This is a genomic window from Aeromonas sp. 600276 (genome assembly GCF_049175815.1).
GTDB lineage: Bacteria > Pseudomonadota > Gammaproteobacteria > Enterobacterales > Aeromonadaceae > Aeromonas > Aeromonas dhakensis.
This window is the reverse complement of record NZ_JAAKVU010000014.1, coordinates 1-113,697: the sequence shown is the minus strand read 5'-3', so window position 1 is coordinate 113,697 and position 113,697 is coordinate 1. Positions and strand designations below refer to the sequence as shown.

General features: G+C 61.7%; 105 protein-coding genes, 1 tRNA gene and 1 rRNA gene (1 of these 107 only partly in view). 51 read left to right on the top strand and 56 right to left on the bottom strand.

Annotation, left to right across the window (positions count from 1 at the left end; genetic code table 11):
* Nucleotides 1–1,950 carry the 3' portion of a Tex family protein gene (locus tag G5134_RS14885; protein WP_024941544.1) on the top strand. It extends 360 nt beyond the left edge of the window, so 1,950 of the gene's 2,310 nt are visible here — the last part of the coding sequence; the start codon falls outside the window, past its left edge; it ends in the stop codon at nt 1,948–1,950.
* A 58-nt stretch (nt 1,951–2,008) separates the two neighbouring features.
* Here G5134_RS14885 and G5134_RS14880 read toward each other — a convergent pair whose 3' ends face one another.
* From G5134_RS14880 to bioH, 4 genes are all read right to left on the bottom strand, one after another.
* Complete coding sequence (locus G5134_RS14880; RefSeq protein WP_005307922.1) at nt 2,009–2,287, bottom strand: hypothetical protein; 279 nt, start codon at nt 2,285–2,287, stop codon at nt 2,009–2,011.
* Between the two features lie 88 nt (nt 2,288–2,375).
* On the bottom strand, nt 2,376–3,173 hold the full coding sequence (locus G5134_RS14875) for a putative metalloprotease CJM1_0395 family protein (protein WP_017766248.1): 798 nt from the start codon (nt 3,171–3,173) through the stop codon (nt 2,376–2,378).
* Between the two features lies 1 nt (nt 3,174).
* The gene (locus G5134_RS14870) at nt 3,175–3,408 is read right to left on the bottom strand and encodes a flagellar basal body rod C-terminal domain-containing protein (RefSeq protein WP_005307918.1); all 234 of its coding nucleotides are present in this window, start codon (nt 3,406–3,408) and stop codon (nt 3,175–3,177) included.
* A 71-nt stretch (nt 3,409–3,479) separates the two neighbouring features.
* Entirely contained in the window at nt 3,480–4,244 is a 765-nt protein-coding gene (bioH, locus tag G5134_RS14865) for a pimeloyl-ACP methyl ester esterase BioH (RefSeq protein WP_024941543.1), read from the bottom strand.
* A gap of 38 nt (nt 4,245–4,282) precedes the next feature.
* Between bioH and G5134_RS14860 the strand changes: the two genes are divergently transcribed.
* Complete coding sequence (locus G5134_RS14860) at nt 4,283–5,011, top strand: ComF family protein (RefSeq protein WP_024941542.1); 729 nt, start codon at nt 4,283–4,285, stop codon at nt 5,009–5,011.
* Between the two features lie 79 nt (nt 5,012–5,090).
* The gene (gene nfuA, locus G5134_RS14855) at nt 5,091–5,669 is read left to right on the top strand and encodes a Fe-S biogenesis protein NfuA (RefSeq protein WP_005307891.1); all 579 of its coding nucleotides are present in this window, start codon (nt 5,091–5,093) and stop codon (nt 5,667–5,669) included.
* 69 nt (nt 5,670–5,738) lie between these two features.
* Here the strand turns inward: nfuA and gpsA are convergent, their stop codons facing one another.
* Genes gpsA through G5134_RS14840 form a run of 3 tightly spaced genes read right to left on the bottom strand, consistent with a single transcriptional unit; the run spans nt 5,739 to nt 7,695 of the window.
* Entirely contained in the window at nt 5,739–6,743 is a 1,005-nt protein-coding gene (gene gpsA / locus G5134_RS14850) for an NAD(P)H-dependent glycerol-3-phosphate dehydrogenase (RefSeq protein WP_024941541.1), read from the bottom strand.
* 2 nt (nt 6,744–6,745) lie between these two features.
* On the bottom strand, nt 6,746–7,216 hold the full coding sequence (secB, locus tag G5134_RS14845; RefSeq protein WP_005307878.1) for a protein-export chaperone SecB: 471 nt from the start codon (nt 7,214–7,216) through the stop codon (nt 6,746–6,748).
* Between the two features lie 47 nt (nt 7,217–7,263).
* Nucleotides 7,264–7,695 (bottom strand): rhodanese-like domain-containing protein, encoded by a 432-nt coding sequence (locus G5134_RS14840; RefSeq protein ID WP_005307875.1) that lies wholly within the window; start codon nt 7,693–7,695, stop codon nt 7,264–7,266.
* 325 nt (nt 7,696–8,020) lie between these two features.
* Between G5134_RS14840 and gpmM the strand changes: the two genes are divergently transcribed.
* On the top strand, nt 8,021–9,550 hold the full coding sequence (gene gpmM, locus G5134_RS14835) for a 2,3-bisphosphoglycerate-independent phosphoglycerate mutase (RefSeq protein ID WP_024941540.1): 1,530 nt from the start codon (nt 8,021–8,023) through the stop codon (nt 9,548–9,550).
* A gap of 9 nt (nt 9,551–9,559) precedes the next feature.
* On the top strand, nt 9,560–10,900 hold the full coding sequence (locus G5134_RS14830; RefSeq protein WP_005307872.1) for a peptidoglycan DD-metalloendopeptidase family protein: 1,341 nt from the start codon (nt 9,560–9,562) through the stop codon (nt 10,898–10,900).
* A 110-nt stretch (nt 10,901–11,010) separates the two neighbouring features.
* On the opposite strand, the gene G5134_RS14825 is transcribed toward G5134_RS14830, so the two are convergent.
* Nucleotides 11,011–11,661 (bottom strand): Qnr family pentapeptide repeat protein, encoded by a 651-nt coding sequence (locus G5134_RS14825; RefSeq protein WP_017778597.1) that lies wholly within the window; start codon nt 11,659–11,661, stop codon nt 11,011–11,013.
* Between the two features lie 90 nt (nt 11,662–11,751).
* On the opposite strand from G5134_RS14825, the gene G5134_RS14820 reads away from it, so the two are divergent.
* A complete protein-coding gene (locus G5134_RS14820; protein WP_017778598.1) occupies nt 11,752–12,759 on the top strand; it encodes a substrate-binding domain-containing protein in 1,008 nt (335 codons plus the stop codon).
* Nucleotides 12,760–12,857: 98 nt separating this feature from the next.
* On the opposite strand, the gene G5134_RS14815 is transcribed toward G5134_RS14820, so the two are convergent.
* Genes G5134_RS14815 through G5134_RS14805 form a run of 3 tightly spaced genes read right to left on the bottom strand, consistent with a single transcriptional unit; the run spans nt 12,858 to nt 15,822 of the window.
* The gene (locus G5134_RS14815; RefSeq protein ID WP_024941539.1) at nt 12,858–13,499 is read right to left on the bottom strand and encodes a bifunctional 4-hydroxy-2-oxoglutarate aldolase/2-dehydro-3-deoxy-phosphogluconate aldolase; all 642 of its coding nucleotides are present in this window, start codon (nt 13,497–13,499) and stop codon (nt 12,858–12,860) included.
* A gap of 20 nt (nt 13,500–13,519) precedes the next feature.
* Nucleotides 13,520–15,316, bottom strand: coding sequence for a phosphogluconate dehydratase (gene edd / locus G5134_RS14810; RefSeq protein WP_024941538.1), 1,797 nt, complete (start codon nt 15,314–15,316; stop codon nt 13,520–13,522).
* On the bottom strand, nt 15,313–15,822 hold the full coding sequence (locus tag G5134_RS14805; protein WP_005307862.1) for a gluconokinase: 510 nt from the start codon (nt 15,820–15,822) through the stop codon (nt 15,313–15,315). The genes edd and G5134_RS14805 overlap by 4 nt, the downstream gene beginning before the upstream one ends.
* A 245-nt stretch (nt 15,823–16,067) precedes the next feature.
* Here G5134_RS14805 and gntU point away from each other — a divergent pair, with 245 nt between their 5' ends.
* The 4 genes from gntU to G5134_RS14785 all read left to right on the top strand — a co-directional run bounded on the left by gntU (nt 16,068) and on the right by G5134_RS14785 (nt 23,379).
* Nucleotides 16,068–17,408 (top strand): gluconate transporter, encoded by a 1,341-nt coding sequence (gntU, locus tag G5134_RS14800; protein WP_019840070.1) that lies wholly within the window; start codon nt 16,068–16,070, stop codon nt 17,406–17,408.
* A gap of 146 nt (nt 17,409–17,554) precedes the next feature.
* The gene (pssA, locus tag G5134_RS14795; RefSeq protein ID WP_005307852.1) at nt 17,555–18,904 is read left to right on the top strand and encodes a CDP-diacylglycerol--serine O-phosphatidyltransferase; all 1,350 of its coding nucleotides are present in this window, start codon (nt 17,555–17,557) and stop codon (nt 18,902–18,904) included.
* Nucleotides 18,905–19,083: 179 nt separating this feature from the next.
* Nucleotides 19,084–21,153, top strand: coding sequence for an ATP-dependent DNA helicase RecG (gene recG, locus G5134_RS14790; protein ID WP_065017236.1), 2,070 nt, complete (start codon nt 19,084–19,086; stop codon nt 21,151–21,153).
* A 159-nt stretch (nt 21,154–21,312) separates the two neighbouring features.
* Nucleotides 21,313–23,379, top strand: a complete 2,067-nt coding sequence (locus G5134_RS14785) for an AsmA-like C-terminal region-containing protein (protein WP_065017235.1) — start codon at nt 21,313–21,315, stop codon at nt 23,377–23,379.
* Between the two features lie 62 nt (nt 23,380–23,441).
* On the opposite strand, the gene G5134_RS14780 is transcribed toward G5134_RS14785, so the two are convergent.
* A complete protein-coding gene (locus G5134_RS14780; RefSeq protein ID WP_005307835.1) occupies nt 23,442–24,350 on the bottom strand; it encodes a bifunctional GNAT family N-acetyltransferase/hotdog fold thioesterase in 909 nt (302 codons plus the stop codon).
* Between the two features lie 296 nt (nt 24,351–24,646).
* On the opposite strand from G5134_RS14780, the gene G5134_RS14775 reads away from it, so the two are divergent.
* The gene (locus G5134_RS14775; RefSeq protein WP_065017237.1) at nt 24,647–25,324 is read left to right on the top strand and encodes a spermidine synthase; all 678 of its coding nucleotides are present in this window, start codon (nt 24,647–24,649) and stop codon (nt 25,322–25,324) included.
* Here the strand turns inward: G5134_RS14775 and dtd are convergent.
* The 3 genes from dtd to typA form a co-directional block, all read right to left on the bottom strand.
* Nucleotides 25,313–25,750, bottom strand: coding sequence for a D-aminoacyl-tRNA deacylase (dtd, locus tag G5134_RS14770; protein ID WP_005307813.1), 438 nt, complete (start codon nt 25,748–25,750; stop codon nt 25,313–25,315). The two genes, G5134_RS14775 and dtd, sit on opposite strands and share 12 nt — an antisense overlap.
* Before the next feature lie 80 nt (nt 25,751–25,830).
* Complete coding sequence (locus G5134_RS14765; protein ID WP_010635440.1) at nt 25,831–26,703, bottom strand: virulence factor BrkB family protein; 873 nt, start codon at nt 26,701–26,703, stop codon at nt 25,831–25,833.
* Nucleotides 26,704–26,874: 171 nt separating this feature from the next.
* Complete coding sequence (typA, locus tag G5134_RS14760) at nt 26,875–28,686, bottom strand: translational GTPase TypA (RefSeq protein ID WP_005307808.1); 1,812 nt, start codon at nt 28,684–28,686, stop codon at nt 26,875–26,877.
* 352 nt (nt 28,687–29,038) lie between these two features.
* On the opposite strand from typA, the gene glnA reads away from it, so the two are divergent.
* The 5 genes from glnA (at nt 29,039) to add (ending at nt 34,828) form a co-directional block, all read left to right on the top strand.
* Nucleotides 29,039–30,448, top strand: coding sequence for a glutamate--ammonia ligase (gene glnA, locus G5134_RS14755; protein WP_005307807.1), 1,410 nt, complete (start codon nt 29,039–29,041; stop codon nt 30,446–30,448).
* Nucleotides 30,449–30,539: 91 nt separating this feature from the next.
* Nucleotides 30,540–31,121, top strand: a complete 582-nt coding sequence (locus G5134_RS14750) for a DUF4124 domain-containing protein (RefSeq protein ID WP_005307806.1) — start codon at nt 30,540–30,542, stop codon at nt 31,119–31,121.
* Nucleotides 31,122–31,201: 80 nt separating this feature from the next.
* The gene (glnL, locus tag G5134_RS14745; RefSeq protein ID WP_005307805.1) at nt 31,202–32,257 is read left to right on the top strand and encodes a nitrogen regulation protein NR(II); all 1,056 of its coding nucleotides are present in this window, start codon (nt 31,202–31,204) and stop codon (nt 32,255–32,257) included.
* Nucleotides 32,258–32,266: 9 nt separating this feature from the next.
* A complete protein-coding gene (gene glnG / locus G5134_RS14740) occupies nt 32,267–33,685 on the top strand; it encodes a nitrogen regulation protein NR(I) (protein ID WP_005307804.1) in 1,419 nt (472 codons plus the stop codon).
* A gap of 141 nt (nt 33,686–33,826) precedes the next feature.
* Nucleotides 33,827–34,828, top strand: a complete 1,002-nt coding sequence (gene add, locus G5134_RS14735; protein WP_065017234.1) for an adenosine deaminase — start codon at nt 33,827–33,829, stop codon at nt 34,826–34,828.
* A 68-nt stretch (nt 34,829–34,896) separates the two neighbouring features.
* On the opposite strand, the gene hemN is transcribed toward add, so the two are convergent.
* The 4 genes from hemN to G5134_RS14715 all read right to left on the bottom strand — a co-directional run bounded on the left by hemN (nt 34,897) and on the right by G5134_RS14715 (nt 38,775).
* Nucleotides 34,897–36,270: an oxygen-independent coproporphyrinogen III oxidase gene (hemN, locus tag G5134_RS14730; protein ID WP_065017233.1), complete on the bottom strand. Its 1,374-nt coding sequence runs from the start codon at nt 36,268–36,270 to the stop codon at nt 34,897–34,899.
* 26 nt (nt 36,271–36,296) lie between these two features.
* Nucleotides 36,297–36,737 carry a DUF2489 domain-containing protein gene (locus G5134_RS14725; RefSeq protein WP_005307801.1) on the bottom strand — a complete coding sequence of 147 codons (441 nt, stop codon included), beginning with the start codon at nt 36,735–36,737 and terminating at the stop codon, nt 36,297–36,299.
* A gap of 11 nt (nt 36,738–36,748) precedes the next feature.
* A complete protein-coding gene (yihI, locus tag G5134_RS14720) occupies nt 36,749–37,327 on the bottom strand; it encodes a Der GTPase-activating protein YihI (protein WP_026141129.1) in 579 nt (192 codons plus the stop codon).
* An 830-nt stretch (nt 37,328–38,157) separates the two neighbouring features.
* The gene (locus G5134_RS14715) at nt 38,158–38,775 is read right to left on the bottom strand and encodes a c-type cytochrome (RefSeq protein ID WP_005307797.1); all 618 of its coding nucleotides are present in this window, start codon (nt 38,773–38,775) and stop codon (nt 38,158–38,160) included.
* Nucleotides 38,776–38,917: 142 nt separating this feature from the next.
* Between G5134_RS14715 and yihA the strand changes: the two genes are divergently transcribed.
* Nucleotides 38,918–39,568, top strand: a complete 651-nt coding sequence (yihA, locus tag G5134_RS14710) for a ribosome biogenesis GTP-binding protein YihA/YsxC (RefSeq protein WP_005307794.1) — start codon at nt 38,918–38,920, stop codon at nt 39,566–39,568.
* Between the two features lie 790 nt (nt 39,569–40,358).
* On the opposite strand, the gene G5134_RS14705 is transcribed toward yihA, so the two are convergent.
* From G5134_RS14705 to G5134_RS14665, 9 genes are all read right to left on the bottom strand, one after another.
* Nucleotides 40,359–40,619 carry a DUF1488 domain-containing protein gene (locus tag G5134_RS14705; RefSeq protein WP_017783306.1) on the bottom strand — a complete coding sequence of 87 codons (261 nt, stop codon included), beginning with the start codon at nt 40,617–40,619 and terminating at the stop codon, nt 40,359–40,361.
* Nucleotides 40,616–41,437, bottom strand: a complete 822-nt coding sequence (gene aroE / locus G5134_RS14700) for a shikimate dehydrogenase (RefSeq protein ID WP_017778610.1) — start codon at nt 41,435–41,437, stop codon at nt 40,616–40,618. Before aroE ends, G5134_RS14705 begins: the two co-directional genes overlap by 4 nt.
* 102 nt (nt 41,438–41,539) lie before the next feature.
* The gene (gene hemF / locus G5134_RS14695; RefSeq protein ID WP_042005820.1) at nt 41,540–42,448 is read right to left on the bottom strand and encodes an oxygen-dependent coproporphyrinogen oxidase; all 909 of its coding nucleotides are present in this window, start codon (nt 42,446–42,448) and stop codon (nt 41,540–41,542) included.
* A 106-nt stretch (nt 42,449–42,554) separates the two neighbouring features.
* A complete protein-coding gene (locus G5134_RS14690; RefSeq protein ID WP_005307782.1) occupies nt 42,555–43,115 on the bottom strand; it encodes a Sua5/YciO/YrdC/YwlC family protein in 561 nt (186 codons plus the stop codon).
* A 131-nt stretch (nt 43,116–43,246) separates the two neighbouring features.
* A complete protein-coding gene (gene purE, locus G5134_RS14685) occupies nt 43,247–43,750 on the bottom strand; it encodes a 5-(carboxyamino)imidazole ribonucleotide mutase (protein ID WP_005307779.1) in 504 nt (167 codons plus the stop codon).
* Nucleotides 43,751–43,824: 74 nt separating this feature from the next.
* A complete protein-coding gene (locus G5134_RS14680; protein WP_065017232.1) occupies nt 43,825–44,382 on the bottom strand; it encodes a type I DNA topoisomerase in 558 nt (185 codons plus the stop codon).
* A gap of 55 nt (nt 44,383–44,437) precedes the next feature.
* Entirely contained in the window at nt 44,438–44,911 is a 474-nt protein-coding gene (locus G5134_RS14675; protein WP_005307774.1) for a DUF494 family protein, read from the bottom strand.
* Complete coding sequence (dprA, locus tag G5134_RS14670) at nt 44,904–46,019, bottom strand: DNA-processing protein DprA (RefSeq protein WP_065017231.1); 1,116 nt, start codon at nt 46,017–46,019, stop codon at nt 44,904–44,906. Before dprA ends, G5134_RS14675 begins: the two co-directional genes overlap by 8 nt.
* 1 nt (nt 46,020) lies before the next feature.
* On the bottom strand, nt 46,021–47,109 hold the full coding sequence (locus tag G5134_RS14665) for a LysM peptidoglycan-binding domain-containing protein (protein ID WP_065017230.1): 1,089 nt from the start codon (nt 47,107–47,109) through the stop codon (nt 46,021–46,023).
* Between the two features lie 108 nt (nt 47,110–47,217).
* On the opposite strand from G5134_RS14665, the gene def reads away from it, so the two are divergent.
* The 5 genes from def (at nt 47,218) to G5134_RS14640 (ending at nt 53,099) form a co-directional block, all read left to right on the top strand.
* Nucleotides 47,218–47,730, top strand: coding sequence for a peptide deformylase (gene def / locus G5134_RS14660; protein WP_011704266.1), 513 nt, complete (start codon nt 47,218–47,220; stop codon nt 47,728–47,730).
* A 12-nt stretch (nt 47,731–47,742) separates the two neighbouring features.
* Nucleotides 47,743–48,687: a methionyl-tRNA formyltransferase gene (gene fmt / locus G5134_RS14655; RefSeq protein WP_065017229.1), complete on the top strand. Its 945-nt coding sequence runs from the start codon at nt 47,743–47,745 to the stop codon at nt 48,685–48,687.
* 56 nt (nt 48,688–48,743) lie between these two features.
* Nucleotides 48,744–50,036 carry a 16S rRNA (cytosine(967)-C(5))-methyltransferase RsmB gene (rsmB, locus tag G5134_RS14650; protein WP_065017228.1) on the top strand — a complete coding sequence of 431 codons (1,293 nt, stop codon included), beginning with the start codon at nt 48,744–48,746 and terminating at the stop codon, nt 50,034–50,036.
* A 147-nt stretch (nt 50,037–50,183) separates the two neighbouring features.
* Nucleotides 50,184–51,560 carry a Trk system potassium transporter TrkA gene (gene trkA, locus G5134_RS14645; RefSeq protein WP_005307752.1) on the top strand — a complete coding sequence of 459 codons (1,377 nt, stop codon included), beginning with the start codon at nt 50,184–50,186 and terminating at the stop codon, nt 51,558–51,560.
* A 96-nt stretch (nt 51,561–51,656) separates the two neighbouring features.
* Nucleotides 51,657–53,099 carry a TrkH family potassium uptake protein gene (locus tag G5134_RS14640; RefSeq protein WP_338713403.1) on the top strand — a complete coding sequence of 481 codons (1,443 nt, stop codon included), beginning with the start codon at nt 51,657–51,659 and terminating at the stop codon, nt 53,097–53,099.
* Nucleotides 53,100–53,229: 130 nt separating this feature from the next.
* On the opposite strand, the gene rmuC is transcribed toward G5134_RS14640, so the two are convergent.
* The gene (gene rmuC, locus G5134_RS14635) at nt 53,230–54,570 is read right to left on the bottom strand and encodes a DNA recombination protein RmuC (RefSeq protein WP_065017226.1); all 1,341 of its coding nucleotides are present in this window, start codon (nt 54,568–54,570) and stop codon (nt 53,230–53,232) included.
* Nucleotides 54,567–54,782, bottom strand: coding sequence for a hypothetical protein (locus G5134_RS14630; protein WP_005307744.1), 216 nt, complete (start codon nt 54,780–54,782; stop codon nt 54,567–54,569). Before G5134_RS14630 ends, rmuC begins: the two co-directional genes overlap by 4 nt.
* 138 nt (nt 54,783–54,920) lie before the next feature.
* On the opposite strand from G5134_RS14630, the gene G5134_RS14625 reads away from it, so the two are divergent.
* A complete protein-coding gene (locus tag G5134_RS14625) occupies nt 54,921–55,433 on the top strand; it encodes a ferredoxin-type protein NapF (RefSeq protein WP_065017225.1) in 513 nt (170 codons plus the stop codon).
* A 58-nt stretch (nt 55,434–55,491) separates the two neighbouring features.
* Here the strand turns inward: G5134_RS14625 and G5134_RS14620 are convergent, their stop codons facing one another.
* The 6 genes from G5134_RS14620 to G5134_RS14595 all read right to left on the bottom strand — a co-directional run bounded on the left by G5134_RS14620 (nt 55,492) and on the right by G5134_RS14595 (nt 62,080).
* Entirely contained in the window at nt 55,492–55,944 is a 453-nt protein-coding gene (locus G5134_RS14620; RefSeq protein WP_005307739.1) for an Rrf2 family transcriptional regulator, read from the bottom strand.
* A gap of 298 nt (nt 55,945–56,242) precedes the next feature.
* On the bottom strand, nt 56,243–57,082 hold the full coding sequence (locus tag G5134_RS14615) for a PfkB family carbohydrate kinase (RefSeq protein ID WP_005307736.1): 840 nt from the start codon (nt 57,080–57,082) through the stop codon (nt 56,243–56,245).
* A gap of 119 nt (nt 57,083–57,201) precedes the next feature.
* Nucleotides 57,202–58,317, bottom strand: coding sequence for an alanine dehydrogenase (gene ald / locus G5134_RS14610; protein ID WP_010635456.1), 1,116 nt, complete (start codon nt 58,315–58,317; stop codon nt 57,202–57,204).
* Nucleotides 58,314–59,069 carry a glutamine amidotransferase-related protein gene (locus tag G5134_RS14605; protein ID WP_065017224.1) on the bottom strand — a complete coding sequence of 252 codons (756 nt, stop codon included), beginning with the start codon at nt 59,067–59,069 and terminating at the stop codon, nt 58,314–58,316. Before G5134_RS14605 ends, ald begins: the two co-directional genes overlap by 4 nt.
* An 84-nt stretch (nt 59,070–59,153) precedes the next feature.
* Nucleotides 59,154–60,650, bottom strand: coding sequence for a CoA-acylating methylmalonate-semialdehyde dehydrogenase (locus tag G5134_RS14600; protein WP_065017223.1), 1,497 nt, complete (start codon nt 60,648–60,650; stop codon nt 59,154–59,156).
* Nucleotides 60,651–60,748: 98 nt separating this feature from the next.
* Nucleotides 60,749–62,080, bottom strand: a complete 1,332-nt coding sequence (locus G5134_RS14595; RefSeq protein ID WP_010635459.1) for an aspartate aminotransferase family protein — start codon at nt 62,078–62,080, stop codon at nt 60,749–60,751.
* A gap of 185 nt (nt 62,081–62,265) precedes the next feature.
* Here G5134_RS14595 and G5134_RS14590 point away from each other — a divergent pair, with 185 nt between their 5' ends.
* From G5134_RS14590 to G5134_RS14565, 6 genes are all read left to right on the top strand, one after another.
* Nucleotides 62,266–62,808 carry a cupin domain-containing protein gene (locus tag G5134_RS14590; protein WP_011704252.1) on the top strand — a complete coding sequence of 181 codons (543 nt, stop codon included), beginning with the start codon at nt 62,266–62,268 and terminating at the stop codon, nt 62,806–62,808.
* Nucleotides 62,809–63,069: 261 nt separating this feature from the next.
* Entirely contained in the window at nt 63,070–64,566 is a 1,497-nt protein-coding gene (locus tag G5134_RS14585) for an aldehyde dehydrogenase (protein WP_065017222.1), read from the top strand.
* 125 nt (nt 64,567–64,691) lie between these two features.
* On the top strand, nt 64,692–64,865 hold the full coding sequence (locus tag G5134_RS14580; RefSeq protein WP_005307716.1) for a hypothetical protein: 174 nt from the start codon (nt 64,692–64,694) through the stop codon (nt 64,863–64,865).
* A 125-nt stretch (nt 64,866–64,990) separates the two neighbouring features.
* Nucleotides 64,991–65,893 carry an EamA family transporter RarD gene (gene rarD, locus G5134_RS14575; RefSeq protein WP_065017221.1) on the top strand — a complete coding sequence of 301 codons (903 nt, stop codon included), beginning with the start codon at nt 64,991–64,993 and terminating at the stop codon, nt 65,891–65,893.
* A 66-nt stretch (nt 65,894–65,959) separates the two neighbouring features.
* Nucleotides 65,960–66,778 (top strand): AraC family transcriptional regulator, encoded by an 819-nt coding sequence (locus G5134_RS14570; protein ID WP_017788684.1) that lies wholly within the window; start codon nt 65,960–65,962, stop codon nt 66,776–66,778.
* Nucleotides 66,779–66,858: 80 nt separating this feature from the next.
* The gene (locus G5134_RS14565) at nt 66,859–67,506 is read left to right on the top strand and encodes a LysE family translocator (protein WP_065017220.1); all 648 of its coding nucleotides are present in this window, start codon (nt 66,859–66,861) and stop codon (nt 67,504–67,506) included.
* Nucleotides 67,507–67,605: 99 nt separating this feature from the next.
* Here G5134_RS14565 and mgtA read toward each other — a convergent pair whose 3' ends face one another.
* Nucleotides 67,606–70,368, bottom strand: a complete 2,763-nt coding sequence (gene mgtA / locus G5134_RS14560; RefSeq protein WP_065017219.1) for a magnesium-translocating P-type ATPase — start codon at nt 70,366–70,368, stop codon at nt 67,606–67,608.
* Between the two features lie 1,235 nt (nt 70,369–71,603).
* Between mgtA and G5134_RS14555 the strand changes: the two genes are divergently transcribed.
* Nucleotides 71,604–72,713, top strand: a complete 1,110-nt coding sequence (locus G5134_RS14555; RefSeq protein WP_197495597.1) for a YeeE/YedE thiosulfate transporter family protein — start codon at nt 71,604–71,606, stop codon at nt 72,711–72,713.
* Between the two features lie 78 nt (nt 72,714–72,791).
* Here G5134_RS14555 and G5134_RS14550 read toward each other — a convergent pair whose 3' ends face one another.
* A complete protein-coding gene (locus G5134_RS14550; protein WP_421232074.1) occupies nt 72,792–73,997 on the bottom strand; it encodes a DUF2920 family protein in 1,206 nt (401 codons plus the stop codon).
* 127 nt (nt 73,998–74,124) lie between these two features.
* The gene (locus tag G5134_RS14545) at nt 74,125–74,745 is read right to left on the bottom strand and encodes a LysE family translocator (RefSeq protein ID WP_421232073.1); all 621 of its coding nucleotides are present in this window, start codon (nt 74,743–74,745) and stop codon (nt 74,125–74,127) included.
* Nucleotides 74,746–74,846: 101 nt separating this feature from the next.
* Between G5134_RS14545 and G5134_RS14540 the strand changes: the two genes are divergently transcribed.
* Entirely contained in the window at nt 74,847–75,731 is an 885-nt protein-coding gene (locus tag G5134_RS14540) for a LysR family transcriptional regulator (RefSeq protein WP_242761541.1), read from the top strand.
* 9 nt (nt 75,732–75,740) lie between these two features.
* Here the strand turns inward: G5134_RS14540 and G5134_RS14535 are convergent, their stop codons facing one another.
* Nucleotides 75,741–76,415, bottom strand: coding sequence for a chromophore lyase CpcT/CpeT (locus G5134_RS14535; RefSeq protein WP_260752141.1), 675 nt, complete (start codon nt 76,413–76,415; stop codon nt 75,741–75,743).
* A gap of 270 nt (nt 76,416–76,685) precedes the next feature.
* Between G5134_RS14535 and G5134_RS14530 the strand changes: the two genes are divergently transcribed.
* The 4 genes from G5134_RS14530 to G5134_RS14515 all read left to right on the top strand — a co-directional run bounded on the left by G5134_RS14530 (nt 76,686) and on the right by G5134_RS14515 (nt 78,972).
* The gene (locus G5134_RS14530; protein WP_268010020.1) at nt 76,686–77,342 is read left to right on the top strand and encodes a DUF3313 domain-containing protein; all 657 of its coding nucleotides are present in this window, start codon (nt 76,686–76,688) and stop codon (nt 77,340–77,342) included.
* A gap of 102 nt (nt 77,343–77,444) precedes the next feature.
* On the top strand, nt 77,445–77,807 hold the full coding sequence (locus G5134_RS14525; protein ID WP_421232072.1) for a cystatin domain-containing protein: 363 nt from the start codon (nt 77,445–77,447) through the stop codon (nt 77,805–77,807).
* Nucleotides 77,808–77,931: 124 nt separating this feature from the next.
* Nucleotides 77,932–78,444 carry a cupin domain-containing protein gene (locus tag G5134_RS14520; RefSeq protein WP_095591805.1) on the top strand — a complete coding sequence of 171 codons (513 nt, stop codon included), beginning with the start codon at nt 77,932–77,934 and terminating at the stop codon, nt 78,442–78,444.
* A 78-nt stretch (nt 78,445–78,522) separates the two neighbouring features.
* A complete protein-coding gene (locus G5134_RS14515; RefSeq protein WP_005307686.1) occupies nt 78,523–78,972 on the top strand; it encodes an SRPBCC family protein in 450 nt (149 codons plus the stop codon).
* 81 nt (nt 78,973–79,053) lie between these two features.
* Here G5134_RS14515 and G5134_RS14510 read toward each other — a convergent pair whose 3' ends face one another.
* A complete protein-coding gene (locus tag G5134_RS14510) occupies nt 79,054–79,719 on the bottom strand; it encodes a hypothetical protein (protein ID WP_201900238.1) in 666 nt (221 codons plus the stop codon).
* 188 nt (nt 79,720–79,907) lie between these two features.
* Entirely contained in the window at nt 79,908–80,408 is a 501-nt protein-coding gene (locus tag G5134_RS14505; protein ID WP_017785255.1) for a DUF1993 domain-containing protein, read from the bottom strand.
* A gap of 278 nt (nt 80,409–80,686) precedes the next feature.
* Here G5134_RS14505 and ydfZ point away from each other — a divergent pair, with 278 nt between their 5' ends.
* From ydfZ to G5134_RS14490, 3 genes are all read left to right on the top strand, one after another.
* Nucleotides 80,687–80,884 (top strand): putative selenium delivery protein YdfZ, encoded by a 198-nt coding sequence (ydfZ, locus tag G5134_RS14500; protein WP_065017212.1) that lies wholly within the window; start codon nt 80,687–80,689, stop codon nt 80,882–80,884.
* A 279-nt stretch (nt 80,885–81,163) separates the two neighbouring features.
* On the top strand, nt 81,164–81,949 hold the full coding sequence (locus tag G5134_RS14495) for a hypothetical protein (RefSeq protein WP_421232071.1): 786 nt from the start codon (nt 81,164–81,166) through the stop codon (nt 81,947–81,949).
* Between the two features lie 146 nt (nt 81,950–82,095).
* Nucleotides 82,096–82,989, top strand: coding sequence for a LysR family transcriptional regulator (locus G5134_RS14490; protein ID WP_065017210.1), 894 nt, complete (start codon nt 82,096–82,098; stop codon nt 82,987–82,989).
* Between the two features lie 110 nt (nt 82,990–83,099).
* Here the strand turns inward: G5134_RS14490 and G5134_RS14485 are convergent, their stop codons facing one another.
* The gene (locus G5134_RS14485) at nt 83,100–83,582 is read right to left on the bottom strand and encodes a hypothetical protein (RefSeq protein WP_065017209.1); all 483 of its coding nucleotides are present in this window, start codon (nt 83,580–83,582) and stop codon (nt 83,100–83,102) included.
* 502 nt (nt 83,583–84,084) lie between these two features.
* Between G5134_RS14485 and G5134_RS14480 the strand changes: the two genes are divergently transcribed.
* The 6 genes from G5134_RS14480 (at nt 84,085) to G5134_RS14455 (ending at nt 89,167) form a co-directional block, all read left to right on the top strand.
* Nucleotides 84,085–85,245 (top strand): CgeB family protein, encoded by a 1,161-nt coding sequence (locus G5134_RS14480; protein WP_065017208.1) that lies wholly within the window; start codon nt 84,085–84,087, stop codon nt 85,243–85,245.
* Nucleotides 85,246–85,537: 292 nt separating this feature from the next.
* Nucleotides 85,538–85,975: a DUF2846 domain-containing protein gene (locus G5134_RS14475; protein ID WP_065017207.1), complete on the top strand. Its 438-nt coding sequence runs from the start codon at nt 85,538–85,540 to the stop codon at nt 85,973–85,975.
* A gap of 213 nt (nt 85,976–86,188) precedes the next feature.
* Complete coding sequence (locus tag G5134_RS14470; RefSeq protein ID WP_065017206.1) at nt 86,189–86,719, top strand: REP-associated tyrosine transposase; 531 nt, start codon at nt 86,189–86,191, stop codon at nt 86,717–86,719.
* 204 nt (nt 86,720–86,923) lie between these two features.
* On the top strand, nt 86,924–87,556 hold the full coding sequence (locus G5134_RS14465; RefSeq protein WP_159162668.1) for a hypothetical protein: 633 nt from the start codon (nt 86,924–86,926) through the stop codon (nt 87,554–87,556).
* Nucleotide 87,557: 1 nt separating this feature from the next.
* Entirely contained in the window at nt 87,558–88,100 is a 543-nt protein-coding gene (locus tag G5134_RS14460) for an ImmA/IrrE family metallo-endopeptidase (protein ID WP_159162669.1), read from the top strand.
* On the top strand, nt 88,097–89,167 hold the full coding sequence (locus G5134_RS14455) for a beta family protein (RefSeq protein ID WP_159162670.1): 1,071 nt from the start codon (nt 88,097–88,099) through the stop codon (nt 89,165–89,167). The genes G5134_RS14460 and G5134_RS14455 overlap by 4 nt, the downstream gene beginning before the upstream one ends.
* Here the strand turns inward: G5134_RS14455 and G5134_RS14450 are convergent.
* Both G5134_RS14450 and uvrD read right to left on the bottom strand, forming a co-directional pair.
* A complete protein-coding gene (locus tag G5134_RS14450; protein ID WP_421232070.1) occupies nt 89,150–89,770 on the bottom strand; it encodes a sce7726 family protein in 621 nt (206 codons plus the stop codon). The genes G5134_RS14455 and G5134_RS14450 overlap by 18 nt on opposite strands.
* A 92-nt stretch (nt 89,771–89,862) precedes the next feature.
* Nucleotides 89,863–92,034: a DNA helicase II gene (uvrD, locus tag G5134_RS14445; RefSeq protein WP_042050290.1), complete on the bottom strand. Its 2,172-nt coding sequence runs from the start codon at nt 92,032–92,034 to the stop codon at nt 89,863–89,865.
* Between the two features lie 432 nt (nt 92,035–92,466).
* On the opposite strand from uvrD, the gene G5134_RS14440 reads away from it, so the two are divergent.
* From G5134_RS14440 to G5134_RS14425, 4 genes are all read left to right on the top strand, one after another.
* Entirely contained in the window at nt 92,467–93,465 is a 999-nt protein-coding gene (locus tag G5134_RS14440) for a BMP family lipoprotein (RefSeq protein ID WP_033115676.1), read from the top strand.
* A gap of 91 nt (nt 93,466–93,556) precedes the next feature.
* On the top strand, nt 93,557–95,122 hold the full coding sequence (locus G5134_RS14435; RefSeq protein ID WP_065017203.1) for an ABC transporter ATP-binding protein: 1,566 nt from the start codon (nt 93,557–93,559) through the stop codon (nt 95,120–95,122).
* Nucleotides 95,122–96,237 (top strand): ABC transporter permease, encoded by a 1,116-nt coding sequence (locus G5134_RS14430; RefSeq protein ID WP_041209784.1) that lies wholly within the window; start codon nt 95,122–95,124, stop codon nt 96,235–96,237. Before G5134_RS14435 ends, G5134_RS14430 begins: the two co-directional genes overlap by 1 nt.
* Before the next feature lie 2 nt (nt 96,238–96,239).
* The gene (locus G5134_RS14425; RefSeq protein ID WP_065017202.1) at nt 96,240–97,205 is read left to right on the top strand and encodes an ABC transporter permease; all 966 of its coding nucleotides are present in this window, start codon (nt 96,240–96,242) and stop codon (nt 97,203–97,205) included.
* A gap of 60 nt (nt 97,206–97,265) precedes the next feature.
* On the opposite strand, the gene G5134_RS14420 is transcribed toward G5134_RS14425, so the two are convergent.
* A complete protein-coding gene (locus G5134_RS14420) occupies nt 97,266–98,171 on the bottom strand; it encodes a LysR substrate-binding domain-containing protein (RefSeq protein ID WP_065017201.1) in 906 nt (301 codons plus the stop codon).
* A gap of 119 nt (nt 98,172–98,290) precedes the next feature.
* On the opposite strand from G5134_RS14420, the gene G5134_RS14415 reads away from it, so the two are divergent.
* Both G5134_RS14415 and fghA read left to right on the top strand, forming a co-directional pair.
* A complete protein-coding gene (locus G5134_RS14415; RefSeq protein WP_017778648.1) occupies nt 98,291–99,418 on the top strand; it encodes an S-(hydroxymethyl)glutathione dehydrogenase/class III alcohol dehydrogenase in 1,128 nt (375 codons plus the stop codon).
* Nucleotides 99,419–99,467: 49 nt separating this feature from the next.
* The gene (gene fghA / locus G5134_RS14410; protein WP_094698481.1) at nt 99,468–100,304 is read left to right on the top strand and encodes an S-formylglutathione hydrolase; all 837 of its coding nucleotides are present in this window, start codon (nt 99,468–99,470) and stop codon (nt 100,302–100,304) included.
* A 53-nt stretch (nt 100,305–100,357) separates the two neighbouring features.
* Here fghA and G5134_RS14405 read toward each other — a convergent pair whose 3' ends face one another.
* The gene (locus G5134_RS14405) at nt 100,358–101,080 is read right to left on the bottom strand and encodes a head GIN domain-containing protein (RefSeq protein ID WP_421232069.1); all 723 of its coding nucleotides are present in this window, start codon (nt 101,078–101,080) and stop codon (nt 100,358–100,360) included.
* Between the two features lie 364 nt (nt 101,081–101,444).
* Here G5134_RS14405 and ovoA point away from each other — a divergent pair, with 364 nt between their 5' ends.
* On the top strand, nt 101,445–103,595 hold the full coding sequence (gene ovoA / locus G5134_RS14400) for a 5-histidylcysteine sulfoxide synthase (protein WP_421232068.1): 2,151 nt from the start codon (nt 101,445–101,447) through the stop codon (nt 103,593–103,595).
* Nucleotides 103,596–103,653: 58 nt separating this feature from the next.
* Here the strand turns inward: ovoA and G5134_RS14395 are convergent, their stop codons facing one another.
* The 9 genes from G5134_RS14395 to G5134_RS14355 form a co-directional block, all read right to left on the bottom strand.
* Nucleotides 103,654–104,625 carry a bile acid:sodium symporter family protein gene (locus G5134_RS14395; protein ID WP_208200805.1) on the bottom strand — a complete coding sequence of 324 codons (972 nt, stop codon included), beginning with the start codon at nt 104,623–104,625 and terminating at the stop codon, nt 103,654–103,656.
* 211 nt (nt 104,626–104,836) lie between these two features.
* Nucleotides 104,837–106,273 carry an amino acid permease gene (locus G5134_RS14390; RefSeq protein ID WP_421232067.1) on the bottom strand — a complete coding sequence of 479 codons (1,437 nt, stop codon included), beginning with the start codon at nt 106,271–106,273 and terminating at the stop codon, nt 104,837–104,839.
* Between the two features lie 165 nt (nt 106,274–106,438).
* Nucleotides 106,439–106,777, bottom strand: coding sequence for a tRNA-binding protein (locus G5134_RS14385; protein WP_065017196.1), 339 nt, complete (start codon nt 106,775–106,777; stop codon nt 106,439–106,441).
* A gap of 76 nt (nt 106,778–106,853) precedes the next feature.
* Nucleotides 106,854–108,299, bottom strand: coding sequence for an amino acid permease (locus tag G5134_RS14380; RefSeq protein ID WP_065017195.1), 1,446 nt, complete (start codon nt 108,297–108,299; stop codon nt 106,854–106,856).
* Between the two features lie 101 nt (nt 108,300–108,400).
* A complete protein-coding gene (locus tag G5134_RS14375) occupies nt 108,401–108,856 on the bottom strand; it encodes a beta-galactosidase subunit beta (RefSeq protein ID WP_024943041.1) in 456 nt (151 codons plus the stop codon).
* Nucleotides 108,853–111,927: a beta-galactosidase subunit alpha gene (ebgA, locus tag G5134_RS14370; protein ID WP_065017194.1), complete on the bottom strand. Its 3,075-nt coding sequence runs from the start codon at nt 111,925–111,927 to the stop codon at nt 108,853–108,855. The genes G5134_RS14375 and ebgA overlap by 4 nt, the downstream gene beginning before the upstream one ends.
* A gap of 321 nt (nt 111,928–112,248) precedes the next feature.
* Nucleotides 112,249–113,214, bottom strand: a complete 966-nt coding sequence (ebgR, locus tag G5134_RS14365; RefSeq protein ID WP_017783352.1) for a transcriptional regulator EbgR — start codon at nt 113,212–113,214, stop codon at nt 112,249–112,251.
* Nucleotides 113,215–113,368: 154 nt separating this feature from the next.
* Nucleotides 113,369–113,483: ribosomal RNA gene (rrf, locus tag G5134_RS14360) — 5S ribosomal RNA — on the bottom strand.
* 22 nt (nt 113,484–113,505) lie between these two features.
* A tRNA-Thr gene (locus tag G5134_RS14355) sits at nt 113,506–113,581 on the bottom strand.
* Nucleotides 113,582–113,697 lie beyond the last annotated feature (116 nt).

Here is a 113,697-nt window from a genome sequence, read left to right as displayed (position 1 = left end):
GCGGGGCTGGAGCCATTGGCCGACCTGCTGCTGAGCGACCCGATGAAAGATCCCGAACAGGAGGCGGCCCGCTTCCTCAATGCCGAGCAGGGGATCAGCGACAACAAGGCCGCCCTCGACGGTGCCCGCTACATCCTGATGGAGCGCTTCGCCGAGCAGGCGGATCTCCTTGAGAAGCTGCGGGACTATGTGTGGCAGAGCGCCACCCTGCGCGCCAGCGTGGTGGCAGGCAAGGAGCAGGAAGGGGCCAAATTCAAGGACTACTTCGAGCACGACGAGCCGCTGCACAAGGCCCCCTCCCACCGGGTGCTGGCCATGCTGCGCGGCCGCAACGAGGGGATCCTCAACCTGGCGCTGGTCACCGGTGACGACGAGAGCGCCAGCCCCTGCGAGGGGATCATCGCCCATCACCTCAGGCTCAACATGCAAAGTCGCCCGGCCGACAAGTGGCTGCAGGGGGTGGTGAGCTGGACCTGGAAGATCAAGCTCTCCCTGCAGATGGAGACCGAGCTGATCGGCCGCATCCGCGAGTCGGCGGAAGAGGAGGCGATCAAGGTGTTCGCCATGAACCTCAAGGATCTGCTGATGGCGGCACCGGCCGGCATGCGCTGCACCATGGGGCTGGATCCCGGCATCCGTACCGGGGTCAAGGTGGCCGTGGTGGATGCCACCGGCAAGCTGGTCGATACCGCGACCATCTATCCGTTCGAACCCAAGCGCCAGGTTGACCAGAGTCTCAAGACCCTGAGCGAGCTGTGCCAGAAGCACAAGGTCGAGCTTATCAGCATCGGCAACGGCACCGCCTCGCGGGAAACCGACCGCCTGGTGAGCGATCTGTTCGAGCGCTACCCGGCCACCAAGGCGCAGAAGATCGTGGTGAGTGAAGCGGGGGCATCGGTCTACTCCGCTTCCGAGCTTGCCTCCCAGGAATTCCCGGATCTCGACGTCTCCCTGCGCGGCGCCGTCTCCATCGCCCGCCGCCTGCAGGATCCGCTGGCCGAGCTGGTCAAGATCGACCCAAAGAGCATCGGCGTCGGCCAGTACCAGCACGACGTCGGCCAGAGCCAGCTAGCCCGCCGGCTCGATGCGGTGGTCGAGGATTGCGTGAACGCGGTGGGGGTGGATGTGAATACCGCCTCGGTCGCCCTGCTCAACCGGGTCTCCGGCCTCTCCCAGACCTTGGCCCAGAACATAGTCGCCTACCGCGACGAACACGGCGCCTTCCAGCACCGTCAGCAGTTGCTGAAAGTAAGCCGGCTCGGCCCCAAGGCATATGAGCAGTGTGCCGGCTTCCTGCGCATTCGTGGCGGCAACAACCCGCTGGACGGCTCGGCGGTACACCCGGAGTCCTACCCAGTGGTGGAGCGGATCCTCGCTAAGCTGGAGCAGACCGTGGACAGCCTGCTCGGCAACAGCAGCCTGCTGCGCACCCTCAAGCCCGCCGACTACACGGACGAGCAGTTTGGCGTGCCCACCGTCACCGACATCATCGGCGAGCTTGACAAGCCGGGCCGTGACCCACGCCCCGAGTTCAAGACCGCTACCTTCAAGGAGGGGGTGGAGAAAATCAGCGATCTGGTGCCCGAGATGGTACTGGAAGGGGTGGTCACCAACGTCACCAACTTCGGTGCCTTCGTCGACATCGGCGTCCATCAGGATGGCCTGGTGCACATCTCCTCCCTGACCGATCGCTTCGTCAAGGATCCCCGCGAGGTGGTCAAGGCTGGCGACATCGTCCGGGTCAAGGTGCTGGAGGTGGACGTACCGCGCAAGCGCATCAGCCTGACCATGCGTCTGGATGAGAAGGCCGGCCAGCCGGCGCGCAAACCGGCCGAGCCGCGCCACACCGGCAACAACGCCAAGCCGAAACAGGCCCCCCGTCAGAACGCCCCGACCGACGGCGCCATGGGCAACGCCTTCGCCGCCGCTCTCTCCAAACTGAAGAAATAAGCCCCCAGAATGCAAAAAGCCCCGCGAGGGGCTTTTTTGTGCCGGTGGTGCAGCCGCTTCACTCGGCCAGTGCGCTCAGAATGGCGTCGGCCTCCTGATGGGCCGCCAGCACCTCCCGCAGCCGGTTGAATGCCTTGCAGGCCTCTTGCGGATATTTGCCATAAGAGACGACGCCGGTATGACTCCACCCTGCCGCCAGCATCACCTTTTTCTTGAAATGGGTGCCTTCGGTACCGCCCCCACCGAGCTGCATCAAAAACTGCTCCATCTGGAGGTGCGGCGGAGGGACACGGGAGAAGGTGGCAAAATCTTCCGGTTTGACTTCATCAAAGTGCATGACGACTCCTGTGAGTGTGGATGGGATTACCCCTCAGAGTAGTTGCAAATAGCCGCTTGCGGGGGAAAAACAGGGGGAATTGCCGGGCTCAGACACTCAGGTTGAAGCTCTGCGGAGTCGCTGGCTTGACCGCCTGCTGATAGCGTTGGGCGATGACCTGGTTGCGCTGCTCCATGTAACCATTCAACACCCCGGTCTTGGCACTGCCATCGGCCTTCAAGGTGGAGTCCGGATCGGAGGAGATCAGCGCCTTGCGGGCCTGTGCCTCCTTGGCCGCGGCACTCCTTGCCACACTCAGGTCCTGGGAGGAGGGTTGTGCCGGCGCCAGTGCGGCGGCACGTACCTGCTGCATCTTGGCGATGGTGGCCCTAGGGTCGCCGGGAATGACGCTGATGTCGATGGAAACGCCGCCACCGGTGGCATAGCGTTTGCCATCCGGCCCCATGGCAAACTGGTAGGTCGGGCTGCCGGCATACTGACCGCCAGTGCTCTGATGCGCCTGCTCGTGGGTTCGCACCTCCTGATCCCTGTCTGCCAGCTCCTTGACCTGCAGCTCCTGTTTCTGCTGCTGTTCTTGTTGTTTGGGATCCTGCTGCTTGTTGCGCTGGCCGTCTTCACCGGTGGCCTCGACGAAACGGTTGTCGACGGCAGCCTGCGGGTTGCCGGTCTGGGAGCCCTCCCGTGCCTGCTGGGAGGTCTGATTGGCGTTGGCCTGAGTGGATCTGGATTTGTCTTTCTGGGAGCCGACCTCGGGCTCGGCATTGAAGGCCTCGGTCTGGCGACTCTGGGGGATGAGGGCTGCGCGGCGATTGTCAGTGCGTGCCGATTCCGTCTGCGGTTGCAGCTGGTTGGGAATGATGGTCGGCAGACTGACATTGATGTTCATGTCACACCCGGATGTCGATCAGGGTTCCCATCATGTCGCTGGCGGTCTGGATCACCTTGGCGGAGGCACCGGCCTGCACCTCGGCACTCTTGAGGTTCACCAGTTCCTCGGGCAACTGCACCTTGTCACCGCTCGGGGTGTTGAGCCTGGCGATCTGATTGGATGCCTTGTCGGCGATCTGCTCCGCACGCTGGAACCCCTGTACACCGCTGTTCAATGCAGAATCTATACGCATGACAATTCTCCTCTGACACTGGATTAATTATCCGTCACCCCAGAGGATTAATGAAGCAAATTGGCTATTTTTCAACCTACAAAATGTTCAATGATTTCAATGAACTGCTGTGGATGAGAAATAAAGGGCGCGTGTGAGGCCTTTTCCAGTACCACACTGCGGCTGGCCGGGTAGCGCTCGTCCAGCAGAGGAATGGAGGCTTTGGGTACCAGCGAATCCAGCCGACCGTATACCCGCAGCCAGGGCAGGTTCAACTGCGCCAGCTCATCGCGCAGATCGACATCGGCCAGCAAACCGAGCCCCGCCTCCAGCGCGGCCAACTGTGGAGCGGGCCGTTCCGCCAGCCAGTGGCGCAGCTGACGGATGTCATCTCTGGCGTGTTCGCTGCCCATGGCCTGGATCGCCAGGAAACGTTCTATGGTCTGCTTGAAGTCCCCCGCCAACATCTGGTTGAACCCGGTCAGCACCTTGGGGGCGATCCCCGGCCACTCGTCGCGGGCCATGAAACAGGGTGAGCTGGCCACAGTGATGAGAGAGTGCAGTCGCTCGGGATGGTTCAAGGCCAATTGGCTTGCCACCAGACCACCGAGGGACCAACCCAACAAATGGCACTGCTCCGGCAGGATGGTAGCAACCTGCTCCGCCAGCCAGGGCAGACTGTACTCGGCCTCACCCGCCAGCGGGCTGTTGCCAAAGCCGGGCAGATCCACCAGATGGACGCGATAGCGAGCCGCCAGGGCCGGCACAATTCCGTGCCAGACCGCGCCATTCATCCCCCATCCGTGCAACAGCACCAGATCGGGTCCCTGACCAAACCGCTCAACCGATACGCTCATCTAGACTCAAGATCCCTGTTTATCTGCTTGGAGCCTGCATGTTAAAGCGGCTGCTCGCCAAAGCAAGTCCGATCCTCGGCAGTCATGCCGACTGGCAGGGCAGCTGCCTGCTCTGCCAGCAACCTTGCGATGCTGACCCCTTGCTGTGCAGCTGGTGCCGACAGGCCCTGCAGCAGGTTGACCACAGCTGCCGCTTGTGTGCTGCCCCCTTGCCGGCACTGGATGAAGCGCGCGAGCCGATCTGCGGTCGCTGCCAGCGCAGGCCGCCGCCATGGGAGCGACTGCAGGTCATCGGTGACTACCAACCACCCTACCCCATGCTGATCCCACGGCTGAAGTATTCCGGCCAGATCCTGCTGGCCCCGCTGCTCGCCAGGGTGCTGGCGGACCATCTGGATTGCCGCGAGCTGCCACAGGCCATCATTCCGGTCCCCCTGCACTGGTGGCGCCAGTGGTGGCGTGGCTTCAACCAAGCAGAAGAGATAGCCCGCGCCCTCGGCGAGCTGACCGGCATCCCCTGCGATAATCGGCTGCTGCGCCGGGTCAGGGCAACGCCGCAGCAGACCAAATTGAGTGCGGGCCAGCGGCGGCGCAACCTGCGCGGCGCCTTCCAGATCCGCCCCCATGATTATCAGCACGTGGCGCTGCTCGATGACGTGGTCACCACGGGCGCTACCGCCGGCCACCTCACCCGTCTACTTCATGAGAGCGGAGTCACAAAGGTGGAAGTGTGGGCCATCTGTCGCACCCTCAAGCACCTCAAGTAACCAACGGCAGCTACCCAAGCCTTGCCAACAGAGTTATCATGAATACCCTAGTCGTACACTCAGGTTTATGAGGATAGTGATGATCAGCATTTCCGACACCGCCCAGGCCCATTTCCGTAAATTGCTGGAAAAGCAGCCTGACGGCACCAATATCCGGGTGTTTGTGGTCAATCCGGGAACCCAGAATGCCGAGTGCGGCGTATCATATTGCCCACCCGACGCGGTCGATCCGGAAGATCAACACCTGCCCTTCAGCGGCTTCGACTGCATGGTCGATCCCCTGAGCGCCCCCTTCCTGGTGGATGCCACCATCGACTTCGTCACCGATCAGATGGGCTCCCAGCTCACTCTGAAAGCCCCGAACGCCAAGATGCGCAAAGTGGCCGACGACGCCCCGCTGATCGACCGTATCGAGTACGTGTTGATGTCCGAGGTGAACCCCATGCTGGCCGGTCACGGTGGCAAGGTCACCCTGGTCGAATTGACCGAGGACAAGCTGGCCATCCTGCAATTCGGCGGTGGTTGCAACGGTTGCTCCATGGTCGATTACACCCTGAAAGAGGGGATCGAGAAGCAGCTGCTGGAAAAATTCCCGGGCGAGCTCAACGGCGTCAAGGATGCCACCGAGCACCAGCGCGGTGATCACTCCTACTACTGATTTGCTCTTTTTCGGCAAAGAAAAGGCCCCGCCAGCTGGCGGGGCCTTTTGCATTCTGCAGCAGGCAGATTATTCGTCCTTCTTGTCTCGCGACAGCAGGGCGATGGCCGCCTCTTTCGGATTCTTGCCTTCGTACAGCACCTTGAAGATCTGCTCGCAGATGGGCATCTCGACGCCACAGCGGGCCGCCAGCAGATGCACCTCCTTGGTGTTGCGATAGCCTTCCACCACCTGACCGATCTCGGTCATGGCGGTGTTCACATCCTTGCCAGCCCCGAGGGCCAGCCCGAAGCGACGGTTGCGCGACTGGTTGTCGGTACAGGTCAGCACCAGATCCCCGAGCCCCGCCATCCCCATGAAGGTCTTGGCGTCGGCCCCGAGCGCGGCGCCGAGACGCTGCATCTCTACCAGGCCGCGGGTGATGAGCGCGGTCCTGGCGTTGGCGCCAAAACCCAGCCCGTCGGAGAGACCGGCGCCGATGGCGATGACGTTCTTGACCGCCCCGCCCAGCTGCAAACCGATGAAGTCCGGATTGGTATAGACCCGGAACGAACGGCCACAGTGCAGCAGCAGGGAGAGATCGTCAGCGAAGTCATCGTGGGTCGAGGCCACCGAGATGGCGGTCGGCAAACCGGCGGCCAGCTCCTTGGCGAAGGTGGGGCCGGAGATAACCGCCAGCGGCATCTCGTCACCCAGCACCTCGCGCGCCACGTCTTGCAGCAGACGGCCGCTGTCCGGCTCCAGCCCCTTGGTGGCCCAGGCGATACGGGTATCGGGGCGCAGGAAGGGTTTGACCCGGGCCAGCACCTGACCAAACACATGGCTCGGCACGACCAGCAGCAGTACGGGGGCGGCTTGCACCGCCTGTTGCAGATCCGCAGTCAGCTGCAGATCGGCGGGAAAGGGGACATCCGGCAAGAATGCCTTGTTGCAGCGGTCCTGTTCCAGCTCGGCGACATGAGCGGGATCGTGACCCCACAGCAGGGTCGGATGACCGTTGCGCGCCAGAGAAATGGCAAGGGCGGAGCCGTAAGACCCCGCCCCCAAGACCGAGATAGCGATCTGGTCAGCCATTATCAGGCTTCCGCAGTCGCCTGCTGGGCCTGAGCCTGTGCCATGTGCTGGGCAAACAGGGCATCGAAGTTGACCGGTGCCAGGTTCAGCTGCGGGAAGGAACCCTTGCTCACCAGGTTGGCCACCGCTTCACGGGCGTACGGGAACAGGATGTTCGGGCAGAAGGCAGCCAGGCAGTGGGCCAGTTGCGGCTCCGGCAGGTTGCCGATGGTGAAGATACCGGCCTGCTGAACTTCACACAGGAAGGCAGTCTCGGTTTCCAGCTTGCAGGTGACGGTCAGGGTCAGTACCACTTCATAGACGCTGTCAGCCAGGATGTTGGTCTTGGTGTCCATGTCCAGCTTAACGTCCGGCTGCCACTCTTTCTGGAAGATGTGCGGAGTGTTTGGCGCTTCGAAGGAGACGTCCTTGGTGTAGACGCGCTGGATGTGGAATTCCGGTTGTACTTCCTGGTTGTTGATCTCTTCAGCCATTTTGTTTGATTCCTTTTTATGAAAATAGGTGGGCGCAGGCCCTTAAATCAGCGTTTTTTGGTCACCGGCAGATTTTCTGCACGCCACTGGGCCATGCCACCGCTGAGCACATACACCTGCTTGAAGCCGGCTTTGCTCAGTTGGCGACCCGCGCCACCAGCGGTCATCCCCGACTCGCACACCACTATGATGGGGGCATCTTTATGCTTTTCAACCGGGCCCAGGTTATTGCTCTGGATCTGGCTGAGCGGCAGGTGCTGGGCACCGGCCAGATGGCCCTTGGCAAACTCTTCCTGACTGCGAATGTCCACCACGGTGGCGTTTTCACGGTTGATCAGCAGGGTGGCGGTGTGGTTGTTCACCGACTTGACCGGAGAAAAACGGGCACGCACCGTGGTGTAAACCAGAGTGCCCGCCAGGCCGAACCAGGCTGCGGTCAGCAGCGGGTTGCGGGCCGCAAAATCCAAATACTCTTGCATCTTCTACTATCCAGGGACCAAGACAAGTGCCCGAGTATACATGGGGACCCAGCCAAGATCAGCCATCTTGGCGGCAAAGCGGGAGCCGGCTCCCATCGGCTGGGAACGGGATGCGACAGCAACATAAAAAGCGGTATCGGGCAGGCCTGACCGAGGATTCGTCGTGCAATGCGACAAGCCGGCGACAAAGGAGAAACAGCTCGGCAACAGGGTGCGGGCCCCGCCGGACGGGGCTTGGCTATCAGGTGACTATTTCGGCAGATGTAGTAATATTACGCTAGTTTCACTTCCCGCAATTCATTCCTATCCGAGAGGACATAGCCTTATGTCAACAGCTAAGAAACCTTTGGTTCTGGTCATCATGGACGGTTGGGGCTACAGCACCAAGCAAGAGCACAACGCCGTCGCTGCCGCCAAGACCCCCAACCTCGACCGTCTCGCCCGTGACTACACCAGCACCCTGATCTCCGGCTCCGGCCTGGACGTGGGTCTGCCGGACGGTCAGATGGGGAACTCCGAAGTGGGCCACGTCAACATCGGCGCCGGTCGCATCGTCTATCAGGAACTGACCCGCATCTCCAAAGACATCCAGGACGGCCCGTTCTTCGAGAACATCGAGCTGGCCAAGGCTGTTGACACTGCCGTGAGCAAGGGTAAGGCCGTGCACATCATGGGCCTGATGTCCCCGGGTGGCGTACACAGCCACGAAGAGCACATCATGGGCATGATCGAGATGGCCGCCAAGCGTGGCGCCGAGCAGATCTACTTCCACGCCTTCCTGGATGGCCGCGACGTACCGCCGCGCTCCGCCCAGTCCTCCATCGAGCTGTTCGACGCCCTGTTCGCCCGTCTGGGCAAGGGGCGTTTCGCCTCCATGATCGGCCGTTACTACGCCATGGACCGTGACAACCGTTGGGATCGCGTACAGCAAGCCTATGACCTGATGACTCAAGGCAAGGGCGAGTTCACCGCCGACAGCGCCAGCGAAGCCCTGGCCGCCGCCTATGCTCGCGACGAGAACGACGAGTTCGTCAAGGCGACCCGTATCGGCGAAGCCGCCCCCATGCAGGATGGCGACGCGCTGATCTTCATGAACTTCCGTGCCGACCGCGCCCGCGAAATCACCCGCGCTTTCGTTGACAGCGACTTCACCGGCTTCGCCCGCACCGCTACCCCGGCGCTGAACTTCGTGATGCTGACCGAGTACGCAGCCGACATCAAGACCGCCTGTGCCTACCCGCCGACCGCCCTGGTCAACACTCTGGGTGAGTGGCTGGCCAAGCAGGGCAAAACCCAGCTGCGCATCTCCGAAACCGAGAAGTACGCCCACGTCACCTTCTTTTTCAACGGCGGCGAAGAGGCCTGCTTCACTGGCGAGGATCGCGAGATCGTTGCCAGCCCGAAAGTGGCCACCTACGACCTGCAGCCGGAAATGAGCTCCGAAGAGCTGACCGACAAGCTGGTCGGTGCCATCAAGAGCGGCAAATACGACGTCATCATCTGCAACTACCCGAATGGCGACATGGTTGGCCACACCGGCGTGTTCGATGCGGCCGTCAAAGCCTGTGAAGCCGTTGACCACTGCATCGGTCGCGTCACCGAGGCCCTGGCCGAAGTGGGTGGCGAGTGCCTGATCACCGCCGACCACGGCAACGCCGAGAAGATGATGGACGAAGAGACTGGTCAGGCCCATACCGCCCACACCAATCTGCCGGTTCCGCTCATCTACTTCGGTCGCAAGGCCGAGGTGCTGGAAGGCGGCAAACTGTCCGATCTGGCCCCCACCATGCTGACTCTGATGGGTCTACCGGTGCCGCCGGAAATGACTGGCAAGCCCCTGATGATTCTGAAATAATCCTTCCCCATGCGGGGATGCGAAGTGATTTCAACCAAAACCAGTCGCGTCGGCCTGTTGGCCGGCGCGCTGTTTTTTTGTCTGTCGTTCGGGCCGGGCAAGGCCTCGGCTGCCAACCAGCAGCTGGGCGCCATGCAGTCCCAGATCAAGGAACAGCAGCAGACCATCAAGCTCAGCAAGCAGGAGCTGGCCAAGCTCAACACCCAGCTCAAGGCCGATGAGCAGGCCATCTCGGCCGCCGCCGCCAAGCTCGACCAGACCAGACAGCAGCTCAGAGAGAACCAGCAGAAGCTGGTGGGACTGCAACAGGACAAGCTGGATCTGGAGCAGCAGGCCAGCCACCAGAAGCAGTTGCTGGCCAAACAGGCGGAAAGCGCCTTTACCGCCGGCAACCACGACTACCTCAAACTGCTGCTCAACCAGCAGGATCCGGCCAAACTGAGCCGTTCCCTCGACTACTACGACTACCTCAACAAGGCACGCATCGAGGCCATCGAAGCCCTGCGGGCCACCCGTACCAAGCTGGCCAAAAACCAGCAGGCCACCAAAGAGACCGAAAGCCGGCTGCAATCCCTGCTCACCGAACAGCAGCAGCACCATCAAAGTCTGCTGGCCAGCCAGCAGAGCCGCGCCAAGGTGCGCAACCAGCTGCAGCAGTCGGTGCAGGATGACGAACAGAAGCTGACCAAGCTGGTCAAAGCGGAGAAAGCGCTGAAGGCCCGGCTGGAAGAGCTGCGCCGCCAGCGGGAAGAGCAGGAGCGCCGCGAGCGGGAGCGTCTTGCCAAGCTGAAGGCGGAACAGGAGCGGCAACGCAAGCTGGCCGAACAGCGCCGCGCCGAACAGGAGCGGCTCGCCGCCCAGCAGAGCAAGGCGGCCCAGCAGCAGACCGCCAGCCGGGAGAGCACCACCAGCAAGCCTGAGCGGGGCTCCGGTATCAGCAGCGCCGGTTACTACAGCGGCCTCAAGACCAATGGCAGCCTGCGCTGGCCGGTGCAGGGGCCGATCCTCATCGCCTACGGCTCGCCACGCACCGCCGAGCTGAAGTGGAAGGGCACTCTGATCGGCGCCAGCGAAGGGACCCAGGTCAAGGCGGTGGCACCGGGCCAGGTGGTCTATGCCGACTGGCTGGACGGCTTCGGCATGCTGCTGGTGATCGATCACGGTCGCGGCTACATGAGCCTCTACGGTCACAACCAGTCGCTGCTGCGCCAGGTGGGCCAGAACGTGGAACAGGGTGAACCGGTGGCACTGGTCGGTGACAGTGGCGGCCAGGACAGACCCGGCCTCTACTTCGAAATTCGCTACCAGGGCGAGGCGATCAACCCCACCAAGTGGCTGGCCAAGCGCTGACGCCGACTTGCCTCCTCCCCCGACAGCCTGCCTTGCGCAGGCTGTCGTCCCTCCGGCAGCGCGCGGCGACGCGCTACCTTTGGTGAAAAATTACCTCTTTTTCAGGCTGTTCAAGGGAAGACGACCAGCCCTATCTGCTCCAGCAAGGCCTGTTGCTGATCTTCGTTGATCTGCACCCCGTGCAGATTGACCCGCCGCAGATCCAGCCCGGGCAGATCGCACTGACGCAGATCGCAGCCCTGCAGGTTGATGCGGCTCCAGTCCAGTTGGCCAAACTCGGAACCGCTGAGATCCGAGCCCGCCAGCGAGGCGCCGAACAGGTTGGCCCCCTGCCAGCGATTGCCGCTCAATTCGCATTTTTCCAGCAGACAGCCCTCAAAGTTGGCGTAGCTGAAGTTGTTGCCGGTGAGATGGGCTTCGCAGAAGTAGCTCTTGACGGTGATCTGGTTGGCAAAGCTGGCGCGGGAGAAGTTGATCCCCATCGCCTGGCAGTCGCGCAGCTCGAGCCCGAGGCACTGGCTGTGACTGAAGTCGGCCATGGTGAGATCGCAGCGCAGAAAACTCGCCTCGCGCAGATTGCAGCCCTGCAGCAAACAGTTCTGTTCGCTCTCCCGGTCATAGAAGCTGCAGTCAACGAAACGGCTCTCGCCGAGATCTAGCCTGGAGAAGTTGCAGCCGATGAAACGGCATCCTTGAAACTGCTCCCCAGCCAGGTCCTGCTGCTCGAAGCGCACACCCTCAAAGCACTTGGCCTTGATCATCCTGAGATTCCCCTTGTTGACGGCGTCATATGCTGACTTTGTTACAAAAAAACGGTAATGTTACACGTAACATTTGTCCCGGATCCAGAGATGAACGATACCCGCAAGCGCCGCCCCACCCTGCAGGACATAGCCGACCTGACCGGGGTCACCAAGATGACCGTCAGCCGCTACCTGCGCGACCCGCAAGCCGTGGCCGAGGGCACCCGCGAGCGGATCGCCGCCGCGGTGGAGGATCTCGGCTACATCCCCAACCGGGCGCCGGACATTCTCTCCAACGCCACCAGCAAGGCGATCGGCATCCTGATCCCCTCCCTCTCCAACCAGGTCTTCTCCGCCGTGGTGCATGGCATCGAGTCGGTGACCCGGCCCGCCGGTTACCAGACCCTGCTGGCTCACTACGGCTACAGCCCTGAGCGGGAAGAGGAGCAGGTCGCCTCCCTGCTCTCCTATCACGTGGATGGGCTGATCCTCTCCGACAGCCAGCACACCGAGCGCACCCGCAAGATGATCGCCACCGCCGGCATCCCGGTGGTGGAAACCATGGATCTGCCGCAGAGCCCCATCGACATGGTGGTCGGCATGGATCACCGGGCGGCCGCCCGGGCCATGGTAACAGAGATGCTGCGGCGGGGCCGACGCAAGCTGGTCTATCTCGGCGCCCGGCTCGACGTGCGCACCCAGCTGCGGATGGAGGGCTACTACCAGGCGATGCAGGATTTCGGCCTGAGCGGCCAGCACCTGCTGACCGAGCAATCCTCCAGCTTCACCCTCGGCGGCCAGCTGCTGGAGCAGGCGCTGGTGCGCTATCCCGATCTGGACGGCCTGTTCTGCACCAACGATGACCTGGCGGTGGGCGCCCTGCTGCAGTGTCAGGCCAAGTGGATACCCGTGCCCCAGCAGATCGCCATCGCCGGCAGCAACGCCCTCGACATCGGCCACGCCATGACCCCCAAGCTGGCCAGTATCGTCACGCCGCGCAAGGAGATCGGCCGGGCGGCTGCCACCATGCTGCTGGCCCGCCTCAACGGCCAGCCGCTGGCCGACACCCGGCTCGACATGGGCTTCTCCCTCTACGAAGGTGACAGCCTGGGCTGACGACACACATCCCCGCCATGCAGCCATAACAGAGCAGGCCACCCGAGGGTGGCCTGCTTGCTTGGCAAACGGAAGGTCCGGCTCACGCCGGCGTCAAATCAGGATGCGACCAGGGCGACGGCTTCGCGGGAGAGGCGGGTCACCTCTTCCCAGTTACCGTTCTTGACGGCCTCTGCCGGCAGCATCCAGGAGCCGCCGACGGTGGCGACGCACTTGAGCGCCAGGTAATCGGCCACGTTTTTCGGGCCGATACCGCCGGTGGGGCAGAACTTCACCTGGGGCAGCGGCGCCGCGATGGCGGCCAGCGCCTTGGTGCCGCCATTCGCCTCGGCCGGGAAGAATTTGAGGTGGTCGTAGCCCGCTTCCAGCGCCTGCATCACCTCGGACGGGGTGGCCACGCCCGGGATCAGCGGTGCCGTGCTGTTGGCCGCGTGGGCCAGCAGGGCCGGGGTCATCCCCGGGGAGATGACGAAGCGGGCACCAGCGGCCACGGCGGCGTCAAACTGCGCGCAGTTGAGCACGGTACCGGCACCGACCATGGCCTCCGGCATCGCCTTGGCGATGAGGGCGATCGCATCGAGTGCCACCGGGGTGCGCAGGGTGATTTCGAACACCGAGATGCCGCCGGCCAGCAGCGCCTTGGCCATCGGCAGGACCTGATCCAGCTCATTGATGACCATCACGGGTACCAGCGGGGAGGCGGCAAACACTTCGGCCGGGGTCACTTTCCAGTTCTGCATAGCTCTTCCTTAGTCAGCTCTTAATCAAAGATGGTGGCGCCACACTCGGCGCTCGATACCGCGCGACGCATCACGCTGAACAGTTCACGGCCCCACCCCTCTTGTTCCAGGGTGAGGTCGATCTCGGCCTGGGTACGGCCGCTCAAATCGGTCAGGCAGTCGAGGCTGCCGGTTACCGCATCCACCCGCAGCAAGTCGCCATCGGCAAGCAGGCCGATGGCCCCGCCGTGCAGCGCTTCCGGGGTGACGTGGATGGCGGCCGGGATCTTGCCGGAGGCGCCGGAGAGGCGACCGTCGGTGACCAGCGCCACCTTGTGACCCGCCTTCTGCAGGTTGCCGAGCACCGGCATCAGCTTGTGCAGCTCCGGCATGCCGTTGGCGGCAGGGCCATTGTGACGCACCACGATGACAGCGTCCTGATTGAGATCCCCCGCCTTGTAGGCCGCTTCCACCGCATGCTGGGAGGAGAAGACCCGGGCCGGAGCTTCAATCACCCGATACTCGGGGGCCACGGCAGAGACCTTGACCACGGCGCGGCCCAGATTGCCGGAGAGCAGCTTGGTGCCGCCGGTGGCCTGGAACCGGCTACCGGAAGGCGACAATACACTCGCATCGCCGCTCTCGCCCACCGGCTGCCATACCAGCTTGCCATCCACCAGTGCCGGACGGCTGAGGTAATCCTGCATCTCGCCGAAGACCGGGGTGGCATCCAGGTGGATCAGCCCCTCTTGCGCCAGCCGGCGCATCAGGCCGGGCACGCCACCCGCCTGCTCGAAGGCGTTCACGTCGGCCGGGCCGTTCGGGTACATGCGTACCAACAGCGGCACCACGTCGGAGAGATCGCTGATGTCATCCCAGGTCAGCACCAGACCGGCGGCGCGGGCCAGCGCCACCATATGGATGCTGTGGTTGGTGCTGCCGCCGGAGGCAAGCAGGGCCACCAGCCCGTTGACCAGGGAGCGCTCGTCGATCACCGCACTCAGGGGGCGATAGGCTGGGGAACCCGGGATCATGGCGCTGATGCGGCGGGCCGCCTCCTCGGTGAGGGCGTGGCGCAGCTCGCTGTGCGGGTGCACGAAGGCAGAGCCCGGCAGCATCAGGCCCATGGCCTCGAACACCAGCTGGTTGGTGTTGGCGGTGCCGTAGAAGGTGCAGGTGCCCGCCGCATGGTAGGCGCCGCACTCCATCTTGAGCAGGGCATCGCGACCCACTTCGCCGGCGGCATACTGCTGGCGCACCTTCACCTTCTCGTCGTTGCTGATGCCACTCGCCATCGGGCCGGCCGGCACGAAGGCGGTGGGCAGATGAGCGTGGGAGAGCGCCCCCATGATCTGGCCCGGCGCTATCTTGTCGCAGATGCCGAGCAGCAGGGTGGCATCGAAGGTGTTGTGGGAGAGCGACAGCGCGGTCGCCTGGGCGATGAGATCGCGCGAAAACAGGGACATGTCCATCCCCGGCTGGCCCTGGGTCACGCCGTCGCACATGGCGGGCACGCCGCCGGCCACCTGGGCGCTGTGGCCGAGCTCGGCCAGCGCAGCCTTGATGATGTCCGGGTAGCCCTGATAGGGCTGATGGGCGCTCAGCATGTCGTTGTAGGCGCTGACGATGCCGACGTTGGCACGGGTCATGTCGAGGATACGCCCCTTCTCATCACAGCTGGAGGCGGCCACGGCGTGGGCCAGGTTGCCGCAGGCCAGCGCGGCGCGGGTCTTGCCCTGATCGGCCTGACGCTGGATGCGGGCCAGGAAGGCCTGGCGACGGGCGGCACTGCGCTCGCGAATGCGGGCAGTGACGCTGGAAATAACCTGATGGATCATTGGGCTTGCTCCAATGCGGTGACGGCGCGATCAACCACCTGTTCGAAGGTGCCGTCGATATCGATGTGGAATACACCGGCTTCGCCGTCCGGGCGCTCCAGGGTATCGAACTGACTTTGTACCATGCTTTCGCGCATGAAGTGGCCCTTGCGGGCCCGCATCCGCTCGAGGATCAGCGGCTGGCTGCCGTCGAGGAAGAGGAAGCTGACCGACTCGTTGCCCTCGCGGATCTGGTCGCGATACTGCTTCTTGAGGGCGGAGCAGACGATGACGCCCACCTCGTTCTTCTGTTCCAGGCTGTAGGCCGCGTCGCGGATCCGTTCCAGCCAGGGGGCGCGATCCTCGTCGTTGAGGGGGTTGCCACCGGCCATCTTCTGGATGTTGGCCCTGGGGTGCAGATCATCACCGTCGATGAACTTGGCGCCCAGCACGCTGGCCACCTTGAGGCCCACGCTGGACTTGCCGCTACCACACACACCCATCACGATAATGCTCTTACCCGCCATTGTTTGACCTCTATCTCATTTTTCAAAAAACGTGCTGCCGATGGGTTCTAACTTAGCACGTTACCGGTAACATGTTACCGGTAACAACAAAAATTGTGAAGTCTGCCACAGACTGAGCGCACTCATAGTCACCTGGGCAAGCGAGTTTGAGCCCTGGCCATAAATCTAAATAAATCATAAAGATATGGTCTGCCGACGGATCGGCAGGGTGTCGATACTGAACTTGGAACAAGGAATGCACAACAATGTCTGACCTCTCCCTGATCATGACGGCCGCCGGCTCCATCGTGCTGCTGCTCTTTCTGGTGATGAAGGCCCGCCTGCACGCGGTCGTCTCCCTCATCCTGGTCTCCATGGTGGCGGGGCTCGCCGCCGGCATGAACCCGGCCGACATCGCCGCCACCATCCAGAAAGGGATGGGCGGCACCCTCGGTTTCGTCGCCGTGGTGGTGGCACTGGGTGCCATGTTCGGCAAGGTGATGGAAGTCACCGGCGCCCTCGACCGGGTGGCCCACACCCTGCTCGGCAAGTTCGGCGTCAAGCGCGCCAACTGGGCCATGGCGCTGACCGGCTTCGTCTGCGCACTGCCGCTCTTCTTCGACGTGGCCGTGGTGCTACTGATCGGCGTCGCCTTCGCCATCGTCCGCCGCGGTGGCGGCAGCGTGGTGAAGATCGGCATCGCCCTGCTGGCGGGTATCGCCACCTGCCAGGCCTTCCTGATCCCGGCGCCGGGCCCCATTCTGGTGGCATCCCAGCTGGGGGCCGACTTCGGCTACATGATCCTGTTCGGCCTGATCGCCGCCGTTCCGGCCCTGATCCTGGCCGGCCCGCTGTTTGGCGAGCTGATCAGCAAGGTGGTCGACGTGCCGCTGCCGGCCGACGCCCAGAGCAGTGCCCATGACGACGGCCAGAACCTGCCCTCCTTCGGGCTGGCCATGGGCCTCATCGGCCTGCCGCTGCTGCTGATCGGTCTCAAGACCATCGTCGGCCGCTTCGTCGAGGCCGGTACGCCCCTGCACGGCTGGCTGGAGTTCATCGGCCACCCCTTCACCGCCATCATGGTCGCCTGCCTGGCCGCCTTCTACCTGCTGGGGATCCGCCGCGGCATGTCCCGTGACGAGGTGATGAGCGTCTGCAACAGCGCCATCCAGCCGGCCGGCGTCATCATCCTGGTGACCGGTGCCGGTGGCGTGTTCAAGCAGGTGCTGGTGGATTCCGGTGTGGGCGCCGCCCTCGGCAACATGCTGGCGGACTCCGGCCTGCCCATCGTTGCGCTGGCCTTCATCCTGGCGGCCGCGGTGCGAGTCATTCAGGGTTCCGCCACCGTGGCCATGCTGACCGCCTGCGGTCTGGTGCTGCCGATGCTGGAGCCGCTCGGTCTCAGCGGCGCCCAGCTGGCGGCGGTCACCATCGCCATCGGCGGCGGGGCCATAGTGCTCTCCCACGTCAATGACTCCGGCTTCTGGCTGGCCAACCGCTACCTCGGTCTCACCGAGAAGCAGACCCTGCAAACCTGGACCGTAATGGAAACCATCATCGGTACCACGGGCGGCGTGATGGCCATGCTGATCTACAGCTTCCTCTGATCGCGACCGTGCAGAAAAAGGCCTCCGATGTGAGGCCTTTTTCATCTTTATGACGATTCTTTCTTTGGCTAACAGGGCGAGATTGCTAGAATCGCCTATCCATCGCTCCGAGTGGAACGCTTAACGCAGTGATTTCAGGTTTCTCTATGCATTCATCGGCACATTATCGACAGCTGCTGGCGCGCCTGCCCCAGATCGCCGTCGCCGCAGACCAGTTTGAAGTGCTCAGCAGCGCCAAGGACTTCAAGAGCCGGATCCTTTCGCTCATCGCCAGCGCGACTCGCCGCATCTATCTGGTGGCGCTCTATCTGCAGGATGACGAGGCGGGACGGGAGATCCTCGCCGCCCTCTATGCCGCCAAACAGCGCAACCCGGCCCTCGACGTCAAGGTGTTCGTTGACTTCCACCGTGCCCAGCGCGGCCTGATCGGCAAGGGCAAGCAAGGTGGCAACCACCTGATGTATCAGGAGATGGCCGCTCGCCACGAGCACCAGATCGCCATCTATGGCGTGCCGGTAAAAGGCCGTGAACTGCTCGGAGTGCTGCACCTCAAGGGATTCATCTTCGATGACACCCTGCTCTACTCCGGTGCCAGCCTCAACGACATCTACCTGCACCAGCAGGATCGCTACCGTTTCGACCGTTATCACCAGATCACCAGCCCGGAGCTGACCCGCAGCATGGTCAACTACGTGGATGACCTGTTCCTGCGCAGCGAGGCGGTACAGCGACTTGATCGCACCGACATTCCCAGCGCCAAGCAGCTGAAGGGGCCGATCCGCCGCTTCAAGCACAACCTGCGCCTCGGCCAGTACCGCTTCGACACCATGCCGGTCAACAGCCAGGAGGTAGCCATCACCCCGATGAGCGGCCTGGGCAAGCGCGGCAACCAGCTCAACAAGATGATCCGCACCCTGGTGCGGGCCACCGAGCGGGAGATCTTCATCTGCACCCCCTACTTCAACCCGCCCAAGGAGTTGAACAAGGATATCGAGGCCCTGCTCAAGCGCGGCTGCAAGGTGACGATCGTGGTGGGCGACAAGACCGCCAACGACTTTTTCATTCCGCCGGAGGAGAAATTCTCCACCATCGGCGGTCTGCCCTATCTGTACGAGACCAACCTGCGCAAGTTCGCCGAGCGCAACCAGCATCACATCGATGCCGGCCGTCTCAACCTGATGCTCTGGTGCTGCGAGCGCAACTCCTACCACCTCAAGGGAATCTTCGTGGATGACGAGTGGGCCCTGCTCACCGGTAACAACCTCAATCCCCGCGCCTGGGCGCTGGATCTGGAGAACGGCCTGCTGGTCTACGATCGCCGCCACCTGCTGCGGCCCCAGTTCAACGCCGAGCGCGAGAACATCCTGACCAACACCAAGCGCATCAGCCACTTCGATCAGATCGAGCAGATCCAGGACTACCCGGATCAGGTGCGCAAGCTGCTGGCCCGGATCCACAGGGTCAAGGCCCATATCCTGCTCAAGCGCATCATCTGACCGGCGCGCATCGCGCCCTCGGGTATCCTCACAAGGGCCTGCCGCATCTCGGCAGGCCTTTTTCATTCCTGGCTTACGATCCCGCTGGCCGACCCCCAACCGCGCGACGCGGCTTGCGTCGGGACGGCAATAAACCCTATCATCTGGACATATTTACAGTGTTTTCGGGCATCTAATTGATGAAATTGGATAAAATCTCCCTCGACAGCCTCAAGGGCGTCGGCAGCAAGATGCAGGAAAAGCTCGAGCGGCTGGGGCTGGCCACGGTGCAGGATCTGCTGTTCCACCTCCCCCTGCGCTACGAGGACCGCACCCAGGTGTGGCCCATCGGCGATCTGCCGCCCGGCCTGCACGGCGCCGTCGAGGGGGAGATCCAGGACACTCAGCTGGTGATGGGGCGTCGCCGCATGCTGGTCTGCCGAATCAGCGACGGCACCGGCACCCTCACCCTGCGCTTCTTCAACTTCACCGCCGCCCAGAAGAACAGCCTGAGCCCGGGCCGCTTGATGCGCTGCTTCGGCGAGGTGCGCCCCGGCAAGTACGGGCTGGAGATGGCCCACCCCGAGTACAAGCTGCTCGGCGAGGAGCAGGCCGGCCAGACCGAAGAGGCGCTCACCCCCGTCTACCCGACCACCGAGGGACTGCGCCAGCTCACCCTGCGCAGCCTCACCGATCAGGCACTGGCCCAGCTCGACCTCTACGGCGTGGAGGAGCTGCTGCCCGCCGGCCTCTATCCCCAGCAGATCGATCTGGCCGCGGCCCTGAAACTGCTGCACCGTCCGCCCCCCTCGGTGGCGCTGGCCCTGCTCGAGAGCGGTCAGCACCCGGCCCAGCAGCGGCTGGTGCTGGAAGAGCTGCTGGCCCACAACCTCTCGGTCTTGAAGGTGCGGGCCCAGGCACAGACCCAGCTGGCCCGCGCCCTCAAGCCGGCCCCGGCGCTGGTGGAACAGCTGCTCGGCGCCCTGCCCTTCACCCCCACCGGTGCCCAGAACCGGGTGGTGGCCGAGATAGGCAAGGATCTGCAGCAGAGCCACCCCATGATGCGGCTGGTGCAGGGGGACGTGGGCTCAGGTAAAACGCTGGTCGCGGCACTGGCCGCCCTGCAGGCCATCGGCAACGGCTGTCAGGTGGGGCTGATGGCGCCGACCGAGCTGCTGGCCGAACAGCACGCCATCAACTTCGCCAAGTGGCTGGAACCGCTCGGCATCGGGGTGGGCTGGCTGGCTGGCAAGCAGAAGGGCAAGGCGCGGGAGGAGGCGCTGGCCGCCATCGCCGACGGCAGCGTCAAGATGGTGGTGGGCACCCACGCCATCTTCCAGGAGCAGGTGGTGTTCCAGCGCCTCGCCCTGGTCATCATCGATGAACAGCACAGATTCGGCGTGCATCAGCGGCTCGCCCTGCGGGAAAAAGGAGAGCGGGAGGGGGTACATCCCCACCAGCTCATCATGACCGCCACCCCCATCCCCCGCACCCTGGCGATGACCGCCTATGCCGACCTCGACACCTCCATCATCGACGAGCTGCCGCCGGGCCGAACCCCCATCACCACGGTGGCGCTGCCGGACAGCCGCCGCCAGGACGTGATCGAACGGGTCAGACTGGCCTGCGAGGAGGGCAAGCAGGCCTACTGGGTCTGCACCCTGATCGAGGAGTCGGAAGTGCTGGAGTGCCAGGCCGCCGAGGACACCGCCGCCGAGCTGCAAAATCGGCTGCCCGGCCTGCACATCGGGCTGGTGCACGGCCGGATGCGGCCGGTCGAAAAACAGCGGGTGATGGAGGAGTTCAAGGCAGGCATACTGCAACTGCTGGTCGCCACCACCGTCATCGAGGTGGGGGTGGACGTGCCCAACGCCAGCCTGATGATCATCGAAAACCCGGAACGACTGGGGCTGGCGCAGCTGCACCAGCTGCGCGGCCGGGTCGGGCGCGGCTCGGTGGCCTCCCACTGCGTGCTGCTCTATCATGCCCCCTTGTCCAAGACGGCCCAGAGCCGGCTCGGGGTGCTGCGGGAGACCAACGACGGCTTCCTCATCGCCCAGCGCGATCTGGAGCTGCGCGGCCCGGGCGAGCTGCTCGGCACCCGCCAGACCGGCCTGGCTGACCTCAAGATCGCCGATCTGGTGCGGGATCAACCGCTCATCCCGCAGGTGCAGAAAATGGCGCGCTTCTTGATGGACCGCCACCCAGATCATGTCGAACCCTTGATCCGCCGCTGGCTCGGCCTGCGGGATCACTACTCCAATGCCTGACCAAGGCAGAGGCAGAGGCAGAGGCAGAGGCAGAAGATGGGCACATGCCTGATGGATAGACACCCAGACCATGTCGAACCCTTGATACGACGCTGGCTCGGCCTGCGGGATCACGCTGCCAACGCCTGATCACCCAACCAATACAGGAGGAAAGCGCTTATGAATTCCTGGCTGCGCGGCCTGCTCTACACCCTTGCCTTCCTGTTGCTGTTTGTCTGGGTCGGGCTCGGCCTGTTCGACGCCGAGCGGGCCAAGGGGCCCATCGCCGGCTGGCTCAGCCAGCAGACTGGCGTACCCGTCACCATAGGCCGACTGGTGTTTAACCCGCTCCACCCCTACACCCTGCTGGCGGAGCAGGTGAGTTACGGCAACGCCGTGACCCTCGACAAGATCTATCTCGAGATAGAGAGCATCGACTGGCTGAACCGGGACGTGCGCATCGCCCATCTCGACCTCATTCGCCCGGCCATCAAGCTGCCGCTGCCCAACCAGCTGCCGAGCCTGCCGGTGCACTCCCTCACCATCGCCGACAGCACCATAGACCGGCTCAGCCTGGAGAGTGACGGGCTAACCCTGCGCGGCCTCAACGCCACCCTGAGCGACTGGCAGCTACTCAACCCGGTGCGCCCACCCCAGGCCAATCTGACCCTCAACATCGCTGAACTGGCGACCCCGGCCTGGGCCCTCTCCCGTCTCAACCTGGCCGGCCGGCTGGAAGGTCAGGTGCTGAGCACCGACAAGCTGACCGCCAACCTGTTCGACGGTCTGCTCGAAACCGGCATGGTGCTGGACTGGCCCGCCCGCAGCCTGCGGCTGAACAACCTCAAGACCCAGGGCATGCGCATCGAGTGGGGCACCCTCGCCAAAGCCGAATCCCCCCTGCGCCAGGTCAGCCTGGATCTCGGCCAGATCCGGGATCTCAGCTTCAACGACATCGAGCAGGAGCTGGCCCTCAACAACCTCAGCGGCCAGCTGACCGCCTTCAACTGGCAGGCTGGCAGCACGCCCAGCGGCTACTTCTCGGGGACCCTCGGCGATCTCGGCCGTGGCCTGTTCCAGCTGGAGGCAATTCAGGGCAAGGTCGCCTTCTCGCCCCAGCAGCTGGATGCCGAGCTGCAGGGCAAGGCCTATGAAGGGGAGTTCAATCTGGAGCTCTCCTTCGATCCCCTGCAGCAGAAGCTGACCCTGAAGGACATGGCGCTGAGCGGCATGGACATCAGCCTGCCGGAAGGGTGGTGGCAGGATTGGCAGCGCTGGCGCCCGCAGCAGATCGACATCCGCAAGCTGGCCTTCGACAAGCTCAAGGTGCTCTCCTTCGACGATACCCTGCCCCTGTCACTGACCGGCTGGCAGCTCTATCTGACCGATCTCAGCCTGCGCGACAACCAGCCGGGACCGCTGCTGGGCCGGGCCCGCCTCGAGAGTGCCTGGTTCGAACTGGTGTGGGACGGCCTCAGCGCCCGCAACGGCGAGCTGGATGGCGAGCTAAGTACCGGCTCCTGGCAGCTCAACAAGCTCACCAGCTCGCTGCCGGATGAGGGCAGCCTCAGCCTGAGCGGCCAGTGGGGACGCGAGCCGGGCCAGACCAGCCGGTTGCAGCTCAAGGGCGAGAAGCTGGATCTGGTGCAGTGGGGCAAGATCCTCCACTCTCCCGTTTCCTTCGCCGGCAAGCTGGACCTGAGCGCCGATCTGCAGGCGCTGCACGGCGGCACCCCGGGCGCCTGGCGCAGCTCCCTGCAGGGGAATTTTGCCCTCGATGCCACCGAACCGTTCTGGGACAAGGTGAAGATAGATCCGCTGCTGGATCAGTGGTTCAAGCAGGCGGCGGCGCCGACCCTCACCCCGGCCGAGCTCTGGCAGGCGATGCAGGAGGGCGACACCCCCTTCTACCGCATCAAGCTGCAGGGCAAGGTGGCCCAGGGCCAGCTGAAGATCGAGCAGGCCGGCGCTTCCACCATCACCCATCTGCTGGGGCTGCAGGGCAGCGTCGATCTGGTCAATGAGCAGTGGCAGCTGGATCTGGGCGTTCTCAACGGCCAGCACTGCGCCGAGCTGCTCGGTCAGTGGCGCGGGCCGCTCGCCGAGCCGACCCTCAGCTGGGGCTTCCAGCAGAAGCCGAACGGCTGTGGTTGGGAGACCGGCGTGCGCTACCCGCCCCAGGGCAACGGCAGCCCGCTCTGGCGACCGGCGCCGAAGGCCCAGGCCGCACAGGCCGCCAACGGCTAGCCGATAGAAAGCAACAAGGCCTCGTGATAAGGCCTTGTTGCTTGATGGGATCCCGCGCGGGGCTACTGACCCGGCCGCTTGACCGGCTGCACCACGTAGTGACCGAGGAACTCGGCTGCCAGCTTGTCGCCGCTGAACAGTTTGATCTTGAGGCTGAACTTGGCGGACTCACCGGCCTTGAGCGGCTCGAGCACGGCAGGCATGCCTTCGCGGGCCACCCGCGCCTCCGGCTCCTCCTTGACCGGCCGGTAGTACTTGATATTGCCCTCCGCCAGCACCGTATCCCCCACCAGCCCCGCCTCCTTGAGTTGCAGCCAGATCAGGCCCCAGCCCGCCAGCACGCACTGGCTGTAGATGCTGCCGGCGAACATGGTGTCATGCACGTTGAGGTTGGCCGCCAGATTGGCCTTGAGGTGGAAGGTCTGACCGTCGTAGTGGGTGATGTGCACCCCCATCTTCTCGCTGATGGGAATGCCCTGTGACCAGCGGGTGGTGAGATCCTGGCACCACTCGGGGCGGTACTGGATGGTCTGCAGCGGGCTCAGAGACTTGATCATCTGGCGGTGCGGGATGCGGCCGAAGGAGACGGGGCCTTCCCCCACCTCGAGAAAGCCGCACTTGCGGTAGAACTCCACCGCCTCCTGGCGGGCATTCATCACCAGTCGCTTCACCTTCTCGCTGCAGGCCAGCTGTTCGAGATCCTGCACCATGCGGGCACCCAGCCCCTGGCCGCGAAATTCGGGGCGCAGCGCCATGAAGCGGATCTGCGCCTCGTCACCGCCGACAAACAGCCGCCCCACCGCGATGGGCGTGCCGTCGGGGGCCAGCATCAGCCGGTGAATGGCGACGGTGTCGTATTCGTCCCGCTCGGAACCGAGAGGCAGATTGAAGGGTTTACGCAACAGTTCCCAGCGCAACTGGTAGTAGGCATCCAGTTCGGCGTCGGTTTGAGGAGTGACTACCCGGTACATAAAGCGATCCTTGAGTTGACGCCGACGGACAGAGTGAAGGGCTTGCGCACCCATGCCTCCCAGCTCAATTGATAATGGGCATCCAGCTCGGCTTCGGTTTGAGGGGTGACTACCCGGTACATAAAGCGATCCTTGAGTTGGCGCCGACGGACAGAGTGAAGGGCTTGCACACCCATGCCTCCCAGCTCAATTGATAATGGGCATCCAGCTCGGCTGCCATCTGGGGGGGTGACCACCCGGTACATAGTTCCATCCTTGAGTTACACTGGTCGAAAACCATCTTGCCGTGCAAATTCATGGACTTCAATCTGCAAGCGTACCAAGCCGACCACTTATTGCACCTCAGCGCCAAGCCCCAGCGCCGGCTCACCGTGCAGGAAAATGCCAATCACCGCTGGCTGGAGATCGACGGCGTGGTGCAGTCGGCCATGTCCCTGGCCGAGCCCGCCACCCTCTGCCTGCCGCACCAACAGGTGATCGCCTGCCTGCTGCCCGAACAGGCCGCCAGCATCCTCGAACTGGGGCTGGGAGGAGGCGATCTCACTCGCCATCTGCGCCGACGCTGGCCCGATGCCCACCACGAGTGCGTCGACCTCGATGAAGAGGTGATCACTCTCTATCAGCTGTTCTTTCAGCCCGAACAAGGCAGCCAGCGCACACCGACCCTGCACCAGGCCGATGCCCTCGCCTTTCTGGAGCAGAGCGAGGCGCAGTACGACCTCATCCTGCTCGATCTGTTCAGCCAGGACGGCAATCCGCCGCTGCTGTTCCAGGAGCGCATCTATCAGGCGCTGGCCCCCCGCCTCAATGGCGAGCTCATCATCAACCTGCTGCCGCGCACCCGCCTCGAGCTGACCCGGGTACTGATGCTGCTGGAGCAGTGGGTCGGCCCCACCACCCCCTACCCGGTGCCTGGGCTGCGCAACATACTGCTGCACACCAGCCCGCGCGATCCGCTGGCGTCAGACCTGTAGCCAGAAGGTGACCGGGCCATCGTTGACCAGCGCCACCTTCATGTCGGCGGCGAAGCGGCCGGTGGCAGTCGGTATGCCGCTGGCGGCGGCTCGCGCCACGAAGTAGTCGTACAGCCGCTCGGCCTCGACCGGGTGGGCGCCGCCGGAGAAGCTGGGCCTCATCCCCTTGTTGGTGTCCGCCGCCAGGGTGAACTGGGAAACCACCAGCAGGCTGCCGCCGGCCTGGCTCACGTTGAGGTTCATCTTGCCGTTCTCATCGGAGAAGATGCGGTAGCCGCTCACCTTGTGCAGCAACTTGTCGGCCTTGGCCTCGTCATCCCCCTGCTCCACCCCGAGCAGCACCAGCAGACCCTGACCGATAGCCCCAGTCACCTCGCCCTCTACCGTTACGCTGGCCTCGCTGACCCGCTGAATCAGTGCAATCACATCCCTCTCCTCTCAAAACGAAACGACCGCCCCCATCTGCTGACGGGGGCGGTCGTCGATGCTAACAGCAAGGGGCCGGGTCAGGCCAACTCATCGGCACCCGGTCGCTCATATTCACCGAGGCAGGCGGTGGTTTCCGCGCCAAGCAAGACCACCAGCCAGCTCAGGTAGACCCAGACAAACAGAATGGGAATGGTCGCCAGCGCGCCATAGATGGCCTGATAGGAGGGGAAGTTGGTGATATAGATGGCAAAACCGCGCTTGGCCAGCTCGAACAGGGTGGCCGCCACCAGGGCGCCGATGAAGGCGTGCATCAGCCGCACCTTGCAGTTGGGCACCACGGTATAGACCAGCAGGAAGGTCAGTACCGAGAACAGGAACGGCAGGCCGCGCAGCAACAGATAGCCGATGCCGAACAGGCTCTCGGCCCCGAACAGCCGCAGCGAGAAGATATAGGAGGAGATGGCGATACTGGCCCCGATAAGCACCGGACCCAGAGTCAGGATCATCCAGTACATGGCGAATGCCTGGGCCAGTGGCCTGCTTTGGGTGGAGCGCCAGATGTAGTTGAGGTTCTTGTCGATGGCCGAGATCAGCATCAGCGCCACCACGATCAGGGCACCGATGCCGACCGCCGTGGTGTTGGTGGCGTTGGCCACGAAGCCGTCGATGTACTCCTTGAGCATCTCGCCGGCGGTGGGTACGAAGTTGTGATAGACGAACTGCTCCATCGCCTGCTTCAGGCTCTGGAACACCGGAAAGGCCGACATCATGCCGAACACCACGGCGATCATGGGCACCAGGGAGAGCAGGGTGACATAGGCCAGATAGCCAGCGGTAACCGTCAGCCTGTCCTGCTGGAAACGGCCCCAGACGAACTGGGCGAAATGGCGCCCATCATGGCGCAAGAAAGAGAGGGCGTGACCGAGACGGCCACCGGATTTCAGCTGCATTGTGCTTCCCGATGTCTTCATCATGCCGACATTGTGTCAGATCCCGTCACCGTTTGACCACCCGCGAGCCGGCCGGATGCGACTCGTCCGGGCGCGACTGTGGCTCCTTCTGCGGGAAACGACCATAAAAAAAGAGGCCCGCAGGCCTCTTTTCATCGCTGATGCAGCGGATCAAGCACGACCGGCGCGCTTGCGGTCCAGCTCGGTCAGCAGCTTCTTGCGGATACGGATGCTCTTCGGAGTGACTTCAACCAGTTCGTCGTTGTCGATGAACTCCAGAGCCTGTTCCAGAGACATGCGGATCGGCGGAGTCAGCACCTGGGCTTCGTCGGTACCGGAGGCACGCATGTTGGTCAGCTGTTTGCCCTTCAGGCAGTTGACGGTCAGGTCGTTGGAGCGGGAGTGAATACCGATCACCTGGCCTTCGTATACTTCGGTCGCGTGACCGATGAACAGACGACCACGGTCTTGCAGACCGAACAGGGCATAGGTCAGCGCCTTGCCGGTAGCGTTGGAGATCAGCACGCCGTTCTGACGCTCACCGATGCTGCCACCCTTGTGCGGACCGTAGTGGTCGAAGGTGTGGTACAGCAGACCGGTACCTGAGGTCAGGGTCATGAACTCGGTCTGGAAGCCGATCAGGCCACGGCTCGGGATCATGAAGTCGAGGCGAACACGGCCTTTGCCATCCGGAGTCATGTTGGTCATCTCGCCCTTACGCAGGCCGAGTTGCTCCATAACGGAACCCTGGTGTGCTTCTTCCACGTCCACGGTTACGGTTTCGAACGGTTCTTGCAGAACGCCATCCACGGTGCGCAGGATAACTTCCGGACGGGATACCGCCAGCTCGTAACCTTCGCGACGCATGTTTTCGATCAGGATGGAGAGGTGCAGTTCACCACGGCCGGAGACACGGAACTTGTCCGGATCGTCGGTCTCTTCCACACGCAGGGCCACGTTGTGGACCAGCTCCTGGTTCAGACGCTCCAGGATGTTGCGGGAGGTCACGAACTTGCCCTCTTTACCGGCGAACGGAGAGGTGTTGACCTGGAAGGTCATGTTCACGGTCGGCTCGTCAACGGAGAGCGGCGGCAGCGCTTCAACGGCACCGTTGTCGCAGATGGTGTCGGAGATCTTCAGCTCGCCCAGACCGGTGATGGCGATGATGTCGCCAGCTTGCGCATCGGCCACTTCGGTACGGGACAGACCCAGGTAGCCCAGCACCTGGCCAACTTTGCCGGTACGGGTCTTGCCATCGGCACCCACCACGGTCACCTGCTGGTTGGTCTTGACGCGACCACGGGTGATGCGGCCGATACCGATAACTCCCACGTAGGAGTTGTAGTCCAGCTGGGAGATCTGCATCTGGAAGGCACCGTCGGTGTCGGCGGCAGGCGCTTCCACGTTGTCGACGATGGCCTGGAACAGGGGTTCCATGTTCTCGGACTCGACGTCTTGATCCAGGGTGGCCCAACCGTTCAGTGCAGAGGCGTAAACAACCTTGAAGTCCAGTTGCTCATCGGTGGCGCCCAGGTTGTCGAACAGATCGAAGACCTGATCCATTACCCAATCAGGACGAGCACCCGGACGGTCGATCTTGTTGATGACCACGATCGGCTTCAGACCCTGGGCGAACGCCTTCTGGGTCACGAAACGGGTCTGCGGCATCGGGCCGTCAACGGCGTCAACCAGCAGCAGTACGGAGTCAACCATGGAGAGCACACGCTCAACTTCACCACCGAAGTCGGCGTGACCCGGGGTATCCACGATGTTGATGCGGTAGTCGTTCCAGCGGATCGCAGTGTTCTTGGCGAGAATGGTGATGCCACGTTCCCGTTCCAGATCATTGGAGTCCATGATCCGTTCCTGACCTTCGCTGGTGCGATCCAGAGTGCCGGATTGCTGCAGCAGCTTGTCCACCAGCGTGGTTTTGCCGTGGTCAACGTGCGCAATAATCGCAATATTGCGTAAATTCTCTAACATTCTCGCCTCAAATCACCGGGTAAAATTGGGCGCTAATTGTACTCTCGCCTTTGTGATCTGCCTAGCAGAATTGCAGTACATTCGCGCATAACAGGGGATCAGGATCATAGACCTTCTCATCAAAGCCTGCTTAGATAGGGGCCGACCGTATACCACGCACCATTTTAGTGCACCAAAACGATCCAAGGTTGCACTACTTTGAGGCGTAACGCGCTGAGATAGCGAGTCTCGGGGCAGGCCCGTAGTCGCAAATGCCCTGAAATCAAGCTGTCACAAACTTGGCACGATACTGGCTTATGTGAATGTGATGACGCATTCACCCTAAGAGTTTTAACACCGGAGGTTACTTAGCATGTCAGCCCAGAACGTTTTGGCCCTGATCCAGGAACACGAAGTCAAGTTTGTCGACCTGCGCTTTACCGATACCAAGGGTAAAGAGCAGCACGTATCCATCCCAGCCCACCAGGTCGACGAAGATTTCTTCGAAGACGGCAAGATGTTCGACGGCTCCTCCATCGGCGGCTGGAAAGGCATCAACGAATCAGACATGGTGCTGATGCCGGATCCTGCCTCTGCCAAGCTGGACCCGTTCACCGAAGAGACCACCCTGAACATCGTCTGTGACGTGCTGGAACCCGCTACCATGCAGGGTTACGACCGCGATCCGCGCTCCATCGCCAAACGTGCCGAAGACTTCCTGAAAGCCAGCGGTATCGCCGACACCGTGCTGTTCGGGCCGGAGCCGGAATTCTTCATGTTCGACAACATCACCTTCTCGAACACCATGGGTCACAGCTTCGTGAAGATCGAATCCGAAGAAGCCGCCTGGAACTCCGGTACCAACTACGAGCACGGCAACAAAGGCCACCGTCCGTTCGTGAAGGGCGGTTACTTCCCGGTTGCTCCGGTCGACTCCTCTCAGGACATCCGCGCCGCCATGTGTCTGGTGCTGGAAGAGATGGGCCAGGTCGTTGAGGCTCACCACCACGAAGTGGCCACTGCTGGTCAGAACGAGATCGCCACCCGCTTCAACACCCTTACCCTGAAGGCTGACGAAGTACAGGTACTGAAGTACGTGATCCACAATGTGGCCCACGCCTACAACAAGACCGTCACCTTCATGCCGAAACCCATGTTCGGTGACAACGGCTCCGGCATGCACTGCCACCAGTCTCTGGCCAAGAACGGCGTCAACCTGTTCGCCGGCGACCTGTACGGCGGTCTGTCCGAGATGGCGCTGCACTACATCGGCGGCATCATCAAGCACGCCAAGGCCATCAACGCCTTCGCCAACCCGACCACCAACTCCTACAAGCGTCTGGTACCGGGTTATGAAGCACCGGTCATGCTGGCCTACTCCGCCCGCAACCGCTCTGCCTCCATCCGTATCCCGGTCGTGCCGAGCCCGAAAGCGCGCCGCATCGAAGTCCGCTTCCCGGATCCGGCTGCCAACCCGTATCTGGCCTTCGCTGCCCAGCTGATGGCCGGTCTGGACGGCATCATCAACAAGATCCATCCGGGCGATGCCATGGACAAGAACCTGTACGATCTGCCGCCGGAAGAGGCTGCCGAAGTGCCGACCGTGGCCGGCTCTCTGGACGAAGCCCTGGCCGCGCTGGATGCGGATCGCGAGTTCCTGACCCGCGGTGGCGTGTTCAGCGACGACTTCATCAACTCCTATCTGGAGCTGAAGCAGCAGGACGTTGACCGTGTGCGCATGACCCCGCACCCGCTGGAATTTGAACTGTACTACTCCGTTTAATCCGGATCCCAGCTCAGAACTTGACCAAACCCGCCGACAGGCGGGTTTTTTCTCTGATAGGATTAAGCAGAATCCCGTCAAGGAGAGATGGATGAAAACCGCCTACCCAGTATGGATGCTGAGCCTGTTGCTGCTGGCCACCAGTGCCGCCCAGGCCGCCAAGGTATACTCCTGGACCGACAACCAGGGGGTCGTCCACTACACGGATGCTCCGCCCCCGGGACAGAAGGCCAAGGAGGTAGATCTGCGCGTCGCCCCCTTCATCGGCACTGCCCCCCGCTCGGTCCAGGTGGACAATTTCAACAGCCTGACCGGTGTCGATGCCAAAAAAGAGAAGGAAGCGGCCAAGCTGGTGATCGAACTGCTCTCCCCGGAACAGGGCAGCACCCTGCGCGACAACACTGGCAACGTGGTGTTCCAGGGCCAGGTCAGGCCCCAGCCGCCCACCCAGTATGACGTGCGCCTGACCCTGGACGGCAAGGCGGCCCCCCTCGTCAACAACGCCCTCGCCATCCGGGTCGAAAACCTGGATCGGGGTGCCCACGAGGCCCAGCTCGAGCTGCTCGCCAAAGACGGTACGATCCTTGCTAAATCCAAGGCAGTCACCTTCTACCTGCACCGGGCCAGCATCAATTCAGCCCCCAAAGCGACCCCGCTCAACAACAAGGGATGATCCTGTGCCTCGATACGGGTAGACTAAATGCACCACATTGGTGCATAGCTGGTGTATAGCACCGTTTTAGGGAGAAACCAGTGCCAACCCGCCCGGATCAAGCCAGGATACTGCTCGACAACCTGCTGACCGCCGTCATCCTGATGGATGAACGGCTCTGCATCCAGTTCGTCAACCCCGCCGCCGAGCAACTGCTCTCCCTCAGTCAGCGCCGATTGATCGGCATCGAGCTGCCTCATCTGCTGGAACATATCTCCCTCGATCTGCAGCGTCTCAAGCAGTGCCTCAGTTCGGGGCAGGGCTTCACCGACAGCGAAGTCACCCTGGTGGTGGAAGGGGAGCCCAGACTGGTGGAAATGAGCGTCAGCCCGCTAGCCGACCACGAACAGCGGCTGATGGTGGTGGAGCTGCGCAAGATCGACCAGCAGAAGAAGATCAGTCAGGAGTTGCAGCAACATGCCCAGCAGCAGGCGGCCAAGGAGCTGGTACGCGGCCTGGCCCACGAGATCAAGAATCCCCTCGGCGGTCTGCGCGGCGCGGCCCAGCTGCTGCAAAAGGAGCTGCCCGACCCCGCCCTGCGCGAATATACCGGCATCATCATCGAACAGGCCGATCGGCTGCGGGTGCTGGTCGACCGGCTGCTCGGCCCCCAGCGCCCCGGTCGCCACCAGATGCACAACGTACACTCGGTGCTGGAGCAGGTGCGTCGGCTGGTAGAGCTGGAGCTGCCGCCGACGGTACGCATCGAGCGGGATTACGATCCCAGCATTCCGGAGTTCGAGATGGAGCCGGACCAGCTGCAGCAGGCCTTTCTCAATATGGTGCGCAACGCCGCCGAAGCCATCGGTGAGCAGACCGGCCTCATCCGCATCAAGACCCGCACCGCGTTCCAGATCACCATCCACGGCCAGCGCTACCGGCTGGCGGCCGAGATCAAGATCATCGACAACGGCCCCGGCATCCCGGATGCCATCCGCGACACCCTCTTCTATCCGATGATCACCGGCAAGGAGGGGGGCACCGGGCTCGGCCTCTCCATCGCCCAGAATCTGATCGACCAGCACAAGGGGCGGATCGACTGCATCAGCTGGCCCGGCCATACCGAATTCACCATCTTTCTACCGCTTCGCAAATAAGGGAACGTCATGACAGCAAAAGTGTGGATCGTCGATGACGATAGTTCTATCCGCTGGGTGCTGGAGCGCACCCTCGGCAGTGAAGGCTTCGAGTGCGAGAGCTTCGCCGATGGCGAGGCGCTGCTGAGCTCGCTGGAGATGCGCTCGCCGGACGTGATCCTCTCCGACATCCGCATGCCCGGCATCGACGGCCTCAGCCTGCTTGAGCAGATCCATCGCCGCCAGGCCGACCTGCCCATCATCATCATGACCGCCCACTCGGATCTCGACAGCGCAGTCAACGCCTACCAGCGCGGCGCCTTCGAATACCTGCCCAAGCCGTTCGACATCGACGAGGCTGTGACTCTAGTGCGCCGCGCCGAGAATCACCTCAAGGAGCAGCGCACCAAGCGCAAGGCACGCCAGCAGGATCCGGCCAGCAGCCCGGAGATCATCGGCGAGGCGCCGGCCATGCAGGAGGTATTCCGCGCCATCGGCCGGCTGTCGCGCTCCAGCATCTCGGTACTGATCAACGGCCAGAGCGGCACCGGCAAGGAGCTGGTCGCCCACGCCCTGCACAAGCACAGCCCGCGCGCCCACAAGAACTTCATCGCCCTCAACATGGCGGCCATCCCGAAAGATCTCATCGAGTCGGAACTGTTCGGCCATGAGAAGGGGGCCTTCACCGGCGCCAACAACATCCGCCACGGCCGCTTCGAACAGGCCGACGGCGGCACCCTGTTTCTCGACGAGATAGGCGACATGCCGCTGGATGTGCAGACCCGGCTGCTGCGGGTGCTTGCCGACGGCCAGTTCTACCGGGTCGGTGGCCATCAGCCGGTACAGGTGGATGTGCGGATCATCGCCGCCACCCACCAGAACCTGGAGAAACGGGTGGCCGACGGCGAGTTTCGGGAAGACCTGTTCCACCGCCTCAACGTCATCCGCATCCACATTCCCGCCCTCAAGGAACGGCGCGAAGACATTCCCCAACTGGCCCGTCACTTTCTGCTGCGGGCAGCCAAGGAGCTGAACGTGGAGGCCAAGAGCCTGCATCCGGATACCCAGGCCTATATCAGCCGTCTGCCCTGGCCCGGCAACGTGCGCCAGCTGGAGAACGTCTGCCGCTGGCTCACCGTGATGGCCTCGGGGCAGGAGGTGCTGGTGAGCGACCTGCCCACCGAGCTGTTGACTCCCATCACCAGCACCGCCGAGCCGGGCCAGCCGGCGCTGTCCGGCGGCTGGCAGCAGCAGTTGCAGGATTGGGTCGCCGCCAAGCTGGCGCTGGGGGAGACCGACATCCTGGCCGATGCCCTGCCCCAGTTCGAGCGGATCATGCTGGAAACCGCGCTGGACCATACCCATGGCCACAAACAGGAGGCGGCGCGCCTGCTCGGTTGGGGACGCAATACCCTCACCCGCAAGCTGAAGGAACTCGACCTCTCCTGAGTCCCGAGGAAAAACGATTCCCATCACGCCTTGGCAAATCGCCGACCAATAAGACCCCGTTTGATTTCAAACGGGGTATCTTTTTTGGAAGCCCCGCCTAGAATGGCAGGCTTTCCAACCCGACTCGAAGAAGGCGCCATCATGATTGACAGATCTCTTCCCCTGACCGACCTGCACCGCCATCTGGACGGCAACATCCGTCCGCAGACCATCCTCGAGCTGGGACGTCAGCACAATATCCAGCTGCCGGCAGACGAACTCGAAGCGCTGCGCCCGCACGTGCAGATCGTCGAGAACGAGCCGAGCCTGGTCGCCTTCCTGAAGAAACTGGACTGGGGCGTGGCTGTGCTGGCCGACTACGATGCCTGCCGCCGGGTGGCCTACGAGAACGTGGAAGATCTGCTGCGCGCCGGCATCGACTATGCCGAACTGCGTTTCAGTCCGGCCTACATGGCGATGACCCACAAGCTGCATCCGCAGGGTGTGGTCGAAGCCATCATCGACGGCGTGGCGGCCGGTAGCCGCGACTTCGGCATCAAGACCAACCTGATCGGCATCATGAGCCGCACCTTCGGCACCGAGCAGTGCAAGCAGGAGCTGGATGCCTGCCTGGCTCATCGCGACAAGCTGGTTGCCATCGATCTGGCCGGCGACGAGCTGGGCTTCCCGGGCGAGCTGTTCACCGAGCACTTCCGCCGGGTGCGCGATGCGGGCATGCGCGTCACCGTGCACGCCGGTGAGGCCGCCGGTCCCGAAAGCATGTGGCAGGCCATTCGCGAGCTGGGGGCCGAGCGTATCGGCCACGGCGTCAAGGCGATTCAGGATCCAGCCCTGATGGCCTACCTGGCCGAGCACCGCATCGGCATCGAATCCTGCCTCACCTCCAACATTCAGACCACCACGGTGGCGAGCCTGAGCGAGCACCCGATCCGCCAGTTCCTGGCCGCCGGCGTGCTGGCCTGTCTCAACACCGACGACCCGGCGGTAGAGGGGATCGACCTGCCCCACGAATACGAGGTGGCGGCCCCGGCTGCCGGCATGACGATGAGCGAGATCCGCACCGCCCAGCAGAATGGCCTGACCCTGGCCTTCCTGAGCGAGAGCGAAAAGGCCGAGCTGAGCGCCCGCGCAGCCCAGCGCTGAGTACAGCCAGGCCCAATAAAAAAACCGCCGAGAGGCGGTTTTTTTATTTTCCAACAGCATCGACCGGCTTAGATCACCCGGGAGAACTGCTGCTGGCGCGCCTTGCTCCGCAGGTAGACATCGAAACACATGCAGATATTGCGGATCAGCAGCTGACCGGTGGAGACCACCTCCAGCCCCTCTTCGGTCATGCGCACCAGACCGTCATCGATGAAGGTCTGCAGCAGCTTGAGATCCTCGGCGAAGTACTCCTTGAACACCAGACCATGGGCCTGCTCGACGGCGGCAAAGTTCAGGGAAAAATCGCAGATGAGGCGCTTGATCACCTCGCGGCGGATCAGGTCGTCCCGGTTGAGGGAGCACCCCTTCCACTGGGCGTGCCCCAGCTTTTCTACCTGGCCATAGTAGGCTTTGAGCTCTTTCTGGTTCTGGGAATAGGCATCGCCGATCATGCTGATGGAGGAGACCCCCAGCCCCAGCAGGTCACAATCCCCCTGGGTGGTATAGCCCTGGAAGTTGCGGTGCAGCTTGCCCTCACGCTGGGCCACCGCCAGCTCGTCGTCCGGCTTGGCGAAGTGATCCATGCCGATGAACTGGTAACCGCGGCCAGTCAGGAAGGCGATGGTGTCCTGCAGCATGGCCAGCTTCTCCTGCGGCGCCGGCATGTCCGCCTCCTTCAGCTTGTGCTGGGCGGCAAAACGGCTCGGCAGGTGGGCATAGTTGAAGATGGAGAGGCGCGCCGGGTCGGTCTTGAGCACCTCTTCCAGGGTGTGGTGGAAGCTCTCACGGTTCTGGTGTGGCAGGCCGTAGATGAGATCCAGGTTGGTGGAACGAAAACCCAGTTCGCGGGCTCGCTCCAGCATGGCGCGGATGAAGTCGTTGTCCTGCTCGCGGTTGACCGCGACCTGGACCTCCTTGTTGAAATCCTGCACGCCAAGACTGATGCGGTTGAAGCCGATTTCCCGCAGCACATCCAGCATGGAGAGCTCGATCTCGCGCGGATCCACCTCGATGCTGATCTCCCCCTCTTCGGCGAAATGGAAGTGCTCCCGCAACATGGTCATCAGTCGGCGGGTCTGGGGTTCATCCAGATAGGTGGGCGTGCCGCCGCCCCAGTGCAGCTGGGTCACCAGCCGCTCCTTGAACAGCGGGGCCTGTGCCTTGATCTCCTGCTCGAGGTAATCGAGGTACTGGTCAGCCTTGTGGCGGTGACGGGTGATCACCTTGTTGCAGCCGCAGTAGTAGCAGAGCTTGTGACAGAAGGGGATGTGCACGTAAAGCGACAGGTTGCGCGCCGGATACTGGCTCGCGGCCTGGACGAAGTCCGGATAACCGAAGCCCTCGTTGAACTCCAGCGCAGTGGGATAGGAGGTATAACGCGGGCCGCTGTAATTATATTTTTCGATCAGGGCCTGATCCCACACAATCTGTTCTGCTTGCACGCTTGCTTCCTCTTGTTGTTATTGGCTCACCGGCTTAACTGAAAATCCTTCAGTCGGGCCACATCCTTGAGGATCTGCGCCTCCAGCTCGGCCTCATAGCCACTGCGTTCGAGATCCATCTTCATGATTTCATTGCGCTTGAGGGCCCGCCTCGCCTCATGGGTCGGCATCTCTTTCACCTTCTCGTAGAGACCGTACAGACCCGGAAATTCACCGGCAAAGGCACGACCGCCCTTGATCTGCAGTGCATCGAGCAGGTTGGTCAGCCGGATGGCACCTTCGGAGTAGTCGCACTGGCCGTCTCGTACCGCGTGGGCGATGACCCTGACGCTCTCGAGAATACGCTCATTGCGGGCCGCGATGGCCTGCTGCTGGCTGTCGTGCTGGCGCTTGAGACGGGCCAGCAGGGAACCGGCATAGAAGGCCAGCCCCAACAAAATCAGGCCGCCCAACAGGGCGGCCAGCATCCATCCACTCATCACTTTTTCTTCGGCTCAGGCTTGGGCTCCGGCTGATAGTCAACCTGAGTGAAACGATCCCACAGCTCCTCTTCGGAGGCTGGCTGGCTTGGCTCATCAAAGTCGGCATCATCAAAGTCCATGTCGTCTTCGTCGTCATCGTTGTCGATGATGCCAAGCTCGTCCATCAGCTCCTGATAGCGATCGACCCGCTGATCGACCCAGGCCTGCTCGGTCGCTTCCAGGGTTTCACCAGCATCCAGACGATCCAGCAGGTCATTGAGGCGATCATCATTCTCGATGGAGGCCAGCTCCTGCTCGGGGGTCATCACCAGCTTCTTCTCTTTGGCGGGTTTGGGCGCCACCGGCTTGCCACCCTTCTCTTCCACGATCAGGGCAACCGGCTTGCGGGAACCGATACGCGGGTCCTTGGCCTGCTTGGTACCGCCTTTCTTGCCGCTCTGCTCGACTTGCTGGCGGGATCCGGCCTTCAAGCCCTTGCGCTTGGCGGCGCGCTTGCGCTCACGGCCTTCCTGGGCACTGGCCTCTGATTCTTTGCGCTTACCGGCGGGCTTGCGATTGGGTTGTTTAGCCGACATGAATGACTGACTCCGACAAATAACTGGATTGAAACCCGTTCCCGGCCTGATGTGGGCCGAGGAGGATGCTGATACCGGGAGTGATGGACGAGAAACAAAAAGTGGGATCCCGCACCCATCCGGCCATGAATGACCGCCAAATACCGCAGGATCGGCATCCTCTGGGCATGTTGCTGGTATTTTGACACAGAATGACCGGGCGGGTTAATGACCCAAAAGAAAAAAGGCAGCCGAAGCTGCCTTGATATGTTTATGCGAGTCCCATCCCTGGCTGCAAATCACCCTGTCCGTGGTGATACGTCTGCGCATCATATCTTTGTGTGTGGTCGTCCTGACCTTAATTGGTCGATCCTGAATGTGCGTGTGCTTGCCTGACCCATGCCGACGACGTCCGGTCATCTTCTGGGGTGGTTGCGTCCCGCAGCCCCGCTCTTCCTGAACGGTCACCGTCCTGGTTTTTCAATCCTTTGCCTGCCACTTGCATGGCTCCGTGGCGTCCTGCCGCCTCGACATCCTGTCTTTCACGTCATCCCTGTCGTGAACTGCCCTGCGGGCCACTCCATGCATCCACTGTATCAACTTAATAAAGTGGCTCAATCCACCAGGAACGTTTTCAAACGGAAATAATCCATCTATTGTCATTTAACATATTGAAATTAATGAATTACTAAGCATTATTCCCGAATTTTTTAAGCCCTGGCCAGGCTCATGAATGGGAGATCTCTTACAACAATGCGAGAAAAAATTGGCCAAATGGTGTTAAAGGCCAAAAAGAAACGAGGAGCCGCTGGCTCCTCGTCAATATCAACGGGCTGGATAAACGACCACAATCAGTGCAGACCCGCCACATATTTGGACAGCACTTCGATATCCTGATCGGTCAGCTTCTTGGCCACGTCCCGCATCATGCCGTTCGGATCATTGTCACGAGCGGCAGCCCGGAAGGCGGTGAGCTGGGCCTTGATGTAGGCAGGGTGCTGGCCGGAGAGGCTCGGATACTTGGCCTGCTCGACCCCGGAACCACGAGGACCATGACAGGCGGTACAGGCAGCCAGACCGCGGCTCATGTCGCCCCCCATGTAGAGCGCCTTGCCTGCCGCCACAGCATCATCGGGCACGGCGATCGGCGTCACCTTCTGGCTGGAGAAGTAGGCAGCCAGGTCCTCCATGTCCTGCTCGGACAGGGGAAGCGCCATCGGCCCCATGATGGGAGCAACCCGACCAGTTTGGCCAGAAGCTGCAGCCTTCAGTTCAACTAACTGCTTTTTGATATATGATGCGTGCTGACCAGCAATCTTGGGATACATGTCGACAAGGCTGTTTCCGTCCGGTCCGTGACAGGCCGCGCAAACGGCAGCCTTGGTTTGTCCCGCAGCGGCATCGCCCTTGGCTTGTGCCATCCCCGTTACGCCAACCATCAGAGCAAGAGTAATGACTAGGTTCTTCATGGCGTTCCAACTTCTCGTTATTAGGCTTCCAGATCCCATGCCGCTGAAGGCATGTTAAAATAAACGCGTTTAAGCGACGCCATTTTACACGATTTCACAAAAAAGTAACTCTATAACCCTCTATCTCTATGGGGAATTTACGTTGGATACACAAACTCTGAATTTCAATAAGGTGCATTTTGTGACCAGCGCACCCGACATCCGTCACCTGCCAAATGATGGGGGTGTCGAGATTGCGTTTGCCGGCCGTTCCAACGCCGGTAAGTCATCTGCATTGAATACCTTGACCAAGCACAAGAACCTCGCGCGTACCAGTAAGACCCCGGGTCGCACCCAGTTGATCAACCTGTTCGAGCTGGAGCCGGGCAAGCGTCTGGTCGACCTGCCGGGTTACGGTTATGCGCAAGTTCCGCTGGAAATGAAGCTTAAGTGGCAAAAGTCCCTGGCTGAATATCTGCAGCGTCGCGAGTCCTTGAAAGGGCTGGTGATCCTGATGGACATCCGTCACCCGCTCAAAGATACCGACATGAACATGCTGGAGTGGAGCGCCCACCGCGCACTGCCTGTCATGCTGCTGCTGACCAAGGCCGACAAGCTGAGCCCGGGCCCGCGCAACAATCAGGTCATCAAGGTACGCCAGGCCGTGGCGGCATTGGGCCCGCATATCCAAGTGGAAGCCTTCTCCTCGCTGAACAACATCGGGGTAGAAAAGCTGGCCCAGACGCTGACCGGCTGGTATCAGGCTGGCGCCGATGAGGTGATTGACGACGAACAAGAGTCGATCGAGGAATAGCTCCCTTCTTGTTGATGCGGCAAACAACCATGCAATTGGCGGAGCGGCTCCTCCGCTGATTGAAAGGCTTTCAGCCTGTGAGTCCCCTTCTCTGCCCTCCATCCACGCTTGGCTTACCTCCCTCCAAAAATCTGAATAACCATATTGATCAATGGGATAAATAGTTAACTTTATATAAAAATTAACTTTTCATCCCATTGGCAACGTTTTCAAATTCATGCAGAGGAAAAGCGGCGATATCGCTTAATAAGTACCAAAATGAAATTTAATTACATTTTATGTGGCGAAGGGATAAAAATGAGGCCGATGCTGCAGATGCAGTACCGGCCTTAAACAATCAGTTCAAAAATTGGGAAGAAGCTAAATCTTGAGAACAAAGACGACTGGTTTTTCCTCAAGAAGCCCTTTCATTCTAACAAATATTCACCAACATTAAAGCATTTACTCTAAATGCAACCCATAAAAAAACGCCCCGATGATGACTCACCGGGGCTGCTATTCAGCCACATTCAATTACGTGAAATAAAAGGTCTGAAAGATAGAACATCTTACCTCTGTACCCTACGTTGCTAACTGTATAGCAAAGCAGCAGAAAGTGAAAGTAATTTATGTAATTTAGTTTCACGAAAAATGAATTACATAAATTTTCTTATTTTTCATACAGATAAAAAAATCCCCAGTACGAATACCGGGGCGTTATAAAGGTGACTAGCTAGCACTTCCTCAACTATCTAGTTAGTCCACGTCTCTTGGTACAAGTTCCGCTGCTTTGAGAAAAAACTCGTAAAAATCACAGATAGATTGCACCATCCTCGGCAAACTCTTGTTCTTCAATGAGTTTTTCAGCCATATCTTCAATGTCAAAACGCACGCTTTCGAAGGCCCGCAGTATGTCCTCCTCCCTGGCCAGGGAGAGACCGGTCATTTTTTCCAGTCGCCGGCGGCTGATGTAGCAGTCGACCAGTGCCCCCATCTGCTGGGCGGGAAAATGGATGCGCTGTTCATGCGGTTGCCAGTCCGCCAGCTCGGGAAACAGGATGCCTTGATTCATAGGGTCCCCAGATTGCGTTGCAGTTCTCTCAATACCTGTTTAGTCCCTGGCCGGATTCCGCGCCACACGGTAAACGCTTCGGCAGCCTGCTCCACCAGCATACCCAGCCCGTCCATGGCCTGGCGGGCACCATGTTGTCTGGCCCAACCAATAAAAGGGGTATCCGTCGCACCATACATCATGTCGTAGATAGCGATGTCGGCATGGATCAGGGCAGGATCCAGAGGCGGGAGCTCTCCCTGCAGACTGGCAGAGGTGGAGTTGATGATCAGATCGAAAGGACCGGCTAGCTGCGGGTAAGTCTGGGCACTGACGGATCCCAGATCAGCAAACTCGGCCGCCAGCTGCTCGGCCCGGGCGTGGGTCCGGTTGGCGATCACCACTTCGGCCGGCTGTTCGGCCAGCAAGGGCGCCAGGGCGCCGCGCGCCGCACCACCCGCTCCTAGCAACAGGATCCTGCTGCCGGCCAAATTCATCCCATGGGACTTGAGGTCAGCCACCAACCCGGCCCCATCGGTATTGTCCCCCAGCAATACGCCGTCATCGGTCAACTTGATGGTATTGACCGCCCCCGCCCGTTTGGCCCTGGGGCTCAGCCGGTCGACCAGGGAAAATGCCTGCTCTTTGAAGGGGACTGTAACGTTGCACCCTTTGCCGCCCTGGGTAAAGAAGGCACGCAATGCGGTGGCGAACTCCTCGACTGCCGGCTCGGCCAGACCATATTCCAGCTCTTGCTGGGTCTGCCGGGCAAAGAGGGTATGAATGAAGGGGGATTTGCTGTGGCGCACCGGGTGGCCAAAAACCAGATAACGATCCATCAAGGCGTTCCTTTAGAGGGCAATCTCCCGATTTAACGGGTTTTCCCCCGCGGGAACAAGTCGAATATCGGCAACAAGAAGGGGCCGCGATGGCCCCTTGCTTCACAGCCACTCACGCGGCTTGAGATAGTCGGTGTAGAGCTGCGCCTCCGGGCTGCCAGCCTCCGGTTGCCAGTCATACTCCCAGCGGGCCAGTGGCGGCATCGACATCAGGATCGACTCGGTACGCCCCCCCGTCTGCAGACCGAACAGGGTACCGCGGTCGTACACCAGATTGAACTCCACGTAGCGACCGCGGCGATATAACTGGAACTCCCGCTCCCGCTCGCCATAGGCATCTCCTTTGCGTCGCTCGACAATCGGCAGATAGGCGGCGAGGTAGCCTTCACCCACCGCTCGCATGAAGGCAAAACTGTCGTCAAACGGCCAGCGATTGAGATCGTCGAAGAAGAGACCGCCGACACCACGGGTCTCGCCTCTATGCTTGAGGAAGAAGTAGCGATCGCACCAGGCTTTGAACTCGGGATAGATGTCATCGCCAAACGGCTGGCAGAGGTCGTGGGAGACTTGGTGCCAGTGCCGAACGTCCTCTTCGAACGGATAGAAGGGCGTCAGATCGAAGCCCCCTCCGAACCACCAGATGGGCGCCTCCCCCTCTTTTTCGGCGATGAAGAAGCGCACGTTGGCATGGCTGGTCGGCACGTAGGGGTTGTGTGGATGGATCACCAGCGACACCCCCATGGCTTCGAACCTGCGGCCGGCCAACTCGGGGCGATGGGCCGTGGCGGAAGCAGGCATGGCATCGCCATACACATGGGAAAAGTTGACCCCCCCCTGTTCTATCACCGCGCCATGGCACAGCACCCGGGTACGGCCACCGCCGCCCCCCTCACGCTGCCAGGCATCCTCCACAAAGTGCCCGGCACCGTCAGCCTGCTCCAGTCCACGGCAGATGTCGTCCTGCAACTGCAGCAGGAAGGCCTTGACCTGGGCTACATCCGGTTTGCTCATCTTGTCTCCAGTCAGCCAGGATCGTCGCCTGACCCTATTATTGTGATGTCCTCGAACCGGCACTCCGCCCGTCCGCATAGCCACCAGACCTCGTCACCAACGCCGCTCAGGAGGGGCGAATGACGGCACCGGTTCTGGCATCCTTGATCTCGGATGGGTTGGCCTGCCCCCCCACCTCGCCGGGCAGGATATAGGCCAGCTGGCTGGCCAGCAATTCGCCGATGTCGGCCAGCCGGCGGGCAGGCTCCTCGCCAGTCAGATTGGCACTGGTGGAGACCAGCGGCTTGCCAAAGGCACGACACAGCGCCTGTACCTGTGGATGTGCCGTGACGCGCACGGCCAGGGTGTCAAATTGTCCGGTCAGCCAGGCCGGCGTATCGGGACGAGCCGGCATGATCCAGGTAAAGGGACCGGGCCAGCTGGCCTCCACCCTGGCCAGCTGCTCGCTGGTGAGCTGGTCCAAATCGATGTAATCCTGCAGCTGGGCCAGATCGGCGGCAATCAGGATCAACCCTTTCTCTACCGGTCGTTGCTTGATCGCCAGCAGGCGTTGTACCGCCGCTTCGGAATCGGGATCACATCCCAGGCCAAAAACCGCTTCGGTAGCGTAGGCAATCACCCCATCGTGCTGGAGTGCGGCAACAGCAAGTTCAAATTCTTTGGACATAAAAAATGCGACAGCCGGGCTGTCGCCTCATCATCAATTAAGGTTGACCCCGCAGGGTGGCAACCACTGTAGCCCCCTTCATCCCCCTGCCAACAACAGAGCGAAGCTGACCGTGGTTGCCGTCTCGGGGCTTACTTGAGTTGAGCCTGCAGGGCGGCATCCTTGGCCAGCACCTCGTCGGCATTCTTCTGGCGCTCGGCCCGAACCTTGGCCGCCAGTTCATCATCGGCCACCGCCAGCATCTGGGCGGCCAGATAGCCGGCATTTTTGGCACCGGCTTTACCGATAGCCACGGTTGCCACCGGCACACCACCCGGCATCTGCACGGTGGAGAGCAGGGCATCCAGCCCCTTGAGCGGGCCACCATCGATGGGCACGCCGATCACGGGACGCGTAGTGATGCCAGCCACGGCACCTGCCAGGTGAGCGGCCAGACCGGCGGCGCAGATAAAGACCTTGCAGCCACGGGCTTCGGCATCGGTTACGTACTGGTGGGTCGCTGCCGGGGTACGGTGTGCGGAAGTCACCTTCACTTCCACCGCGATGTCGAACGACTTGAGAACCTCAAGAGTGGTCTGCATCACGGGAAAATCGGAATCAGAGCCCATCAATACGGCAACGAAAGGTTTAGTCATGGCGGGAATTTCCTTACTCCAAGTGGGGGGTGGAAGGTTGCCGAAAACGTTTCAATTCGCTCAAGGCGGCGCGATTATACCCGCTCGCTCTGGTGGCCGCATTTCTTTTGCGGACAGATCCAGCGCACGCTCCCCCGCACCTTTTTCTCCACCATGATGCCCCAGCCGCACTGCGGACAAGGCATGGCAACCGGCTTGTCATTGACGACGTATTTGCAGTGGGGATAGCCGTCGCAGGAGTAGAACTGCTTGCCATAACGCGAGGTGCGACTGATCAGATGACCCTTGCCGCACTCGGGACAGAGCACCTGGGTATCGTCACTCTCCTGCAGAGATTCGATGTGCTGGCAGGCCGGATATTGGGTACAGCCCACGAACAACCCATAGCGCCCCTTCTTGATCGCCAGCGGCTGACCGCAGTCCGGACAGGCAGACCCCTCGAGCACTTTCTCGATGTCACGGCCGGAGGGGGTCAGGGAGCGAATGAAGTCGCAGGCGGGGTAGGCGGAACAGCCCAGAAAAGGGCCGTGCTTGCCCTGGCGGATCACCAGCTCGGCACCACACTGCGGGCATGGCTCACGGTCAAGCGCATGCTCGTGGGCAGAAAAGAGGTGGTGATCGATCTTTGACATGGGCCGCGCCTTGAAATCCAGATGATCCGGATTCTACCAGCGCGGCTGCGGGCTGTCAGTGGATGACGCCATCTGACTCGTCAAACACCAGCTCTTCCATCTGCTGGTAGGCGTTTTCACTGCCGGGAACGTTGAAGAGCACCATCATGACCACCCACTTCAGGTCATCCAGCTCGATATCCGGCTTGTCCAGCTCGAGCAGACGCTCGATGCAGATTTCGCGGGTTTCGGCGTTGAGCACCTGGGCCTGCTCCAGAAACAGCAGGAAGCCGCGGCACTCGGTGCTTAGACGGGCCAGTTCTTGCGGGGCATAGATGCGCATCGAGCCTTGCGTGCTGGCGGCCACATAGACCTCCCGCTCGCTGTCGTGCAGGTTGGCCAGTCTTTCCAGCCAGTCGAGTGCCTTCTCGATCTCCTCCTTGTCGAAACCGGCGCGGCTCAGTTCATCGGTGAGTTCGTTCTGTTCGACCGTCACATCTGCATCGCTGTGGATGTAGGTCTCGAAAAGGTACATCAGTACATCAAACATGATTCGCCCTCCTCGCTCTGACGTATCCACCGGCTACCGCCATCACTGCTCCGGCAAGCTCCAGCTCAACCAACCTGCCCAATACCACTTCGACAGGAAGCTGGGTCCGCTCGGCAACGGTATCCACGCTCGTGGTCTCGTAATCTACGTTATCCAACAAATCGGCATAAGGCAATTCGCTATTATGCTGCTGCTCAGACATATCCGTCCCTTGATGGCTCAGGGCACAGAATCCCGGCAGCTCTTCCACTATATCGGCCGCGTTCAACACAAGTTTGGCCCCCTGCTGGATTAATTTGTTGCAGCCCAGCGCCTGCCCGTTCTGCGGTGCCCCCGGCACGGCGAAGACATCCCGTCCCTGTTCTAGCGCGTAACGGGCCGTGATGAGCGAACCGCTCTGCTCGGCAGCCTCCACCACCAGGGTTCCCAGCGACAGGCCGCTGATGATGCGATTGCGCCGTGGAAAGTGTTCCGCCTGCGGCCCCTTGTCGGGCACCAGCTCGGAGATGAGCACACCATCCTGCGCCAGGATCTGCTCTGCCAGCCCCTGATGACGCTTTGGGTAGAGGCTGTCGAGCCCGGAACCCAGCACTGCCAGGGTGATCCCCCCGTTTGTCAGCGCCTGTTGATGACAAATCCCGTCGATGCCAAGCGCCAGACCGGAGGTAATGGCCAATCCGCACGCGACCAGCTCGCTGCAGAGGCGGGCCGCATTGTCCTTGCCGGCATAGGTCGGGTGGCGCGTGCCGACCATCGCCAGCTGGGGAACAGACAGCGCAGCCAGATTGCCGCGGCAGTAGAGCAGCAGCGGGGCGGCGGGGATCTCTTTGAGCAAAGCGGGGTAAGCCGGGTCATCCGGACACAGGAGGTGATTGTCGGGCTCGGCAGCCCAGCTCAGCGCCTGCTCGACAACCGGCTGGGGCCACCTCATCTGCTGGATTTGAGCGCTCTGCAAACCAAGAGCTCGCAAGGTGCCGTCATCGGCGTCGAACAGGGTGACGATGTCACCGCCAAAATGGGCCAACAGGCGAGCGGCAGTGACCGGACCAATGCCGGTGACGGCATCCAACGTCAACCACAGCGCGAGTCGCCCGGATGGAAGAGGCACGTCAGAAGTTGCTGACCTGATAACCGGTGCTGACCATATCCTGACTCTGCAGGATCAGGCCATAACTCAGCTTGTCGTACACCTTGAACAACATGACCCGGGCCACTGCCTCCGACGGCAGGGGTGGCTTGCCGGCAGAATAGAAGGCCTTGTCATAGACGGAGGAGTACTCCCGATAGGCGACCTTGCCATTCTTGCTCACCAGCCGGGCACCGGGCCGCAGTATCTCCAGCACATCGCCGGGAGCAACCTGATCACGTATGCCCTTGTTGATGAGCACGACGTCGAACTTGCCGCCACCGCGGGCCTTGCTCGGCAAATCGACGATATAGCCGGGCGAGATGACGGGGGCAGCCTTGGGTGTAAACACGGCGGAGAGGCTCTCCTGCGGCGGGAACGGCATCAGCTTGTCTCCCTGATACACTTCCCGCTTGCTGTGGCTGAGGGTGACCCGGGTGCGGCCATCCGGCAGCAGGGCCTCCGCCCTGGCCGTACCGACGAAGACCGCCTCCTGCCCAAGTTGCTCGCCGGTTTTCCGATCCTTGTAGATGGCACCAGGGTGGTAGATGCCGTAATCCTGGCCCGGGATCAGCGAACCCTGCACGTAGAGAGTATCGCCCTCCAGCATGCCGATATGGGCCTCATCATTGCCAAGCACGTAGGGCAACTGCTTCGCCTGCTGGCTGTTTGCCAGAATATGGTCGGTCTGCAGGAAGGGGCCGATCTCGCTGAGCGGCAGGGTCGGAATGGGGTTGGCCTTGTTTTCGTAGCGGCTCTTGGGAGAGAGGCGGATCACCTGCTTGCCGCCCTGGGTCGCCTTGCCGAGCCGCGGCTCGCCATTGACCCAGCTCAGGTGCAGCACGTCACCCGGGTAGATCCAGTGGGGATTGGCGATCTGCGGGTTGATGTTCCAGAGCCTTGGCCAGAGCCAGGGCTCTGCCAGATACTGGCCGGAAATATCCCAAAGGGTGTCGCCTTTTTGCACCACATAGGTCTCGGGATAGCCTGCCTTCAGTTTGAGCTGGTCGGCCTGAGCTCCCTGGCTCAACGTGGCCAACAGGCAGGCGAGGATGGTTTGCTTCAGATACATAACACTCCCTGTTACTTCTGCGCGCAAAGTGTTGCTGTTTTTTGTCGGCGTAAATGACTAGAATTACGCCAATATTGACTGCATTTATACGAAACTAAAGAAAAAACTATGGCCATTCTAGATGTATTGCGTTTCCCCGATGAGCGTCTGCGTACCGTCGCAGCCCCTGTCGAGACCTTTACACCCGAGTTACAACACATTGTAGATGATATGTTCGAAACCATGTACGCGGAGGAAGGCATTGGCCTCGCCGCCACTCAGGTCGACATTCATCAGCGCATCATAGTGATCGATGTCTCTGAAAACCGTGAAGATCCTCTGGTATTGATCAACCCCGAGATCATCGAGCAGGCCGGCAGCACCGGCATCGAGGAAGGGTGTCTCTCCGTGCCCGGCAGCCGTGCCCTGGTGCCCCGCGCCGAGTGGGTCAAGGTGCGCGCACTGGATCGCCACGGCAAGGCATTCGAGCTGGAAGCAGACGATCTGCTCGCCATCTGCATCCAGCATGAGATGGACCATCTGGTCGGCAAGCTGTTTGTGGATTACCTCTCCCCGCTCAAGCGCCAACGCATTCGCCAGAAGCTGGAAAAGATGGCCCGTGAAGATCGCAAAGTCCTCTGAGGATCTGCCCCATTGAATAAGTTGAAACTGATTTTTGCCGGTACTCCCGACTTCGCCGCCCGTCACCTGGCGGCGTTGTTGTCTTCCGACCACGAGGTCGTCGCCGTTTATACCCAGCCGGACAAGCCCGCCGGCCGCGGCCAGAAGCTCACCGCCAGCCCGGTCAAGGAGCTGGCGCTGGCCCACGATCTGCCGGTCTATCAACCGGCTTCCCTGCGCAAAGAAGAGGCCCAGGCCGAACTGGCTGCCCTTGGCGCCGACCTGATGGTGGTGGTGGCCTACGGCCTGATCCTGCCCAAGGTGGTGCTCGATACCCCGCGTCTGGGCTGCATCAACGTGCACGGCTCCCTGCTGCCGCGCTGGCGCGGCGCCGCCCCGATCCAGCGTTCCATCTGGGCGGGGGATGCCGAGACTGGCGTCACCATCATGCAGATGGATGTGGGGCTGGATACCGGTGCCATGATCCGCAAGGTGAGCTGCCCCATCGCCGCCAACGAGACCTCAGCCAGCCTCTATGACAAGCTGGCCGAGCTGGGCCCGCAGGCGCTGGTCGACACCATCAACGCCATGGCCGCCGGCGACACCGCCGCCGAGGCGCAGGACGATGCGCTGGCCAACTACGCCGAAAAGCTCTCCAAGGAAGAGGCCCGCATCGACTGGTCGATGGAGGCTGCCGCCATCGAGCGCTGCATCCGCGCCTTCAACCCCTGGCCCATCAGCTGGTTCGAAGTGGCCGATCAGACCGTCAAGGTATGGCAGGCCGAGGTCATCACACAGGATCACGGCCAGCGCGCCGGCACCCTGCTCAAGGCCGACAAGCAGGGGATCGATGTCGCCACCGGCAAGGGGGTGCTGCGCCTGCTGACCCTGCAGCCGCCCGGCAAGAAGGCGATGTCCGTGACGGATCTGCTCAACTCTCGCCGCGACTGGTTTGAACCCGGCACGCAATTGAATTGAACTGAATTGACACAAGGCGGGGCCCAGGCCCCGACTTGCGCATCTAAGGTAACACTATGAAAACACGCGCACAGGCTGCTCTCGTCATTCAACAGGTGCTGGATCAGGGCCAGTCCCTCTCAGCCGTTCTGCCTGCTGCCCAGGAGAAGGTTGCGCCCCGCGATCGCGCCCTCCTGCAAGAACTCTGCTACGGCACCCTACGCTGGCTGCCCCGCCTCGATGCGGCGGTCGGCGAGATGATGGACAAGCCGCTCAAGAACAAGAGCCGCATCTTCCACTACCTCATCCTGGTCGGTCTCTATCAGCTCATCTACACCCGCATTCCGGCTCACGCCGCGGTGGCCGAGACCGTCAACGCCGTCAAGCTGCTCAAGGGTACCTCTCTGCGCGGCCTCATCAACGGCGTGCTGCGCAACTTCCAGCGCAGCGCCGAAGTCATTCTGCTGCGTATCGACCGCGTGCCGAGCGTGCGCCTCGGCCACCCCGAGTGGCTCACCAAGCGTCTGCGTCAGGCCTATCCGGAGGAGTGGGAGTTCATCATGGAGGCCAACAACCAGCGCCCGCCCATGTGGATCCGCAACAACAGCCAGCGCCAGAGCCGCGAGCAGATGCTGGCCCGCATGGCCGACACCGGCATCAACGCGGTGGCCGGTGACGAGGGCGAGGATTGCATCCTGCTGGAGCGTCCCTGCGACGTGACCAAGCTGCCCGGCTTCGAGGTCGGCGACTGCTCGGTACAGGATGGTGCCGCCCAGCAGGCGGCCGCCCTGCTCGACCCGCAGCCGGGCGAGTGGGTACTGGATGCCTGCGCCGCCCCCGGTGGCAAGACAGCTCACCTGCTGGAGCGCCAGCCCGCGCTGGCCGGCGTGGTCGCCGTCGATGCCGACGAGAACCGCCTCAAGCGGGTGCAGGAGAACCTGGATCGCATCGGCCTCAGCGCCAAGGTGATCCACGGCGATGCCAGTACCCCGGATCAGTGGTGGCCAGAGGGGCAGTTCGACCGTATTTTGCTGGATGCCCCCTGCTCCGCCACCGGCGTCATCCGCCGCCACCCCGACATCAAGTGGCTGCGCCGGGATCAGGACATTCGCGAGCTGGCAGAGTTGCAGCGCCGCATCCTCGGCGCCCTCTGGTCGAAACTGAAAAGCGGCGGTACTCTGCTCTACGCCACCTGCTCCGTGCTGCCGGAAGAGAACCGCGATCAGATCCGCGCCTTCCTCGCGGCCACGCCGGATGCCACCCTGGTGCCCCTGCACGCAGAGGACACACCGGAGTGCCCGGGTCGCCAGTTCCTGCCGGGCGAGGCCGAGATGGACGGCTTCTACTACGCCAGGCTGAGCAAGCGCTAAGCAGGGCTACAAGTACGGGGGTGCCGCCGGTCGGCACCCGTTACTGCCCAATATCGAGCACGTTTTCCCTATGAGATTCATGATGTTGATGACTGTCCCCGCGCACACAGGCAGAGCTGGCAAGGGTGACGTCCATGAGGCTGTTCTATGAAGATCATCATTCTGGGCGCCGGTCAGGTCGGCGGCACCCTGGCCGAGAACCTGGCCGGCGAGAACAACGACATCACCATAGTCGACACCGACAGCGATCGGCTGCGCGAGCTGCAGGACAAGTTTGACCTGCGGGTAGTGAACGGCCACGGCGCCCATCCCAAGGTGCTGCGCGAAGCAGGCGCCCAGGATGCCGACATGCTGGTGGCGGTCACCAACAGCGACGAGACCAACATGATCGCCTGCCAGGTGGCCTACTCCCTGTTCAACACCCCCAACAAGGTGGCGCGCATTCGCTCCCCGGCCTATCTGGTGGAGCGGGATCGGCTGTTCCTGCCCGAATCCGTGCCGGTGGATCACCTGATCGCCCCCGAGCAGCTAGTGACCGACTACGTGCGCCGCCTGATCGAATACCCGGGCGCCTTGCAGGTGGTGGACTTCGCCGGCGGCAAGGTGGGACTGGTGGCGGTCAAGGCCTATTACGGCGGCCCGCTGGTGGGCAATGCCCTCTCCACCCTGCGCGATCACATGCCCAACATCGAGACCCGGGTGGCGGCCATCTTCCGTCAGGGCCGCTCCATCCGCCCGCAGGGCACCACCATCATAGAAGCGGATGACGAGGTGTTCTTCGTGGCGGCGGCCGGCCATATCCGCGCCGTGATGTCGGAGCTGCAGCGCCTCGAGAGCCCCTACCGGCGCATCATGATCGTCGGCGGCGGCAACATAGGCGCCGGCCTCGCCCGTCAACTGGAGAAGCGCTACAGCGTGAAGCTCATCGAGCGCAGCCAGAAGCGGGCGGAGCAGCTCTCCGAGGTGCTGGAGCACACCATCGTCTTCTGCGGCGATGCGGCGGATCAGGAGTTGCTGGCGGAGGAGCACATCGACCAGATCGACGTCTTCATCGCGGTGACCAACGAGGACGAGGCCAACATCATGTCGGCCCTGCTCGCCAAGAAGATGGGCGCCAAGAAGACCATGGTGCTGATCCAGCGCAGCGCCTACGTGGATCTGGTGCAGGGCGGCTCCATCGACATCGCCATCTCGCCCCAGCAGGCCACCATCTCGGCCCTGCTGACCCATGTGCGTCGGGCCGACATCGCCAACGTCTACAGCCTGCGCCGCGGTGCCGCCGAGGCCATCGAGGCCATCGCCCACGGCGACGAGAACACCTCCAAGGTGGTCGGCAAGACGGTGGGCGAACTCAAGCTGCCGCCCGGTACCACCATAGGCGCCGTGGTTCGGGGGGACGAAGTACTGATCGCCCACGACCGCACCCAGATCCAGCAGGACGACCATGTGGTCATGTTCCTGGTGGACAAGAAGTACATTCCGGAAGTGGAACGCTTGTTCCAGCCAAGTCCCTTCTTCCTGTAACCTGCCCATGTACCCAGGCAGCGCAAAGCAGACCCGGCACCGCCTCTCCAGGGGGTTGTCCGGGTCTTTTGTCAATCAACGACCAGGTTATCTTGCATGATCAAGCTGCGTCCCATCATCTTCACCCTCGGGCTGGTGCTCTCCAAACTGGCCCTGTTCATGTGGCTGCCCACCCTGCTGGCCCTGCTGACCGGCTCAGAGGGGTTCGTCGAGTTTCTCAAGTCGGTGCTGATCACCCATGGCGCGGCCCTGCTCTGCCTTCATTACGGCCGCAAGGCGGAGTTTCACCTCGGCGTGCGGGAGATGTTCCTGCTCACCACCTCGGTCTGGGTGGTGGCCTGCATCTTTGGCGCCCTGCCCTTCTTCTTCATCACCCACATCAACTTCACCGACGCCTACTTCGAAACCATGTCGGGGGTGACCACCACAGGCTCCACCGTGCTGTCCGGGCTCGACAACATGGCCCACAGCATCCTGTTGTGGCGTTCCATCCTGCAGTGGCTGGGCGGGGTGGGTTTCATCGTGATGGCGGTGGCGGTACTGCCCTACCTCAACGTAGGGGGCATGAAGCTGTTCCAGACCGAGAGCTCGGACTGGTCGGATAAAAGTGCCCCACGCGCCAAGACGGTGGCCAACAACATAGTGCTGGTCTACCTGGTGCTCTCCATGCTCTGCTTCCTGGCCTACTGGGTGAGTGGCATGACCCTGTTCGAGGCGGTCAATCACGCCATGACCACCCTCAGCACCGGCGGTTACTCCACCTCCGATCAATCCATGTCCCACTTCTCCAACTCGGCGCACTGGATCGGCACCCTCTTCATGTTTCTCGGCGGCCTGCCCTTCCTGCTCTACGTGCAGAGCCTGAGCCGGCGCGATCACAGCCTGCTCAAGGATGCCCAGGTGCGGGGCTTCTTCTGGCTGGTGGTCTGGGTCACCCTGGTGGTCACCTTCTATCTGTGGCTAAGGGACATCTACGGCTTCATGGATGCCCTGCGCATCAGCAGCTTCAACATCGTCTCCGTGCTCACCACCACCGGCTTCGGGCTCGGTGACTTCGGCACCTGGGGCCCGCTCACCAGCATCATCTTCATCGTGCTGCTGGCGCTAGGCGCCTGCTCTGGCTCCACCGCCGGCGGTCTCAAGATCTTCCGGGTGCAGGTGGCCTTCGCCCTGTTCAAGAAGCAGATGCGCCAGCTGATGCACCCCTCCGGGGTCTTCCCGCAGAAGTACAACGGCCGGCCGGTCAACGACGCCATCATCCGCTCGATGATCTCGTTCGTGCTGGCCTACTTCGCCATCATCTTGCTGATCGCCGCCCTGCTCGGCGCCATCGGGCTGGATCCCCTGACCGCCATCTCTGGCTCCATCACCGCCGTGGCCAACGTGGGCCCGGGCATGGGCCCGGTCATCGGCCCCAGCACCAACTTCGCCTCCCTGCCGGACTCGGCCAAGTGGATCCTGTCGTTCGGCATGCTGCTGGGGCGCCTCGAGATCCTGACCGTGGCGGTGATCTTCTTCCCCTCCTTCTGGAGGCAATAACCGACCAGGGCGACAACCCGCATGCCGGTGAGTTCACACGTTCGAAGAGCGAAGCCTGTGCGGACGCAGAAATACAAAAGGGCAGCCACTGGCTGCCCTTCTTGTTACATCAGGGGAATGAGGTGCGGCCTTACTCGGCCGGGTCTTCCCGCTCCAGCGCCCGGTTGACCAGCGGCTCGGGCAGGGTCTTGGTCACCTCCACCCCCAGCTCGCGAAAGCGCTCTACCTGGGCGATCAGGTTGCCGCGCCCGTTGACCAGCCGCCCCATCGCCTTGTCGTAGCTCTCCTGCGCCTTGTGCAGGCTGCCCCCCAGTTGCTGCATCTCCTCCACGAACAGGCGCAGCTTCTCGTAGAGGCGGCCGGCCCGCTCGGCGATCTGGCGGGCATTCTGGTTCTGCCGCTCATAACGCCACAGGTTCTCTATGGTGCGCAGCGCCACCATCAGGTTGGTGGGGCTCACCAGCAGGATGTTGTTGTCGAGACCGTAGCGCACCAGCGAGGGGTCGGCCTCCACCGCGGTGAGGAAGGCGGGCTCCACCGCCACGAACATCAGCACGTAGTCGAGGGTGCGCACCCCGGGCAACTGCTGGTAATCCTTGCGGCCCAGCTCGCGGATATGGTTGCGCACCGAAGCGACGTGCTCTTTCAGCGCGACCGCCTTCTCCAGCTCGTCAGCGGCGTTGTACCAGCGCTCGTAGGCGGTCAGCGACACCTTGGCATCGATGATGATGTCCTTGTCCTGCGGCAGGTGGACGATGACGTCGGGCTGATAGCGCTTGCCCTTGTCCACCTCGATGTTGACCTGGGTGTGGTATTCGTGACCCTCGCGCAAGCCGCATTCGCTGAGGATGCGCGCCAGCACCACCTCACCCCAGTTGCCCTGCTGCTTGCTGTCGCCCTTGAGGGCGCGGGTCAGCGCCGCCGCCTCCTCGGTCATGCGGGCGTTGAGCTCGGCGAGGCGCTCCAGCTCGAACTTGAGGCTGTGGCGCTGGGCCGTCTCCTGGGCGTGGGTCTCCCCCACCTGGCGGCGAAAGCCCTCGAGCTGCTCTTTCAGCGGAGTGAGCAGCAGATCCAGGCTGTTCTGGTTCAGTTCGCGGAAGTTGCCCGAGTTCTGCTCGAAGATCCGGTTGGCGAGGTTCTCGAACTGCTGGCTGAGGCGTGCCTCCGCCTCCTGTTGCAGCTGCAGCTTCTCGGCGGCGGCCAGCCGCTCGCTGCGCAGGGTGGCCTCGGCATCCTTGAGACGGGCGGTGAGCTTGATGAGCAGGGTCTGCTGCTGATCCAGCTTCTGCTGGCCCAGCAGCCGCTCATCCTGCAGCTCGTCATAACGTTCCTGCAGCGTCTGCAGGCGCTCCTGGCTCAGCAGCAATTCCCGGGCTTGTACCGTGCCGCTGCGCCGTCCGATCCCCCAGCCAATGCCGATGGCCAGCAGCGCCCCCGGCAGCAGCAGGGCCCAGAGCCCGGGCTCGATCATTTGCGACCCCGTTGGCGCAGGAACAGTTCGAGATAGCGGTTGAGCAGCAGCCAGATCAGCACGTAGAGCAGATAGGCGGCCAGCACCACCCATTTGTGGCTGTTAACCCCGGTGTCGAGCTCGACGAATTCGATCCCCTTGATGCGGCAGTAGCCCCACATCAGCAAGGGGAAGACATAGAGCAGAGAAGCACGCCACAGAAATAACCACATGAGTTCATTCAATCCTGCAAAAAGACCCGCCTAGCTTACACAAGGGCAACCCGGCTTGCGATCCTGGCCGGCGCTATTCTCTGGCTTGCAAAGGGAAACTTGGATAAAATTAACCCCTAATAGGTATCAGGGGTGGGCATGACGCATTTTTTCTGTCGCTGGCTGACGCAGGCATTGGGAGGCTCCCGCAAACCCGAGGTGGTTTGCCATGAAGCCCGTCCCCCCTGGGCCATCGAAGAGTCCCAGTTCCTCTCCCTCTGCTCCCGCTGCGGCGAATGCTTCAAGGCCTGTCCCAACGGCCTGCTCAAGCCGGCCACCCAGCCCGAATACGACGGCACCCCCATCGCCGGTACGCCGCTGCTCGATCTCGCTTGCGGCCAGTGCAGCTACTGCGGCAGCTGCGCCAGAGCCTGTCCGACCGGCGCCCTCGACCTGCAGCTGGGTCGTCAGGTGCAGACTCGGGTGCGGATCGAGGCGAGCTGCCAGGCCCGTCAGGGCTTCTACTGCCTGCTCTGTGAAGATGCCTGCCCCCAGCAGGCGATCAAGGCCTGCGCCGACGGCGTCAGCATCAACATGGCGGCCTGCGACGGTTGCGGCGCCTGCGGCCTCGCCTGCCTGCACGGCGCCATCACCCTGATCCCCCAGCTCTGAACCCAAATCCCGGACACGACAAAGGGGCCCGTGGGCCCCTTTGTCGTGCTTGCCTAGCTTATGCCATGGCCAGAATGGAATCTTGTTCGATGCCGAGCAGGTGGCAGAGCCGGGTCGGGTCACGTACCGCATCGGCCAGGGTGTACTCCCCCAGCACCTCGAGGAAGGCGTTCATGGCGCGGCGCAAAATGCCCTGGATGCGGCAGCCACCGGAGAGGCGGCAGTTTTCGCGCTTGCAGTCCACCGGGCAGAGCACGTGCTCCATGTCCATCACCACGTCGCGCAGGTTGATGGAGACGGCGGAGCGACCGAGCCGGATGCCACCATGCTTGCCACGCACCGTCTCTATGTACCCCTTGATGCCGAGCTGGTGGACAATCTTGACCACGTGGTTGCGGGAGATGCCAAAGGTATCGGCCACCTCTGTGATGGTCGACAGGCGATCTCCCGGCTGGACGGCCAGAAAGGTGAGGGTACGCAGGGCATAGTCGGTAAATCGTGTCAGTTGCATGGTCGCACTTGCCTCTTACTACAAGCCAGAAATCAGGACGACGACCTAAAGCTAAGAGGTAGGGGAGACCCTGCGCCCGCGCAGCGTCCGCCTCTTAATCTGAGTCGTGGAGGTCAAGGTTAAGAGCAGCTCAGGCGGGTGTCGATGAAGATGCACATAAATCGACACTTTCTTTGATTGATCGCAAACTTGCAGGGTTAGCCCAAGGTTTTGGCGGGTTTTGACGGTTAAATTCGCCGGTTTCCTCCCTCGCCCCCATCGATGCTGTCATGCGTCATTCGCAACCGTTTTTGCCGCTTCAATGGGGCTGCTTGAGCCAGTTCTTCAGGGCGCTGGAGGGGATGGAACTCTCGGAGGCGACCGCAAAAGCGCCCCAGTCCACCGCGCACTGCAGCGCCTCCCGGATCGCCATGCCCCGCGCCAGTCCGTGGATCAGGCCGCCGGCGAAGGCATCCCCCGCCCCCGTGGTGTCCACCACCGACACCGGCCGCGCCGCCACCCGGATCTGCTCCTCGCCATGAATGGCCACCGCCCCCGCCTTGCCTTCGGTCAGTACCAGCCAGGCCAGCTGCTCGCCTGCGATCTGGCGGGCGTGTTGCCAGAGGTCGTCCACCTCGCCGAGATCGGAACGGGAGGCCACCAGCACGTGGCAGGGGCGACGCGCCTGGCCGCCCTTGGGGTACTGGGCCACCACGAAGCTCTTGCCGAGCATCTGGCGCATGTAGCCGATGATGGCGGTGCCGGGATAGTTCACGTAGAGGCAGTCCACCCCCTCGCTCGGCAGATCCCCCGGCAGATCCGGACGCCGTGGCCGCCTGAGGATGGTGCGCTCGCCGGTGGAGTCCACCAGGATCAGCAGCTCGCCGGTCTCGCCGCCGAAGCGCTCCACATGGCTGCAGTCCAGGCCGTAGCCCGCCGCCTGCTCCAGCAGCCAGTCGCCGGTTTCGTCCAGCCCGATGCGCGACGCTATGGTCACCTCGTGGCCGGCCCACACCAGCCCGATGCCGGTGTTGGCGGCGCCACCGCCGAGCCGGCGGCCCTGATCCACGTACTGCAGGCGGGCACCGGCCACCAGGGGTTCGGAGAGGGAGAGCACGTGATCACAGTTGAGATTGGCGAGCAGCAGAATGCGGGACATGAAGAGACCTCACTGACAGGGGAGCCCAGTATATGAGAAAGGGCCGCAGCGGCCCTCCCTGAAATCGCGGGGTTTGTGAGCCCGCTCGACGTTTGCCGGGCGGGCCCGCGACGGCTGCGTCAGTCCAGAACCGCCTCGGCGCTGACGTACTCGTAGCCGAGCGCCTGCGCCACCGCCGCCTGGGTGATCTTGCCCTTGAACACGTTCAGACCGGCTCGCAGGTGGCGATCCTCCTGCAACGCCCGGGCATAGCCCTTGTCCGCCAGCGCCAGCACGAACGGCAGGGTGGCGTTGGTCAGCGCGAAGGTGGAGGTACGCGCCACCCCGCCCGGCATGTTGGCCACGCAGTAGTGGATGATGCCGTCCACCACGTAGGTGGGCTCCTCGTGGGTGGTCGGGTGGGAGGTCTCGAAACAGCCGCCCTGATCGATGGCCACGTCCACCAGCACCGAGCCCTTGCGCATCAGCTTGAGCATGTCGCGGGTCAGCAGCTTGGGCGCCGCCGCCCCCGGGATCAGCACGGCACCGATCACCAGGTCAGCCTGGGCGATGCACGCCTCTATGTTGGTACGGGTGGAGTAGAGAGTCTTGAGGGCCGGGCCGTAGAGGCTGTCCAGCTCCCGCAGCCGCGGCAGGGAGCGATCCAGGATGGTGACGTCGGCCCCCAGTCCCAGCGCCATGCGCGCCGAGTTGACGCCGACCACCCCGCCCCCCAGCACCACCACCTTGGCGGGTGCCACCGCCGGCACCCCGCCCAGCAGGGTGCCGTTGCCCCCCTGCGCCTTCTCCAGGCTGTGGGCGCCGGCCTGGATCGCCATCCGCCCCGCCACCTCGGACATGGGCGCCAGCAGCGGCAGGCCGCCGCGATCGTCGGTCACCGTCTCGTAGGCGATGGCCACCGCCCCCGAGTGCACCAGCAGCTGGGTCTGCACCGGATCCGGCGCCAGGTGCAGGTAGGTGAACAGCAGCTGACCCGGTCTGAGCAGTTCGCACTCCTCCGGCTGGGGCTCCTTCACCTTCACTATCATCTCGGCCCGGGCGAAGATCTCCGCCGCGCTGGCCACCAGTTCGGCACCGGCTGCCTGGTACTCGGCGTCGGACAGCCCGATCGCCTCGCCTCCCTGCTGCTGCACCAGCACCTTGTGTCCCCGAGCCGTCAGCTCCTGCACTCCTGCGGGAGTCATGCCGACCCGGTATTCATGGTTTTTGATTTCCTTGGGTACGCCAATAATCATGCTCGCTCTCCTGCTGTGATCCCGCCGGCAGCCGTGTCGGCGCCGGGCAGGATGCCCAAAAATTGCAACAACCACTGCATCATGGTGGCCGAATCCACCTCTCCCTCCAGCGAGGAGAGGCTGCGCTGGTAACGATCGTCCGGCAGCAGATCCCGCCGCCGCTCGATCAGCGCCCGGTTGTACGCCACCGAGAATTCCGGATGTCCCTGGATGGCCACTATGTGGTCACCCTGCAAAAACATGAAATTGGGACAAAAATCATTGCCCGCCAGCCGGGTGGCCCCCGGTGGCAACTGCTCCACCTGATCCTGGTGACTGGCCAGGATCCGGATGGTCTCGAGCTCAGGTTCCATCCAGGGTTGCCTGGCCAGCATGGGATGGACCGACACCCCCAGCCCCCAGCCCTTGGTGGACTTCACCACCTCGCCCCCCAGCGCCTGGGCGATCACCTGATGGCCGAAGCAGACCCCGGCCAGCTTGACGTCGGCATCGTGGGCGCGCCGGATCCAGTCGCGCAGCGCCTGGATCCAGGGAATGTCGCTGTAGGCATCGTGGCGCGAGCCGGTGATGAGCCAGGCATCGCACTCGTGCAGATCGGCCGGCAGCTCGCCATCGAGCGCCGACCAGACCCGAAATTCCAGCCCGGGGGCCAGTGCCCGGAAGCCCTTGATAAACATCTCGGAGTAAACGGGGCCGAAGTCCCCCGCCAAATCGGGGTCCAGCCGGTCACAATCGAGAATTCCCAGTCGCATCTGTTACTCCTTCACAGTGATAGCGGCGAACGAAGGTGGATTCCTGCCACCGGGCCATGTCCGGGCTAGCTGCTGCATGGTTGATTACTTCATGGTCGGCATGGAGAACTCCGCGCCCGCCCGCAGGCTCTGGGGCCAGCGGGCAGTCACCGTCTTCATCCGGGTATAGAAGCGCACCCCATCCGGCCCGTGCATGTTGAGCGGCCCGAAGATGGACCGCTTCCAGCCGCCAAAGCTGTGAAACGCCATGGGCACCGGGATGGGAACGTTCACCCCTACCATACCGACCTGCACGCGAGCGGTGAAGTCCCGCGCGGTGTCGCCGTCACAGGTGAAGATGGCGGTGCCGTTGCCATACTCGTGCTCGTTGATGAGCCTGAGCGCCGTCTCGTAGTCCGGCGCCCGCACGATGGCCAGCACAGGGCCGAAGATCTCCTCCCGATAGATGCGCATCTCCGGGCTCACCCGGTCGAACAGGCTGCCGCCGATAAAGTAACCCTCGCCGTGGCTCAGGCCCCGGCCGTCCACTACCAGCTCGGCCCCCTCGGCCACCCCCTGATCCACATAGCCACGCACCTTGGCCAGGTGCTCGCGGCTGATGAGGGGCCCCATCTCGTTCTCCGGGGTCTGGCCCAGTCCCGGGCCCACCCGCAGCGCCGCCACCAGCGGCGACAGCCTGGCCACCAGCGCATCGGCCGTCTCATCCCCCACCACCACGGCCACCGAAATGGCCATGCAGCGCTCGCCGGCCGCACCGTAGGCCGCCCCCATCAGGGCGGAGACCGCCAGCTCGAGATCCGCATCCGGCATCACCAGCATATGGTTCTTGGCACCCCCCAGCGCCTGTACCCGCTTGCCGTGGGCCGAGGCGGTGGCATAGATGTACTGGGCGATGGGAGTGGAGCCGACAAACGACACGGCACCGACCCGCGGGTCGGTCAGCAGCACGTCCACCACCTCCTTGTCGCCGTTGACCACGTTGAGCACCCCGTCCGGCAGGCCGGCCTGCTTGAGCAGCTCGGCCATGCGCAGGGAGAGGGACGGATCCTTCTCGGACGGCTTGAGAATGAAGGTGTTGCCGCAGGCGATGGCCACCGGGAACATCCACAGCGGCACCATGGCCGGGAAGTTGAACGGGGTGATGCCGGCGCAGACGCCCACCGGCTGCATCATGGAGTGGCTGTCGACCCCGCGGCCCACGTTGAGGGAGTGCTCCCCCTTGAGCAGATGGGGAATGCCGCAGGCAAACTCCACCACCTCCAGCCCGCGGGTCAACTCACCCTGCGCATCGGAGAAGACCTTGCCGTGCTCGCGACTGATCAGCCGCGCCAGATCGTCTCTGTGCTGCTCCATCAACTCCTTGAAGCGAAACAGCACCCGGGCCCGCACCAGCGGCGGAGTCTGCGCCCAGTCGGCCAGGGCGCGCTCGGCGCTGGCGATGGCATCCTGGCACTCGGCGGCGGTGCTGAGCACCACCTGGCCCTGCTGCTGGCCGGTGGCGGGATTGAAGATGGCCCCGAAGCGCTCGCTGCGGCTCTCGGTCGTCTCGCCGTCGATGAAGTTGCTGACCCTGTATGTCATAAATCCTCCGTGATGGGTTATGCGTGCCTGCCCGCGCCGCCCCGGGGAGCAGGCACGGGCAAGTGGCGCCGCGACGGGCGCCATCAACCGGTTAAAAGTCAGTCCTGGGCCTGCAGGGCGTCCTGCAGCAGGGTGAAGAGATCGTCGATCTGGCTGCGCTCTATGATGAGGGGCGGCGACAGGGCGATGATGTCGCCGGTGACCCGGATAAGCGCCCCCTTCTCGAAGCAGCGCACGAACACCTCGTAGGCGCGCTTGCCCGGTGCATCCGGCATGGACTCGAGCTCGATGCCCGCCACCAGCCCGTAGTTGCGCACATCCTTCACGTGCTTGCAGCCCTTCAGCGAATGGGCCGCCTCCTCCCAGTAACCCGCCAGATCGGCGGCGCGGCTCAGCAGGTTCTCGTTGCGATAGATCTCGAGGGTAGCCAGGCCCGCGGCGGCGGCCACCGGGTGACCCGAGTAGGTGTAGCCGTGGAACAGCTCGATGGCTCCCTTACCGGCCGCCATCATGTCGTCATAGATGTGGTTCTGTACCAGCACGGCGCCCATGGGGATGGCCCCGTTGGTGAGCCCCTTGGCACAGGTGATCATGTCGGGGATGACGTCGAACTCCTGGGCGGCGAAGGGGGAGCCGAGGCGGCCGAAACCGGTGATCACCTCGTCGAAGATGAGCAGGATGCCGTGTTTGGTACAGATCTCCCGCAGCCGCTTGAGGTAGCCTTTGGGGGGCATCAGCACGCCGGTACTGCCGGCGATGGGTTCGACAATTACCGCCGCTATGTTGCTGGCATCGTGCAGGAAGACGATCTTCTCCAGCTCGTCAGCCAGGCTGAGATCTTCCTCCGGCAGCCCCTTGGTGAAGGCATTCTTGGTGATGTTGAGGGTGTGTGGCAAATGATCCACCCCGCCCAGCAGGGAGCCGAACCACTTGCGGTTGCCGGGAATGCCCCCCACCGAGATGCCGCCGAAGCCGACCCCGTGGTAGCCGCGCTCACGGCCGATGAGCCGGGTCCGGGTACCCTGACCTCGCGCCCGCTGCCAGGCCAGCGCGATCTTGAGCGCGGTATCCACCGATTCCGAACCTGAGTTGGTATAGAAGACGTGGCCGAAGCCCTTGGGGGCGATCTCCACCAGCCGGTTGGCCAGCTCGAACGGCAGGGGGTGCCCCATCTGGAACGTGGGGGCAAAATCGAGGTGGGAAATCTGCTGGGAAACCGCCTCGGCAATCTCGCGCCGACCATGACCCGCGTTGCAACACCAGAGCCCGGCGGTGCCATCCAGTATCTTGCGGCCATCCTCTGAGTGATAATACATTCCCTCGGCCGACTTCAGGATGCGCGGCGCCGCCTTGAACTGCTGGTTGGCGGTAAACGGCATCCAGAAGGCGGACATGTCGGAGGGCGTATTGATGTCGCTGATCGGTTTCATGGTCACCTCATCCTTAAGGTGTTTAGTAACTGTCGGCCAATGCCTATTAAATTAAACACCTAAAATCTTAAAAAAGGGCTCAAACTTGCCCCATATGGTGTCACCCGGCTAGCTGCTCTGAGCGGGGTGGTATAAGATATTTAACACAAATTTAATAATAGTAAACAGTCAAGGAGTGTCTATCGATGGATATCGGTCACCGCCTCAAGGCGGTTCGCACCAAAGCCGCCCTCTCCCAGCGCGAGCTGGCCAAACGCTCCGGTGTGACCAACGGCTTTATCTCCCAGATCGAGAAAAATCAGGTGAGCCCCTCGGTCGCCTCCCTGCGCAAGGTGCTGGAAGGGATCCCCATGTCGCTGGCCACCTTCTTCACCGATGAGACGGAGATGGACTCCGAGGTGATCTTCCGCGCCGCCGACATGCCGGATCTCGGCACCCACCCCATCAGCTACCGACTGGTGGGCCACAGCCGCGCCAACCGCGCCATCGGCATGATGCAGGAGATACTGCCACCGGGTGCCGACACCGGCGACGACATGTTGAGCCACGAAGGCGAAGAGTGCGGCATCGTCATCCAGGGCCAGGTGGAGGTCACCGTCGGCGAGCAGGTCTACCTGCTGACGCCAGGGGACGGCTACTACTTCGACAGCCGCACCCCGCACCGTTTTCGCAATGTGGATGAGCACGAATGCGTGCTGATCTCGGCCAACACCCCCGCCAGCTTCTAAGCCATGAGAGGGGAGCTCCCGCCCCTCGGCGGACCCAACAGCACGACCAGCCCCTTAGCGCCGGCCTCCGGTTTGGCAGGCGTCGACGGCCCGCACTTGCGGTGCGGTTTGCCCCGCCGGATACCCTCAATGGGACGGATTCCGGATGAGACCAAACCGGCAAAGTGTTTAACGAATTGTTACAGGATGGATTTACAAGCGGCAGGATGTTTAGCATATTGATACGCGGAAACTGACTTTTTGCCGGTTCAAGGAGTGAACATGAGTGACCTGACCCTGGCCCAGTGGCAACACAAGGCCTCCCACCTGACCCTGCCCTCGCAAGCCTTCATCGACGGCAGCTACCGGGACGCCATCAACGGCGCCACCTTCGACTGCATCAACCCGGCCAACGGCAAGCTGCTGACCAAGGTCGCCGCCTGCGACGCCGCCGATGCCGAACTGGCAGTGCAGGCTGCCCGCGCCGCCTTTGACGACAAACGCTGGAGCGGTCTGCCGCCCAAGCAGCGCAAGCAGATCCTGCAGCGCTTCGCCGAACTGATGCGGCTCAACAAGGTGGAGCTGGCGCTGCTGGAGTCCCTGGACATGGGCAAGCCCATCGGCGACGCCATGGGCTATGACGCCCCCGCCGCCGCCAACTGCATCGCCTGGAACGCCGAAGCCATCGACAAGATTTACGATCAGGTCGCCCCGGTCGAGGAGTCCGCCCTGGCGCTGGTGACCCGCGAACCGCTCGGGGTGGTCGCCGCCATCGTGCCGTGGAACTTCCCGCTGGTGATGGCCTGCTGGAAGCTGGGACCGGCGCTCGCCACCGGCAACTCGGTGATCCTCAAACCCTCCGAGAAATCCCCGCTCACCGCCCTGCGCATCGCCGGTCTGGCCAAGGAGGCCGGCATCCCCGACGGCGTGTTCAACGTGCTGCCGGGCTTTGGCCATACCGTGGGCGAAGCGCTGGCCATGCACATGGACGTGGACTGCATCACCTTCACCGGCTCCACCAAGATCGGCAAGCATCTGGTGCAGTGCTCCGGCAAGTCCAACCTCAAGCGCGCCTTCATGGAGTGCGGCGGCAAGAGCCCCAACATCATACTGGCGGATGCGCCTGACCTGGACGCCGCCGCCCGCAGCGCGGCCGGCGCCATCTTCTACAACCAGGGCGAGGTGTGCACCGCCGCCTCCCGCCTGCTGGTGCAAAACAGCATCAAGCCGCAGTTCATGGAGCGGCTGCTGGCCCATGCCCGCGAGTGGATCTCGGCCAACCCGCTCGACCCCACCACCCGCATCGGCGCCATGGTGGACCACATCCAGATGGAGCAGGTGCTCAACTACATCGCCATCGGCCAGCAGCAGGGCGCCAAGCTGCTGCTGGGGGGAAAACGCACCAATACCGAGAGCGGCGGCTTCTATATCGAGCCCACCATCTTCGACGAGGTGACCCCCGAGATGCGCATCTTCCGCGAGGAGATCTTCGGCCCCGTGCTGTCGGTGACCGGCTTTGACACGCTGGAAGAGGCCATTGCGCTCGGCAACGACACCGACTACGGTCTGGCGGCCGCGATCTGGACGGCGGATCTCAACAAGGCGGTGAAGGGCTCCCGCGCCCTGCGCGCCGGTACCGTGTTCGTCAACAACTGGGATGGCGGCGACATGACCATGCCGTTCGGCGGCTTCAAACAGTCCGGCAACGGTCGCGACAAGTCACTGCATGCGCTGGAGAAGTACACCGAGCTGAAAAGCACCTGGATCCAGCTCGAATAGCATCAGAAATGACGCTCATTTATCGAAAAGGGGGAGAAATCCCCCTTTTTCATTTTTACCCTTTCATCGCCGGCCTCAATCGATATAATCATCAAATAGACAAGCCCTTAAATATAAAGATAAAAATGTTATTTTTTCTGGGAAGTGTACTGTTTCTGGTAATAGGACTGCCGCTGCTGTTCTACATACTGGGACACGGTGAGGCCTACGTGACCTGGGGTCCGTGGATCTCCGCCATCGCACTCATGCTGTGGCTGCTGCTGGACGTGGACAAGATCCGCCGCGGCGGAGGCCGCTGAGCCGGGCAGCACGCCGTTAAAATCCGCTGATCAACATTTATTCGCTTCTTTCCCCGCAAAAGGATCGCTACACTGATTTTTTGCGATGCGTTCCAGCATCCGCCTCTCCAGTGAAGGTTATCCGCATGCAGCAACACGTTCAGCGCCAGGGCGTCATCTACGCCTTGTGCGCCTATACCCTTTGGGGCCTGGCGCCCATCTACTTCAAGACCATCGCCGCCGTGCCGGCTGCCGAGATCCTGACCCATCGCATGATCTGGTCGTGCGCCCTGCTGCTGGTGCTGACCCTGCTCGGCCGCCAGTGGCACAAGGTGCAGGCGGTACTGCGCCAGCCGAAGGTGTTGCTCACCCTGGCCTTCACCTCGGTCACCGTCGGCGGCAACTGGCTGCTGTTTATCTGGGCCATCAACAACGGCCACATGCTGGATGCCAGCCTCGGCTACTACATCAACCCGCTGTTCAACGTGCTGCTCGGCATGCTGTTCCTGAGCGAGAAGCTGCGCCGGCTGCAGTGGTGGGCGGTCGGGCTGGCGGCGATCGGTGTCGCCATCCAGATCATCGCCTTCGGCTCCCTGCCGTGGATAGCGCTGGTGCTGGCCTCGAGCTTCGCCATCTATGGCCTCATTCGCAAGAAGCTGGCCCTCGATGCCCTGACCGGCCTCTTGATCGAGACCCTGATCATGCTGCCGCCGGCCGCCATCTATCTGTGGGGCATCGCCGACAGCCCCACCAGCCATCTCACCCAGAATGACTGGCACCTCAACCTGTTGCTGATCGCCGCCGGTGCCGTCACCACGGCGCCGCTGCTCTGCTTCACCGCCGCGGCCACCCGGCTCAAGCTCTCCACCCTGGGCTTCTTCCAGTACATAGGCCCCAGCCTGATGTTCATTCTGGCGGTCACCCTCTATGGCGAGGCACTGGCGCTGGACAAGATGATCACCTTCGCCTTCATCTGGAGCGCGCTGGTGCTGTTCAGTCTGGACGGGCTGCGCAGCGGCAAACGCCGGCAGGCTGCGGAGCAGGCTTGACGGGACGCCGCCCGGCGCAGCAATAATCTACAAGCCCATGCCCGGGTTTCAGGTTATCAATAGCCGATGAGCGCACCCCAATCCCGCATCCACTACTGGCAATCCCGGCTGCTGCCGGGGGTTGAACTCTCCCACTCCCACCACAGGGAGTTCAGCTATGGCCGCCATGTTCACCTGGACTACCACATAGGTCTGGTGCAGCAGGGCGGCCAGAAATTCATCCACAAGGGCAACAGCCACCACCTGGTGCGTGGCGAGCTCTCCACCGTCAACCCGGACGAGATGCACGACGGCCTCAGCCTGCGGCCGGAAGGGTACGAGGTGCGGGTGTTCGCCATCGCCCCCGAGCAGCTGGCCCGCTGGCTGCCAGAGAGCCCGGAACCCTTCTTCGACAAGGGATTGCAGAGCCGCCCCGACCTCTATCAGGGGTTCGCCCGGCTGCACATGTACCTGGACAACCCCAGCCCCGACGGCCTGCTGGCGGAGAGCCAGCTGCTGGCCCTGCTCGGCGAGCTGCTGCACATCGCCCCCGAGCGCCACGCCCTGGCCGACCCTCAGCTCAGGTACCTGCGCGACTATCTGATGGCCCGGCTGGATCAGCGCCACAGCCTGGAGGATCTGGCCGCCCTGTTCGGGCTGGATCGCTTCGCCTTCCTGCGCCAGTTCAAGAAAAAGACCGGCATGACCCCCTACGCCTGGCTCAAGCGGTTGCGGCTCGAGCAGAGCAAGCGCCTGCTCGGCAGCGGCCTGCCGGTGAGCGAGGTGGCGCTGGCGGTCGGCTTCTTCGATCAGAGTCACTTCCACCACGGCTTTCGCCAGGCGTTCGGCCTCACCCCCGCCGATTTTCGCCAGCAGATGCAGGCCTCCAACGGGCGCACCGACTAACTCCGCACTGCAATCTTTTACAATCCGGCGCCTTCGCGATCCGCCATGCTGTCGCCTCGTACCATCATCGAGGTTTCACCATGTTCACCAGCCTGTTTCTGACCATAGGTCTCATCCACCTCATCGCCCTGGCGAGCCCGGGCCCCGACTTCGCGCTGATCCTGCGCACCAGCCTGCACAGGCCCACCGCCCTCGGGGCGGCGCTGGGCATCGCCTTGGCGATTGTGGTACATGCCACCCTCAGCCTCACCGGCATCAGCCTGCTGATTGCCGAACACCCCTGGCTGTTCATGACGGTGAAGGTGGTCGGCGCCCTCTATCTGGGCTGGCTCGGCTGGGGAGCGCTGAAGGCGGCCTGGCACAGCTCGGCCGAGCTCGCCCTGCACGCCGGCGGCGAGGCGCAGGGCTGGCGCAAGGGGGTGCAGCGCGGCATTGCCACCAACCTGCTCAACCCCAAGGCGCTGCTGTTCTTCATGGGGCTGCTGGCCGCCATGGTGACGCCCCAGGTGGACGGCCTGACCCGCGGCCTGCTGGTGCTGGAGCTGTTCCTGCTCTCGCTGGCCTGGTTCGGGGTGCTGGCCTGGAGCCTCTCCACCGTTCGCGCCCAGCGCCTGCTCGGCCGCGTGCAGCGCCCGCTCAACCTGGTCACCGGCCTGCTGTTCGGCGCCGTCAGCCTCTCCATCCTGACCGGCATGGCCGGCGAGGCCTATGCCCTGGTCCTGCATTGACCCCTGTCTTGCAGACATGAAAAAGAGGGATGGCCCGGGCCATCCCTCTTTGCGTTCATTCTTCCTGGCCGGGTAACCGGCCCTCTCACAGGCCCTTCATCAGAACCACTGACCGTGGCGCTTGATATAGAGGGTCTTGACGGTCTGGGTCAGCCCCATGTAGGCCAGCATGGTGATCACCAGCCACATGAAGTACTTGGGCCCATCCAGAGTGATGAAGCCGAAGTGCTCAGCCAGCGGCGAGAACGGCAGGTAGCAGCCGATGGCGATGGCGATCGAGGTGGAGAGCAGCACCGGCAGGGTGGCGGTACTCTGCAGGAAGGGGATCTTGCGGGTACGCAGCATGTGCACTACCAGGGTCTGCGACACCAACCCCTCGATGAACCAGCCGGAGTTCATGATGGCCTGACCGTTGACCAGCGGATCCATGCTGCCGTTGGCGGTGGCATAGAGGGCACCGGCACCGAACACGAACCACATCAGGCAGTAGGTGCTGATGTCGAACACCGACGAGGTCGGGCCAAGCCACAGCATGAAGCGCTTGATGTTGCTCGCCTCCCACTTGCGCGGCCGCTTGAGGAACTCGGGGTCCATCTTGTCCCACGGCAGCAGCATCTGGGAGACGTCGTACACCAGGTTCTGGATCAGCATCTGCATCGCCAGCATGGGCGCCCAGGGCAGCCAGGCGGAGGCCACCAGCACCGAGAAGACGTTGCCGAAGTTGGAGCTGGCGGTCATGTTGAGGTACTTCAAGATGTTGCCAAAGGTCTCGCGCCCCTTGATCACCCCCTCCTCCAGCACCATCAGGCTCTTCTCCAGCAGGATGATGTCGGCGGTCTCCTTGGCGATGTCGGCACCGCTGTCCACCGAGATCCCCACGTCTGCATCCCGCAGCGCCGGCGCATCGTTGATGCCGTCACCGAGGAAACCGACGGTATTGCCGTTGGCCTGCAGCGCCTTCACCACCCGCGACTTCTGCAGTGGGGTGAGTTTGGCGAAGATGGTGGTCTGCTTGACCGCCTCGCACAGCGCCACATCGTCCATCCCCTCGATATCCTTGCCGAGCAGCGGCACGCCGGGCGCCAGCCCCACATCACGACACACCTTGCTGGTGATGATGGGGTTGTCGCCGGTCAGCACCTTGACCGCCACCCCGTACTCGTTCAGTGCGCGGATGGCCGGCGCGGCCGAGTCCTTGGGCGGATCGAAGAAGGTGAGGAAGCCGCGCACCACCAGCTTGGCCTCGTCGCGGGTCTGATAGCTCTGCTTGCACTCGTCAGCCGGGATCTCGCGGGTCGCCACGATCAGCACCCGATAGCCCTCGGCGTTGAACTCCTCGCTCTGCCGCAGCAGGGCGCGGCGATCCGCGTCGGTCAGCTCCCGCACCTCCTGGCCATCGGCGATCTCGCTGGAAACGGCCAGCATCTCTTCCACCGCCCCCTTGGAGACCATCAGCTGCTGGCCCAGATCGTCCTGCACAATGACTGACAGGCGGCGGCGCACGAAGTCGAACGGCAGCTCGTCCACCTTGCGGTAGTTGGCCGGCTTGCAGCTCTCCCCCAGGGCATCGGCGTGCTCGACCACCGCGATGTCCATCAGGTTCTTCATGCCGCTCTGGTGAAAGCTGTTGAGCCAGGCCAGCTGCAGGATCCGGTCGTCCCGGTTGCCACGCACGTCGTAGTGGTGCTCGAGGATGATCTTGTCCTGGGTCAGGGTGCCGGTCTTGTCGGTGCAGAGCACGTCCATGGCGCCGAAGTTCTGCACCGAGTTGAGCCGCTTCACCACCACCTTGCGCTTGGCCATGGCCACCGCGCCGCGCGCCAGGTTGGCGGAGACGATCATCGGCAGCATCTCGGGGGTGAGCCCCACCGCCACTGCCAGCGCGAAGGTGAGCGCCGACATCCAGTCGCCGCTGCTGACCCCGCTCAGCATGAAGACGATGGGCACCATCACCAGCATGAAGCGGATCAGCAGCCTGGTGACGCTGTTCACGCCGCGATCGAAACTGGTCTCGATGCGCTTGTGGCTCACCACGTTGCGGGCCAGTGAGCCGAAATAGGTGTCGCTGCCGGTGGCCACCACCACGGCGCGGGCGGTACCGCTCACCACGTTGGTACCCATAAAGCAGATGTTGGGCAGATCGAGCATCCCCCCCTCGGCTGCAACGCTCCCTTCCGCCGACTTGCCGGCCACGGCGCCCAGGGTGTCGTACTTCTCCACCGGCAGCGCTTCGCCGGTCAGCACCGCCTGGCTGATGAAGAGATCGCGCGATTCGATCAGCTTGATGTCGGCCGGGATCATGTCCCCCGCCTGCAGATGCACTATGTCACCGGCCACCAGCTCGGTCATCGCCACCTCCTTGCGCTGGGGAGCGACCCCGGGCGAGGGGCGACGCTGCACGGTGGCGGTGTTGCGCACCAGCGACTTGAGCGCCTCGGCCGCCTTGGCGGAGCGGTACTCCTGCCAGAAGCGCAGCAGACCGCTCAGGCCCACCATGACGCCGAGGATGATCACCTTGACCCAATCCTCGTCGCCCGGCTCGGCCATCAGCACGTCCATCACGTAACTGACCAGCCCGAGCACGATCAGCACCATCACGAAGGGGTTCTTGAACGCCTGCAGCAGCTGGATCAGCGCGTGGGGCGGCTTGTCGTGGGTCACCTCGTTGGGACCGAACTGGATCAGGCGGTTGGCGGCCTCGGTCGCGGTGAGGCCGTCGATGTTGCCGCGCACGGCGGTGAGGGTGTACTCGAGGGACTTGTCGGCCTCGTCAAGCACCCGGGAGGAGAGCTTCTCCTTCTGGCTGCCCGGGGCGACGAACCCTCTCTGCTTGTGCCGGCTGGCGGTATGTTGTTGTTTCATGACTCTTTATCCTGATTTTTACGCGCAAGCGGGCGCTGTCGCGGGCCGGGCCTGGCGTCAGTGCTGAAATCGAAGGCTGTGAACCCAACACTGTGCCGGCACGCTCAATCGTCGCGCGCGGGGCGGCCCGTCAGACAAATGTCTGCCGTCGTGCCAACCGGCATGGTCAGGTCGGATCAGGGGTCAGGACACCGCATCCCGTCCCGCAGGGATCAGGAGTGGGCAGGCGTGGACCCCGAGGGTCTAGGTTTGGGCTCTTCGGTCATGGCGGTTCCTCCGAGTTGGGCTGCAGCAAGCCGGCCCCGGCATATCGAGGGCACGGCAGGTCATCGCCAGCGGGCAAATCCACGCGGCGCGCATTATCGACAGGGCATGAATCGCGACGACGGCGACTCATTGCACAAAAGAAGATCTGGATAACGGCAAGCAACCATAACGGCATGATGGTCGAACAATAACGAGCGGCGCGTCATGGTCCGGTTCAACGGGAAAATAACCGCACCCCATTAATATATATTTCGCAGTCACCTGAGCATATTCAGAAATATATAATAAAAGCCGCTCTTTATTTAAGTCCGCAACTATCCCTATCGAAAATCAGATTGTTTTCAATACGAGACATCCATCGTGTTATTTCACGCCAGCCTGCTTGCCCCTGCTCACCAGAGCGCTGATAAACGGGTGCAACGGGCAGCCCCGGGCCCATGATGAAGGGCTCACGTGACAAGGCGTGCAATTGCTGGGGCGCGAGGCGGCATGGCTCGCAGAGGGAGTGGAACAATCCGGGGAGCAACGCAGATCCCGGCGGGACTGGGTTGCAAGAGTCGGGATGACTCGCTAGATGCCACACTCTGAGCGATCAGAGTGAGGGAGAAGAAGGGATATCAACCTCAGTTCTGATTAGCCCACATCGCGCTGTGCAATCGGCTACAACTGTCGCTGTCCATAATATCCTTCCACCTGTTGATAACACGCCAAGATTCTACCCAGAAATATGGGGTGGCGCAAAATATAAATTCATCTTTCGCCATCAAATTCCAATTAAGGACGGCAGAGATATTAATTATTGCGCGAAAACGGATTCATCCTCATTTCGCTCTGCAAGACAGGGTTAATTGATCTGGATGGGGTTTTGCCCGAATTTTCCGGCCATCCACCGGATCCGGGCTGGAATCGGACTCAATGTGGGAATAGGATGCACGGCTTCCATCCATGACGCACAGGAAACAACAGGCATGAATCGAAAATGGTCGCTCCCCATCGTGGCAATCGCGGGGGGAGCGTTACTCTGGCTCGGCAACACCTTTGGTATGAAATGGGCGCTGATGGCCCTGATCGGATTCGGCTTCGGCTTCACCCTCTCCTTCAGCCGCTTCGGCATCGTGTTCGGTTGGCGCGAGATGCTGACCAAGCGCAACAGCTACTACGTGCGGGTTCACCTGCTCACCATCGCCATCGAAATTCTGCTGTTCACCTGCTTCCTCTCCTTTAGCCACGCCCTGTTTGGCGATGCCATGGTGGGCAACGTGATGGCCATCGGCATTCCCTTCATCGTCGGTGCCTTCTTGTTCGGCATCGGCATGCAGCTGGCGGGCGTCTGCGCCACCGGCACCCTTTACTGCTGCGGCGAGGGGCAACCCCGCTTCTGGCTGGTGCTGCTCTGCTACGGCATCGGCACCCTGATCAGCAACCAGTTCCGCCCCGAGCTGGAGGCCACCTTCTCCAGCCATGTGGTGCTGGCAAAAGACCTGACCGGCAATATCTGGAGCGGCATGCTGCTCAACCTGGCGCTGGTCGCCGCGCTGTTCCTGCTGTTTCGCAAGAGCGAGCTCAAGCGCACCGGTGAGCTCAAGCCCCTCTTCAGCGGCGGCAACCTGTTCTGGCGCGATGGCCGCTTCACCGTGCTGACCGGCGGCATCATCATAGCTCTGCTCAACTCCAGCGTGGTCGCCCTACACGGCTCGGCCTGGACCATCACTGGCGCCGTCTATGACATGGCGCTGCGCGGTGCCTCCCTGTTCGGTCTGTTCGAGGGGCACCCCAAGCTGGCCCAGCCGCTCTTCATCAACCCCATGGTCGGCATGTTCTGGCTGGGGATCCTGGGGGCCATGCTGGCGCGCTGCATCAGCGGTGGCGGCCAATTCGCCCCGATGCGGCTTGGCAACAGCCTGGCCTCCATCATCGGCGGCCTGCTGATGGGGATGGGTGCCATGTACAGCGCCTGCAACCTTGGCGGCTTCTTCGACGGCACGGCATCGGGCAGCCTGCACGGCTGGGTCTGGATGTTGATGGCCCTCGCCGGCAGCCTGATCGGCATCCGCCTGCGCCCGCTGTTCAGGCTCTGAGTCGCAAACCATCGATAACAACAACGGGGGCCTGGCCCCCGTTGTTGTTTCGGCAAACACCCCATCCCGGCATCAATGTCAGGTGGATGCCATGCCCTCGATCCGCTGGCGTTGCAGCCGCACCTGCGGGTGTGCAAAGTTCAGCTGATAGACCGAGTGACCGGCATGCAGGGTCACCTCGGTGGCGTGAGTGGCCACGAAGGAGGGGGAGCGTTCGGCCAGCAGTGCCAGCCCCTGTTCGAAGAACTGCAGCATGGAAAGCCCCATGCCGTGCTCCATGTTGCGGATGAACTCGCCATCGACACTCGACTCGTCGAACAGGATCAACTCGGCGTTGAAACCCCGTGCCAGCATGGCGCGCGCCATGGCCAGCTTGGCATCGGCAGGGGCAATGGCGTCATGAATGGCGTGCACCATCAGACAGAAGGTCTGCGTGCCTCCCTGTGCGGCCATCTGATCGAGCTGGGAGGCACTGAATGCCCGGATGATGAAGGCATCCACATCGAACTCGTGCGGGTGCCCAGCCACCATCCGCCAGGGGGAATCCACGCACAGCGCCAGCTCCACCCCGCCTTGCAGGCTGCACTGGTACTCCACCGCACCGATGTCCCGTCCCACTACATAGGCCAGGTTGGGCTCGGCCCAGGAGGAGTTGTCAAACAGGGCGCGGACATAGCCGGGGCGAAACTTGTTGACCAGCTGCGCCAGATAGCCGCCGTAAGAGGAGCCGACCAGTATCAGGTTGTCGCGACTGCCGCCGTAACGGAGCATCGCATCTTCGATAGCATTGAGGATGTCGAGGGCGGCCATTACCCCGAAGTTCTGGTAGGCCCCATCGGGCGGTATCAGCAAACCGTGAAAGCGCAATGGCGCCGCCGGTTGCAAGGTGTCCAGCCCACGCAGCAGTGCGGCATCGGACGTCGTGGCGGGCAACCCCAGCAGGGCGAGTGCACGCGCACGCTCCTCTGGCAGCAAGGAGATGACCGCCCCCACCGCCGGACGCGAACGCATGCAGAAATAGTCGACACAAAGTGCCGCCATGCCGTGCTGCGCGGCCACCTTTTCGCAGAATACCTGGCTGTAGGCCCCCAGATCACCGCCAAATCCTGGGATATAGACCACCAGGCCGCTGCCAGCCCGTTCGGCCCCATGGATCCGGTAGCGCACCTGACGCTCGCCGCACAACCCCAATTCGACGTCGGGATGACCGACCACCTCGTGTTCGTAATAAGACATGCTGCCAACCTTGTTGAAAGGCCATGCCATGGGCATCGCCTCGACCATGTCAGTTGGGGTCCTGATTATCCTTGCCCCACTCCCTGAACCTGGAAGCATGCGGCATAAAGAGCGCCGATGGAATCTTATTTCTCCTGCTCACCCCATGCGGGACGCTCGCTGCCGGGTTATGCCCCTATCTCAACCCCTTGAACAGCAGCAACAGGGCAAAACCGGTGAACATCACCGCCGACAGCCGGTTGATCCCCCTGGCGAAGCGTTCGCCATAGCCTTGCGCCCCCACCCAGTGGAACACCAGGCAGTAGCCGCCATGCACCACCAGCACCACGGCGCTGAAGGTGACCGCCAGCAGCATGCACTGACCCAGCGCCCCGTGTTGAAAGTCGATGAACTGGGGGAACAGGCTGGTGAAGAAGATGATCGCCTTGGGGTTGAGCAGGCTGATGAGCGCCCCCTTGATGAAGCTGCGGCGGCAATCCCGATCCGACCCGGCCCCCGGCACCGGGCTCACCGCCCGCTGGCGCCAGGAGTTGAGCCCCAGATAGAGCAGATAGATCGCGCCGCCCAGGGTGAGGATCTGCTGGCCCGCGGCCAGCCAGCGGGTGAACCAGAGCACCGCCAGCGAGGCCAGGCTCGCCACCAGCAGGATGCCCACCGCCACCCCGCAAAAGCCGGCGATGGCATGGCGAGCACCCCGGGTCAGGGTGTTGCCTATGGTGTAGATCACGGCGGGCCCCGGGCTCAGCACGGTGCCGATGGCGAGCAGCAGATAGAGGGCGTAATAGTCGAGCGTCATCGAGAGAGATTCCAGCTTGGATTGGCTGCCGCCCAGTATATTGACAGCCGCGACGCCAGCCAGACATAGTGGCGCCGGGCTTTATAAACCAGGAGTTTAGAGTGGATCGCTTGACCGCCATCGAGATCTTCGTCGAGGTTGCCCGGGCGGGCAGTTTCGCCGCCGTGGCGGAGCGCTTCGCGATGACGCCGGCCATGATCGGCAAGTACATCAAGTGGCTGGAGGCCAGGGTCGGCTCCCGCCTGCTCAATCGCAACACCCGTTGCCAGAGCCTGACCGAGGCGGGCCAGGAGTACCTCGCCGGTTGCCAGAGCCTGTTGCAACACTACCGGGAGCTGGAGCAGAACACCCTGGCCAATACCGGCCAGGCGGCGGGCAGGATCCGCATCAACGCCCCCGTCACCTTCGGCAGCTACCGGCTGACGCCGCTGCTGTGCCGTTTCATGGAGCGCTACCCGCAGATCCGCATCGAGCTGGATCTGTCGGATCGGCTGGTGGACGTCATCGGCGACGGCTTCGACCTCATCTTCCGGATCGGCCAGCCCAAGGATGCCGGCTACATCGCCCGGCCACTGACCAGCACGGGCTCGGTGTTTTGCGCCTCGCCAGACTATCTGCAACGCCACGGCACTCCCCTCACGCTGGCGGATCTGGCCAGCCACCACTGCCTGGGATTCAGCCCCTGGCTCGGCCAGTCGCGCCTGGCCGAGGCCTTTCCCCTCGAACAGCTGCACCTGTGGGACAGCCCCTTCATCAGCAACCACGGCGGCGCCCTCAAGGTGGCCGCCCTCAACCACGCCGGCATCCTGCTGCAGCCGCGCGCCCTGCTGAGCGAGGAGCTGGCGCGCGGTACCCTGCAGGAGATCCTGGCGGATGCCCTGCCCGCCCCACGCCCGGTCAACCTGCTCTACCCGGCCAGAGAGCCGCTGCCGCTGCGCCTGCGGCTGCTCATCGACTACCTGGTCGAGCAGCGCCACCAGCTGTAGGGCGCAGCCCTACTCGCCGCGCTGCTTCACCCGGCGCAGATAGACATAGCCCTCCCCCGGGCTGCCCCAGCGCTGATGAGCATCGGTGTCATAGGCCCGATCCAGCAGTCGCACGCTATGGGGGCCGATCCAGAGGTACTGCACCAGGGTGCTGGCACCGCCGAAATTGGTGGAGCAGCTGCCCACCTTGCTGTGGCCGGCATACTCTCCCGACGGCTGACGAGTCAGCCAGATCTCGCAGCCCTGGCGCAAAGAGAGCTGTTGCGGAGTGAGGGAGTCGAGCAGCTCGGGCCGGCGCCAGGCACCGGCAAAGTCGATGGCCCGCGGCATGGTCAGCTCGGCCATCAGGATGCGGCCATCGGGCACCAGCGAGAAGCGGTAGATGCGCTGGCGAAACGGGCGCACCGCCCGCTCGGTCAGGAACTGTTCGGCATAGACCCAGCGAAAGCCCTTGTAGCCGGGCCAGATCTCCACCAGCCGCAGCTCAGCGCTGGTAAAGCGGCTGTCGTAGCTGGCCTGCTCGCGGCTGGAGAACTCGCCGGTAAACCAGGAGAGCAGCGGCTCCATGCTGGCAGGCTGCGCCGTGGTGGTGCTGTCAGGGAGCGTGGTGACGAAGGGGCCGGGTGCCGCCCAGGCCAGACAGGAGAAGAGCAGCCCCCACAGGGCCGCCATCAGGCTGGTCATCGAATCCTTCCGAATCAGTGTCATGGCGGCGATTATATGAGCGAACGGCGTCAATATCCGCAACCTTGATCAAATGATTGCCGATCCGAAACAAAATCATCGTATTAGCGTCATGTCCCGGCAATCGGGTAGCCATCGACGCCAGGCTGGACCCTGCCTGAACACCCCGCATTCTGTCCTTGTGGGCGCTCTTTGAATCGGTTATCTCTCTTGCCATGCCCTGTGCAGCGGATGCCAGGGTCGGACAAGCAGCGCAATCAGGAGCAAGAGATGAAGAGAGCCGTAATCGCGGGCATGGTGGCCATTCTGCTGAGTGGCTGCGCGGTGAAGAACCAGGTCTCCCACAGCCTGCAGGCGATCCCGCTGACCGCCTTCCAGCAGAGTGAAAGCAACCCCAACCAGCGCATCTACAAGGAGCCCGGCGTGGATCTGCGCCAGTACCAGCAGGTGCTGCTCGACCCCTTGCAGTTCATCCGCCAGGAGAACGGCCAGTGGTATCTGCTGACCGCCAACGAGCAGAACGAGATCGGCCGCTACTACCACGCCACCTTCCAGCGCGAGCTGATGAGCCACGGCGTCAAGATTGCCACCGCCCCCGGCCCCGGCGTGCTGCGGGTGCAGGCCGCCATCACCAACTTCGACCTGACCCGGCCAGACCCCAAGCTGCGGGATCTGCTGCCCGCCAAGATCGCCATCAACGTCACCCGCGAGGTGATCGGCAAGGAACCCTATCTGCTCAGGGTGGGCAGCATGGCTCAGTTGCTCGACTCCCAAAGCGGCAAGCTGCTGGTGCGGGTGATGGATGCGCGCGAGAGCCCGGACACCACCCACAAGGAGAGCCCCATCACCGCCAGCGAGATGGCGAAGATGATCGACCAGTGGGCCGCCGGCCGCGCCAAGCAGCTGGCCGACAACCTGGGCCGCTGAACAGGCTGGCCGCCCCCAAAAGGGGGGCTTTTGGAGCCATGACAGCTGCGTTATCGCCCGAATGTTGATAAGGTCATTACTTTATTGGCTGGAGGAAAAGATATGAAAAAAGCGCTGTTTCCCATTCTGGTTGCCGGCCTGCTGAGCGCCTGCAGCATGGCTCCGCAGCAGCAGGAGTGCGCCCCCATGGCCGGCGGATGGCAGAGTCAGCCGTTGCCGAACGCCGACGCCGAAGTGGCGCTGGCCGGCGTGCTGGCGCGCATGAACACCTCCGCCAGGCTGGAGCGCATTCTCGAGGTGCGCAGCCAGGTGGTCTCCGGGATCAACTACGACATCGCCTTCCAGCTCGACAACGGCGAGGTGTGGAATACCCGCGTCTATCGGGATCTCGCCGGCCACTACCAGATGACCCGGCCGGCCGCCCAGGGGGAACTGCCCGCCATGCCTTGCGTCAAGGCCAAATAGCCCCGACCATCGGGCCCCTCGCCAGAGGGACTCATCTGACCAGCAAATCTCTGCTGTTCTCCCCGCACTCCGGCAGTCAGGATGACCCTTCCCGTGACCATATCTTCATAGAAAAGGAACCACTATGACCCGCCACCCCAGCATCAAGCACTGGCGCGAGCTGCAGGAGCCCGAACCCGGCCGCTACTCCGGCAGCCAGGAGCCGCTCTCCCTGGGCAGCGCCCTCGGCAGGCACTACGGCTTTGCCCGTCTCGGCATTCACCACGAGCTGCTGCCGCCGGGCCGGCGCACCAGCTGGCCTCACGCCGAGGAGACAGAGGACGAGTTCGTCCACGTGCTGGAGGGCACCCCGGATGTCTGGCTCGACGGCGTGCTCCATCGGCTGCAACCCGGTGACTCGGTCGGCTTCAAAGCGGGCGACGGGCTGGCCCACACCTTCATCAACAACACAAATCAGCCGGTGCGGCTGCTCTGCGTGGGCGACACCGATCGGGCGGACAACCACATCCACTACGCCCTGCACCCCGAGCGCAACCGCTTCATCGGTGAGCGGCACTGGGATGCGGTACCCGAGCGCGAGCTGGGGGATCACGACGGCCTGCCCGACCAGCTGCGCGAGCGCAACGGCCCCTTCTAGGGCGCCGCGGCCGGCCTCTGGTCGGCAAGCGGACGCAACCGACTATCCTTGATGGACCCAAGGCAACGAGGAAGAGAGATGAAGACAGGAACAGTGCGGCTGCATCGGGTGCTCAAGGCACCGCCGATGCGGATCTACCGGGCCTTTATCGAGGCCGATGCGCTGGCCAAATGGCTGCCTCCCCACGGCTTCACCTGCCAGGTGGAACAGCTGGAGGCCAGGGTCGGCGGCCACTTCCGAATGGCGTTCACCCAGTTCGGCAACGGCCACAGTCATGCCTTTGGCGGCGAATACCTGGAGCTCGAACCGGGCAAGCGCATTCGCTACACCGACAGCTTCGACGACCCCAACCTGCCGGGGGTGATGCACGTGACCGTGATCCTGACCGGGGTGGTGTGCGGCACCGAACTCGTCATCGTGCAGGAGGGGATCCCCGCAGCCATCCCGGTGGAGATGTGCTATCTCGGCTGGCAGGAGTCGTTGGCCCAGCTGGCGGCCCTGGTGGAGCCGGAGATCCCGCCGGGCTGAGTGACGCCCACGAAAAAGCCTGCCAGCCGGCAGGCTTTTTTTATTGCTGACGGCCTGTGCGCGCCAAACCACCATCCGGGCTCAGCGGCCGGGGGCCTTGTCCAGCGGGAAGGCGAAGAGATCGCGGCGATAGGTCTCGACCACCAGGCTGAACGGCACGCCATCCCCCCGTGAGAGGATGGCCCTATGCTGCAGCACCCGCTCGGGGATCGCCAGCGGCTGGTCACTGCTGGTGAGGGTGGGCATCTGCATCTCCCAACCGGCCGGCAGGGGTGCCCACAGCAGGGTGGAAGAGAGGGTCCGGCGGCTGAAGTTCAGCGCCTTGACGGCCAGGCCAAACGGGGTATCGCTGGTGTCGAGGAGCCGGTTCATCTCGGGAGTGAGGCGGCTTTTCACGTACCAGTTGTCTGCTTCGGAGAAGAGATGATCGCCGCAGGCGAGCTGTACCCGGCGATAGCCTACGGGCTCATCGGCCGCGATCTTGAGCTGCTCGCGGACGGCGGCATCGGCCGGTTTGCGGGTATCCTGATCACGCAGGGCGCGGATGCGCGGCTCCCCGGCCATCCGGTGGTCGGCGCACCAGTTCTGCAGGGTGACGGTGGCGCTCGGGTTGCTGAGCAGGGTGGCATTGAGGGTCTGCAGCAGCGCCTGCGCCTTGAGACGGGTGACGGGGGTGTCGGGCCAGCTTGCGGCGACGCTTTCCTGCGCCTGCGCGGCGCCATGGCACAGCAAGGCCGCCAGCATCATTACTCGGATCTTCATGTTTCTCTTACCCTTTCTACTTTGACGCCGGATTGTAACCGCGCGAGGGCCGAAGACCACGCCTTTATGCCCAGAGCCGTCGCCAGCGACCATGCCGCTAGATCTGGCTCGCCCCCCGTTCGCGGATAAAAAAAGCCTGCCAGCGGGCAGGCTTTTTCGTTCCTGAATACAGCTTATTGCAGCTTGATGGCACCCAGGTAATCCCCCTTGCCGAGCTCGACCCCGGCCTGGCGCAGCAGGGCATAGGTCATGGTGAGGTGGAAGTAGAAGTTGGGGATGCCGTACTCGTGCACGCAGGTGTGACCGTCCATTCCCTTGCCACCGGCCCAGTAGGGGGTGTAGTGGCCGCTCGCATACTGGCTGAAGTCGGCATCCAGCTTGCTCTGCAGATAGGTGAGGGTCTTGGCCACATGGGCGCGCAGATCCGCCATGGTCTTGGGGTCATCCCCCAGCACCGGCGGCTCGCTCAGGCTGGCGGTGGCCACCACGGCGCGGGCGCTGTCGCAGCAGATCAGCACCTGCTTGGCCAGCGGCAGCATGTCGACGATCAGCCGCTCATTGAAGAAGTTCTCCGCGTTGAACTTCTTGGCGGCGGCATGGGCCTCGGCCTTGGCCAGACAGTGGTCGAGGTTGGTCAGCATCTTGATAAACTGGGCGGCGATCTCACGATTCATAATGCGCTCTCGGTTGGTTGAAGGCGGTTGCACGAGCGGCATCCACTATAGCGTATCCCCCCGTTTGTTCGAGCCCGCCCCCGCAAAAAGCAGTACCGACCTGCCTTCCCAGCGACAGGATTGGACGACCCCGCACGGCAGGTCCGTTCGCCCTTGCCGACGCACCGAGTCCCTCTCTGGCTCTTTTTTGATCTGTGACATGCATCACTCTTTGACAGGGGCGTAGGCTGATTCGCGCAGCCCGGGCATACCGCCGGGCCCCACAAAAGGAGAGTGCCATGAAAATCTATGATCGAAACCGCAATGCGCTCACAGCGGGTCAGCGCGTGATGATCGCTGCCACCGGCGCCGTCGACTTTCTGAAAGAGGCTCAAACCGACAACCTGACCCCCTATCAGGCCGAGCATGAAAAGTGCGTGCTGCTGGCCAACTCCCGGGAGCAGTACGCCCCCATCGAGTTGATTAGACTAGGCTGATACCCCGCGTTCTCTGTCACCCTACTCTTTACAATTCACCCGGCCGCCTCGCCCCGTCAGTGGCCGGGTTTCTGCTCTCCCTTCCCTATGTTCCCCGTGTCTACGCTGGTTCGAGCAAGGATGCGTCAATCAACCTTGGCCCCTGCGGCTCCGGGCAGCATGATGGCGGCCACCCATGCGATTGATTACCAGCAGTGAATTTTGATATTCATTTGATGCTATTTCAGTGCACTTTCCACCGCCCTAGACTGCTTCTCGAACCTTAACGAGGAGTCTTGTATGAAACTCACCCATATTACTTTGCTGGCCGGCACCATCGCTTCGGCCCTCTCTTTCAACACCTTCGCCGGTGACCTGGTCTCGGTGCAGTTCAGCGATGGCCGCCCCGCCGTGACCGGGGTCGAAGCGGTCAACAAAGCGCTCAACCCCATCGGCGTCAACGTGGTCACCGTCGACATTCCCGAGGCCGCCAGGCCGCTGCTCGCCGCCTCCCACCGCCGCGCCCTGACCAAAGCGGAGCACGGCGCCCTGATCTCGGCCTTCAACCTGAGTCAGGGGGAACTGCTGGAGCAGGCCAGGCTCGCAGGGCGCGCGCCTGCGGTGCAAGGGGGCGGCGTCGCCACCGAAGAGACCGGCGTCGGCCCCTACCCCAAGGTCTATGACCTGATGGCGCTGGACGAGCGCACCCGCAGCGCCGTGCTCGGCAAATATGGCCGCATGCACGTCAACTCCGCAGAAGACGGCACCGACATCGACGAGGTGATGACGGTGGTCAGCGGCGGCCCCTTCCGCTGGGGCTTTACCCTCAAAGACGGCAGCATCGCCCGCTTCCAGATCGACAAGGTGGGCCTTGAGGACAAGGCCGTGCGGATCAGCTATCACGGGCTCGGCATGCACGCCGGGTTGATGGACGCAAAACAGGGGCTGTTGGTGGCCTTCGCCCACGGCCCCAGGGCATTCACCATGCGCTACCAGGCCGACGTGCCCCACGCCCAGCTGCTCGGCACCAACCCTTGGGCCGATGTCGGCATCAACCTGCCCCCCGCACCAACAAAGGCGCAATAAGCCGCCGCGGCACCGGGCGGTCGGGCCAAGGCCCTGCCGCCCTTGTTGCGCCTCTCTGTTACCTGGCGCCCGGCGAGCCGGATTGGGTGAATTCACCGCGCCATGATGGCACCATCATTTACCAGTAGTGAATTAACGGGGGCAGGATGAACAAGATCACGGCGCTGAACGTCTTTCGCCGGGTGGTGGAAATGGGCACCTTCAGGGCGGCGGCGGACGACCTGCACCTCTCGCAGGCGGCGGTCAGCAAGAACATCAACGAGCTGGAAGCCTTTCTCGGCATCGCCCTCATCAACCGCACCACCCGGCGGCTGAGCGTCACCGAATCCGGCATGGCCTATTACGGCCAGATATGCGCCGTACTGGACAGCCTGGAGGCAGCCGACCAGTCCATCATGGCCGCCTCCTTCACCCCCAGGGGCAGGCTGAGGATCGGCATGCCCATGTCCTACGGGCTGATCCGCCTCAACCCCCTCGTCTGCGCGTTCCAGCGCCGCTACCCGGAAATCGGCATCGAGGTGATCCTGAGCGACGCCTACATGGATCTGGTGGATCAGGGGCTGGACGTGGTGATCCGGGGGGCTGGCACCCTGGAGGACTCCACCCTGCGCGCCAAGCCCCTGTGCGAGGTGCAGCGGGTGCTCTGCGCGGCCCCCGACTACCTGAAGGAGGCGGGCCAGCCCGCCCACCCGGCGGATCTCAAGGGCCACAACTGCCTGCGCTACAGCCTCTCCTCCTCCCCCGACAAGTGGTTCTTCACCCGGGACGCGGAGAGCGTGGCGGTGGAGCTGCCCCCCGCCAGCTTCTGCGCCAACAACGGCATAGCCCTGAAACAGGCGGCGGTGCAGGGGCTCGGGGTGATCCTGGTACCGGATGAATTCGTGTCGGACGAACTGGCGGACGGCACCCTGGTCAGATTGCTCCCCAACTGGCAACCCGACCCCCACGCCCTGTTCGCCGTCTACCCCTTCCACAAGGAGCAGTCCCGCAACGTGCGGCTCTTTATCGAATTTATCGTCAAGGCATTTCAGCTGAGGTGAGCCCGATAGGCGGATGCCTGTTGGAACCCGCCTGCATGTAGGTTCGATTAGCGAAGCGTAATCGGACGTTCGTGGAATCGGACGATCGCGTCATCGATCGTTCCCTCTGGCTACCGCCCGCCGTCCAGGATGACGCCCCTTGCCTGTGTTGCCGATGTATCCGCAAATAGTCGCCTGCCAAGCTGGCGGATCAGCAGCAGCGGCGACAACAGGGTGAGCAGCAGCCAGTGGGTGTGGGGCAGGATAAAGCTCCAGATGATCTCGTGAGGCAGCCAGGTCGACGCGGTTGCCGTCATAAAGGCGATGTCATAGGTCTGCCACAACCAGAGTCCGGCAAAGAGCGGCAACAACAGCGGGCGGGGTGTCAGCAAAAACAGCGGCACGTAAACACAGGCGAGTACGACGCTGAACTCCAGCATGGCCGGGGTCAGCTCAGCCAAGGTATGACTGGGGGAGAGACCGCTCCATTGGACAGGCGTCCCCTCGGCCAGTGCAGGCCACCAGGATGCGTATTGAAACAGGGTAAACGAAATCAGAAACAGCAGGCTGGTCAGCAGCGCCAGCGCCGTTTTTCGCAACAGCCAGCGCCCCATCCGGCGCAGTGTCGGCATCCACTTAGACATCAATGACTCCCATTTGGTGACGGGGCAGTATGCCTTGGCTGGCGGCGTGGTCAAAGCCGCCCTGCAGACTCTCTTGCCTACGCCCACACGCTTTTCTGCCTCCGAGTTACAGCCAAGACAGGCATGTTGGTTCCATTGACCAAGCGTCATCGGGCATATGGGAAGCTAGACGGGTACCCGCATCTGAAGATGTGTCATTCGTTGACACCCTGCCTGGGTGATTGTTGATCACCAAGCTTCGTGCGAGACTCTTCATCGCGTTATCCAGGGACAATTGAGACCAGTATGGACAACGTCGCCTTGACGACCCCTCTGTCCTGACAAGCCGGGAGGCCAGGGCCAAAAACAGGCCCATCACATGATGGGGCAGCAAAACAGTCATCAGGACATGACGAGGGTACAGGGCTCAATGACATGACGCAGGAGCCTGCAAGATCACCCCCTCTCCATGACCAGACACAGGGGAGCAAACATGAAGGATCAGGCTGCAACCGTACTCTGCTTTGAGCATGTCACCATCGCGAGAGACTGCATGGACACGCTCCAGGCGTTGGGGTTTAACGTGATTCGCATCGCCTATTCTGCCGAGGTGTTTACCAGGCTGCCATTTCTCAATTTTGATTACCTCTTCAGCATCAACTTCAACCCCCTTCTCTCTCAAGCGGCCGAAGCGTTGCGCAAGCCCTACATTGCCTGGGTGGTCGATACGCCTTGCTATGGCATGCATCATGACGCCATCTCCAACCCCCTCTCCTTCACGTTTGTCTACGACCTTGCCGTAGCAAGCAGGCTCAAGGAGCGGAGCAAGGGCAACGTCTACTACCTGCCGGTCGCCGTCAACGAGCTGCGCCAACTGCCAGCCGAGCCGGGTTATGATCACGATATCTCCTTCATCGCCAACCTGACCCCGCCGGAATACCAGACCCACATCAAGCCACGGCTGGCCCCGGGACCGCTGCAAACGCTGGAAGAGCTGATTGGGCACATCGATGCGCACCTGGAGGGGCGGCCCTTGACCGCACAACTCACGGAATCTCATATACGGCTTGTGAAAGAGGTGTATCCGCTGAGCGGGCTACCCTACCTGAACGAATATGAAAAACTGGCGTATCTGCTGGGGCGCGAACACTCCTATCGGGAAAGGGTGTCCTGTATCCAGACTCTGGCAGCCCGGTTTGAGCGGGTCGCCGTGTATGGAAACCCGGAGTGGGCAACACACACGCAGAGCTATTGTGGATACGCAGAACATTACCAAGCGATGCCACGCCTGTTTCAACGCAGCAGGATCAACCTGAATCTGGTGCGCAGTTTCGTCGAGTCGGGGCTCCCCATGCGGGTGTTTGATATTCTTGGCGCCGGTGGATTCATGGTGACAAACGACAAGGAGGATCTGCATCATCTCTTCACCCCGGGCAAGGATCTGGTGATCTTCCGCGACAAGCAGGACCTGCTGGAGATCTGTGGCTATTACCTGAGCCACGAGGATGAGCGCGCCGCCATCGCCGCCCATGGGCAACAGACAGTGCTGGCCCACCACACCTATCGAGCGCGCCTGATCAGCTTGTTCCAGACCGTCCAGAGTGAGCTGGCAAGCATGCAATCCTCTGGTGTACAAGCGCATTCAAATAACTGACGGCCATGTCTGATATCAGACGGTGAGTGGCCATCCCCTCTGTCAGCCCGTGCAGGTTCGATCAGCGAGGTGTAATTGAACCTAAGTCCCTGCCCTGCGTTGCGTCAGCATTCACTTAGACATCAATGACAAGCGGTATGCCGCGGTTCGCTGCACCGTCCAAGTGCCGCACCATACCGGTTAATTGCCGGAATATTGAATCCCGTCACACCGGCAGCGGTTTGAGTGGTTGCCCGGCCACAAAGCCTCATGCGAACCTTTAAATCCCGTTAACACACTCAAACCAAACACTATGTTCAGGCAAATAATGATGGGTGCTGCCCTGCTGTCGGCGGCGCTGCTTTCCGGTTGTGCTTCCGTCCCCATGGCCGATGCTACCGCTGACGCGCAGGCCAAGCAGTTTGTGGCGCCCAAGGATGCGGCCAACCTCTATATCTATCGCAACGAGACCTTCGGCACGGCTGTCAAAATGCCGCTGCTGGTGGATGGTATGGCGGTCGGCGACACCGTGGCCCACACCTATATCCTCAAGCAAGTGACGCCGGGCAGCCACACCATCACCTCCAAGTCGGAGAACGACGCCACCCTGACCCTCAGCACCGAGGCGGGTAAAAACTACTACGTCTGGCAGGAGGTCAAAATGGGCCTGCTGATGGCCCGCTCCAAGCTGAGTCAGGTCAGTGAAGAGGAAGGCAAGCAAGGGGTGATGGAGAGCAAGCTGGTCAAGTGACCAGATATTTTCACCTCACAAACACGGCGTAGTCTTACCAGCTACGCCTCTGTCAGAAAGGTGGGTGTCCCATATTTCCTGTCCGTGTAGGTTCGATTAGCGAAGCGTAATCGGACGATCGCGTAATGGAACATCCACACCATCACAACCCGCAAGCAGATCGAAGTGAGGCAAGGCTATGCTTGGCTTTTCGGTCTCAACAAGGGAAAGAGGATGGCTAACTGGCGGCGGGCATGGTGGCCCGGAGGAACCTGGTTCTTTACCGTCAACCTGCTGGAGCGGCGCAACAACCGGTTGCTGGTGGAGCAGATCGACCTGCTGCGCCACAGCGTTGCCAAGGTGCAACAGGCTCACCCCTTCGCCATTCACGCCTGGGTGGTGTTGCCCGACCATCTCCACTGCATCCTCTCGCTGCCGGAAGGGGACACCGATTTCCCCCTGCGTTGGCGGCTAATCAAAAGTCACTTTTCCCGCGCCTTGCCGATGACAGAGCGCCGCAGCCATACCCGCTTGCGCCACGGGGAACGGGGTATCTGGCAACGCCATTATTGGGAACACCTGATCCGGGATGAGCGGGATTACCGCCACCATATGGATTACGTCCATATCAACCCGCTCAAACATGGTCATGTCACCAGGGTGGCCGATTGGCCGTATTCCACCTTCCATCGTTATGTGGCGAGCGGCATCTATCCGCCGGATTGGTGCGGATCGGTGGATGGGGTGTTGGAGGGATTGGAGTAAAAACCCTAACAAGGTTGTTCCGTTGTAAGCGGCCGATTACGCGATCGTCCGATTACGCTTCGCTAATCGAACCTACGGCCCTAATGCTGTGATTGATCTTGGGTCAAATCTTGCTGATAGATCACATTAAGATGGGCTTTTTTTATTCACCTCATGATTACCTTACGGTATTATGGTGCCATAAGGGTATGCATAGGTATAGTTATGGAAAATAAATTGTCCAAACGCGATATTATATTAACATCATTGATTACAGCCTCCACTCTAATTATTGCATGGCTAGTGATGTTCCATTTCATTGCTACTCCATCTTTCTTAAAATACATTGGTATTGGAAATGTTTTTTCGTTAGTAAACCCCAATAGTGAGTTTGACCCAATGACAAGCCATATGGTTGGCGAGTTGGCTAAACAAGGCACTATTGTTAGTCTTGATGATATATGGAGTTATCAAAGTAATTTATATCAAACCATTATAACGTTTTTAATTGCGATAAATGGTCTTCTTGCTGCGCTTGCCATTTTTTATATTAAAACTTCTTCTAATGAGAAAGCTATTGAAGCCGTCCACAAATATATAAATGGTATAGAGTTCGATGCTTTGGTGAATAAGAGAGTAAAGAAAAAATTATCACCTATCAGGGATGCATATGAAGAGGATACGCAGAGAGTTGATGATCTCTTGGGTCTGGGGAGTCGAGTGCAAGATGAGAACATACGACTTAGTGAAGAATTTATAAAAATAAAAGAGCAACTTACGTTCATCTCTGACAAAATAGCGAAAATGGATAAAGCAGATGATGATGGCAAAGAACTGCATCTGATGTCGAGGAAATAAAATGGCATTTATCAAGAAAAAAGATCGTCAAATTATTCCTTCGGAAGGATTCGAAGAACTGTCTACACCAGATGAGCTGATCAAGTTAGCTGAAAAAAATGGGATAAAAACCGATCCCATTAATGTTACAGAGCTTGCTATGGTTCTTGGTATTTCTATTATCTATGAACCTATGCCAGATGATGACTCTGGCTCTCTTAAAATTGATAAAAAAACAGGCTCTTGGGTGATGACTGTAAATTCTCTTCATCACCCGCATAGACAAAGATTTACAATAGCTCATGAACTTGGGCATAGAGTAAAACATGCTCGAGAAAAATCTCTTTTTGAAGATAAAACATTTTTTAGGAATGGTGATTCAAATATTGTTGAAGCCCAAGCGAATAGATTCGCAGCTGAATTACTAATGCCTAATGATGTATTTGCGAACTTTATTGAAAAAGTATCTTCAAAAGTCGAAGATATAGCTGATCATTTTCAGGTGTCTTCAATGGCCGTAAGAATAAGAGCCAAGCAACTCGGTTATGAAGGTCATAATTTATGAGTAAATTTAAATATTTCCCTATTATTAAGACTCGAGATGCTGAGTTGAGATGTTTTGAGAATATCAGGGGTGATGTTTTCGATAAAATACTTCCAATTTATGAGTTAACAAAGTCAAGGAAGTGTCTTAAAGCCCCAGATGGGGATATTTTTAGACGCATGCAACAAATTAAAAAAATTCAAAATGGCAGACCATTCATTCTCGACTTGACTACGGATGAAAAATATATAAACCCACAAATAAAACAATTATTGTCAGAACAAGATGGTTTCTGGAACTGGCGGCATTTTTTCAATGAGAGCCATCGAGATTTAAATATTATACCAATGGTCCATATATATGAAGATGATGACCGTGGGTTTGAAGATGTGATAAAATTTGTGCGTGATGTATCGAGTTATAAGAATAACTTAGCGGTAAGGCTACCATACGATCTTGATGAAGATGAAATTGTATATTACTTGGAGCCTATAGTAAGTAACTTGTCTGACGATTGTAAGTTATATGTATTTCTTGATGCTGGATATATCCGTAAGGATGCCAAGGAGTCTTTATCTGATGTATCTAAAACCTTTCTAAGGTCTGCAAGAGCAGTCAATGGATTTGCTAGAAAAATTGATGAGTTAGTAATTCTCTCTACTTCATTCCCCTCTAGTCCAGCAACAGAAGGAGGGCATGATTCTGATGGCTCATTCATTATTTATGAGGAGTCAATTTATCATGCCGTCAAGAAAGAACTGAACAATATAAAATATGGCGATTATGCTTCTATCAACACAGAGCAAATCGAAATGAAGGGTGGGACGTTTGTTCCAAGAATAGATATTGCACTAAAAGATGGTAATACATTCATCTATAAAAGATATAGAAGAAATGAGGGTAGTTATATTCGGTGTGCCAAGGAGGTACTAACTGATCCTCGTTACATGAATTATCATGGTTGGTCTGATGAGGAGATCTTGTCCGCAAGTGAGGATAATCCATCAGGTATTAGCCCCGCATATTGGATATCTGTTCGTATGCACTACTATATTACAACACGAGTTATTTTAAGATCTTTTTACTAGATACGAGGGTGGGCGCTTAGTTAACGTATATATATCGTCAGCGTTCACCTTTTCTATAACATCCATTCTGAGCATTTCAGAAGGGGTTATATATCTCATCATCATTTCATTTCTAGATTCTTTATGTAGTATTTCTTTCGATATATTCTTAGATGCATAAATGCATAGTTCATGCTTAGAAAGTGGTGATTTTATTCCAGTTAGCTGTTTTAGTCTATTAATTGGAAAATAGCTGGCCAATACTTCTTTATCATGCATTTTAAATTGATGTGACTTTCTTATAAATTTTAAGCTTGAGTCATCAACAACAATAATGCCAAAATTCTTAGATACGGAGCTTCGAATAGCGTTCAGATGATTTTTCTCACAAACAATATAGCAAAAATCAAAGAAACTTTTATATGACTCCAATTGGTATTCAAGACGAGATATATTATCTCCAGCACTTTTTATTTCATATGCAGTCGCTAGACCATTTTCAATAGTGATAATGTCGGCTCTTCTCTCGCCATACTGAAAAGATACTTCCGCTCCTAATATTAAATCATCATTCTTTTTTACAAAAAACTCGACAAGAGTTTTTTTAATCTGTAACTCAGTCATAAAAATACCAGTATATTGTTAGCCATTTTAGACCAACATTTATATGCCAATCCGAACACAAAGCGTTGCGGATTGGCATATAAATAACATAATCAAAGCGCTTCCAATCTGGCATACGCCGTCACCAGCCACTTGGCGCCGACGTCGTCGAACTGGATCTGCACCCGGCTCTGCTGGCCGACCCCTTCGAAGTTGAGCACTATGCCTTCCCCGAATTTCGGATGGAGCACCCGCTGGCCGAGCTTGATGCCGCTGGCGTCAAAGCTCTGCTGCACCTCGTTCTGGCTAAAGCGGCCGTACTGGGTGGGGCGGCTGACCTGGGTGCGCAGCCGGATCTCTTCCAGACACTCGGCGGGCATTTCGCGGATAAAGCGGCTCGGCTTGTGGAACATCTCGCGGCCGTAGATGCGGCGGCTCTCGGCATAACAGATGTAGAGCTTCTCCATGGCGCGGGTCATGCCCACGTAACAGAGGCGCCGCTCCTCCTCCAGGCGGCCCGACTCCTCGGTGGATTGCTGGCTGGGGAACATGCCCTCTTCCACCCCGACCAGCAGCACCAGCGGGAACTCCAAGCCCTTGGCGCTGTGCAGGGTCATCAGCTGCACCGCATCGGCATATTCGTCCGCCTGATTCTCGCCGGATTCCAGCGCCGCGTGGGCGAGGAAGGCGGAGAGATCGCTCATGTCCTCCAGCTCGTCCGGGCGCTGGTACTGGCGGCAGGCGGTGACCAGTTCGTCCAGGTTCTCTACCCGCGCCTGGGATTTCTCGCCTTTTTCCGCCAGATACATCGCCTTGAGGCCGGAGTGCTGGATGGCGATATCCGCCTGCTGATGCAGCGGCAGCAGGGAGACCTGCTCCTCCAGCGCGTCGATCAGCTCCACAAAGCCGCGCACCGCATTGCCGGCGCGGCCGGTCAGCACCTTGTCATTGAGCAGTGCCTTGGCCGATTGCCACAGGTTCTGGCCCTGATCACGAGCATTGTTGCGCAGGATTTCGAGGGTGCGATCGCCGATGCCGCGGGTCGGGGTGTTGACCACCCGCTCGAAGCTGGCGTCGTCGCCTCTGTTGTTGATAAGGCGCAGGTAGGCCATGGCGTCCTTGATCTCCTGGCGCTCGAAGAAGCGCAGGCCGCCGTAGATGCGGTACGGCATGGCGTCCTGCATCAGCGCCTCTTCCAGCACCCGTGACTGGGCGTTGGAGCGATAGAGGATGGCGCAGTCGGCCAAGAGGCCACCTTTCTCTTTCCAGTCCTTGAGGCGGCCGACCACGAAGCGGGCCTCGTCCACCTCGTTGAAGGCGGCGTAGAGCGAGATCGGCTCGCCCTCGGCCCCTTCGGTCCACAGCTCCTTGCCAAGGCGCTCGGCGTTGTTGGCGATCACGCTGTTTGCCGCTTTCAGGATATTGGCGGTGGAGCGGTAGTTCTGCTCGAGGCGGATGGTCTGCGCCCCCTCATAGTCGGTCAGGAAGCGCTGGATGTTCTCGATCTTGGCGCCACGCCAGCCGTAGATGGACTGGTCATCGTCACCGACGATCATCACCTTGCCGGTGTCGCCGGCCAGCATCCGCAGCCAGGCGTACTGGATGCCGTTGGTATCCTGGAATTCGTCCACCAGGATGTTCTGGAAGCGGTCGCGGTAGTGCTCGAGGATGTGGGGCTTGTTCAGCCACAGCTCGTGGGCGCGCAGCAGCAGCTCGGCAAAATCCACCAGCCCGGAGCGATCGCAGGTCTCCTGATAGGTCTTGTAGATCTGCTGATAAGTGCGGGTGACGGGGTCGCCGTAGAGGTCGATGTCGCCGGGGCGCAGCCCCTCGTCCTTCTTGCCGTTGATGTAGCCCATCACGGCGCGCGGGGCCCAGTGCTTCTCGTCGAGGTTGAGCGCCTTGAGCACCCGGCGAATGAGACGGTACTGGTCGTCGGAGTCGAGGATCTGGAAATCCTGCGGCAGCCCCGCATCCAGATGGTGGGCCCGCAGCAAGCGGTGGGCGATGCCGTGGAAGGTGCCGATCCACATGCCGCGCACGCCGTCACCGATCACCTTCTCGACCCGGCCGCGCATCTCGGCTGCCGCCTTGTTGGTAAAGGTCACCGCGATGATGGAGAAGGGTGAACAGCGTTCCACCTGCATCAGCCAGGCGATACGGTGCACCAGCACCCGGGTCTTGCCCGAACCGGCACCGGCCAGTACCAGCAGGTTGCAACGGGGGGCCGCCACCGCGTCTCTTTGCTTGTCATTGAGCCCGTCGAGCAGGGTTGAAACGTCCATCACCACTCCTGTTTATTTATACAGGCGGGGATTATACGACCTGCGGCGCCACAGACCAAATCGGCGTAGGGGTGATCACCACGGCCCGGTTTCTTGTCACCCCGGCCGAGGCGTTCCAACCGAGAAAAATCCATCAGCTGGCACCATTGGAAGCCACTTTTTGGCCGACTTAAGGAAAACGCTTGCTTATAACCTCATGAATACAAACAGAAATGTCATTTGGAGCCAATTACTCACAGAATTTAAATCTAAAAACAGGCATCAAAACAACAACTTATAAAGTCATTTGCTTATATTTCAAACCGTTAACGCAAACGTTTTTCCTTTATGATCTCCTTGACCCGTACCACGGCTCACTTACAGTTAGCCGGCGTGCTTTATGGCCTGCCCCGGCAGGTTGTGGACCCTCACATAACAATCAAGGATACGATCGTGACTAAAGTGCTCAAACTGGCCACTGTGGCCTCCCTCACTCTCGCTGCTCTCTCTGCTCAGGCTGCTTCCGAGCCGGCCGTGATCTATGACACCGCGGGCAAGTACGACAAATCATTCAACGAAGCCGTGTTCCGTAACGGCGTCGAGCTTTACAACAAGGACAAAGGGGTAAAGGTCAAAGAGTTTGAGCCCCAGAACGAAGCCCAGCGCGAGCAGGGTCTGCGTCGTCTGGCCAGCCGTGGCAACGGCCCGATCGTGGCGGTCGGCTTCAACATGGGTTCTGCGGTAGAGAAGGTTGCGACCGAATTCCCGAAAACCCAGTTCACCATCATCGACATGGTGGTCGACAAGCCGAACGTCCAGTCCGTCATCTTCAAGGAGCATGAAGGTTCCTTCCTGGTGGGCGCACTGGCTGCCATCGCCTCCAAAACCGGCAAGGTCGGTTTCGTGGGCGGCATGGACATCCCGCTGATCCGCAAGTTCGAGTGCGGCTACGAGCAGGGTGCCAAGTACGTCAATCCGAAGATCGAAGTGTTCCAGAACATGGCAGGCTCCACCCCGGCCGCGTTTGCTGACCCGGCCAAAGGTGCCGAGCTGGCCAAGTCCCAGTTCGCCAAAGGCGCTGACGTGGTTTACGCCGCAGCCGGCGGTACCGGTATCGGTGTCTATCAGGCAGCCAAGGACAGCGGCAAGTTTGCCATCGGCGTAGACTCCAACCAGAACCACCTGCAACCGGGCACCATGCTGACCTCCATGGTCAAGTCTGTGGGTCTGGCTGCCTACCAAACCTGGGATGACGCGGCCAAAGGCCAGTGGAAACCGGGTATCAAGAACCTGGGTCTGGCCGAAGGCGGTGTGGATTGGGCGCTCGACAAGGACAACGAGAAGCTGATCACCCCGGAGATGAAAGCCAAGGTGGATGCCATCAAGGCCGAAATTATTTCAGGCAAGGTCAAGGTTCATGACTACATGAGCGACAATACCTGCAAATACTAATTAGATAGTTGCTGCTACGACTCTCAACGCACCGACCGGCCCGCACGGGCCGGTTTTTACAGTCTTATTTCATGAAACGCAGGGCTGCATCATGGACCAGACAGATCGCTATGCCATCGAATTAAGAGGTATCGATAAGCGGTTCGGCGAAGTGTACGCCAACAAGCTGATCGACCTTAAGGTTCGGAAAGGCAGTATTCACGGCATCGTTGGCGAAAACGGCGCCGGTAAATCCACCCTGATGAGCATCATTTACGGCTTCTACCATGCCGATAAAGGCGAGATGTTCATCGACGGGAATCCTTTCAAACCCCACGGTTCACAAGATGCGATTGCCGCAGGCGTGGGCATGGTGCACCAGCACTTCATGCTGGTGAACAACTTTACGGTTTTGGAAAACGTCATCCTCGGCGCTGAAAATGGCTGGCACCTTCAGCAGAGCGTGGCGTCGGCAGAGAAGCTGCTCGGCGAGCTGGCGCGGGACTATGGTCTCGAGGTGCCGCTGCACGAGAAGGTGGAAGATCTGCCGGTGGGCCTGCAACAGCGGGTCGAAATTCTCAAGGCGCTCTATCGCGGCGCCCGCATCCTGATCCTCGACGAGCCGACCGGGGTTCTCACCCCGCAAGAGGCGGATCACCTGTTCAAGGTGCTGGAGAAGCTGCGGGATCAGGGGGCGACCATCATCCTCATCACTCACAAGCTGCGCGAGATCCTGGCCATCACGGATCAGGTCTCCATCATGCGCCGCGGCGAGATGGTGGCGCACGTTGCCACCAAGGATACCGACAAGGAGCAGCTGGCCGAACTGATGGTGGGCCGCAAGGTGCGCCTCAAGGTCGACAAGGGGCCGACCCAGCCGGGCGAAGCCAAGCTGAAGGTCGAGGGGCTCAGCTACTTCGACGCCAGCAAGGTGGAGCGGGTCAAGTCGGTCAGCTTCGAGGTGCGCGCCGGTGAAGTGGTCGGCATCGCCGGGGTCTCCGGCAACGGCCAGTCCGATCTGCTCAGCCTGCTTGGCGGCATCATCAAGCCGAGCAAGGGCGGCTTTACCATCAGCAGCCGCAGCGGCGTGCACAAGGTGAGCGCCGAGCAGGCAGCCGATCCCGAAATGGTACGCAACTTCGGCCTCGGCCATGTGCCGGAAGATCGCCACAAGATGGGTCTCATCAACCGCTTCGAGGCGAAAGAGGCCTTTATCCTCGGTTATCACCGCCGTCCGCAATACAACAAGGGGTGGCTGCAAAACAAGGAGGCGATCCTGCAGGATTGCCAGGCCAAGATGGAGAAGTGGGACGTGCGCCCGCCCCATCCCGACCACAAGACCGCCAACTTCTCCGGTGGCAACCAGCAGAAGCTGGTGATCGCCCGTGAAGTGGAGCAGGACCCGGATGTGCTGTTGATCGGCCAGCCGACCCGCGGGGTCGACATCGGCGCCATCGAGTATATCCACCAGCAGATCATCGCCATGCGCGACAAGGGCAAGGCGGTGCTGCTGGTCTCGGTGGAGCTGGACGAGATCATGAGTCTCTCTGACCGCATTCTGGTTATTGCCGACGGTCGCATCGTCGGCGAGCTGGATGCCGCCAAAGCGGACGAGCGCACTATCGGCCTGATGATGGCCAACATAGTGCCGGATGAAGTTGCCAAGGAGGCCCACTGATGAGCCAAGTACGTATTCCTGCCTGGGTCTCCGTGGGCGTCGTGTCTGCGGTCAACATCCTGCTGGCCTTCCTGGTGTCGGCCATCCTGTTCTACTACCTCGAGATCAACCCGGTCGATGCCGCCAAGATTATGTGGTACGGCGCGTTCGGCACCGGTGAAGGGTTTGGCTTCACCCTCTACTACGCAACCGGCTTTATCTTCACCGGTCTGTCGGTAGCGGTCGCCTTCCACGCCGGTCTGTTCAACATCGGCGGTGAAGGTCAAGCCTATATCGGTGGTCTGGGGGTCGGTCTGGTCTGTCTGACCCTCGGCGATGTGCTGCCGTTTTCCCTGCTGTTGCCGCTCTCCATCGTTGCCGGTGGTCTGTTCGGTGCGGCCTGGGCCTTTATTCCGGCCTGGCTGCAAGCCAAGCGCGGCAGCCACATCGTTATCACCACCATCATGTTCAACTTCATCGCCGCCTCGCTGATGGCCTATCTGCTGGTGGAGGTGTTCAAGCCGCCCGGTTCGATGGCGACCGAGAGCCGGGTGTTTGCCGAAGCGAGCTGGCTGCCCAAGATGACCGGGCTGGCGAGCCTGTTTGGCGTCGAGATGCCGAACAGCCCGCTCAATATCAGCTTCTTCTGGGCGCTGATCTGTGCGGCGCTGGTGTGGGTCTTTATCTGGCACACCCGCTGGGGCTACGAGATCCGCTCGGTCGGCGCCAGCCAGAGTGCCTCCGCCTACGCCGGTATCTCCTATCCCAAGGTGGTGATCCTGGCCATGGTCATCTCCGGCATGCTGTCGGGCTTCTTCGCCCTCAACGTGCTGCAGGGTGAGCTGCACCAGATCAAGCTCAACTTCGTGGAAGGGTTCGGCTTCACCGGTATCGCGGTGGCGCTGATGGGGCGCAACCACCCGGTCGGCGTCATCATCGCCAGCCTGCTGTTCGGTTTCCTCTATCAGGGGGGTGCCGAGCTCAGCTTCGAGTTCGGGGTCGACCGCAACATCGTCGTGGTGTTGCAGGGTCTGGTGATCCTGTTCTGTGGCGCGCTGGAGCACATGATGCGTCCGCGCATCGAGCAGCTCTATCTGGCGTTTGCCAACCGCTCTGCGCAAGTCAAGGGGGCCTGATCATGTTTGAAATTCTGATCCTGATGCTGGATGCCACCATCCGTACCGCGCCGCCCCTCATTCTGGCCGCCATGGCCGGCATGTTCTGCGAGCGCTCCGGGGTGGTCAACATTGCGCTGGAAGGCAAACTGCTGGCGGCGGCGTTCGCCAGTGGTGCGGCGGCTGCGGTCTCCGGTTCTGCCTGGGTGGGACTGGGTGCCGGGGTGGCCATCTCGGTGCTGTTTGCCCTGATGCACGGCTTTGCCACCATCACCCACCGCGGTGATCAGGTGGTGAGCGGGATGGCCATCAACATTCTGGCGGCCGGTCTGACCGTGACGCTGGGCCGTTACTGGTTCGATCAGGGTGGCCAGACGCCGGCGCTCTCCGGCGATGCCCGCTTTGCTCCCATCGACTTCCCCTATGCCAAGGAGCTCTACGATGTGCCGGTGATTGGTCAGCTCTACAGCGAGCTCTTGAGCGGCCACTCCCTGCTGGAGTACGTGGCGTTCGCCTGCGTGCCGCTGGCCTGGTGGGTGATGTTCCGTACCCGCTTCGGTCTGCGCCTGCGGGCGGTGGGCGAGGCGCCGGCTGCGGTCGATACCGCCGGTATCTCGGTGGTGCGGATGCGCTACACCGCGCTCATCATCGGCGGCCTGCTGGCCGGTATCGGTGGCACCTATCTGGCGGTGGCCCAGACGGCCCAGTTCATCCCCAACATGAGTGCGGGCAAGGGCTTTATGGCGCTGGCGGCACTGGTGTTCGGCAAGTGGCGCCCCTGGAATGCCATGGCTGCTTGCCTGCTGTTCGGCTTCCTCGATGCGGTCGCCATCCGGCTGCAAGGGGTCAGCATCGGCGGTTTCCCGATCCCGGTGCAGGCCATCGAGGCGCTGCCCTACATCCTGACCGTGTTCCTGCTGGCCGGCTTCATCGGCAAGGCGGTGGCACCCAAGGCGCTCGGCACCCCCTACGTCAAGGAGCGGGAATAGCCCCGCCCTTCATGCCATGCAAAAGGCCCGCACAAGCGGGCCTTTTTTATTGAGCTGAGCTCAGCCGACGGGACGCACCAGGGCGGGTTGGTGGGGATCGCTCAGCCGCTCCGCCAGATAGTCCACCAGCAGCCGCACCTTGGGGGAGAGATGGCGGTTGTGGGGATAGAGGGCCCAGATCCCCTCCGCCGGCGCCCGCAGCTCGGGCAGCAGCTCGATAAGCTCGCCGCTGGCCAGATGGTCGCTCACGTAGTAGTCCGGCAGCTGGATGATGCCGATCCCCTTGAGCGCCGCATCCAGCAGGGCGTGGCCGCTGTTGCAGTGCAGCAGTCCGTGCACCCGCACGCTGTGGGGGCGGCCATCCAGGGTGAAGTGCCACTCGTCGCTGTTGCCCACCAGGCAGGTGTGGCGGGTGAGCTCGGAGAGGCTGTTGGGCATGCCGTGGCGGGCGGTGTAGGCGGGCGAGGCGCACACATAGGGCACCCGTTGCGCCAGCTTGCGCGCCACCAGGCTGGAGTCCTTGAGGTGACCGAGCCGCAGCGCCAGATCGTAGCCCTCGTGCACCAGATCCAGCAGCTGGTTGGTCAGGTTGAGGGTCACCTCCAGCTGGGGAAAGCGCACCATGAAGTCGTTCACCAGCGGGGCGATACGGCTCTCGCCGTAGGAGACCGGGGCCGTGATGCGCAGGGTGCCCTGCGGCACCGCCTGATGGCGCCCCACCGCCAGCTCCGCCTCGTAGAGGTTGTCCAGCAGCTGGCGACAGTGACGATAATAGATCTCGCCGAGCTCGGTGAGCCGCACCTGGCGGGTGGTGCGCAGCAGCAGCTTGGCCTGCAGCCGATCCTCCAGCTGCGCCACCTGCCGGCTGACCTGAGCCACCGACACCCCCAGCTTGCGCGCCGCCGGGGTAAAGCCCCCCTGCTCCGCCACGCTGACAAACTCACAGATCCCTTCCCAGCCGAACATTATTACCTGTCTGTAAAAGTGATTTCAGATTTCGCCTTATTATCACCAAATAAGCGGGAAACTACACTGGATGTCCGAACCCATTCTCCTCACCCTGTTCAACAATAAGGACATCCGTCATGGCACAGGTTCAAAGCATCAAGTGTAAGGCCGCCATCGCCTGGGGCCCGGGCCAGCCCCTCTCCATCGAAGAGATCGAGGTCATGCCACCCCAGGCGGGCGAAGTGCGGGTCCGCATCGTCGCCACCGGCGTCTGCCACACCGATGCCTTCACCCTCTCCGGTGAAGATCCGGAAGGGGTCTTCCCCTGCATCCTCGGTCACGAGGGGGGCGGCATCGTCGAATCCGTCGGCGAGGGCGTCACCAGCGTCAAGGTGGGCGATCACGTGATCCCGCTCTACACCCCCGAGTGTGGCGAGTGCAAATTCTGCAAATCCGGCAAGACCAACCTGTGCCAGAAGATCCGCGCGACCCAGGGCAAGGGGCTGATGCCGGACGGCACCACCCGCTTCTCCAAGGATGGCCAGCCCATCTATCACTACATGGGCACCTCCACCTTCAGCGAGTACACGGTACTGCCCGAGATCTCCATCGCCAAGGTGGACCCGGCCGCCCCGCTGGAAGAGGTCTGTCTGCTCGGCTGCGGCGTCACCACCGGCATCGGCGCCGTGATGAACACCGCCAAGGTGAAAGAGGGTGAGAGCGTCGCCATCTTCGGGCTGGGCGGCATCGGCCTCTCCGCCGTGATCGGGGCTCGCCTGGCCAAGGCCGGCCGCATCATCGCCATCGACATCAACGAAAGCAAGTTCGAGCTGGCCCGCAAGCTGGGTGCCACCGACTGCATCAACCCGAACGACTACGACAAACCCATCCAGGAGGTGATCGTCGAGCTCACCGATGGCGGCGTCGACTTCTCGTTCGAGTGCATCGGCAACGTCAAGGTGATGCGAGCTGCGCTGGAGTGCTGCCACAAGGGTTGGGGCGAGTCGGTCATCATCGGTGTGGCCGGTGCCGGCCAGGAGATCAGCACCCGTCCGTTCCAGCTGGTCACCGGCCGGGTCTGGCGCGGCAGCGCCTTCGGCGGCGTGCGCGGTCGCAGCGAACTGCCGAGCTACGTGCAGCGCTACATGCAGGGCGAGTTCAAGCTGGACGACTTCATCACCCACACCATGGGGCTTGAGCAGATCAACGAGGCGTTCGATCTGATGCACGAAGGCAAGAGCATCCGCACCGTCATCCACTACTGAGCATGATCACCCCGCCCGCCACCGTGGGCGGGGTGCAGGAGTTCCCCCGATGAATCTGGACATAATCAGCAGCAACAAGAGCTTCGATGGCTGGCACAAGCGCTACAGCCACGCCTCCGAGGTGCTGGGTTGCGAGATGCGCTTCGCCATCTATCTGCCGCCCCAGGCCCTCACCGGCCAGAAGGTACCTGTGCTCTACTGGCTCTCCGGCCTCACCTGCACCGATGAAAACTTCATGCAGAAGGCGGGCGCCCAGCGCATCGCCGCCGAGCTCGGCATCGCCCTGGTGGCGCCGGACACCAGCCCGCGCGGCGAAGAGGTGGCGGACGATCCCGGTTACGATCTCGGCATGGGCGCCGGCTTCTACGTCAACGCCACCCAGCACCCCTGGCGCGATCACTACCAGATGTACGACTACGTCACCCGCGAGCTGCCCGAGCTCATCGAGACCCACTTCCCGGTCTCGACGAAGCGCGCCATCAGCGGCCACTCCATGGGGGGCCACGGGGCGCTCATCGCCGCCCTGCGCGAGCCGGGTCGCTACCGCTCGGTGTCGGCCTTCAGCCCCATCAGCCACCCTAGCCGCTGCCCCTGGGGCCAGAAGGCGCTCGGTGCCTACCTCGGCAACAACCCCCTGCTGTGGCAGGAGTGGGACGCCTGCCAGCTGCTGCGCAATGAGTCGGTCAAACCACTGCCGACCCTGGTGGACGTGGGCCTGGACGATCCCTTCCTGGCCGAACAGCTGCACATCGACGCCCTGGCCGATGTGGCCGCCAGCAAGGAGTGGCCGCTGGAGCTCAACCGCCACCCCGGGTACGATCACAGCTACTACTTCGTGGCGAGCTTCATCGAGGCGCACCTGCGCTTTCACGCCCGCCACCTCTGATCGAAACAGGCCCGTCACGGGCCTGTTTTCTTCTTGTCGGTGGACAAGACCATTCAGCTGCCCTGCCGGCTCACCTCGCCGGAGCCGGCGATCTCGCTCTGCAGCACGGGATCACCCCAGTAGCTGACCGAGCCCGAGCCGGCAATGCCCACCTTGAGCCGATCCTGGACCCTAACCTCCACGTCGCCGCTACCGGCGATATTGACCTCCACCTCGCGACCCTTGAGCTCGGCCCCCAGTACATCCCCCGAGCCGGCGATGTTGAGCTCGACGGCCCTGGCCGTGCTGTTCCCCAGATCCAGGCTGCCCGCTCCCGCGATGTTGCCCTCCAGCCGATCCAGTTCGAGCCCGTCGGCGACTATGTCACCGACCCCAGCCACCGACAGCACCAGCGCCTCCCCCTTGAAGCCGCGCAGCTCGCCGTTGGCAACCCCTGCCAATGCCAGCTCATGGAGTGCGGGTAGGGTGATGGTGATCTCCAGCGGCTCAGTCGAGTCGAGCCGGTAGCCGTCCTTCACCTCAATCTCCAGCTTGTCGCCCCGCTCGCTCAGCACCAGGTAGGGCAGCAGGTTCTCCTGCCCACGGATGTGTACCCCGCGCGGCTCGCCGGCCACCAGATGGACACTGGCAGGCACCCCGGCCAGCACCCGGGTCACCTGCCGGCCCATCCCGTGCTGCTGCTCGATCACGGCCCCCGCCCCGCTCACCCGGGTATCATCCAGCCAGCTGCACCCGCTGAGCCCGACCGCCAGCACCACGCCCATCATCCATTTCATCGCCACTCTCCTCATTGTGTATTGGCCAGTCGTGGCCCCTTGTCGTGCATCCATCGCAAAGCCTGTGCCAGTTAATCAACTGTATGATTTACAAGAAAATATCCATTTTTACGCTACATAACCACAGCAAACAGAGAGTCATTCAGACCATAAACTGGCGAATCTGACCATCCCCGAACGGGCAGGCGGAGGGTTGGCTGGCGAGCCGTTCGCGGGGTCGCTATGCTGACAAGCCGTGGAAGTTTTTGGTTGCCGAGCCGGTCTGTTGAGCCAATAGTGGTACCTTGTGCGTACAAAGCTCTCCATTGCGGTAATGCCATTACCACTGTCTTGTCAGTCTTCACTGCCAACAAGGAGTCAGAGCGTGACCCAAGCCACTCTTCTCTATTCCACCGCCACCGGCCTGCCGGAACCGACCCGAACCCCGCTGCTGACTGGCAGCGATCCCGAACAAAAACGCCGCGAGCTGCTCGCCTACTTCTGCCAGACCTTCGATCTCTACGACTCGCTGTTCGACTGCCTGGCCGACGAGCGCGCCTGGTTTGACAAGGCGATCCCCCTGCGCCACCCGCTCATCTTCTACTACGGCCACACCGCCGCCTTCTTCATCAACAAGCTGCTGGCGGCCCGCCTCATCGAGGGGCGACTCGACGCCCGCATCGAGGCCATGGTCGCCATCGGGGTGGATGAGATGAGCTGGGACGATCTGGACGAGACCCACTACGACTGGCCCTCCGTCAGCGAGCTGCGCGACTATCGTGGCCGGGTGCGCGCCCTGGTGTGTGATTTCATCGAGCGGATGCCGATCGAGCTGCCCATCCATTGGCAGAGCCCGGCCTGGGTCATCTTGATGGGGATAGAGCACGAGCGTATCCACCTCGAGACCTCCAGCGTACTGATCCGCCAGCTGCCGCTGGCCTGGGTGCGCAGCCAACCCCAGTGGCCGGTCTGCCCCGAGGCGCGCCATCGCCGTGACGAGGTACCCGCCAACAGCCTGCTGCCGGTGGCCGGCGGCCGGGTGCGGCTCTGCAAACAGGACGCCACCTACGGCTGGGACAACGAATACGGCGAGCGCCATATCGAACTGGCCCCCTTCCAGGCCAGCCGCATGCTGGTGAGCAACGCAGAATTTTTCGACTTCGTGCAGGCGGGCGGCTACGAGACCCGCGCCTGGTGGGATGATGAAGGCTGGGGCTGGCGCCAGTATGCCGGGGCGCGGATGCCCACCTTCTGGGTCGGCGACCCCCTCGAACCCGAGCAACTGCAACTGCGGCTGATGACCGAGCAGGTCCCTATGCCCTGGGACTGGCCGGCGGAGGTGAACCAGCTGGAGGCCGCCGCCTTCTGTCGCTGGCAGGCGGCCCAGACCGGTCTGCCCGTCCAGTTGCCAAGCGAGGCGGAGTGGATGCTGCTGCGCGAACAGCTGGCTGGTGACCAGCCAGACTGGATCGAGGCGCCCGGCAACATCAACCTGGCCCGCTTCGCGTCGTCTTGTCCGGTGGATGCCTGCCCGCAGGGCAGCTTCTTCGATCTGGTGGGCAACGTCTGGCAGTGGACCAGCACCGCCATCGACGGCTTCGAGGGGTTCAAGGTGCACCCCCTCTACGACGACTTCTCCACCCCCACCTTCGACGGCAAGCACACCCTGATCAAGGGGGGCAGCTGGATCAGCACCGGCAACGAGGCACTCAAGTCCTCCCGCTACGCCTTCCGTCGCCACTTCTTCCAGCACGCGGGCTTCCGCTACCTGGTCTCCCGCCATCAGGAACCCGTCATCGTCAACCCCTATGAAACCGACACCCTGGTCGCTCAGTATCTCGACTTCCAGTACGGGCCGACCCACTTCGGGGTCGCCAACTACGCCCAGACCCTGGCCGGCCTCGCCAGCGAGCTGTGCAGCCGCCATGAGCGGGCGCTCGACATCGGCTGCGCCACCGGCCGCGCCAGCTTCGAACTGGCGCACCACTTCGCCCACGTGGACGGGGTCGACTACTCGGCCCGCTTCATCGACGTGGCGCTGGCGCTCGCCAGCCAGGACAGCTTCCGCTACGCGGTGCCGGTGGAAGGGGAGCTGGTGGAGTATTGCGAGGCGCGGCTCTCCCGCCATGAGCTCGGCCGCCAGCAGAGCGAGCGGGTCCACTTCAGCCAGGGGGATGCCTGCAACCTCAAGCCCAAATACGGCGACTATGACCTGGTGCTCGCCTCCAACCTCATTGACCGGCTGCGGGAGCCCGCCCGCTTCCTGCGGGACATTGCGCCGCGCCTTCGCAGCGGTGGCCTGCTGGTGCTCACCAGCCCCTACACCTGGCTGACCGACTACACCCCCAAGGCGAACTGGCTCGGCGGGGTGCGAGAGAACGGCGAGGCCCTCGGCACCTATCAGGCGCTTCAGCGGCTGCTGGCGGAAGAGTTCGAGGAGCACATGCCCCCAAGGGACGTCCCCTTCGTCATCCGCGAGACAGCCCGCAAGTACCAGCACACGGTGGCCCAGCTCACCGTCTGGCGCAAACGCTGACGAGGCGGCAAACGAAAGAGGGAGGCCCACTGGCCTCCCTCTTTTTTATCCGGGCGTCTTACCCCTGCTGCACCTGGGGCACGGCCTCCTGCTCGCGGTAGCGACGAGCCAGCACGGCGCACACCATCAGCTGGATCTGGTGGAAGATCATCAGCGGCAGCACCATGACGCCGACGCTGGCGGCCGGGAACATGACGTTGGCCATTGGCACACCGTTGGCCAGGCTCTTCTTGGAGCCGCAGAAGACGATGGTGATCTCGTCCGCCCTGTTGAAGCCGAGGCGACGGCTGATCCAGACGTTCCAGCCAAGCACCAGTGCCAGCAACACACAGCTCAGCAGCACGATACTGGCCAGATCGTACCAACCGACCTGGTGCCAAATCCCCTGCACCACCGCCTCGCTGAAGGCCACATAGACCACCAGCAGGATGGAGCTTTGATCCAGCTTGCCAATGAGCGGACGATGGCTATCGACCCAGCGACCGATGAGCGGGCGCGACAGATGGCCCACCACGAACGGCAGCATCAGCTGCACCATGATGGCCTGAATGGAGTGCCAGGTGTCGACCCCCTCCCCCTGTACATTGATCATCAGCCCCACCAGCACCGGCGAGAGGAAGATGCCGAGGATGCTGGAGGCCGAGGCGCTGCACACCGCCGCCGACACATTGCCGCCAGCCATGGAGGTGAAGGCGATGGCCGACTGCACAGTGGCAGGCAGGGCACAGAGGTAGAGGAAACCGAGGTAGATGGCCGGGCTCAGCCAGTGGGGCACCAGCGGCGTGAGCAGCAGCCCCAGCAGCGGAAACAGCACGAAGGTGCTGGCCATCACCACCAGGTGCAACCGCCAGTGGCCGAGGCCCGCCAGCAGGTTCTGGCGCGACAGCTTGGCACCATGCATGAAGAACAGCAGCGCCACCGCCAGCTTGGTCAACAGACCGAACCAGACGGCCACCTGCCCCTCGCAAGGGAAGAAGGAGGCCAGCGCGACCACCACGATCAGTACAGAGGTAAAGGGATCCAGACGCACGAGCGGTCTCCGGTGAAAGCAGATCCCGTCCCCGTGCGGGGCCGGTGATCGGGGACGACAGGAAACACAACAGGAGCTGTGGCACAGCTCCTGTTGAAACAGATCCCCAGCTTACCCCGATAAGCGGGAGGCGCAAAGTTGAGCGCCCCCCCTTTATCTGCCGGAAATTAAACAAACCCGGCTGGCCACCGGAGCCGGCCAGCCTTGTACTTCAGCTCTGTTTGGCCAGCTTGCCGCTAGCTGTACCGGTTGCCTGCTTGCGGGCCTGCCGCTTCTCGAAGCGGGAGATCCACCAATAGGCCAGCGCCGAGAAGACCGCCGTCATGAAGACGTTGATGAAGAAGGCGCGCACCAGATCGACCCCGGCCGGGAAGGCGGAGGCACTCATGCTCACCACGAAGATGGCGATCAGCACCGACACCACGCCCATCCCGAAGGTGCGCGACCCCATGCGGAACTCGCGCGGGGTGTCATCATGTTTCCAGCGGAACACGAAGTAGGCCACCATGATGAAGATCGGCGGCAGCATGGCAGTGCCGGCGGTGAGGTTGATGGCGGTGTTCATCATCTGCTGCACCGACTCGGAACCGAACCCGTTGACCACCAGCATCACGAACACGAAGGCAAACTGCCACCAGGCGGCGCGTACCGGCACCCCGTGCTCGTTGAGCTGGGTGGTCTTCTCGCCGTAGACCCCCTGGGGGATCTCGGAGAAGTGGATCTTCACCGGCGCCGAGGTCCACATCATCATGGAGCCGAACATGGCGATGAACAGCACCACGCCGACGAAGCGGCCCACCAGCGCCTCGGAGAGCCCGAAGTACTGGGCCATGCCGGTGAAGATCTCCACCATGCCGCCGGCATAGGTGAGGCTCTCGCGCGGTACGAACACGTTCACCAGCAGGGAACCGACCGCATACATGGCACCGATGACGATACCGGCACTGATGATCACCTTGATAAAGGATTTCTGACCCCCCTTCACGTCATTGAGGTAGGCCGCCGCCGTCTCGGCACCGCCCGCCGCCTGGAAGATCCAGCACATAATGCCGAGCGTCGCCCAGTTGACGGTGGGAGTCATCGCCTCCAGCGTGATGGGCTGGGCCGGCACATGATCGCCACTCAGGGCCATCAGGGCGCCCACTACATAGATGGCGAACAGGGCAAACACCCCGTAGGCCACGATTTCGGCAATCTTGCCGAGCCAGCTCGCCCCCTTGGTGGAGATATGGGTCGCCGCCGCAAACAGCACGATGGAGATGACCGAGGTGACCATGGGCGAGAAGCTGTACTCATAGCCCAGCATGGCGTAGGAGGCGTAGGCGATGACGTTGGGCAGCAATGAGACGAACCAGAACAGGTTCACGAACCAGTAGAGAAACGAGCCCAGATAGGCCATCCGGGTGCCGAGGGGCTTTTTCAGCCAGTCGTACATGCCCGACTCGGAGTTTTTGTTGGCCGAAACGAACTCGGCGATGATGAAGACGAACGGGATGAAGTAGACGAGGGTCGCCAGCAGAAAGATAGGGGCGGAACTGAGCCCCAGCTCTATGTTGTTGTTGACGATATTGCGCACGTTGAACACGGCGGCAAAGGTCATCGACAACAGGGCAAACTTGCCTATGGTGCCGCGTACGGATTCAGACATGGTGTCCTCCAGTGGACTCGCGCTCCCTGCGGGTAACGCTGTGACTCTGTGATATGTTCGGCAAGGGTCTGTCGGCCCCGCGCTTTACTCTCTTGTTATGATCGGGCCACTTGGTGGCCTCGTTGGTGAACAGGTGCAGTCTCCCGCACCGGCTCGCAATCTCAGTCAGACGATCGGGGTGCCCGGCGCCATCGGCACCCGCGGCTGCAGCAGCACGCTCTGGCTCTCGTCTTGGGTCTCGGCGCACAGCAACATGCACTCGGAACGCTCACCGCGCATTCGGGTGGGCTTGAGGTTGGTCAGCACCACCACCTCGCTGCCCATCAGCTCCTCTTCGCGGTAGTGGGGCACCAGACTGGTGACGGTCTGCAGCGGCCGCTCGCCACCCACGTCTATCTGGACGATGTAGAGTTTGTCGGCCCTGGGGTGACGCACCACCTCCAGCACCTTGCCCACCTTCATCTCGACCCGCTTGAATTCGGCAAACTCGATCGTCTCGCTCATGCTCTTTTCCTTTTCTGGTTCAACGGTTTGCGGGTGGCCAACGGCCACCCGGTCTGATTGGGATTCAATGCAGTGCCTATGGCGCCTGCATGGCGACCTGCACCGCCGGCTGGGCCTCTTTCGCGCGCGCCTCGGCACTGAGGGAGGCCTCGTAGCGGTTGTATTTCCACCAGGCAAAGCCGAGGAAAATCACGATCCCGCCGACGTTGTAGAAGACGATGGTCATGATGTCGGCGCCGGTCGGGAAGGTGGAGGCGAGGAAGCCCACCGAGAAGATGGCGATCAACACCGATACCACGGCGATGCCGGTAGTGCGCGAGCCCATCTTGAACTCCCGCGGCAGGTGATCGAGCTTCAGCCGCAGATTCAGGTAGGCCAGCATGATGAACAGCGGCGGCAGCATGGAAGCCGCAGCGGTCATGTTGATGACAGTGTTCATCAGATCCTGAGCGGTGTTGGAGCCCAGAGTCGGGATCACCATCAGCGGCAGCACTATGAGGTACTGGATCCAGGCTGCGCGAGCGGGCACGCCATTCTCGTTCAGCTCGACGGTTTTCTTGCCGAAGATTCCGGCCGGGATCTCGGAGAAGAAGATCTTCACCGGGGTCGCGGTCCACATCAGCAGGGAGCCGAACATGGCGGTGAAGGAGACCAGCCCGACGAAGCGGTTCATCAGGATCTCCGGCAGGCCGAAGTAGGCCGCCAGCCCCTCGAACACCTGCACCGAGCCGCCGGTGTATTTCAGGGTGTCGCTGTGGACGAACACGTTGATCAACAGCGATGCGATGGAGTAGAGCACGCCGATAAAGATCCCGGCGACGATGATCACCTTGACGAAGGATTTGGAGCCCCCTTTCACGTCATTGACGTAGACCGCCACCGACTCGGCGCCACCAGCCGCCATAAAGATCCAGGTGGTAATACCCAGGAAAGCCCAGCTGAAATCGGGAACCATGGCTTCGACCGTGATGGGGTCGGCCGGCTGCACGCCGCCCACCAGTGCCGCACCCGCCAGCAGAATGTAGGAGAGGGTCAGCAGCAGCATCAGGGACGAGGTCACCGAGGTGATGGGACCGAGCATCTTGGCACCGTTGGTGGAGACATAAGTGGCAAAGGCAAACAGCACCATGCTCAAGGCCGTGGTCGCCACCGGGGTGAGAATGTACTCGTAGCCGAGGAAGGCATAGGAGGCGTAGGCGATAACCCGCGGCAACAGTGAGGTGAAGAAGAACAGGTTCACAAACCAGTAGGTGTAGGCGGAGATAAAGGCCCAGCGACCGCCGAGGGAACTCTTTACCCAGGCATACACCCCCGCTTCGGAGTTTTTGTTCAGTGATACGAACTCCGCAATGATCAGGCAAAACGGAATGAAGTAAAAAATGGTGGCCAGAAAGAACATCGGGGCCGAGGCCAGACCGATCTCGATGTTGTTGTTGATGACGTTGTTGAAGCTGAATACCGCCGCGAAGGTAAGCGACAGCAGACCAAACTTGCCGATCGTATTGCGTTTGGAATCAGACATGGTGCATCTCCAGACCTGTAGTTATCTCGCGAAAAGGCGGGGCATGATGTGTAGGGTGAGCCCCGCCCTTCCGGCTTTGTCAGTGCAGAACCAGCGGCTTGTTATTTGTTTTTGAAGTAGCCGCCTTCGATGGTGACCTTGATGATCACCTTGCGCACCGGGCTGTCGCCGACGAATCGGTAAGCCTCGTCGTTCTCGAAGATCACCACCTGGCCGTTGCCCACCTGCTGGCGCTCACGCACCTCGCCAGCCAGCCACTCGCGGTCTGTGGTGTCGTCGTAAGCCTGTTCGACCCGCAGATCCGACTTGGCAGCCCACTCCACCGTCTCTGCCCCTTCCAGGTAGTAGTGAACGTCGAAGTAGCGGCGCTGCCCCTCGAACAGGGAGGTGGCCGGGCTGGCCCCCTCCTGCAAGCGATAGGTGAGGGAGTCACCGATGGAGTGGCAGATACCGGGCTTGAGGTTGGCCAGGTTGTCGATGGCCTCCACGCAGCGGCCCCACTTCTTGCCCTCCCGGTAGATGTTTTTGAACAGGGTCAGGTTGTCCAGGGTGATCATGCGAGGTTCCTCCCGCCGTTGATGGTGAGATCGAGCCCGGCCAGCGCAGCCGGATTGAGGTTGCCACGGGTGATGGGCAGCAGGGTCAGGCCGAAGCTGAACGGCTCGAAGCGCACCCGCCAGGAGTCCAGCACCTCGGATCCCCAGGAGTTGGAACCCAGCCCCAGCACCTTGTGATCCAGATTGAGGGTGAGATAACCGCAGGGCTCCAGCTCGTTGATGTGCTGCGCCGCGTGGATATGCTCCCAGCTGTAGGGCCAGACGCTCAGGTTGATGGGGGCATCGGGCCGCACGTAGAGACCGGCGCCGTGACGGTTGGTCAGGGTCGCCCAGCGCACCTGCTGGCGGTTGCCGTTGTCCTGCGGGAAGGGGTAGTGCTCCCACATCTCGCCCACTGTGCTCTGGAAGCTGTCGATCCAGTTGCTCTGGCGGCTGTCCTGATAGTTTTCACCCGGCCCCATGCCAAGGTAGTGCACCCGGTCGAGATCCTGACGAATGCCCAGCTCGAAGCCGATCTTGGGGATGATGTCGTCATAACCGCCGTAGGGCTGACCGGACAGCGCCACGTGCAGCTGACCGCTCGGACTCAGGGTGTAGACGTAGCGGCAGCGCATGCCGAAGTCGAACACTGGCGGCGCAATCAGGCTCTCCACCGTCACCTCGACCGCCTCGCCCAGCTGACGCCAGTTCAAGGTGCGGAAGTGCTCCTGCATGATCTGCAGGTGGTTCGGGTGCCACAGGCTCTCGTACTCCTGCTTGTGGTTGTCGATCATCGGCTTGAAGAAGGTGAGGCGCGGCGAGCGCTCGATGAGCTCATTGCCATCCTGCTGCCAGCTCACCAGCTTGCCGTCGAGGCGCGAGAAGCGCAGGGCAAAGCCGCTGCCGCTCAAGGTCAGCGCGAGGCGCTCATCGGCGATATGCAACGGGGTCGCGTTGGGGTTGGCAAAGGGTCGCAGCTGACGAGTCGACTCTTTGAGCCGGAACTGGTACTGGCCCAGCTCGTGCTCCGCCGCGCTGTAGCGGGTGGCAGTGGCCTTGATGACTCGCAGCTGGACGAAGGTTTCCCGCCCATCGAGGGATGGCAGTTCGAGTTGCAGCTCTGTAATGGCACCGGGTGCAACCCCTTCCAGCCGGATCTGCTGGCTGGCCAGCAGTTCACCCTCAGCCTTCACCTCGACCAGCAGACGGATGTCGTCGAGAGTGGAGAACCAGTAACGGTTTTCCACTTCCAGCTTGCCGCTCGCCAGATCCAGCGCCCGCACCTTGACCGGGCAGATCACCTGCTTGTATTCACGCAGGCCAGGCCCCGGGGTCTGATCCGGATAGATGAGGCCATCCATGCAGAAGTTGTAGTTGTTGGGGTAGTCGCCATAGTCGCCGCCGTATTTGTAGACCGGGCGGCCCTGCTCGTCCTGATCCAGAATGCCGTGATCGCACCACTCCCAGATGTAGTGGCCCTGAATGTGGGGATGGCGGTCGAACACCTGCTGGTATTCGCCGAGGCCACCCGGGCCGTTGCCCATGGCATGGGCGTATTCGCAGAGGATGCGCGGCTTATCCATCGGGAACTCGCCGAAGCAGTTCATCTGGGAGACGCGTGAGTACATGGTGCTCACCACGTCCACCACCTCGGCATCGCGATCCTCTTCGTAGTGCACCAGCCGGGTCGGGTCGATCGCCTTGCAGCGCTGGTACATGGCTCTGATGTTGCAGCCGTAGCCGGATTCGTTGCCGAGCGACCAGATGATTATGGAGGGGTGGTTCTTCTGGGCGTGCACGTGGCGCTCGATCCTGTCTACGAACACCGGCTCCCAGAAGGGGTCGTCGGTGATGCGGCTGAGATCGCCGACGTTGGCAAAGCCGTGGGTCTCCACGTCGGTCTCCGCCATCACGAACAGACCGTACTGGTCGCACAGCTCATAGAAGCGCGGGTCGTTCGGGTAGTGGGCGGTACGCACCGAGTTGAGGTTGTGCTGCTTCATCAGCACGATATCGCGTTCAACACGGTCCATACCGACCGCGCGGCTCTTGAGGTGGTCGTTGTCGTGACGGTTCACCCCGTGCAGCTTGAGGTAGTGACCGTTGACATGGAAGAGGCCATTCTTGACGGTGATTTCACGCACCCCGACCCGCTGCGGGATCACCTCCAGCAGCTCGCCCTGAGCGTTGTAGAGGGAGAGTTGCAGCTGATAGAGGTAAGGATCTTCGGCACTCCACAGATGGGGGTTGGCCAGATCCAGCGTGAAGCGGCAATCACACTTGCCGTCGATGGCGAGATGATCGAGCGAGCCGCTGGCGATCTCGCAGCCCTGATCCAGTAGCGACCAGACCAGACGGTGATCTCGGGCCGACTCGCCCAGGTTTTCGAGCTGGATATCACAGCTCAGGGTGGCGCTCTGGTTGTCGTCAGCCAGCGCGGTCTGAATGAAGAAGTCCTGCACATGGACCGCCGGTTTGCCCACCAGGTAGACGTCGCGGAAGATACCCGCCATCCACCACATGTCCTGATCTTCGATGTAAGTGGAGTCCGCCCACTGCATCACTCGCACCGACAGCAGGTTCTCGCCGGTTTTGGCATAGGCGCTGATGTCGAATTCGGCGGCGAGGCGGCTCCCCTTGCTGAAGCCGACGTAGTGGCCGTTTACATAGACCTCGAAGTAGGTCTCCACCCCGTCAAACTTGATGATCACCTGCTCGCCGTCCCAGGCCGGGCTCAGCACGAAGCTGCGCTGATAGGCGCCGGTGGGGTTGTTGGTCGGCACGAAGGGCACATCGATGGGGAAGGGAAAACCCTCGTCGGTGTACTGCAGCTGACCATGCCCTTCCATCTGCCACATGTTGGGCACGGTGATCTGGCCCCACTCGTCCATGGGGCTGTGATAGAAGGCCTCCGGCACCTGCAGGGGGTGGTCGAAGTAGTGGAACTGCCACTGGCCGCTCAGGCTCAGAAAACGGCGGCTCAGCTCACGCTGCATGGTGGCCGCCAGCCCGTGGTCGGCATAAGAGAAGAAGTAGGCGCGCGGGGCCAGCCTGTTTTCACCAACGAATTGGACGTTTTCCCAGTTATTCACATGTCCTCCCGGAACAAGGCAACGTTAACTGGGTAAACTCTAGATAAACATTTACTAAATATCAGTTTTAGATCGGTAAAGTTTTAACCTGATCACAGTGAGTGGATGGTTTTGTGAGCGAGATCAGAAGCGGGAGACAAAGGAGGGCAAGGTATAGATGAGTGGCATGGATGTTGATAACAGCAGGCCATGATGTAATTAAATTAACTATAAAACAATATGATATGAGTTTATTAGAAGATATGGGAAAGCGGTTTACTTGGGAGAGATGTCGCACCACCGCAAGGTGGCGCGACTAAAAACAGAGGCATTTTACTAAAACTATCGTGTAGTACCGCGCAGAGTCAATTTGCTCGGTACCAGCACCCGCAGCGGAATGTCCCGCTCGTCACGCAGCCGTTCAACCAGCAGATTGACCCCCTGGGAGCCCATCAACTCGGAGTGGATCCGCACCGTGGAGAGGGGCGGAAAGGTGAACTTGGCGGTCGGGATATCGTTGACGCTGATAAGCTCGATCTGCTGCGGAATCGCCAGCCCCTTCTCGTGGATGGCACGCAGCACGCCGATGGCGATGGAGTCGGAGGCCACAAACAGTGCCTTGGGCCAATCCCCGGCCAGCATCTCTTTGGCCAACTTGTAACCGGAGGCGCTGGAGAAATCCCCACGATAGAGGTCGCTCTCCTGCACCACACCAAGGCGTTGACCGTAGTCGAGGAAGGCCAGTTCGCGCAGATCCGGGCCATCATCCTGACCGCCGATATAGCCGATGCGCTGGTGTCCCTGGGCCATGAAAAAATCCACGACCTGCTGGCTGATCAGCGCCAGATCCACGTCAATCGAGTCAAAGTCACCTTGAGAGCGGCAATCCACGAACACCAGCTGGGCAGAGAGGGAGTGAAGCGCGGCGAGACGCTCTGCGGGCAGATGGCCGATGACCAGGATACCGTCGACGGCGGAGAGATCGCGCCCCTCGGCACCGTTGTAGAAGTGGGTCAGTTCGATGTTGAGGCGGGCGCACTGGGTCTCGATGCCGTAGCGGATGGCCAGATAGTAGGGATCGTTGACCTCGGTGCTCTGCGGGTAGGCATAGACCGCCAGGAAGTGCAGCTTGCTCTTGTGAACCCCCTTGCGGGCACCGCTGGTCTTGTACTCCAGCCGCTCGGCGATCTCGAAGATCTTCTGCTTGGTCTCTTCCTTGACGCTCAGCGTCGGATCTTCATTGAGCACCCGCGACACGGTAGCCTGGGATACCCCCGCCTCCTGTGCAATTTCCTTCAACGTGGCCATGTATACTCCTCTGGCAATGACGCGCGACAACACCAGACCAAGATTAACGGGCAACGTGCTGACATCCCAGCATTTTTACTAAAAGAAACCCATCATAACGGCAAATTTCCAATGCAAAAAGGCCTCCCGAATGGGAGGCCTCTTCTAAATGGGTGCCTGACAGTGTTCTACTCTCGCATGGCGAATGCCACACTACCATCGACGCTACCGCGTTTCACTTCTGAGTTCGGCATGGGATCAGGTGGTTCCACGGCGCTATTGCCGTCAGGCAAAAGCTGTACTACTTGAAAATGGTGCTGATACCCAGAATCGAACTGGGGACCTCATCCTTACCAAGGATGCGCTCTACCGACTGAGCCATATCAGCACACTAACCGGTAAAGACCACGCTCACCGCGTAATCTAAAATTGGGTGCCTGGCAGTGTCCTACTCTCGCATGGCGAATGCCACACTACCATCGGCGCTACAGCGTTTCACTTCTG

Bases quoted from the DNA above. Each gene is read 5' to 3' on its own strand.
- G5134_RS14880 (WP_005307922.1), bottom strand. From the start codon at position 2,287: ATGCACTTTGATGAAGTCAAACCGGAAGATTTTGCCACCTTCTCCCGT.
- G5134_RS14875 (WP_017766248.1), bottom strand. From the start codon at position 3,173: ATGAACATCAATGTCAGTCTGCCGACCATCATTCCCAACCAGCTGCAA.
- G5134_RS14870 (WP_005307918.1), bottom strand. From the start codon at position 3,408: ATGCGTATAGATTCTGCATTGAACAGCGGTGTACAGGGGTTCCAGCGT.
- bioH (WP_024941543.1), bottom strand. From the start codon at position 4,244: ATGAGCGTATCGGTTGAGCGGTTTGGTCAGGGACCCGATCTGGTGCTG.
- G5134_RS14860 (WP_024941542.1), top strand. From the start codon at position 4,283: ATGTTAAAGCGGCTGCTCGCCAAAGCAAGTCCGATCCTCGGCAGTCAT.
- nfuA (WP_005307891.1), top strand. From the start codon at position 5,091: ATGATCAGCATTTCCGACACCGCCCAGGCCCATTTCCGTAAATTGCTG.
- gpsA (WP_024941541.1), bottom strand. From the start codon at position 6,743: ATGGCTGACCAGATCGCTATCTCGGTCTTGGGGGCGGGGTCTTACGGC.
- secB (WP_005307878.1), bottom strand. From the start codon at position 7,216: ATGGCTGAAGAGATCAACAACCAGGAAGTACAACCGGAATTCCACATC.
- G5134_RS14840 (WP_005307875.1), bottom strand. From the start codon at position 7,695: ATGCAAGAGTATTTGGATTTTGCGGCCCGCAACCCGCTGCTGACCGCA.
- gpmM (WP_024941540.1), top strand. From the start codon at position 8,021: ATGTCAACAGCTAAGAAACCTTTGGTTCTGGTCATCATGGACGGTTGG.
- G5134_RS14830 (WP_005307872.1), top strand. From the start codon at position 9,560: ATGCGGGGATGCGAAGTGATTTCAACCAAAACCAGTCGCGTCGGCCTG.
- G5134_RS14825 (WP_017778597.1), bottom strand. From the start codon at position 11,661: ATGATCAAGGCCAAGTGCTTTGAGGGTGTGCGCTTCGAGCAGCAGGAC.
- G5134_RS14820 (WP_017778598.1), top strand. From the start codon at position 11,752: ATGAACGATACCCGCAAGCGCCGCCCCACCCTGCAGGACATAGCCGAC.
- G5134_RS14815 (WP_024941539.1), bottom strand. From the start codon at position 13,499: ATGCAGAACTGGAAAGTGACCCCGGCCGAAGTGTTTGCCGCCTCCCCG.
- edd (WP_024941538.1), bottom strand. From the start codon at position 15,316: ATGATCCATCAGGTTATTTCCAGCGTCACTGCCCGCATTCGCGAGCGC.
- G5134_RS14805 (WP_005307862.1), bottom strand. From the start codon at position 15,822: ATGGCGGGTAAGAGCATTATCGTGATGGGTGTGTGTGGTAGCGGCAAG.
- gntU (WP_019840070.1), top strand. From the start codon at position 16,068: ATGTCTGACCTCTCCCTGATCATGACGGCCGCCGGCTCCATCGTGCTG.
- pssA (WP_005307852.1), top strand. From the start codon at position 17,555: ATGCATTCATCGGCACATTATCGACAGCTGCTGGCGCGCCTGCCCCAG.
- recG (WP_065017236.1), top strand. From the start codon at position 19,084: ATGAAATTGGATAAAATCTCCCTCGACAGCCTCAAGGGCGTCGGCAGC.
- G5134_RS14785 (WP_065017235.1), top strand. From the start codon at position 21,313: ATGAATTCCTGGCTGCGCGGCCTGCTCTACACCCTTGCCTTCCTGTTG.
- G5134_RS14780 (WP_005307835.1), bottom strand. From the start codon at position 24,350: ATGTACCGGGTAGTCACTCCTCAAACCGACGCCGAACTGGATGCCTAC.
- G5134_RS14775 (WP_065017237.1), top strand. From the start codon at position 24,647: ATGGACTTCAATCTGCAAGCGTACCAAGCCGACCACTTATTGCACCTC.
- G5134_RS14765 (WP_010635440.1), bottom strand. From the start codon at position 26,703: ATGCAGCTGAAATCCGGTGGCCGTCTCGGTCACGCCCTCTCTTTCTTG.
- typA (WP_005307808.1), bottom strand. From the start codon at position 28,686: ATGTTAGAGAATTTACGCAATATTGCGATTATTGCGCACGTTGACCAC.
- glnA (WP_005307807.1), top strand. From the start codon at position 29,039: ATGTCAGCCCAGAACGTTTTGGCCCTGATCCAGGAACACGAAGTCAAG.
- G5134_RS14750 (WP_005307806.1), top strand. From the start codon at position 30,540: ATGAAAACCGCCTACCCAGTATGGATGCTGAGCCTGTTGCTGCTGGCC.
- glnG (WP_005307804.1), top strand. From the start codon at position 32,267: ATGACAGCAAAAGTGTGGATCGTCGATGACGATAGTTCTATCCGCTGG.
- add (WP_065017234.1), top strand. From the start codon at position 33,827: ATGATTGACAGATCTCTTCCCCTGACCGACCTGCACCGCCATCTGGAC.
- G5134_RS14725 (WP_005307801.1), bottom strand. From the start codon at position 36,737: ATGCTGGCCGCCCTGTTGGGCGGCCTGATTTTGTTGGGGCTGGCCTTC.
- yihI (WP_026141129.1), bottom strand. From the start codon at position 37,327: ATGTCGGCTAAACAACCCAATCGCAAGCCCGCCGGTAAGCGCAAAGAA.
- G5134_RS14715 (WP_005307797.1), bottom strand. From the start codon at position 38,775: ATGAAGAACCTAGTCATTACTCTTGCTCTGATGGTTGGCGTAACGGGG.
- G5134_RS14705 (WP_017783306.1), bottom strand. From the start codon at position 40,619: ATGAATCAAGGCATCCTGTTTCCCGAGCTGGCGGACTGGCAACCGCAT.
- aroE (WP_017778610.1), bottom strand. From the start codon at position 41,437: ATGGATCGTTATCTGGTTTTTGGCCACCCGGTGCGCCACAGCAAATCC.
- hemF (WP_042005820.1), bottom strand. From the start codon at position 42,448: ATGAGCAAACCGGATGTAGCCCAGGTCAAGGCCTTCCTGCTGCAGTTG.
- G5134_RS14690 (WP_005307782.1), bottom strand. From the start codon at position 43,115: ATGTCCAAAGAATTTGAACTTGCTGTTGCCGCACTCCAGCACGATGGG.
- purE (WP_005307779.1), bottom strand. From the start codon at position 43,750: ATGACTAAACCTTTCGTTGCCGTATTGATGGGCTCTGATTCCGATTTT.
- G5134_RS14680 (WP_065017232.1), bottom strand. From the start codon at position 44,382: ATGTCAAAGATCGATCACCACCTCTTTTCTGCCCACGAGCATGCGCTT.
- G5134_RS14675 (WP_005307774.1), bottom strand. From the start codon at position 44,911: ATGTTTGATGTACTGATGTACCTTTTCGAGACCTACATCCACAGCGAT.
- G5134_RS14665 (WP_065017230.1), bottom strand. From the start codon at position 47,109: ATGTATCTGAAGCAAACCATCCTCGCCTGCCTGTTGGCCACGTTGAGC.
- def (WP_011704266.1), top strand. From the start codon at position 47,218: ATGGCCATTCTAGATGTATTGCGTTTCCCCGATGAGCGTCTGCGTACC.
- rsmB (WP_065017228.1), top strand. From the start codon at position 48,744: ATGAAAACACGCGCACAGGCTGCTCTCGTCATTCAACAGGTGCTGGAT.
- trkA (WP_005307752.1), top strand. From the start codon at position 50,184: ATGAAGATCATCATTCTGGGCGCCGGTCAGGTCGGCGGCACCCTGGCC.
- G5134_RS14640 (WP_338713403.1), top strand. From the start codon at position 51,657: ATGATCAAGCTGCGTCCCATCATCTTCACCCTCGGGCTGGTGCTCTCC.
- rmuC (WP_065017226.1), bottom strand. From the start codon at position 54,570: ATGATCGAGCCCGGGCTCTGGGCCCTGCTGCTGCCGGGGGCGCTGCTG.
- G5134_RS14630 (WP_005307744.1), bottom strand. From the start codon at position 54,782: ATGTGGTTATTTCTGTGGCGTGCTTCTCTGCTCTATGTCTTCCCCTTG.
- G5134_RS14625 (WP_065017225.1), top strand. From the start codon at position 54,921: ATGACGCATTTTTTCTGTCGCTGGCTGACGCAGGCATTGGGAGGCTCC.
- G5134_RS14620 (WP_005307739.1), bottom strand. From the start codon at position 55,944: ATGCAACTGACACGATTTACCGACTATGCCCTGCGTACCCTCACCTTT.
- G5134_RS14615 (WP_005307736.1), bottom strand. From the start codon at position 57,082: ATGTCCCGCATTCTGCTGCTCGCCAATCTCAACTGTGATCACGTGCTC.
- ald (WP_010635456.1), bottom strand. From the start codon at position 58,317: ATGATTATTGGCGTACCCAAGGAAATCAAAAACCATGAATACCGGGTC.
- G5134_RS14605 (WP_065017224.1), bottom strand. From the start codon at position 59,069: ATGCGACTGGGAATTCTCGATTGTGACCGGCTGGACCCCGATTTGGCG.
- G5134_RS14600 (WP_065017223.1), bottom strand. From the start codon at position 60,650: ATGACATACAGGGTCAGCAACTTCATCGACGGCGAGACGACCGAGAGC.
- G5134_RS14595 (WP_010635459.1), bottom strand. From the start codon at position 62,080: ATGAAACCGATCAGCGACATCAATACGCCCTCCGACATGTCCGCCTTC.
- G5134_RS14590 (WP_011704252.1), top strand. From the start codon at position 62,266: ATGGATATCGGTCACCGCCTCAAGGCGGTTCGCACCAAAGCCGCCCTC.
- G5134_RS14585 (WP_065017222.1), top strand. From the start codon at position 63,070: ATGAGTGACCTGACCCTGGCCCAGTGGCAACACAAGGCCTCCCACCTG.
- G5134_RS14580 (WP_005307716.1), top strand. From the start codon at position 64,692: ATGTTATTTTTTCTGGGAAGTGTACTGTTTCTGGTAATAGGACTGCCG.
- rarD (WP_065017221.1), top strand. From the start codon at position 64,991: ATGCAGCAACACGTTCAGCGCCAGGGCGTCATCTACGCCTTGTGCGCC.
- G5134_RS14570 (WP_017788684.1), top strand. From the start codon at position 65,960: ATGAGCGCACCCCAATCCCGCATCCACTACTGGCAATCCCGGCTGCTG.
- G5134_RS14565 (WP_065017220.1), top strand. From the start codon at position 66,859: ATGTTCACCAGCCTGTTTCTGACCATAGGTCTCATCCACCTCATCGCC.
- mgtA (WP_065017219.1), bottom strand. From the start codon at position 70,368: ATGAAACAACAACATACCGCCAGCCGGCACAAGCAGAGAGGGTTCGTC.
- G5134_RS14555 (WP_197495597.1), top strand. From the start codon at position 71,604: ATGAATCGAAAATGGTCGCTCCCCATCGTGGCAATCGCGGGGGGAGCG.
- G5134_RS14550 (WP_421232074.1), bottom strand. From the start codon at position 73,997: ATGGTCGAGGCGATGCCCATGGCATGGCCTTTCAACAAGGTTGGCAGC.
- G5134_RS14545 (WP_421232073.1), bottom strand. From the start codon at position 74,745: ATGACGCTCGACTATTACGCCCTCTATCTGCTGCTCGCCATCGGCACC.
- G5134_RS14535 (WP_260752141.1), bottom strand. From the start codon at position 76,415: ATGACCAGCCTGATGGCGGCCCTGTGGGGGCTGCTCTTCTCCTGTCTG.
- G5134_RS14530 (WP_268010020.1), top strand. From the start codon at position 76,686: ATGAAGAGAGCCGTAATCGCGGGCATGGTGGCCATTCTGCTGAGTGGC.
- G5134_RS14525 (WP_421232072.1), top strand. From the start codon at position 77,445: ATGAAAAAAGCGCTGTTTCCCATTCTGGTTGCCGGCCTGCTGAGCGCC.
- G5134_RS14520 (WP_095591805.1), top strand. From the start codon at position 77,932: ATGACCCGCCACCCCAGCATCAAGCACTGGCGCGAGCTGCAGGAGCCC.
- G5134_RS14515 (WP_005307686.1), top strand. From the start codon at position 78,523: ATGAAGACAGGAACAGTGCGGCTGCATCGGGTGCTCAAGGCACCGCCG.
- G5134_RS14510 (WP_201900238.1), bottom strand. From the start codon at position 79,719: ATGATGCTGGCGGCCTTGCTGTGCCATGGCGCCGCGCAGGCGCAGGAA.
- G5134_RS14505 (WP_017785255.1), bottom strand. From the start codon at position 80,408: ATGAATCGTGAGATCGCCGCCCAGTTTATCAAGATGCTGACCAACCTC.
- ydfZ (WP_065017212.1), top strand. From the start codon at position 80,687: ATGAAAATCTATGATCGAAACCGCAATGCGCTCACAGCGGGTCAGCGC.
- G5134_RS14495 (WP_421232071.1), top strand. From the start codon at position 81,164: ATGAAACTCACCCATATTACTTTGCTGGCCGGCACCATCGCTTCGGCC.
- G5134_RS14490 (WP_065017210.1), top strand. From the start codon at position 82,096: ATGAACAAGATCACGGCGCTGAACGTCTTTCGCCGGGTGGTGGAAATG.
- G5134_RS14485 (WP_065017209.1), bottom strand. From the start codon at position 83,582: ATGGGGCGCTGGCTGTTGCGAAAAACGGCGCTGGCGCTGCTGACCAGC.
- G5134_RS14480 (WP_065017208.1), top strand. From the start codon at position 84,085: ATGAAGGATCAGGCTGCAACCGTACTCTGCTTTGAGCATGTCACCATC.
- G5134_RS14475 (WP_065017207.1), top strand. From the start codon at position 85,538: ATGTTCAGGCAAATAATGATGGGTGCTGCCCTGCTGTCGGCGGCGCTG.
- G5134_RS14470 (WP_065017206.1), top strand. From the start codon at position 86,189: ATGGCTAACTGGCGGCGGGCATGGTGGCCCGGAGGAACCTGGTTCTTT.
- G5134_RS14465 (WP_159162668.1), top strand. From the start codon at position 86,924: ATGGAAAATAAATTGTCCAAACGCGATATTATATTAACATCATTGATT.
- G5134_RS14460 (WP_159162669.1), top strand. From the start codon at position 87,558: ATGGCATTTATCAAGAAAAAAGATCGTCAAATTATTCCTTCGGAAGGA.
- G5134_RS14455 (WP_159162670.1), top strand. From the start codon at position 88,097: ATGAGTAAATTTAAATATTTCCCTATTATTAAGACTCGAGATGCTGAG.
- G5134_RS14450 (WP_421232070.1), bottom strand. From the start codon at position 89,770: ATGACTGAGTTACAGATTAAAAAAACTCTTGTCGAGTTTTTTGTAAAA.
- uvrD (WP_042050290.1), bottom strand. From the start codon at position 92,034: ATGGACGTTTCAACCCTGCTCGACGGGCTCAATGACAAGCAAAGAGAC.
- G5134_RS14435 (WP_065017203.1), top strand. From the start codon at position 93,557: ATGGACCAGACAGATCGCTATGCCATCGAATTAAGAGGTATCGATAAG.
- G5134_RS14430 (WP_041209784.1), top strand. From the start codon at position 95,122: ATGAGCCAAGTACGTATTCCTGCCTGGGTCTCCGTGGGCGTCGTGTCT.
- G5134_RS14425 (WP_065017202.1), top strand. From the start codon at position 96,240: ATGTTTGAAATTCTGATCCTGATGCTGGATGCCACCATCCGTACCGCG.
- G5134_RS14420 (WP_065017201.1), bottom strand. From the start codon at position 98,171: ATGTTCGGCTGGGAAGGGATCTGTGAGTTTGTCAGCGTGGCGGAGCAG.
- G5134_RS14415 (WP_017778648.1), top strand. From the start codon at position 98,291: ATGGCACAGGTTCAAAGCATCAAGTGTAAGGCCGCCATCGCCTGGGGC.
- fghA (WP_094698481.1), top strand. From the start codon at position 99,468: ATGAATCTGGACATAATCAGCAGCAACAAGAGCTTCGATGGCTGGCAC.
- G5134_RS14405 (WP_421232069.1), bottom strand. From the start codon at position 101,080: ATGAAATGGATGATGGGCGTGGTGCTGGCGGTCGGGCTCAGCGGGTGC.
- G5134_RS14390 (WP_421232067.1), bottom strand. From the start codon at position 106,273: ATGTCTGAATCCGTACGCGGCACCATAGGCAAGTTTGCCCTGTTGTCG.
- G5134_RS14385 (WP_065017196.1), bottom strand. From the start codon at position 106,777: ATGAGCGAGACGATCGAGTTTGCCGAATTCAAGCGGGTCGAGATGAAG.
- G5134_RS14380 (WP_065017195.1), bottom strand. From the start codon at position 108,299: ATGTCTGATTCCAAACGCAATACGATCGGCAAGTTTGGTCTGCTGTCG.
- G5134_RS14375 (WP_024943041.1), bottom strand. From the start codon at position 108,856: ATGATCACCCTGGACAACCTGACCCTGTTCAAAAACATCTACCGGGAG.
- ebgR (WP_017783352.1), bottom strand. From the start codon at position 113,214: ATGGCCACGTTGAAGGAAATTGCACAGGAGGCGGGGGTATCCCAGGCT.